The following is a 110,399-nucleotide window of genomic DNA, read 5'->3' as shown; positions in this document are numbered from 1 at the left end:
AGCGACCACAGCTCGTCGGGGACCGACGTCAGCTGGTTGTCGTACAGATCCAATACTTCAAGCGAAGCCGGGAGGGAAAGGTCGCGCAGGGAGGTCAGCCCCTGGCCACTGAGGTCGAGTCGAGTGGTCACAGGGGCCGACCGTAGGCGATGCGCCACTGGGCTCAGGTCATGGCCCGGTGCCCACCGCCGCCCTTCACCTTCGCGTAGATCGCGGCCGCGGCGATGACACCGATGACGGCCGCGCCGACCTGGAAGGCGTGCCGGAGCCAGTCGATGCCCGCGGTGTCACGGACCCCGAACACCCCGGCCAGCCAGTTGCCGATGAAAGCGGCGATGATACCGACCAAGATCGTCAGCCACATCGGGATCTTCTGATCGCCGGACGCCAGCATCCGGCCGATGACACCGAGGATCAGACCGACCACGATCGTGGTGATGATGCCCCAAAGGCCACCCAACATGGTTCCTCCTTCGCTGGAGATCGATGAGCCCACGGTGACACCGATTCGGGCTCATCGCGCCTCAAGACCCCTTACCGGGTGACACCCCGGCGTCCGTAAAGGTTCGCGGCCAGGGCGACACCGAGGGCGGCGACCACGATCTGGGTGATGAGTTCGAGCCAGTCGAAGCCCTTGGTGTCCGCGTAGCCGAGCCCGCGGGCGATCCAGGTACCGATGAAGGCGGCGACGATACCGACGAAGATCGTCAGCCAGATCGGGATGGACTGTTTGCCGGGGGCGAAGAACCTGCCGAGCACCCCGAGGATCAAACCGACCACGATCGCCGTGATGATGCCGGTGACTGTCATTGAGACTCCTTTGCCGAGGTCTCCGCCCGGTGGGCGGACTCAGCACGGAGATGCCCGCCGGAAAACCCCTCGAAACCAGAAAAGCCCTCTCCGCGGCGGAGAGGGCTTTTCGTCACGAAATCGTTTAGAACGCGGCCTCGGAAATCTCCATGAGGCTGTTGTCGGCTGCCTCGACGATCGCGCGGCGCGCGGTCAGTTCCGGCAGCACGCTCTTCGCGAAGAACGACGCCACGGCGATCTTGCCCTCGTAGAACGGGGTGTCCTTCGCCGACGCGCCCGCGTCGAGCTTGCCGATGGCGACCTCGGCGTGCTTGATGAGCTGCCAGCCGATGAGCAGGTCGCCGACCGACATCAGCAGGCGGACCGTGTGCTGGCCGACCTTGTCGATGTTCTGCGGGTCTTCCTGCGACGAGGTCAGGTAGCCGATCAGCGAGCCGAGCATGCCCTGGGTGTCCTCGAGCGCCTGCTTGAGCAGACCGCGCTCGTTCTTGAGCCGCCCGTTGCCGATCTCCGACTCGATGGTCTTCGTGACCTCCCCGGCGACGTAGGCCAGCGAAGCACCCTTGTCGCGGACGATCTTGCGGAAGAAGAAGTCCAGCGACTGGATGGCCGTGGTGCCTTCGTACAACGAGTCGATCTTCGCGTCGCGGATGTACTGCTCGATCGGGTAGTCCTGCAGGAAGCCCGACCCGCCGAGGGTCTGCAGCGACTGCACGAGCTGCTCGGTCGCGCGCTCGGAGCCGACACCCTTGACGATCGGGAGCAGCAGGTCGTTGACGCCACGCGCGACCTTCTGCGACGCCTCGTCGCCCTCGCCGGTCCACACCTGGTCCTGGAAGGACGCCGTGTAGAGGTACACCGCGCGCAGACCCTCGGCGTACGCCTTCTGCAGCATCAGCGAGCGGCGGACGTCCGGGTGGTGGGTGATCGTGACGCGGGGCGCCGCCTTGTTCAGCATGTTCGGCAGGTCGGCGCCCTGGACGCGCTCCTTGGCGTACTCGAGCGCGTTGAGGTAACCGGTCGACAGCGTCGCGATGGCCTTGGTGCCGACCATCATGCGGGCGTACTCGATGACCTGGAACATCTGCGCGATGCCGTCGTGCACCTCGCCGAGCAGCCAGCCCTTGGCGGGGGTGCCGTGCTGGCCGAAGGTCAGCTCGCAGGTGGTGGAGGCCTTGATGCCCATTTTGTGCTCGACCCCGGTGACGAAGGCGCCGTTGCGCTCGCCCAGCTCACCGGTCTCGCCGTCGAAGTGGAACTTCGGCACGAGGAAGAGCGAAAGGCCCTTGGTGCCGGGCCGGGTCTCGATGCCGGGGCCCTCGGGACGGGCCAGCACCAGGTGCATGATGTTCTCGACCATGTCGTTCTCGGCCGAGGTGATGAACCGCTTCACGCCGTCGATGTGCCAGGAGCCGTCCTCCTGCTTGACGGCCTTGGTGCGGCCGGCGCCCACGTCGGAACCGGCGTCGGGCTCGGTGAGCACCATCGTCGCGCCCCAGCCGCGGTCGATCATGACCTGCGCCCACTGCCGCTGCTCTTCGGTGCCGTTCTTGTCCACGATCCCGGCGAAGCTCGGGCCCGCCATGTACATGAACAGCGGCGCGTTGGCGCCGAGGATCAGCTCGGCCGCGGCCCACTGCACGGTCGGGGGCAGCCCGAAGCCGCCCAGCTCGTTCGGCAGGCCCAGCCGCCACCATTCGCCGTCCATCAGCGCCTGGTAGCTCTTCTTGAACGACTCGGGGATCTTCACCGAGAAGGTCTTCGGGTCGTACACCGGCGGGTTGCGGTCCGCGTCGGCGTACGAATCGGCGAGGGGACCGGAAGCCAGCTTGTTCAGCTCGGTCAGCACCCCTCGGGCGGTCTCCTCGTCGGACTCCGCGAGGACGCCCTTGCCGAGGCGGTCCTGCACGCCGAGGACCTCGAAGAGGTTGAACTCCAGGTCTCGGACGTTGCTCTTGTAGTGGCCCATGTCGTCACTCCAATGTGTTCGGCTCCCCGGCCGGGCACATGTTCCCTACTCGCCGGTAACATCAGGATATTACCTGTGGGTAACCGGCGGCAAGTGAATGGCCACTGTTGTGATGTGTAAATCAGCAATACGGGGGGTCTCAGTGGGTCGACGGCGCGATCGAAGTGGTCGGCGTCGCATCGGCCGGGGTGTGCGCGTCGTCGGGGGTCGCGATCAGGATGCCGGAGCGGAACGCGATGGTCACCGCGTGCGTCCGGTCTCGGGCCGAGAGCTTGCGCAGGATGCTCTTGACGTGGGTCCGCACGGTCTCCACGGACAGGAACAGGATCTTCGCGATCCCGGAGTTCTCCAGCCCCTCCGCGACCAGCTGCAGGACCTGGTACTCGCGGCGGGACAGCGGCATCAGACCGCGCGCGGTCGCCGGCTTGGGGGCGTCACCCGGCTTCGGGAGCACGGGCTGGCGCTTCGGCCGGGCGGTCAGCGCCGCCAGCGTCGGGTCGATGTAACGGCGGTCGCTGTGCGCGCGCCGGATCGCCTCGGTCAGATGCCGTCCGTCGGTCGCCCGCGGCACGATCGCGTGCACGCCCGCCGCGATCGCCGCGGCGAGGTACTGCTGCGTGCGGTTGGTGTCCCTGACCAGCGTGATGATGACCAGCGCGGGATCGCCGCCGCTGAGCAGCCGGGACAGGTGGCAGTTCGGGTCGAGTGCCGAATCCAGCACGATGACGTCCGGTTTGAGCTGTTCGCACAGCTGGAGCGCGGCGTGGTGGCTCGACGCGTGCCCGAGCCACTGCAACCCCGGCGTGCGGTGGACCAGCGAACTCAGTCCCTCGCAGAAGATCGGGATCGGATCGACGGCGGCCACGCCGAGGCCTCGGCCGCCTGGTGACAGGCCACCGGGCCTGCCGGCCTGCGTTCGGTTCGGCTCGATGCCTCGCATCACGGACCCCTCCGTTTTCCTGCCCGTCATCCCCGGACGAGAGGACTCGAAAGTCCATTCGGTGACCACCGCCCCCCCGGCGTGGTCGCCCTCGTCAACCGGTCCCCCCTGCGGGACCGGACAGAGATGACACCTCGTAACTATTACGAGTCAGGAGGCCGGTGCGCGTGACGCGATATCCCCCTCATAGATGTATCGCCTCGTCGCGGCAAACTCTGCGTATCTGCTGGTTGTGGATCTCTGGCTCGATTGAGCGCGGCCAGGGGAGATCTTGACGTGTTCGCTACTCAGAGTGGACTTCGGCACGGAGGCGGCCGAACTCGTCCCCCAGTGCCGCGGGCGTCCAATGGGCGTTCAGCCCGCTTGGATTGGGCAGTACCCAGACCCGCGCCCCGCCGATCTCGCCGTCCTGCGGGCCGACCTTCGCCTTCGGACGGCCGAACGCGGCCCGGAACGCCGTGATCCCGACCACGGCGAGCCAGCGTGGCCGGTATTCGGCGACCCTCGCCACGAGAAGCCGTCCGCCTTCACGGAACTCGTCCGGTGTCAGCTCGTCGGCCCGCGCCGTCGTCCGCGCGACGACGTTGGTGATGCCGAGGCCGAGTTCGAGCAGCTCGTCCTGCTCGCTGGGGTCGAGCAGACGCGGGGTGAAGCCACCGCGGTACAGCGCGGGCCAGAACCGGTTCCCCGGCCTGGCGAAGTGCAGGCCGAGGACGCCGGAGTAGAGACCGGGGTTGATCCCGCAGAACAGCACGTCCAGATCCGGCGCGATGACGTCGTGGATGGTCTTGCCGTAGGCGGCGGCCAATTCGTCCTTGGTCGGTTTCGTCCTCACCCCGCCAGTCTCCCCGCCGCCTCCGAGTGATCCACGGCACCCACTTTCGTCGCAAGGGGTGGCCAAGTCACCACGACGTGCGTACTGTTTGTGATCTCGCGCACAAGGTCGTATTCGGGGAGGCGTCTTGCAGTTCTCGCTCATCCTCGGCGTGGTCGCGTTGATCTTCGTGGTGGCCACCGTGCTGGTGATCGCGGAAGACCGGCGGGCCGCGCGGCGGGCGGACCAGCGACGGCAGGCGAGGCTAGCGGATCTGGGCGAGGTCGACCCGCTCGCGGCGCGGAAGCTGAAGCTCGACCGTTGAGGGAACGGGCTTCCGCGCGAGGCTGAGCAGCGGTGCCCCGGCGATCCAGCCGGGCATCGCGCCGCCGGTGTTGTTGAGCAGCTCGTCGACGTCGAAGATCCGGTACACGTAGGGCGCGGTGCCGAAGTCTGCGTGGTGAACCAGTCGGCCGTCGGCAGCCCGTGCTTGAGCAGTTCGGTGTGGATGTCGGCGATCCATTGGAACGGGTTCAGCTGCACGGTCTGGCTCAGCCGTTCGACGCCGGGGCCGGGCAGCGGGAGGAAGGTCACCGCCGGCGTCATGCTGCCGTAGAGCAGCACCGCGGCCAGTGCGTTCGTCATGATATCGACGTTATGGATCTCGCCCGTGCCGCCACTTCGGTCGAAGGGGCGCGGCAGCAGGGACGGGATCGGCCGAGTGGCAGGCCCCGATCTTGGCCGATCGGTGGAATTCGTTCCGCGATCCGCCCGCCGACGTGGGATTCTGCCCGGATGCTGCTCGTTCGACGGCTCACGCCCGCGGACCTCGACGTCTTCCGTGGGATCCGCCTGCGTGCCTTGATGGACACCCCCGAGAACTACGGCTCGGTCGCCGCGGCCGAGCGGGCGCAGTCCGACGAAGAATGGCTCGCGAAGCTGGTGGGCGACGTCTGGTTCGCGGCCTTCGACGAAGACCGTCCGGTGGGCCTCGTCGCCGGGCGTGCGCGTGACGACGGCTGGATCCTCTATTCGATGTGGGTCGCGCCCGAGGCGCGCGGCCGCGGGCTGGGCACGAAGCTGATGGGTGAGGTTCGGGCGGTCGCCGAGGCCGACGGCGCGCGTGAGGTGTGGCTGCACGTCGCGGAGGACAACGACCGGGCGCGGCGGCTCTATTTGCGGCTGGGATTCATCGCGACGGGTGAACTGGAGCCGATGCCGAACGACGTCACCCGGCGGCGTGAGCGTCTTTACTTACCTGTTACCGCCGGCAGCAGCGGTACGCGCTGAGCATGCTGCGCACCCATCGTCTCCTCGCCGAGCGCGTCCCCGAACGCACCGCGCGGCGCCTCGCCGCGACACCGGCGGGCCGGTCGATGCTGACCGGGCTGATCGTCGGCCGTCCGGACCGGCTCACCACGCAGGTCGTGCTGGAGGACATCCGCGCGCTCGCCGGCGGCCCCGGCTTCCGGCCGACGCTGGAGCAGGCCCGCGGCGGCTTCCGGTTCGACGGCGTCGTCCAGGACGTCCCGGTGACCATCGCGTGGGCGGAACGCGATCGCGTCCTCGCCCGCCCGAAGGCCGCCGAGCTGCGCCGCGTCGCGCCGAAGGCCGAGCTACTGGTCCTGCGCGGCTGCGGGCACGTGCCGATGAACGACGAGCCCGAGCTGGTGGCGCGAGTACTTCTGAACGGTTCACGCGCCATGTGACGTTTGCCTATCGTCCGGCTTTTTCCTCTGGTTATCGTCAAACTCGCCAGGCAGACTCCTCCGCCGTGCGCCCGATGGGGACGTTCGGGCGCGAATCGGAGGAAGAATGAAGCTCTCTACCCGGCTGGCCGTCGTCACCGGTGCCGCGCTGACCGCGCTGGCCGCCGTCGCCGCGCCCGCGTCCGCCGCGTCGGCGACCACCGACGTCCGGATCATCACGTTCAACGATCTGCACGGCAACCTCGAACCGCCGTCTGGTTCGAGCGCTCGGGTCACGCTGCCCGGCGGCGCGACCGTCAACGCGGGCGGTGCCGCCTACCTCGCGACGCATCTGAAGAAACTCCGCGGCGAAGCGCCCAACTCGGTCGTCCTTTCGGCCGGTGACAGCATCGGAGCGTCGCCGGTGATCTCGGCGTTGTTCCACGATGAGCCGACCGTCGAACTGCTGAACCAGCTCGGGGTGCGGGCTTCCGTGGTGGGAAACCACGAATTCGACGAAGGGCTCAAGGAACTCCGCCGGATGCAGCACGGCGGCTGCCACGAAACCGACGGCTGCCAGTTCCGGAAGTCCTTCAAGGGCGCGAACTTCCCCTTCCTCGGGGCCAATGTGCACTACGAGAACGGTGTCCCGGCGTTGCTGCCGTTCAGCGTCGAGTTCTCCGGCGGCGTCCCGATCGGCGTCATCGGCGCGACACTGAAGGATCTGCCGCAGGTCGTCACCCCGGAGGCGATCAAGGGCCTGAAGTTCGGCGAAGAGGTCGAGGCGATCGACCGCACCGCGAAGCTGCTCGACCTCTTCGGCGTCAAGGCGCAGGTCGTGCTGCTGCACCAGGGCGACAACTCCGAAACCGCCGGCCCGGACGAATGCAAGGTCAAGCCGGGCGCCGCGACCGCGATCGCGCGGCAAGTGACGTCCAAAGTGGACGCCATCTTCACCGGGCACAGCCACCAGCAGTACAACTGTGTGCTCGCCGACCCCGCGGGCAAGCCGCGTCCGGTGATCCAGGGCGCGTCGTTCGGCCGCCTGCTTTCGGTCGTCGACCTGAAGATCGACCGCCGGACCCGCGACGTCGTGCGTGGCGAGACCAAGGCGCACAACCAGATCGTCACCCGTGACGTCACGCCGGACCGCGCCGTGCAGGACCTGATCGACGAGGCCAAGACCAAGGCCGCGCCGATCGCGAACAAGGCCGTCGGCACCATCACCGCCGACCTGGTCGCCAAGGGCGCGGCCTCCGGTGAGTCCCCGCTGGGCGACGTCATCGCCGACGCCCAGCTCGAGGCCACGCGGTCGAACGGCGCGCAGATCGCCATGACGAACCCCGGCGGCATCCGCACGGACTTCACCTACGCGTCCTCGCCCGCCGGCGAGGGCGACGGTGTCGTGACCTACGGCGAGGCGTTCGCCGTCCAGCCGTTCGCGAACATCATGCAGACGATCACGCTCACCGGGACGGACCTGAAGAACGCGCTCGAACAGCAGTGGCAGGCCAACGGTGTCGTGCGGATCCTGCAGATCTCGAAGTCGCTGAAGTACTCGTACTCGGCGTCGGCCGCCCAAGGCGCGCGTATCTCGAACCTGACGCTCGACGGCACGCCGATCGACCCGGCGGCGTCGTACCGCGTCTCGGTGAACAACTTCCTCGCCGCCGGCGGGGACGGCTTCACCGAGTTCACCAAGGGGACCGATCTGTCGGGTGGTCCGGTGGACCTGGACGCGCTGATCGCGTACTTCGGGGCGCACCCGGGTATCGCACCGCCTGCCGCGGACCGGATCACCGTCCTGCCGTAGTCGCTCCCGCGAGTGCCATGAACGGTCCGTTACTTGCAAATTTCGCAAGGAACGGTCCGTTCATGGCGTCTACGGGGGTGGTTTTGTCAGTGACCCAGGGCACAATGGCCGCCATGACGACCTGGGAAGAAGTCGTGGAGCTGGCGGGCAGGCTGCCGGAGGTCGAGGAGTCCACTTCGTACCGCACGCCGTCGCTCAAGGTGGGTGGCAAGAGCTTCGCGCGCCTGCGCACCGAGGCCGAGGGCGGGCTGATGCTGCTGTGCGAGCACGCAGAGAAGGAAGCCCTGCTGGCCTCCGGCGACCCCGCGTACTTCACCACGCCGCATTACGACGGCTACGGCGCGATCCTCGTCGACCTGGAGAAGGTCGAGACGGCGCAGCTGCGTGAGCTCGTCGAAGAAGCCTGGCGGATGAAGGCACCCGCCAGGCTCACGAAAGGTCTGGACGACTAGCGGAGTTCCCCTTCGAGCAGGCTCATCAGGTACTCGTCGTGCCACTCGCCGTTCTGGCCGCGGAACGACTGCCGATGCCTGCCGTCCACCTGGAACCCGAGCTTCTTGTAGACGTGGATCGCGGCCTCGTTGTCGACCACGACCCACAGCGCGATCAGGTGCAGCCGCATCATGTCGAACCCGTAGCGGCAGAGCGTGCGCATGGCGTCGGTGCCGTAGCCGCCGCCCCAGTGGTCCTTCTCGCCGAGGTAGATGTCGAGTTCGGCGCGGCCCCCTTCCGGCGTGGCGTCGCGCAACGTGCAGGTGCCGATCAACGTGCCGACGGCGAGGCTCTCGATCGCGAACTCCACCTGGCTGAAGCTGTTGGGCTTCCGGCGGGCGAAACGCTCGCGGATCTGGGCGAGGGACTCCGGATGGTCCGCGGGCAGCCAGCGGGTGACCTCCGGGTCGTTGTGCCAGCGCCACAGCGTGTCCGCGTCCTCGGGTTCTAAAGGCCGCAAACGGATCAGTTCACCGGTCAGCATCGTCCATCCCAAGATCGGTATACGGACTTTCCAGACTATTGGGCGATACCGGCGAGCAGCCACCGCTTATCGGGGACTTCCAGCAGCGCCCTGGCGCCGAACGGCTCGATCTCCTCGCCACCCGCCCAGCCGTCGTACTTCGCCGCCAGCGGGGCATCGCCGTCTTCCAGCGCGAGGCTGACGCGCGGATCGGTGCCGGCGTCGCGCACCTTCACGTTCCGCTCCCGCGCCGGACGTTCGATAAGCGATTGATCACGTTTCACCTGGTCAGCTTGCCCGAAAGCTAGGGTGCCGGGCGTATGAAGGTCCACCAGTACTGCTACTTCGTCTTGAAGAGCGAAACCGTGTCCGCCGGGGAGATCACCGCGCGGCTCGGCATGGCGCCCGACGAGGTGCTGGTACTGGGTTCGCGGTCCGCCGAACACCGGTTGCCGCGAATGCACGCCTGGAAGGTGACGCATCGCGGTTCGGAACCGGTCGACGACCAGATAGAGAGCGTGATCGGCAGGCTCGCCCCGGTCCGCCCGGGGATCCGGAAGCTGGTGGACGAAGGAGCGAGCGCGGTGCTGCGAGTGGTGCGCTACTTCCACCACCGCGACGGCGGCGAGGAATTCGGCTGGCACCTCTCGCCTGCCGTGCTCGCGTTCCTCACCGAAGCCGCCGCGGCGCTCGACGTCGACGAGTACGACCTCAGCGAATGACCTTCGGCCGGTCCGGTGCGCGGCGGGATCGCCGGAGATGGTGGGATGGGGCCCCACAGCCGGACAACCCCGTTGGGAGCCCAGCATGTCGAGCGAGAACTGGCCGCTGCGTCAGGATCCCGAATCGCCGGTGATCGTCTCCCGGTCGCTGGTGGACGATCCGTCGAACCTCGCGTTCGTCGTACTGGACGACGACGGGGACTGGTTCATCAGCGACGGCAACGAGTTCTCCGAGGACATGGACCTCAACCGCGACGCGTTCGGCGCGCTGGCCCTGCGGGAAGCGGTCGACCTCATCCCCGAAATCGTCGCGCTCGCCGGCCTCCCCACCGGCATGGCCGCCGACTGGGACCCGGAACGGCGCACGTGGCTGCTGAGCTCCGTCGCCGACTCGGATGACGATGAGGAAGACCTTCTGGTGCGCGCCGCCCGCCTCGCCGCCTGGACGCATCCGGGCTCGCCGCTGGAAGAAGTCCAGGTGAGCACCGAACTCGCCGAGATCTCCGCCGACCCCGCCGCCCCGGCCCGCGCCGTGCGTCAGGTCGTGCGTGAGGCCGACGGCAGCTGGCTGCTCGTCGGCTTCGCGGTGCCGGAGAACGAGGACTTCGAGGTCGAAGCCCTCGAAATGGAGCACGCCGTCACCCTGTACCCGGACGTCGCTCTGGTGCTGAGCGCCGCACCCGGCCAGGTCTACGACCGGCCGAGCGCCGACGCCCCTTGGGAACTCGTCGAAGGCTGAGCCTCAGCCTCGGCCGAAGTCGCAGTACATGACGTGCAGCCCGACGCGCCCCAGTGTCGGGTGCTCGAACGCGCCCGGCACCGTGCCGACGATCTTGAACCCGAGCCGCTCGTAGACCCGGATCCCGGCGACGTTGGATTCGGCGACCGCGTTGAACTGCATGCCCGCGAAACCCTGTTCCTTGGCCCATTCCAGGACATGCGCGCACAATGCGCTGCCGACCCCCTTGCCGCGCAAGTCCTTGTCCACCATGAAACTGGCCGTCGCGACGTGTGACCCCGGCCCGCCGTGATTCGGGCCCGCCTTGGCCGTGCCGAGCACGCGACCGTCCTCGACCGCGACCACAGTCCGGCCCGGCGGTGTCTGCACCCAGGTCCCGCGCGCGGCTTCTTCGGTGAGGTTCGGGTCGTAGGTGTACGTGTCCGCCGCCCGCACGACTTCGCGCACGATCGGCCAGACCTGTACCCAGTCGTCTTCGGTGAACTCCCGGATCTCCATGTCCGGCACCGTAGTCAAAAACCGGCCCGGCGGTTCTGGTGCCATCGCCAGGCGAAGCCGGAACCCAACAGCAATCCGGCACCGGTCAAGGCCACGCCGATCCCAACCTCCGTCGAGCCGGATTCGCGCTCGACCCGCGTTCCCGGCGGCAATCCGGCCGCGATCCCGTCGATCTTGGCCTGGACCGAACGGTGATCGAAGACGCTCAGATCGCCGTCCTCCGCCAAGGTGGTCAGCCAGCGGCGAACTTCGCCGTTCTGCTCGGAGGAGAAACCGGGAAACTCGACCGCGGACGTCCGGAACAGTCCAGGCCCCATGCACCTCAGCGGCTCGCCGGTGGACGCGTCGAGATACTGCCCGGTCGCCCCGCATTCCTCGCCCGCCTTGGCGAAAACGACGGTGTACGGCCCCGGCCCGCTGCCCGTGTTCAAGCCGATGAGGAGGAAGACCACGCCGACCAGCACTAGCGGGAGGATCAGCGACCCAGCCAGAACGGTCAGCAAGACGACCGCCGTACTGTCGTGCGTTTTTCTTACCACCCGCGAGAAGGTAACGGCATGGTCAGGGGAGGAGTCCCGAACCGATCGGCGCGTGCCCTGAGGCAGGATGACGGTATGACGGCCTGAGTGGCTAACCGGTCCCGGTCGGCTAATGGCACGTTAATGGCACGCGAGAGCCGATGAGCAGACAAAGCGAAAGCCCCAGGTCCACAGTGGACATCCACTGACCTGGGGCTTTCGCAGCTGAGCGGATGACGGGAATCGAACCCGCGTATTCAGCTTGGGAACCAGGGTGATCATGCTGGAAAGTGGCCCTGACCTGCGGACGGCGCTTGCTCGGGGTGGCCCTGATTGACCTTGGTTGACCCCTCTGAATGGCCCGTTAATGGCCCATCGTGCCCTGCCTTGACCTGCGTCTTTGTGCCTGTTCGCTCCGCTTCCCTCGCCCCTGCTGCTTCTAGCGCCGGGTCGGTCGTGTCAAGGCACGCTTTCCCGCCTTGATGCGGGCGGGCCGGTGTTAGACGCTGAGCAGCGAGGGATCGCCTGGTGACCACTGCACGTCGGCCAGGTGGGTCGGGATGATTTCGCGGTGTTGCTCCTGGGGTCTCCGTCGTCGTTGGCGGCGCGCTGCGGGTGCTGCCCTGCGGCGGGCTCGCCCGGCGGCGCCTGCCGAGAGCGGAGCGGTAGGCCGGCGTCGCCTCTTGGGCGTAGCCCGCCGAACGGATGGTGACCCGCGCGCCGCCAACGGCGGCGCCTTGATCCCATAGAGCCAAGTTCGGCAGTAGAGGCACGGTCGACTCACTGGTTGCCGACCTTGACCGGGATGAAGAAGTGCCGCGTACGCCTCCCCGGCTAGCCACAGCACTCTCGTGGGCGCACCAGATTTGTCGGTGTGTGTCGCTAGGCTCGCGTCGGCTCATTCCGGCGCCGATCGGCGGCGCTTGGGAAGGTCGATGATCGGAGAGACTGTGGAGCTAGTGCTTCGGAATCGAACCTGCGAACATTGTCAAATCGAGTTCGAGTATCCGGTCTCACGCGGAAGTGATCGCAAATACTGTACTCCGTCCTGCCGTAAGGCCGCGCCTGTCGCTCGAAAGAAGGCGGAGATGGCGAACCGCAAGCGGTGCGACGTTGCGGGATGTCGACGTCCGGCGCGCTCCAGTTCTGCAGAGGAATGCGAAATGCATTACACTCGAATGCGAAGAGGTGGCACGTATGAGAAAAGAAGGATTCCAGCGACAAGGGAATGTCGAGTATGCAAAGGCCCTGTTCCTCGGCAGCGAACGTTCTGCTCTTCTTTGTGTGCAACAAAAGATCGGACTGGCAGGGTTTTCGTTGAGCATACGTGCGTTGTTTGCGATCGCGCAATAGAGGCACTCAATCGCCATGCGAGAAGGTACTGCTCCGAGGCATGTGCGAATCTCGCCTCGCGGGCCCGAAGCTACGGTATTACGGTTGACGATTATCGCGGCTACTTTTTGAACCAGAATGGAAGATGTGCGATTTGCGACTCCGGTGAAAGCCTGGTTATCGATCATTCGCACAATTCTGCTGGAGTGCGAGGCCTACTCTGTGGCTCGTGCAATCTTGGTTTAGGAAATTTCAAAGATTCACCAGAGCGACTAAGATCGGCGATAGACTACTTGAAGAAATCTACCGCAGGTGCCTAAGTGTGGTCGTGACGTCTCGCCTGCTCTATGGTTAGTTGCCAGCGGGCACCGCGCCCGGCGGTTTCTAGCAACGTTGCCACTTAGGGCTCCAAGTGGGAACGTCAATTATCCGCCAACTCACCGCGGTCACCAAAGATCTTTACTGGACGCGAGGCTAAATCAGAGTGAGGAGTAGTCCATTAGATGAGGCGTTTTATGAAGCCTGATTCGGTCAAGCGGGTGTAGGCGTCCGTGACGTTGTGTGGAATTTCTTGGTGGGTGGCGAAGCCGTGTTCAGCGTAGACGGTGATGCGCTGCGTGTCGCCGACGAGCATGTTGATGACGCGGTCCACGTCGCCGATGCTCTCGATGTACTCGTCGAGCGGTAGTGGCCGCGAAGCGCAGATGACGTCGACCTCGGGCCAGAGCTTCTTGCAGGTCGCGTACGCGCGTCGCTGCTGGTACGGCCGAGAGATGAGGACGACCGATCCGACCTCGATGCCGCGAGAATCCAGCAATGCGCGAGTGAGCGTGATGTTGTCACCGGTGTTCCGCGCCTCGGGCTCGACCAGTATGGCGTCATCGGGGACGCCCAGCTCAAGCGCATGTTCGCGGTAGTGCACCGCCTCGCCTCGCGGGAACTGTTCGACGGTCGTCGGCGCGTTCGCTCCAGTGAAGACGATGAGCGGGAACATTCCGGCGTGGAACAGTTCCGCGGTGAAGGTGGCGACGCCGAGATCGTGGCTGCCGAGTCCGATGCCGACGTCGGCGGGCCGGAGTTCGTGGTGCATGTCGTGGTAGTCCCAGAGCGTCTGGACGTCGGCGCGGAGATCGTCCGGCAGGACAGTCGAGCGCTCGGGCATCTGGGTCTCCGGGTCAGTCGGGGATCTTGAAAGTGTAGGTCCAGGAGAACCGGCTTGCGGCGTGCACGCCACGTGCGAACTCGACCACGCGGCCGTCACCGGTGTAGGTGCGCCGTTGTAGCACCATGACGGGTTCGCCTGCGGGGAGTTCGAGCTGCTCGGCCTCGTCGGGCGTCGGCATCCTGGCGTAGAAGGTTTCGGTCATGGTGTCCGGCTCAAGACCTTGCAGGGTGAGGACCAGGAAACCGCCACCTCGTCCGGCGGGGCCGGGGGTCGGGTCGACGATGGGGGTGCCTTCGACGTCGGCGGGCCGGTAGTAACTCGTCAGCATATGGGTGGGCTGCCCGGCGTCCTTGACCAGTCGTGCCCGCTCGTAGACCGGTGATCCGACCATGACACCGAGGGCGTCAGCGACTTCTCGGTCAGCTTCGATCTTGGCGACGGTCTGTGTCTGGTCGGTCGGCTTCCAGTCTCGGCCGGAGGCTTCGCGGTCTGCGACAAAGGCGACGGTGTCGCCGTACTTCCACTTGCTCTTCGCGTACCGGTCCTTGCCTAAGCGCTTCATGGGTGGCCGGGCTCGAACGACGGTTCCGCGTCTCCTGATCGGCGTGACCAGCCCTTCGGCTTCGAGGACTCCAACGGCCTTGCGGACGGTGTTGACGTTGACGTCGTACTCGTCGGCAAGCTCGTCCTGTTTGGGCAGCGTGGTGTCCGGGGCGTAGTCGCCCCGCTGGATCGCGTCTCGCAGGATCGCGGCCAGCTCTCGGTAGCCAGTGCCCACCTGGTCCTCCTTCGTCGGTCGATAACGCTAGCGGTATCACCTCATCATGGTCTACGGAGCCCGATAGAGATAGTCCTATTGACAACCGGCGCGGCGAAGCGCTTAATAGAACTACCTCTAAAAGGTGCAAGCCCGGTAGGGCTCCAGAGACGACAGGAGACAGACGACATGGCGATCGCCAAGGGACACCGTTTCGAGATCGACTTTGATGCCGCGTTCCCACTGGGGCTGGTGATGGTCGGGGAGGTCGCGCCGGACAACGAGTACCAGTCGCGTGAGGACCGGTCTTCGGGGCGACCTGTTCGTCAGCGGATCGACGAGGTGACGGGCAAGCGTCGGTGGAAGGCCACGGTCACCGATCCGAGCGAGACCAACTCCAAGCGTGCGTCTTACGACGTCACGTTCCTGGCAGATGTGCAGCCGGTGCCGACGACGTCCGAGGTCTTGCCGGGTATGCGGCCGATCGAGCTGGAGGGTCTGACGGCTGAGCCGAAGGTGGCTGGTCAGGGCGAGTTCAAGTACCAGTCCTACGTGTTCCGCGCGACAGGCTTCAAGGTCGCTGCATCGGGTGGTGCGTCGAAGTCGGGCCGTGCTTCCAACGCTGCCGAGTCAACGCCCAAGGCGGCGTGATGACGGGCCGGGTGCCTGGCAGTCAGGGCGTGGCCGTGGTTCCACTGCACCTGGTCCAGACCTGGGAGGCGGCGTATCGCCACTACAGCGCGATGACGCAGCGAACCGCACAAGCTGGAGATGCCCTGGCGGCGCATGACATGGCCGTCGCTTCCTTCGCGGTGGCGTCGGCGTGGCGGGATCTGGCGACTCAGGGCCAGTTGCCGTGGTGGGTGCTGGCGGCGGTGACGGCGGCGGCTGAGGGGTTCGAGGAGAACGCACGGTCGTGGGAGATCCGCGCTTACAGCGAGGAAGGGCACGGCCGTGGCGTTCAACGCGATGTGGAAGCCGGGCAGGCAGGCGGTCGCGGGGATGCAGGGCCATGGTTCGGCGAACCCGGCCTTGGTGATCTACCTGGACCCGGACAGCCTGGCGATCCTGCCGCCATCCGATCCGGCCGAGTGGCCGGAGTTCATCCGGCTCCTTCGCCAAATCCGCGACAGCGCGGACGAACTGGCCGTGTTTCTCGGCAAGCACGCGGTGGTGCGCAATGACGACTCCGGGCCGGAATGAGCCACAGACCCTCAAGGACGCGCACCTGGTCGCCTCGGCTCGTCGGCCGAAGCCTGGGTCGAACCGGTCGACGTGGTTGAAGTTCCACAGGGAGAACGCGCGCATGTATCAGGCCGTGTCCGATGTGGACCGCGCGCACCACCATGAACTCAAGTACTGGGTGGGCTATGAGGAGCGGAAGGCCGAGGAGGTGGCCGCGCAGATCCAAAAGGAGAAGTCGCAAGCCAGTTAGAAACTGAATGACAGAGCGAAAAAACGCACGTGGGGACGTGCGGCGTACAAACACGTCCTCAAACGCTTTCTTGTCCTGTAAGGCGCAGAAGCGGAATCCGGCTACCAACCTTGCCGCTCCTGCGCTGTCCACAACCTCTGGAAGTGAACAATGACAACGCTAAACGATGGCAACAAGCGTGCGCTAGACGGGGTCACCCGAACGCGCTGCACGGTCTGTAAGCGGTTCGCGAAGCTGCTGCCCGGCGAGACGGAATGCGCTCCTTGCCGGGGAATGCTGCCGCTGGATCTGACCGGCGGTGGTCACCGATGAATGCGAACGGTATCGGTTTCCTTCTCGTCGGCAGCGGTGTGCTCGGCGTGGTGGTGTGGCTGCTGCACAAGCTCGGCCGCGCCTTGGCCACGATCGCGGAAATCCTCGCCGCTGCTGCGGTGGTCTTCATCGCCTTGTGGTCGGCCGTGAAGTTGTTGGTGTGGCTGGGAAAGCAAGTCTTCACTCACTGGCGGACCAGCCTCGGCGTCCTCGCTCTGGCGGCCTGGTGGCAGTGGCTTGGCTGGCTCTCGCTGGCCGTTACCGTGGGTTCGGTCGCGGTGGTCCTGGTGGCTTGGCGGTTGCTCGACCTGGTGTCGTTCGACCGGTGCTGTGGCCGGTTCCTGCGGGGGTGGTGGCTGCGGTGGTTCACCTACGCCCGGAAACTTCCGGGTTGGCTGCACGCCTGCGGCCTGTCCATCTCAGACGGCACCGTGCCGGTGGAAGTAACGGTCAACCTCGTCGGCCGTCGTCGGAAGGCGGTCTCTCGCACTGCGGGCGGCGGTGCTGCGGTGCAGGTACCAAGGGTGCTGGCTGTGAAGTCGGGGCTGTCGTGGGATGAGGTCCGGGTCCGGCTGGTGGCTGGGCAGAAGCCGGAGGACTTCGACGACGCTGCCCGTGCACTAGCCGTTGCTCGCAAGGTCACGCGTTGTCAGGTTCGGGAGTTGGAACCCAATGTCGTCTCGCTGGACTTCCAGCGTCGTGACCTCCTCAAGGCACCGGTGGAGTGCGCGGAGCTGCCCGACCTGGTGGCCGTCAACACCGTGGATCTGCGGCGGGTGTTCGCCGGGCGCACCGAGTACGGGCAGAATTGGCAGCTGCCGCTGACGGGTCCGGGCGCGCACATGCTCGTCGCTGGTGCCACCGGGGCGGGAAAGAACTCCGTGATGTGGTGCCCGCTGGTGTCGGCCGCCTCGGCGATCCGGGCCGGGACGGTGCGGGTGTCCGGGATCGACCCGAAGGGGATGGAACTCGCCTACGGGCGTGGGATCTTTGCCCGCTACGGGGTCGCGGGGAAGGAAGCGATTGAGGTCCTGGATGACCTGCTCGACGGTCTTGAGTCCCGCAAGCGTGAGTTCGCCGGGCACACCCGCAACGTCCCGATTTCCACCGAGCACCCGTTGGAGGTTCTGGAGTTCGACGAGATCGGCGCACTCACCAAGTACACCGATCGCAAGACCCGCGAAGCCATCGTCGAACGCGTCGCCATCCTGACCACGCAGGGCCGGGCGCTGGGCTACACGGTGCACGGGTATGTGCAGGAGCCGACGAAGGACACGGTTCCGGTTCGGGAGCTGTTCCCGCGTCGGGTCTGTCTGCGCGTCACTTCGAAGACGCACGTCGGGATGGTCCTCGGTGATGGCGCCTACGAACGGGGTGCCTGGGCGAATCGCATCGAGGAGTCGGCCGCTGGCGTCGGCTACATCTGGGGTGAAGGCATCCGAGAACCGTTGCGGGTCCGGGCTGGCTGGGTTCCTGACGAGATGGTCAAAGCACTGGAGAACTACGTCACCAACGGCAGTGCCCACGTGATCGACCTTCCTGTCCATCGAGGTGGAGAGGAGGTGGCGGCGTGAACCGCGTTTTGGTGTTCCTCGATGCAATCCGAGATCACCTCGACTCCTACGCCTTTTCGCCGGTCGCGTCTGTGCGAGTCGCGATCGGCCCGAATCCGGTGTCTGTCCAGCTCGATACCGACCGCCTGACGGACGTGGCGCGGAGCCTAGTCGTCTGGGCGGATTCCCTGGAGAACGAGACCGCCTCGATCTGGCGGGTGCCCCACGGCGGGAGCGTCCACCTGGAAGTCCAGGGCCGGACTCCCTGCGGCATCCCGATCGTGGTCTACGGCGGTGTCCAGTTCGACGAAGCAGCGTTTCCGGACCTGCCTGCGGGGATGCGGCAGGAGATGTCGTTGTTCGTGCTGCGGCAGTGGAGCACGTCTGGGGAGGTGGCCGCCTGATGAGCACGAACGAAGCCGCGGTGACCCCGCCGGCCACCTCGCGGGCTGTTCGGATGCGGGAACCCCTCGCCTCCGACGTGGTCAAAGCGACGGCGGAAAAGCACGGCGTGTGTGTCCGGCCGTTCACGATGGAGGTCGGCGACACCGACACCGGCGAACTTCGCTACGTCCCTGTCCCGTGCGGCTCGACCGTGGAATCGGTCTGCCTGCCCTGTGCGCGGAAAGCGAAGGCCCTTCGACAGGTTCAGTGCCGCGAGGGCTGGCACATCGACACCGAACCGGACTTCACCTCGGAGCCGCCGTCCGAGACGCAGACGGAGCTGTTGGCGTTCCGGGCCGATCTTGTGGCGGCGTACCGGGAAGAGAGCGACCAGGCGGAAGCGGAGGAGCTGCGGGAGGAGATCCAGGGAGTCGACGAAGAACTTCGGCAACTGGGGATGCGCGGTCGTCTTCCGTCGATTGACCTTCCGACGAAGCGGGCGGTGAAGCGCTCGACGAAGCGGCGGCAGGACGCACCGAACCTGCCTCGGCGGAAAGTCGCCAGGACCACCCTCGGCCGCGAGTACGCGGGCAAGTTCCGGCCCTCGATGTTCATCACGCTTACCTGCGACACCTACGGCCCGGTGCGGTCGGATGGTTCGCCGGTGAACCCGTCGACGTATGACTATCGGCGGGCGGCTCGGGACGCGGTGCACTTCTCGGCGCTGGTGGACCGGTGGTGGCAGAACCTCCGGCGGGTCGTGGGCTGGGACGCGCAGTACTTCGCCACCGTCGAACCCCAACGGCGGGCGGCTCCACATCTCCATGCGGCGATTCGGGGATCGGTGCCGCATAACGTCATCCGGCAGGTCACCGAAGCGACCTATCACCAGGTGTGGTGGCCTGCGCATGACCAGGTCGTCTACGTCGATCGGATGCCGCTGTGGGACGGCGACCGCCGGGTGTTCGTCGACCCGTATACCCGCGAACCACTGACCGAGTGGGACGACGCGGTCGAAGCCGTGGAAGACCCGGCCCACGTGGTCACCTTCGGCCGTCAGGTGCACTCCAAGGGCATCCTCGGCGGCTCCGAAGAGGCCGGGCGGCACATCGGCTATCTCACGAAGTACCTCACCAAGTCGACAGGTGAAGTCGTGGAAGCCGACACCGGACGGCAGAAGGACCATCACGACCGGTTGCACGCGGAGCTGTCGGTGACCCCGTGTTCGCCTCGGTGCGCGGTGTGGCTGCTCTACGGGATCAACCCCAAGGGTGCCAACGGAAAGACCACACCAGGGCACTGCAAAGGACGGGCTCATCGGCGGACCACGCTCGGCCTGCCGGGTCGGCGGGTACTGGTGTCGCGCAAGTGGTCGGGGAAGACGCTCGTCGACCACAAGGCTGACCGGAAGGCGTTCGTCCTGGAGGCGCTGGCGGCGGTTGGGATCGAGAAACCGGCACCTGATCCTGCCCGCCTGGTCTGGCGCAAGGTCGATTCAAGCGACGCGAACGTGCCACCTCGGGACCACCTGGTGATGCACGCGATTTCGGAGCGGATCACGTGGAAGGCCGAGTACGACAGGGCACTACTCGCCGCGCAGAGTCCGCCGGATCTTTCGGCAACTCCGTTGGCGGCTTAGGAACTGGGGAGGTGAACGTGGGAAAGAACTACCTGACAGTCGAAGAAGCAGCGGCGTATCTGAACACGCGCGTCCGGTTCGTCCGCCGGTTGATCGCGGAGCGGCGCGTGGCGTTCCACAAGGTTGGCGTACATGTGCGATTCGCCGTCGCCGACCTTGAGGAGTTCATCCAGGCCGGTCGGATCGAGCCGATCACGCGGGCTTCGGTGATTCGGGACCTCGGAAGGGCGGCCTGACATGGCGAACAAACGAGGGCACCGGGGCTTCGGCAATGTTCGGCAGCGCGAATCGGGGAAATGGCAGGCGCGTTATCCGGGGCCGGATGGCCAGATTCGTAACGCTCCCAACATGTTCACGAGTAAGCGCACGGCCGAACAGTGGTTGTCGATGACCGAAACGCAGATCATGAAAGGCGAGTGGGTCGACCCTGAGCGGGCGAAAGTCACGCTCGGGCACTATGCGGACCAGTGGATCACGCAGCGGCCCGGCTTGCGTCCGCGCACGGTCGAGTTGTACCGGTGGCTTCTGCGGAAGCACATCGAAGTGGATCTCGGCGGTGTCGAACTGGGCAAGTTGTCGACGGCGATCATTCGGCAATGGCGTGCGGATCGCCTGGCGGCCGGAGTGTCGGAGTCGGTCACTGCCAAGGCATACAGGCTGCTTCGGGCGATCCTGACTACGGCGGTAGACGAAGACAAGATCTTGCAGCGGAACCCCTGCCGGGTGCGGGGTGCCGACAAGGAGAATCCTGCGGAGCGGCCGATCCTGACCGTTCCGCAGGTGTTCGATCTGGCTGGGCGGATGCCGGAGCGCTTCCGGGCGCTCGTGCTGCTGGCCGCGTTCGCGTCACTCCGGTGGGGTGAGGTGTCGGCGCTGCGGCGGTGTGACGTCGCGGAAGATGGGAGCTGGGTCCGGATCTCGCGGGCGCTTGTCGAGGTCCCTGGGCGTGGGCTGATCGTCGGTCCGCCGAAGTCGAGGGCAGGGGTGCGCACGCTGATCGTTCCGGCGGCGATTCGACGTGACGTCGTGAAGCACTTGGACGCCTTCGTGAAGCCGGAGGGCGACGCGCTGTTGTTCACCGGTGAGCGTGCCGGTAACCCGGTGCGTCGGCCGAACTTCAGTCAGCGGACGAAGTGGACGGAGGTCGCGGCGAAGATGGGTCTCAAGGGCCTGCACTTCCACGACCTGCGGCACGCCGGGAACATCTGGGCGTCGAAGGCGGGCACGTCGACCAAGGACCTCATGGCGCGGATGGGGCACGACGACATGCGGGCGGCGCTGATCTACCAGCGGGCGACCAGCGACGCTGACGAACGGATCGCTGATCGGCTGTCGAAGCTCGTCGACCAGCACCGGACGGGCAGCGCGGATGACGATGACGACGGTCTGAGCGGCCAACCGGTCCCGGTCGGCTAATGGCCCGTTAATGGCCCAGATCGGAGAATGATCTACCAAAGCGAAAGCCCCAGGTCCTAAGTGGACATCCACTGACCTGGGGCTTTCGCAGCTGAGCGGATGACGGGAATCGAACCCGCGTATTCAGCTTGGGAAGCTGATGTTCTACCATTGAACTACATCCGCAGTGCTCGGCCAGCATACATGGCCCGGATCTCCCCTTGCCAAGACCCCGCCCCGCCTTGACGTCGCCGCCTTCAAGTGACAACACTTGTTGTCTACGTCGGAGGTGAGCCGGATGGACGAGAGGCTGCCCGACCCCGAGCTGTTCCGCCAAGGCGGGTTCCGGGTCGCGTCGAGGTTGTTCATCGAGGGCGACATCAGAGGTGACGAGCGCCAGGTGGCCCGGCTGCGGAGGTTCGCGCAACGGGAGGATCCGGCGGCCGACGTGCTGGTGCCGTTGCTGCGAAAAGGCGCCCAAGGGCAGTTCGAACAGGCGCTGCGGCAAGGCATCGAGAGCGTCGAGAGTCCGCCGGAGGAGCTCGAAGCCTTCTTTCGCAACGTCGAGGCGACGCCGTACTGGGTCGACCAGGACCGGTTGGAGCGCGGAGCGCGGGCGGTCACGCGCGCCGGGTTGCTCGGTCTCTTTCCGCTCGGCGACGTTTCGCTGATGGGCGGTTATCTCGCGTCGCGCGCCACGAAGTCGCTCGTCGGCACGGGCGAGATCGAGTACAAGGCGGCGCGGCGTCTCGTCGAGACGGCGACCTGGTGGATCCACGTGACGACGCCGGGTGCGCTGGTGCCCGGAGGGCGCGGGTACGAGGCCGCGCTGCGGGTGCGGATCGTGCACGCGCATGTCCGTGCCGCGATGAACCGCCGCAAGGACTGGGATTACGCCGCTTGGGACAGGCCGGTCAATCAGGTCCAGACCGCGGGCACGCTCCTGCTCTTCTCCCTCGTCTACGTGTTCGGCACGCAACTGCTCGGGCTCCGCTACAGCGCTCGCGAGCGCGCCGACATCCTGCACCTTTGGCGTTACGTCGGTTGGCTGATGGGCGTCGACGAGGAGCTCCTGCCCGCCGGCGAGGACGACGCCTGGCGGCTGCTGTGGCTGCTCGCCACCACCGAGTTCATCCCCGACGACGATTCCAAACGGCTCGCCGCGGCGCTCATGAAGTCCCACGCCGCGATCGGCGAGGGCCGGGGCGCGGTGGGCAAGGTCCTCTCGCATGTGTCGGTCGCGGCGCACGGGTCGATCAGCAGGCTCCTTCTCGGCAAGACCAACGCCGACTTCCTGGAGCTGCCCGACGATCCGATCGCACAGGCGGCCGTGGTCGCGGTGGCGGGCGTCAACTTCGCCGCCGAGACGGTCCGGCGGGTGGTGCCCGGCGCGACGGCGCTCCAGGAGTTGCTCGGGGCCGCCGGCCGTCGCCATTACCTTCGGCAGGTCACCAAGGTGTTCGGGCTCGACCCCACCTACGGCAGGCACATGAAGGCCGCTTGACTACGCTGACCGCGTGCTCCTCAGCGACCGTGACCTCCGTAAAGAGCTCGACGCCGGCCGTCTCGGTGTCGACCCGTTCGACCCGACGATGGTCCAGCCGTCGAGCATCGACGTGCGACTCGACCGCTACTTCCGCGTGTTCGACAACAGCAAGTACACGCACATCGACCCGCAGCTCCAGCAGGACGAGCTGACCTCGCTGGTCGAGAAAGAGGGCGAAGACCCCTTCGTCCTCCATCCCGGCGAGTTCGTGCTGGGTTCGACGTACGAAACCGTCACGCTCGCCGACGACCTCGCCGGCCGCCTGGAGGGCAAGTCCTCCCTCGGCCGCCTGGGCCTGCTGACGCACTCCACCGCGGGCTTCATCGACCCCGGCTTCTCCGGTCACATCACGCTGGAGCTGTCGAACGTCGCGAACCTGCCGATCACGCTGTGGCCGGGCATGAAGATCGGCCAGCTCTGCATCTTCCGCCTCTCCAGCGCGGCGGAGTTCCCGTACGGCTCGAACGAGGCCGGTTCGCGCTACCAGGGGCAGCGGGGGCCTACCCCGAGCCGCGCGTACAAGAACTTCCACCGGGTGGACACCTGGCGCTAGCGCGACAGGGGCTTCCCACTCGATCCGGGGCTGCAACACGGATCCTCTTTTGTGAAGAAGAAGTCCCGGATCACCCGTCCGACGGGGAGGACACGTCGCGCGTGCCGCCCGCTCGAATGATCACTGAGGGCGACCGTTGACCGGTTTTACTACTTTCGGGGGTATTGCCGTAACCGGTTCGTGATAGTTTTCGGCCCCGTGCCCCCCAATAGAACACGAAGCCGGTTACTGCTGGTAACGCTCAGCGTCTTGCTGGGCGGGGTGATCGCCAGTGCGAGCTACCTGATGGTGACCGACCGGTTTCAGGGCACGGCGCTGAGTAATCTGTCTTTGAGCGTTCCCGACACCAAGGGCGGTCCCGGCGACGCTCTGGCGAAGCCTCCCGCCCACTTCGGCCAGACGTCCGCCCAGGCTCCGGGCGGCCCCGCGCCCGGCGCGCCTGCCCCGACGTCGTCTTCGGCCGCCCCCACGTCTTCCTCCGTGCCGTCGAGTTCGTCCTCGGCTCCGGCCGAGCCGCCCGCCCCGACTTCCGAGGTGCCGAAGCCCGCGCCCGGCAAGCCTCCGGAGCCGCCCCGCTCGCAGGACGGCTCGCTCGCCGCCCAGGTCGTCGACCTCGTCAACGCCGAGCGTGCCGACGCGGGCTGCTCGCCGGTGAGCAACGACTCGCGTCTCGCCGCCGCCGCGCAGGGCCACAGCGACGACATGTCCGCGCGGAACTACTTTTCGCACACCACGCCGGAAGGCGTCACGTTCGACCAGCGCATCCGTGCCGCCGGCTACGACAAGCCCGGCGCCGAGAACATCGCCAAGGGCCAGTCGAACGCCGCCAAGGTGATGAACGCCTGGATGAAGTCCGAGGGCCACCGCGCGAACATCCTCAACTGCAAGCTGAAGAAGATCGGCGTCGGCGTCAGCACCAAGGGCATGTACTGGACGCAGAACTTCGGCTACTGACTCTTGCCCCAGTCGCCGTAGCGGGCAAGCACGGCCGCGCGCAGTTCGGCGTCCGTGCGCGGGACCGGTTCGATGAACACCTCGGTGATGTCGCCGAAAGTCCGGGTCAGTTCGGTCGCCATCCGGACACAGGCTCGTTCGACCTCCGCGGCGGCGAGTGCGTCGTCGAAGTCGACGCGGGCGCACACGAGCACCTGATCGGTGCCCATCAACATGGTCTGCAGGTCGACGACGGCCTCGATCTCGGGCGTGCCCACCAAGTGGTCGCGCACCGCGCGCACCAGCCTCGGATCGGCCTGCCTGCCGATCAGCAGACCGCGGTTGGTGCGCCCGAGTACGTACGCGACGAGCGCCAGCAGCACCCCGATCGCGATCGACGCCGCGCCGTCCCAGACATGCGATCCGGTGAGCTGGTGCAATCCGATCCCGGCGAACGCGAGCAGCAGGCCGATCAACGCGGCCGAGTCCTCGAACAAGACGGTCTTCGGGGCCGGGTCGTCGATCATCCGCAGATAGACCGAGACCTTCTGCCCCGACTTCGCGGCGTCGCGCCACACCTGTCGCACGGCCTGGAACCACGAGACGGACTCGAGGACGAACGCGATCGCGAGGACGACGTAGCCGACGATCGGATCGGTCTGCTCGGTCGCTTCGCCGAACACCGTCGAGAAGCCCTCGTAGAGCGCGAACATCGCGCCGGAGGCGAAGATCGACACCGCCGCGAGCAGCGACCAGAAGTAGCGTTCCTTGCCGTAGCCGAAGGGGTGGACGCGGTCGGCTGGGCGGCCTGAACGTTTCAGCGCGGTCAGCAAGAGGACTTCGGTGATCGTGTCGGCCACCGAGTGCACGGCCTCCGACAACATCGCGCCGGAGCCGGTGATGATCCCGGCGATCAGTTTCAGTACGGCGATGGCGAGGTTGACCCCACCCGCCAGCACCACGGTCAGGGTGCTTTCGTCACCGGATTCTTCAGTCACCTCGCGTAGCGTAGTGCGAGTGCGCCGATCTCACAGGCGACGCAAACCCTGCAGGACACGTTCCATCAAGGCGAGTGCCGGATGACCGTCGAATTCAGCCTGTGTTTCATGAACGGTGACCAAACCGAGTTCGGCCATATCACCCAAAAGGACCTTTGCAACGCCGAGTGGAACGCTGAGTGACGCCGCTACTTCGGCGACGGAAGTCGGACGACGGCACAGTGCTCTCACCGAATGGAATTCGACACTGAACCCCGGCGCGTTCCATGGCGCGTCGTTCCGGACGGAAATCATCGCTTCGATGGCGAAGTTCCGCTTGGACTGGGTGCGTCCGCCCGTGCGGACGTACGGGCGGACGCGCGTGCGACGGCGTTCCTGCCGCGGTGGCCGCCTGGCGGCCGGGATGCTGGGGATGGTCGCTTCCTGGGCCATTCTGGCGAGTGCCGCGGTCGAAGGGGGGCGCGCGGGCGGGCGAAGGTTCGGCGAGTCCGGCATCGCGAGGCGGTGTTCTTTGCCCGAGCGGAGTTCGTGCCGGTTGCCCATTGATTTCCTCGCCCCTGTTTTTCGAGCCTGCTGCCCGAACCTGCTGTCGGCATCGCCGAAAGAAACCTCGCGGACGACAACGGCAACGAGGAAACGCCAGCCTATCGTTGCCGTGTACCGCCGAACGGGTAACGGGACCGAATGGCCCGGTGCGGATAAAACAGGGGGGAACATTCTCTCGCATTATGTGCGAGAGAATGTTCCCTCCGGCCTCGGACTTCTACTTGTCTTCCTCGGGAAGTGGCGTGCCTGTTGCCGTTTCGTCGGTGGGCACGTCGGCCTTTCCGTCGAGTTCGGCATCTGAGACGGTGTCCAGGGACGGCGCTCCCGCCGGGACCAGTTGCGGCTCCGGCTTCCGCTTGACGGCGGTCAGCAGCAGCTGGGCGACGTCGACGACCTCGACCTTCTCGCTCGCCTGTCCGTCGCTCTGACGCGCCGTGACGCCGTCGGTGAGCATCACGCGGCAGAACGGGCAGCCGGTCGCGATCTTCGACGGCGCGGTGCCGAGCGCTTCGTCGACGCGTTCGACGTTGATGCGCTTGCCGATCTTCTCTTCCATCCACATCCGCGCGCCACCGGCACCACAGCACATCGAGCGGTCGCCGTGCCGCGGCATCTCGCGCAGCTGAGCACCCGAAGCACCGACGAGCTCACGCGGAGCGTCGTAGACCTTGTTGTGGCGGCCCAGGTAGCACGGGTCGTGGTAGGTGACGTCCTCGGCGACCGGGGTCACCGGGGTCAGGTGCTTCTCCCGCACCAGGCGGTTGAGCAGCTGCGTGTGGTGCACGACGTCGAACTGGCCACCCAGCTCCGGGTATTCGTTCGCGAGGGTGTTGAAGCAGTGCGCACAGGTGACGACCACCTTGCGCGCCTTGCGTTCGCGGCCCTCGAACACCGAGTTCAGGATCTCGACGTTCTGCTGCGCCAGCATCTGGAACAGGAACTCGTTACCCGCGCGGCGGGCCGGGTCACCGGTGCAGGACTCCTCCGACCCGAGCACGGTGTACTTGACGCCCGCGATGTGCAGCAGCTCCGCGACAGCGCGGGTGGTCTTCTTCGCGCGGTCCTCGAACGCGCCGGCGCAGCCGACCCAGAAGAGGTACTCGGTGTCGCCGAGGTCGTCAGATGAAACGCCGTACACCGGCACCTCGAAGTCCAGGTCCTCGGTCCAGGCGAGCCGGTCCTTGGCGTTCTGGCCCCACGGGTTGCCCTTGTTCTCCAGGTTCTTGAACATCCCGTTGAGCTCGCTGGGGAACGCGGATTCGATCATCACCTGGTAGCGGCGCATGTCGACGATGTGGTCGACGTGCTCGATGTCCACCGGGCACTGCTCGACACACGCGCCGCAGGAGGTGCAGGACCACAGCACTTCGGGGTCGATGACGCCGCCGTCATCACCGATGAGGGCTTTCTGGGACTCCGCGATCGCGAGGACGTCGATCCCGGCGTACATGTCGTCGCCGGACAAACCGACTTCGTCACCGGCCATGTCGCGCTTACCGCCCGCGAGCAGGTACGGCGCCTTCGCGTAGGCGTGGTCGCGAAGCTGCGTGATGAGCAGCTTCGGCGAAAGCGGCTTGCCGGTGTTCCACGCCGGGCACTGCGACTGGCAACGGCCGCATTCGGTGCAGGTGGAGAAGTCCAGCCAGCCCTTCCAGCTGAAGTCCTCGACCTTGCCGACGCCGAAGGTGTCCTCGTCCGGGTCCGCCTCTTCGAGGTCGAGCACCTTGCCGTTGCTCATCATGGGCTTGAGCGCGCCCAGCGCGACGCCGCCGTCGTCCTCGCGTTTGAAGTAGATGTTGAAGAAGGCGCTGAACCGGTGCCACGCGATGCCCATGGTCATCGTGCGCGCGATGACGAACAGCCAGATCGTGGCGCTCATCAGCTTGACGAACGCGAACACCGAGACCAGGTTCGGGCTGGCGGGCAGCAGTTCACCGATCGGATGCGAGACGAACGCGGCCCAGACCGGGGTCTCGTGGACGTTCATCGCGGACTTCGCGGCGCGGACGCCGATGATGCCGATGCCCTCGATGAGCACGACGGCCTCGATGAAGTACGCCCACTTGAAGTTGGAGCCCTGGAAGCGGGACTGCCGGTCCGCGCGGCGCGGGTGGTTCTTCTGGCGGATCCCGATCAGCACCAGTGCGCCGACGATGGTGCCGACGCCGAGCACCTCCATGAGCAACTGGAACAGCGACCAGTCGTCGAGGATCGGCCAGCCCCACGTGGGGACGAAGACCTCGCCGTACGCCTCGAAGAGGGCGAGCGACCCGAGCAGGAAGCCCCACATGACCAGCCAGTGCGCCGCTCCGACGCTGCGGATCTTGTTCATGCGGGTGTGCGCGGCGAATTCCTTGATCAAGGTCTTCATGCGCGGCATGAACGGGCCGTTGCGGGTCGAGTCGGGCTGGCCGAGGCGGATCACCCGCACGAAGCGGGCGATGGTCGCGAAGAACATTCCCCAGGCGACGACGCCGAGCAGGACCGAGATCCCGCCGAGCGTCAGCTGTACAGCGCCCATCGTCGGGTGCCTTTCGTCCGAGTGAAGCTGTGGTGGTTCGGGCAGACTAATGCTTCTTACTGATGGGTAACCCACTGACCGCGCCCAAGTCCCACCGATGTGGTGTACGCCTCTCTTGGTTTTAAGACGATCGTCCAGGTACTTTTTGTGACATGGGTGCGTATTTTCTTCTCGCTTTGGCCATCGCCGCGGAGGTATCCGCGACGGTGTCGTTGAAACTCTCCGAGGGCTTCAGCAAGGTGGGTCCGTCGGTCGTCGTGGTCCTCGGATACGCCGTCGCGTTCGTCGCGCTCGCGTACGTGCTGAAGGCGGGCGTGCCGGTGAGCGTCGCCTACGCGATCTGGGCCGCGGCCGGGGTCGCGTCGGTGGCCGCGGTCGGCATCTTGTTCTTCTCCGAACCTGTCAACTTTTCCGTGATCGCCGGGCTGGTGCTGGTGATCGGCGGTGTCGTGCTGATCGAGGCGGGGGGCGCGACCAGATGAAGATCCAGATCGACGGCCGGAAGGCCAGGGGTGAGAAGCGGCGCGACGAGATCATCGCGGCCGCGTTGCGGGTGATCGAACGGGATGGCGTCGCCGGCGTCACCCACCGGACGGTCGCCGCCGAGGCCGGCGTGCCGACGGCTTCGACGACCTATCACTTCTCCAGCCTCGACGACCTGCTGATCGCGACCCTCATCTCGTGTGCGCGGGACATGGCGACCGAGGTCTACTGGATGATCGACCGCGCCCGTTCACGGGGCAGCCGCGGCGCGGAAGAGGTCGCCGGGCTGCTCGCGGAGGCACTGGGCCCGCGGCGCGGGCGGACGATGGCGGAGTACGAGCTGTACCTGCTGGCCGCGCGCAAACCCGAGCTGAGACCCGCCGCCCGGCGCTGGCTGGACGTGCTGACCTCGATGGTCCGGCACGACGACGAGGTCGCGTTCCGGGTGTTCCTCGCCGGTATCGACGGCCTGCTGATCCAGGGCCTCATCGACGACGAGCCGCCGTCCGCGGAGGAGCTGCGGCCGGTGGTGGATTACCTGCTGAAACCCCGTTGACCTGACGGGTAACTTTCGGATCATGAGGACTGTCGGCGCATACGAACTGGACGACGACCCGGCTCGGGTGGACCTCGACATGGTGTGGAAGTACCTGTCCACCAGCGTCTACTGGGGCAAGTGGCGAGACCGCGAGATGATCGAAAAGGTCTTCAAGAACGCGTGGCGAGTCGTCGGCGCGTACGAGAGCTCGACAGGCCGTCAGGTCGGTTTCGCGCGGGCGTTCTCGGACACCATCGGCAGCGCGTACCTCGCGGACGTCTTCGTCGTCGACGAGGCGCGCGGCGCGGGGCTCGGCAAGGAACTGGTCCGGGAGATGATCGACAACGGGCCGGGCGCCGGGTTCCGATGGATGCTGCACACCGACGACGCGCACGGGCTGTACCGGCCGTTCGGCTTCGGCGACCCGCCCGAGGGGCAGTACATGGAGCGGAACCGGGCCAACGGGCAGGTCTAGGGAGGGCGCTCCACCGACGTCTCACCCCGGCGTCGCCGACATCACCTCGGTCCGTCACCGCCCGGCCTGGCAAGCGAGCGTCGCGCCAGTCCGGTGCGAAGAGCGATCAAGTCCGTGGAGGACTCCTTCCCTACCTTGAGCGTCAGGGTCCCGGCAAAGTCGCATAGCCGCTGGCGGGTGGCGCTTCTGGCGATTCGAAGTGGACTTCCGACGGGGGTGGATGACAGGGCGTCTTGAGCGTCAAGCGTCCACAAAGGACACTATCCGGCCGCTGGATGTCCATTTAATGCGGTTATGTACGTTTTTCGACTGGGTTCGTGAGTGAAAAAGAGGGCTAGAACCCTCTTTTTCACTCACGACCCGGTCAAAAAACGCTCAAATCAGGCACTCTCGCCCCGGAGGTGTCCTATGTGGACAGTCGAGAAAGATGTCAGGCGACTGTGACGAGCCCGCCTCTGTCACCCCAACACCACCGACCGGCGGCTATGCGACTTTGCCGGAACCCTGACCTTCGAGCGTAGGGAAGGAGGCCTTCACGGACAGCCGCCTCAGTCCTTGTTCTCGTGCAGGGCCGTAAGCGTCGCCCGGCCGATGGCGTGGCTGAAGAGGTTGAAGCCGAGGAAAGCCGGCGTAGCGTCTTCGCCGACCTCGAGCTTTTCGACGTCGACAGCGTGCACCGCGAAGATGTACCGGTGCGGTCCGTGTCCGGGCGGCGGGGCGGCGCCGAGGAACCGCTTCACGCCCCCGTCCCCCTTCAGGGTGACAGCGCCCGCCGGCAGACCGGAGCCCGTCTCGTCGCCCGCGTTCGCGGCCAGCGCGGTCACCGACGCGGGGATGTCGAACACCGCCCAGTGCCAGAAACCGCTCGCCGTCGGGGCGTCGGGGTCGTAGCAGGTCACGGCGAAGCTCTTGGTCTCAGCGGGGAAACCTTCCCAGGACAGCTGCGGGGAACGGTCTTCGCCGCCCGCGCCGAAGATCCCGGAAAGCTGGGGCGTCGGCAGGAAGCCGCCCTCTTCGATGTCGGTGCTGCTCAAGGTGAAGGCAGGCAGATCGGGCAGCAAGTCGTACGGATCGGGTGCCTGCGGCATGCGTCCTCCTGATCGTGGAATCGATGACAAAGCCAGGCTAGGACCCCGAGGACCCCGGTGCGGGATCAGGGACGATTCCGGGGGTTACCCCTATGTCCATCCCGCCGCCCTGCCCTTAGCGTCGAGCTACACGAAAACCTGCTTCGGAGGGACTCAAGACCATGGCGCGCCCACTCCTCGCGATCGGAGGCATCGCGTTGATCGGCGTCGGTGTCCTCACCGGCCTCGGCTGGTGGTGGCCGTCCGACGCGGAGGCCACCGCGGAGGTGACCCAGCCGATCCGCAGCGTACGGATCGAAAACGACGAGGGTCGCATCAAGATCCGCACCGGCGAGGGGCCGGTGAGGGTCCACCAGGAGTTCGAATACCGCGGGACCAAGCCGGGCGACTCGTTCCGCGTCGAAGGGGACACCTTGGTCCTCGCCGGCTGCGGCAGCAACTGCGAGGTCCGCTACGACGTGGTCGTCCCGGCGGGCATCCCGGTCTCGGGCAGGCTGGACTCCGGTTCGCTCGACGTCGCCGGAGTGTCCACCGTGGATGTCGCCGTCGACTCCGGCGGGGTCGAGATCAGTGACGTGCCGGGCACGGTGAAGGTCAACGCCGGCTCCGGTCAAGTCGAGCTGAAGAACATCGGGCAGGACGTCACCGTCGACGCGAGTTCCGGCGCGATCAAGGGCGAGCGGCTCGGCGGGAACGTGAACGCGCAGGCCGACAGCGGCCGTATCGAACTCGAAGTGGTCAAGGCCGCGAACATCACGGCGCGGAGCGACAGCGGTTCGGTCGAGGTCACCGTCCCGGCGGGCGAGTACAACGTCACCGGCACCACCGACAGCGGCAGCCGCGACATCGGCGTGAACCAGTCCGGTTCGGCCCGGCACAAGCTCGATCTCAACACCGACAGCGGAAGCGTCAAGGTCAACGCGGCCTGACGGAATTCATCGGGGGAACACTTTTTCATGGGAATCAAAGAGAAGCGCGTCCTCGGCGCGCTCGCTCTCGGCGCGCTGACCGCCTTCGGGATCGTCGGCTGCACGACCGAAAGCCACCGGAACCTGAGCGACGGCGCGCCCGTCACCGAGCAGATCACCGCGATCAGGGTGGACGTCCCGGTCGGCGCGGTCACGCTCCGGGTCGAGGACGGCGCGCCGGTCTCGCTGCGCCGCGAAGTGACGTACACCGGCCGCAATCCCGGCAAGACGTACAGCGTCGAGAACGGCACGCTGGTACTCGGCGGCTGTAGTGGCTGCGGCGTGGATTACGACGTCGTGGTCCCGCGCGAACTGGCGATCTCCGGGGCCATCGGCACCGGCAAGATCACGCTCGCCCGCGCCGCTTCGGTCGACTTGAAGGGTGACGTCGGCGACCTGAAGGTGCTGAGCACGTCCGGGCCGGTCAACCTGCGCACCGGCACCGGTGACATCGAGGTCGGTCTCGCGAAGCCGGGCGCGGTCACCGCGAACGCCGAGGTCGGCAAGGTTCTCGTCACCGTGCCCGACGGCGCGTACCAGGTCCGCGCGAAGGCGGAGACCGGCAAGGTCGAGACCGGTGGGGTCCGGCAGGACCAGGCTTCGGCGAACGTCCTCGACCTCGAGTCCGGCACCGGCTCGGTCACGGTGAAGCGCGCATGAAGACCCTTGCCGTGGTCACCGCGCTGACCCTCCTGCCGCTTTCCGCCCTGCCCGCGTCCGCCGCGCCCGGGATCGACTGGAAGCCGTGTGCGACCGAGTACGCGCCGACGCTGGAATGCGCGAGTCTTGCGGTGAGCGGCGGATTTTCCCTCGCACTGGCGAAACTGCCCGCGACCGATCCCGCGCGCCGCGTCGGTTCGCTGTTGACGAATCCGGGCGGGCCGGGCGGTGCCGGCGTCACCGTGCTCAAGTACGGCGGACGCGGGCTCGCGCTGGACCAACCGGAAATGGCCGAAGTGCGGCAGCGGTTCGACGTCATCGGGTTCGACCCGCGTGGCGTCGGGGAAAGCAGGCCCGCGATCGGCTGCGGGCCGAACCTGCACGATCCGGCGCTCAGCCGTTTCCCGCGAAACCACGCGGACTACGAAAAGCTCATCGCGCACAATCGCGCTTCGGGCAAGGAATGTCTCAAGAGGACCGGGCCTGCCTTGTCCTCTGTGGACACTTGGCACGCCGCGGACGACATCGACGCGATCCGGGTCGCCCTCGGCGAGCCGAAGGTGAACTGGCTCGGTGTCTCCTACGGTTCCGAACTCGGCGCCGTGTACGCGGAGAAGTACCCGAAGCGCGTCAGGACGATGGTGCTCGACGGCGCGATCGACCACTCCCGGCCGACACGGCAGGCGATCCTCGATGAGGCCATCGCGACAGAAGGCGCGCTCAAGGACTTCGCGAGGTGGTGCACGACGTCGTCCGAGTGCGTGCTTCGCGGCAAGGACGTCCTCGCCACCTACGACGCGCTGATGCGGACGCCCGGCGGTGTGCCGTCGAAACAACTGGGGCGGAACGTGACCGCCGAGGAGCTCTCGGCCGGTGTCTACGGCGGGTTGATCCTGCCGGCGTTCTGGCCGGACGTGGCGAAGGGGATCGAGACCGCGACAGCGGGGAACGCGGACGGGCTGTTGCCGTACTCCCAGCTGGACCCGTCCTACGGCGCGTACCGCTCGATCGGCTGCCACGACTTCGGCTCCCCGTTCACCTCCTACCCTGACATGAGGGCGACGCAGGGCCTGGTGAAGATTCTCGCGCCGCACAGCTGGCGGTACTCGGAGTTCTGGGACATCGCGAGCGGGTGTGCCGGCTGGCCGGTGCCCTCGGCGTACCTCCCGCGGCCGCAGAAGGTCTCGGGTGCGGCACCGATCCTCGTGGTCGGCGGCGAACACGACCCGGCGACGCCGTTGGTGTGGGCGAAGGGGCTCGCGCGGAACATCGAGAACTCGACGTTGCTGGTCGACGCCGGGTACGGGCACACGGGGCTGCTGAACTCCGCCTGCGTGCGCACCGAAGAAGTGAAATACCTGGTGAGCGGAGTCACACCGGCTCCGGGCACGGTCTGCCGGTAGTCCGGGAACAAGACGGCCGTGTCGCTCGTTGAGCCGGATACAAGGTTGAGTGCGGTCGACTCAAGTCCAGCTTGACGGAAGCCGTACCGGCCGATACAACTTGCGTTGAGCCCGCTCAAGGTGGGCGAGAACGTGCAGGTCACGAAACTAGCAGGAGGATCACACCATGGCGCGAGCGGTCGGCATCGACCTCGGCACGACCAACTCGGTCGTCGCTGTCCTTGAGGGCGGCGAGCCGACGGTCATCGCCAACTCGGAAGGTTCACGCACCACCCCGTCCATCGTCGCCTTCGCCAAGAACGGCGAAGTGCTGACCGGCCAGCCGGCGAAGAACCAGGCCGTGACGAACGTCGACCGCACCATCCGGTCGGTCAAGCGGCACGTCGGTACCGACTGGAAGACCGAGATCGACGGCAAGGCCTACACCTCGCAGGAGATCAGCGCCCGCGTGCTGATGAAGCTCAAGCGCGACGCCGAGGCGTACCTGGGCGAGACCATCACCGACGCGGTCATCACCGTCCCCGCCTACTTCGAGGACGCGCAGCGGCAGGCCACCAAGGAGGCCGGGCAGATCGCCGGCCTGAACGTGCTCCGCATCGTCAACGAGCCCACCGCGGCGGCGCTGGCGTACGGCCTGGACAAGGGCGAGAAGGAACAGACCATCCTGGTCTTCGACCTCGGTGGCGGTACGTTCGACGTCTCGCTGCTGGAGATCGGCGAGGGTGTCGTCGAGGTCCGCGCGACCTCCGGTGACAACCACCTCGGCGGTGACGACTGGGACGAGCGGATCGTCACCTGGCTGGTCGACAAGTTCAAGTCGTCCAACGGCATCGACCTCACCAAGGACAAGATGGCGCTCCAGCGCATCCGTGAGGCCGCCGAGAAGGCGAAGATCGAGCTCTCCAGCTCGAACTCGGCCGGCATCAACCTGCCGTACATCACGGTGGACGCGGACAAGAACCCGCTGTTCCTCGACGAGCAGCTTTCCCGCGCCGAGTTCCAGAAGATCACCTCGGACCTGCTCGAGCGCACCCGCAAGCCGTTCAACAACGTCATCCGGGACGCCGGTGTCGCCGTCGGCGACATCGACCACGTCGTGCTCGTGGGTGGTTCCACCCGCATGCCCGCCGTGTCGGACCTGGTCAAGGAGCTGACCGGCGGCCGCGAGCCGAACAAGGGCGTCAACCCGGACGAGGTCGTCGCCGTCGGCGCGGCGCTGCAGGCCGGTGTGCTCAAGGGTGAGGTCAAGGACGTCCTGCTGCTCGACGTGACCCCGCTTTCGCTGGGCATCGAGACCAAGGGCGGCGTGTTCACCAAGCTCATCGAGCGCAACACCACGATCCCGACCAAGCGTTCGGAGATCTTCTCCACCGCGGACGACAACCAGCCGTCGGTGCAGATCCAGGTGTTCCAGGGTGAGCGCGAGATCGCGGCGCACAACAAGAAGCTCGGCATGTTCGAGCTGACCGGTCTCCCGCCCGCCCCGCGTGGCGTGCCGCAGATCGAGGTCACCTTCGACATCGACGCCAACGGCATCGTGCACGTCCTCGCGAAGGACCTCGGCACGAACAAGGAGCAGTCGATGACGATCACCGGTGGCTCCGCGCTGCCGAAGGACGACATCGAGCGCATGGTCAAGGACGCCGAGGCGCACGCCGAAGAGGACAAGCAGCGCCGCGAGGAGGCGGAGACCCGCAACCAGGCGGAGACGCTGGTCTACCAGACCGAGAAGTTCGTCAAGGACAACGAGGACAAGCTGCCCGACGAGCTCAAGGGCAAGGTGAAGTCCGCGATCGACGAGGCCAACGAGGCGCTCAAGGGCACCGACTCGGCGAAGATCCGCGAGTCCATCGAGAAGCTGAACACCGCTTCGCAGGAGCTGGGCACCGCGCTCTACGCCAACGCGGCGGGTAACGCCGCCGATGACGCCGCCGCCGGTGAAGGCGCGACCGGGACCGCGGGCGCGGGCACCGGTTCGCAGGCCAAGGCCGACGACGTCGTCGACGCCGAGATCGTCGAAGAGGACGAGAAGGACAAGAAGGACAAGAAGTGACGGAACGCTACGACGAAACCGAGGGCCGGGGCCCGGACGAACCGGTGGTCGTGCGGGACCGTAGGCGCGGCGATCCGCTGACCGGTGAAGTCCGCTCGCCCGCCCCGGAGGTCGAATTGCAGGACGGTCCGAAGCACGCCGCTCCCTCTGTGGACCCTGTAGACCCTGTGGAGCCGACCGAGTCGTCCCTTCCGCCGGAGCCCGCGGCCCACGCGGGCCCCGGCCTCGGGGACTCCATTGTGGACGACTCGGTGGCGGTGGCCACCGGACTGGAGAAGGAGCTGGCGGAACGCACCACCGACCTCCAGCGTCTCCAGGCGGAGTACGCCAACTACCGCAAGCGGGTCGACCGTGACCGCGAGCAGGTCGTCGCCGGCGCGAAGGCGTCGGTCGTCAGTGACCTGCTCCCGCTGCTCGACGACCTCGAGCGCGCGGAGCAGCACGGCGATCTGACGGGTGCCTTCAAGGCGGTCGGCGAGAAGCTGGTCGCGAGCTTGCAGCGGTCGGGGCTCGAGCCCTTCGGCACGGAGGGCGAGCCCTTCGATCCGAGCGTGCACGAGGCCGTCCAGCACAGCACGTCGCCGGACGTCACCGGGCCGACGGTCACCACGGTCATGCGCCGCGGTTACCGCTTCGGCGAACGCGTGCTGCGCGCGGCGCTGGTCGGGGTCACCGACCACGAGCCGGGTGCCGCTCCGGCACCCGCGGCGGCGGCGCAGGACGCGCCGGTGGACCCGCCCGTGGGCGGCGAGCTGCCGCTCGAGGGCGAACTTTTCGATGAGAACAACCGCTGATCGGCGATACGGCGTGAAAGGAGGAGACGTTCGGTGAGTGCACGGGAATGGATCGGTAAGGACTTCTACCGTGAGCTGGGCGTCTCCTCCGACGCGACCGCGGACGAGATCAAGAAGGCCTATCGCAAGCTGGCCAAGGAGAACCACCCCGACGCCAACGCGGGCAACGCGGAGGCCGAGAAGAAGTTCAAGGCGGTCTCCGAGGCGTACGGCGTGCTGTCCGACACGGCCAAGCGCAAGGAGTACGACGAGGCTCGCCGTCTCTTCGGCTCCGGTGGTCCTGGCGGCTTCGGCTTCCCGGGCGGGGGTAGTGGCGGCGGCGGTTTCGACGTCGGCGACATCTTCGGCCAGGCGGGCCAGCAGCAGGGCGGTTTCGGCGGTCTCGGTGACATCCTCGGCGGTCTTTTCGGCCGCCGCGGTGGCGCGGCCGGTGCCACGGCGAACCGGCCGCAGCGCGGCTCGGACGTGGAGACCGACGTCCGGATCGACTTCACCGAGGCGGTCAAGGGCGCGACCCTGCCGCTGCGGTTGTCGAGCCCGGCGACCTGTTCCACCTGTGGTGGGAACGGCGCGAAGCCGGGAACCTCCCCGAGGACGTGTTCGACCTGTCAGGGCAGCGGGCTGGTCAGCCGGAGCCAGGGCGCGTTCGCGTTCTCGGAGCCGTGCCGCGACTGCCGCGGCCGCGGCACGATCATCGACGACCCCTGCCCGGAATGCGCGGGCGAGGGCATCAGCACCCGCACCCGCACGCTGACCGTGCGGATCCCGCCGGGCGTCGCCGACGACCAGCGGATCCGCCTGGCGGGCCAGGGCGAGCCGGGCCGAGGCGGCGCGCAGCCGGGCGATCTGTACGTCCGAGTGCACGTCGCCCCGCACGCGTTGTTCGGGCGCCAGGCTCTCGACCTGACGATCACCGTGCCGGTGTCCTTCGCGGAACTGGCCCTCGGCGGCACGATCACCGTGCCGACGCTCGAGGGCAAGGTCTCGCTGAAGGTGCCGCAAGGTACGGCGAGCGGCCGGGTACTTCGCGTGCGCGGCAAGGGAATCGCGAAGCGTGACGGCTCGCAGGGCGATCTGCTGGTCACCCTGCAGGCGGCCATTCCGTCCAAATTGGACGACAAGGCCCGTGAAGCGTTGGAGACCTACGCCGAGGCCATGGCCGACCACGATCCACGACCGGAGATCACCGAACTTCTCGAAGGCAGGTGAGCGCGATGTTCGGCGGGTTGCCGCACGGTGCGGACGAGGACACGCCGGTGTTCGTCATTTCGGTGGCGGCGCAGCTCTCCGGGCTGCACGCGCAGACCCTGCGGTCCTACGATCGCCAGGGTCTCGTGTCGCCGGGCCGGACCTCCGGTGGCGGACGGCGTTACTCGATGCGGGACATCGCGTTGCTGCGTGAAGTGCAGCGACTGTCCCAAGAGGACGGTGTCAACCTCGCGGGCATCAAGCGGATCATCGAGCTGGAAAACCAGGTCGACGCGCTTCGCGCGCGCATCGCCGAACTGACCGAAGAACTCACGGCGGCATACCTCTCCGCCGAACAGAGGGCCGCGGCCGTGCACGCCTCGTACCGCAAGGACCTCGTCCCGCTGCGGCAGCAGACGGCGCTGGTCGTCTGGAAGCCCAAGAAACGTATGTCGTGAGTGTTCGGGTCGTTCTGGCGAGCCCTCTCTGAAGTACCTGAAGGCCCTCACGGCCACCCCAAGCAGGCAGTTCCACGTGTCTGGATGGACGACACGCGTGCCGTCCGTCCAGACACGCGAAATCGCCGGCAAGTACATACCTGAGACGCGATCGGCTCTAACGACCCCGAACACTCACGACAGGTGTCACTGACCGGGGATCAGAGTCCGGATCTGCTGGACCTCACCGGTGCGCGAGTCCATGACCCGCTGGGCCAGCGCCTTCGCCTCCGGGTTCTTGCCGTCCTTCAGTTCGGTCCTCGCCAGCGCGACCCCGTTGTGCTGGTGCGCGACGAAGATGTCGGCGAAGTCGAGGGTGAACTCCGACCCGTCCTTTTTGGACAGTGCTTCGAGCAGTCCCTTGTCCGTGAGCCCGTCGCCACCGTGATGGTGGTGCGCGTGCGGATCCGCCGAACCCGTCTCGGGTTTGCCCCAGCCCTTCAGCCAGTTCCGCATTTCGGTGCTTTCGGTCTGCTGCGTCGCCTCGATGGCGGCCGCGAGATCCTTGAGCTCCTGCTTCTGCGCCTGCTTGGCCTTCACCAGCTTGACGATCTCCACGCCCTGGTTGTTGTGGGCGATCATCATCTGCAGGAACATCACGTCGGCGTCGTTGTACTCGGCGGACGCCGCGGCGGCCGACTGGGGGACCGGGGAGATCGGGCCGCCGGCGGTGGTCGGTGATCCGTCACCGGTCCCGCAGCCCGCGAGGGCCACGAGACCGGCGACGAGAACGAGGGCCAGTTTCACTGGCGCGTCCAGAGTGCGGGGGTGTTCGGCGGTTCCCAGCCCTGGAGCGCCGTATGCGCCAGCTGGCAGCGATAGGTCGCGCCGCCGTAGGTCACCGTGCTTCCGGCCGCGTAGGCCGTCCCGGCCGCCCAGGTGCCGCCGGCGGGCGGGTTGCTGGTGCTGGTCGGCGGTTTCGACGTCGTCGGCGGGTTGCTGGTGCTCGGCGGGTTGCTCGTGGTGGGCGGGTTGCCGCCGCCGATCTGCAGGTCGATGCAGCTGTAGAAGGCCATCGGTGTGTCCGCGATGTTCCAGATGGCGAGCACCTTCTGGCGGCCGCTGAAGCCGTTCAGGCTCACCGTGTGCGACGTCGGGTCCTTCGGCGCGGAGTTGTTCCCGCTGATGTCGGCGATCTTGGTGCCACCGATGTAGTACTCGTAGTTCGAGGTCCGGTGGTAGGCGGTGAACTTCCAGTTGAAGGTCACGCTGTTGCCGACCGAGGCGGCGGGCCACGACTTCGACTCGTTGTTGAGCTCGGCGAATCCGGGAAGGCCGCCGTTGCAGCTACGGAGCCCCTTGGGGCCTTCGACGCTCTGCGGTTCGTAGGCGATGGCACCGCAGCCGGAAACCTTGCCTTGGGCGCAGTTCGCCTGGCGGCTGGGCGGGGACAGCACGTAGCCGTGGGCGCTGGCCACCTGGGGGATGGCGACGATGGCGATCGGGGCGAGGATCGCACCGGCGGCGGCTGCCACGAGCTTGCGTTTGACGGTCATGCCGGCTCCTGGGGATGAAACGACGGTGTTCCCGCGAGGGGGAGCAATGTGGTCTAGACCATAAATCCGCCGGTGACCGGGGTCAATGATTCACTGCCCTGCTACTGCGTAAAGCCCAATTGGAACGGCCGATCGGCCTAATACGATCGGAGCGTGGGCTCAATCCAGGGTGAAGGGGTCGTACTTGATCCGCGCCGGATCCGTGCCCGCGGCGAGCAGTTTCGCGATCGTCGCTCGGATCATCGGCGGCGACCCGGCGACGTACACGTCGCGGTCCTTCCAGCCGCCGCGCTGCGTGACCGCCATGGCCAGCGTGCCGCGGTCGCCGCCGATGACGGTGCCTTCCTCGGTCACCGGGGTCACCGTCAGCCAAGGGCAGGTGACGGTCAGTCCGTGGAGCTCGTCGAGGGCGTAGAGGTCTTCCGGCCGCCGGCCGCCGAAGAACAGCTGTACCGGCGGATTGTTCTTCCAGCGCGACATGTCGTCGAGCAGGGCGAGCAACGGTGCGACACCGGTGCCGCCGCCGATCATCAGCAGTGAGCGGCTTTCCGTGTGGTGCACCGAAAGCGCGCCGAGCGACGGGCCGAGACGCCAGACGTCGCCGGGCCGGGTGTGGTGGACGATCGCGCGCGAGACCCAGCCGCCGCGCACGGCGCGCACGTGGAACTCCATCGTCCCGTCGTCGTGCGGCGCGGTGGCGGGCGAGAAATAGCGCCACATCCGCGGGCGCTGCGGGACTTCGACGCTGACATAGCCGCCGGCCCGGTACGGGAGCGGCTGCCCGGTGCGCACCTTGATGACGGCGACGTCGTGGGAGGCGAGCCGGTGCTCGACGACGGTCGCCTTCCACCACGCGGGCCCGATCTCCTTGCCGGCGGCCTCGCACATGTACTTCGAAATGACGCCGTACGCGGTGACCCAGGCGTCTTCCACCTCGGGTGTCCAGTCGTCCTTCAAGAATCTTTTCAGCGTGGCGATCAACGCGACACCGACGGCGTCGTAATGGCGACCGAGGACGTCGAACTTCCGGTGGTCCCGGCCGAGTTGGCCGAGGAAAGTGGTCAGTTCGTCGGGCCGGTCCACCATCTGCACGACGTAGACGAGCGCGCGCAGCAATCGATTTCGCTGGGTCGCCATGGTGATCGGGAACAACGCCCGCGCGTCCGGTGCGACGGTGAAGAGTGCCCCGTAAAAGTATCGGGACAGCTCCTCGGCCTTGGTTTCGACGGCGGTGAAACTTTTCCGGATGAGCTTGGCCATTCGGACGATCTCGTCCGCCGCGGGTGTTTCGACCAGGGGCGCAGCGGTAATCGGTGACGATCTCGGTGGATGCTCGTATTTCACTGTTTCGGCAGTCATGGGTGAACGATTTTCTCCCGTTGGATCGGGCATATTCTCCGGACCCGATGTCATCTTGCTCGTGTTACCCCGAGGGTTCCCGACTGTATGCCCGAAAGTCGCAAAAGGATCCGCGAATGGTTGTTTCCCGCTCGAACGGAGCAAACGATATACGCGCCGTCAACCCAGGCTGGCACTAGGTAAAGGTGCTCAAGCAGGCTGAGCTTTCCTTGTCCACCAGTGCTTTTCACCAGTTCGGCGGCCGGGTGTGATCCGCCGATCGGGTGGGTTTTCCTCCGGTGACCGATCCACCATTGTGGAATCGAATGCGGCCTAGTCGATGGTGAAGGGGTCGTACGCGATCTGGTCGAGCGCGCTGCCCGCGACCAGCATCCGGGACACCGTCGCCCGGATCATCGCGGGCGAACCGGCGACGAGGATGCGGTGCCCGGGCCAGGACCCGTTCTGTGTAACGGCTTCCGCGAGCGTGCCCTGGACGCAGCCCGGCGCTTCTTCGCCGTGCTCGACCACCGGGGTCACGGTGAGCCAGGGGTTGGTGGCCGCGAGGGCGCGCAACTCGTCGAGGTCGTAAAGGTCCTCGCGCGACGGTCCGCCGTAGAACAACTGGACCGTCGGGTTCTCGCCCCATTGCGCGAGATCGTCCAGAATGGCGCGCAGCGGTGCGATGCCGGTGCCGCCCGCGATCATCAGGACGCCGCGGGAGTCCGTGCGGTCGACCGAAAGCCTGCCGAGTGGCGGTCCGAGCCGCCAGACGTCGCCCGGTTGCGTGTGGCTCACGATCGCGCGGGACACCCAGCCGCCGTCGACCGCGCGCACGTGGAACTCGATGCCGCCGTCCTCGCGCGGCGCGTTCGCCGGCGACAGGTAGCGCCAGAGCCTCGGCCGCTGTGGGACTTCGACGCTCATGTACTGGCCGGGCTGGTACGGCACCGGGAATTCGGGCTGGACACGGACCAGGGCGAGATCCCAGGTGAGCCGCCGGTGTTCGAGCACGGTCGCCGACCACGACGCCGGGTTGGCGTCGGCCGCGGCGGCCTCCTGCATCGCGCGGGCGACGATGGTGAACGCCTCCGCCCAGGCCCGCTCGACCTCCGGTGTCCAGTCCGGACCGAGATGGTTCTTGAGCGAGGCGAGCAGCGCGGTGCCGACGGCCTCGTAGTGCCGCGGGATGACGCCGAACTTGCGGTGGTCGCGGCCGAGCTGGGTCAGGAACGGCACGAGGTCGTCCGGCCGGTCGACCATCTGCACGATGTGGACCAGCGCGCGCACCAGCCTGCCGCGCTGGACCTCCATGTTGATCGGGAAGAAGTCGCGGGTGGCCGGTGCGAGGGTGAACAGCATCCCGTAGAAGAACTGGGAGATCTCCGGGATGAAGGGCTCCGACTTCGCCCAGGTGTCCCGGATGAGCCGCACCATCGCGGTGACCGCGGGCGGGGCTTCCCTCGGCGCGGAGGACCGCGGCACCGGACTGACCGCGTCGGCCGTCACGGGCTGGGCGTCGCTGATCGGGAAGCGCATGCCGGAAGACGGTTTCCCAGGTTCACGAACGAGGGCCCACTGGAGAAGAATTCACGGGTCATTCACCTCTCCGGTCAGTGGCTTTCGGCCGGTCGGCTGGTTCCGGCTCGCTCGCGAGACTAGCCGTCGAGAGCCCTTTTGCCCGCATCGTTGCTCCGGACGGGTGTACTCGAAACCGGCCTGCAGTGGGGGATCTCACGAGGTAAACAGTTGTCTTACGCAAGCGTCGCCGAATAAAGTTGTACTGTACAAGTAGCCGGGAGGCACCGATGAGCTCCGCAGACGACGCCAGGGTCGAATTGATGCGCGAGTTGAAGGCCGCCTCCCAGTTGCAGCACGCCTGGATCATGCAGGCCTGGCAGGACGAACCCGGTCTGCATCCGGCGGCCGCGATGCTGTTGTCGGATCTGGTGAAGCACGGCGAGGCGCGACCTTCGGAATTGGCCAAACGGCGCTTCGTGGACCTTTCGGTCGTAAGCCGTCAAATCTCCCAGCTGTCCGCGGCGGGGATGGTCGACCGCCGTCCCGCCCCCGAGGACGGCCGCGCGTCGATCATCAGCGTCTCCGAGCGCGGGCGCGTGGAACTGGACCGCAGGCGGGCCGGCTATCTGGCGTTCATGGAGCGTGCGCTCGGTGACTGGAACGACGAAAAGGTCCTCGACCTGACCACTCGCCTGGCCGAGATGAACGCCGACCTTCGCGCGGTCTTGTCGGCGCAGACGTGCGACGTTTGACGGGGCTCGTTACTACCCGCCGGTCTTGACTGAACGGACCTTTCGCCAGGCTGTCACGCCGGTAGCGTCGAAGTTGTGCGGAGCAGGGTCGCGTTGCTGGTCGCCTTCGGAATCGACAACTTCGGCTCGGGACTTTTCCTTCCGCTCGGGCTGGTCTTCGTCATCCGTGTGGTGGATCTGCCGCTCGCCCAAGCGGGGGCCGCGGTCACTCTCGGTGCGTTCGCCGGTCTGCTCGTCCCGGCGCTCGCCGGACGCCTCGTCGACCTGATCGGCCCTCGGACGGTGATGATCTGCTCCCACGTCCTGCAGGCCGCCGGAGCGAGCGCTTTCCTGCTGGCCGACGGTTTCACCGGGGTCGTCGGCGCGTCCGTCATGCTCGCGGCCGGACAGCAGCTGTTCTACAGCTCGCAGTTCTCGCTCATCGCCGACGTCGCGGGTGAAGGGCCGAAGGACCGGCCGTTCGCCGAAGCCGCGATGGTCCGCTCCGCGGGCTTCGGGCTGGGCGGGCTCGCGGCGGCCGGACTGCTGGTGTGGACCGGACGAGAGGGCCTGTACATCGCCGTGATGGTCGACGTGGTGACCTTCGTCGTCGCCGCGGCCATCCTTTCGACGCTGGTCACGCCGGTCCCGCGGCATCTGCCGCGGCTCTCGGGGCCCGCGCGGGTCTGGCGGAACCGCCCGTACCTGGCGCTCATCGTGTTCAGCGGGCTCTTCGCGCTCACGATGGACTTCTTCCTCATCGGGATGCCGGTGTACGTCTTCAACGCCTTGCAGGGCCCTCGATGGCTTCCCGGCGCGATCATCGCGCTGCTCACCGTCGTCACCAGTCTGGGTGGAGTCCTCGGGTTGCGGCTCACCCGGAAGCTGACCCGGATCACCGCCATGCGCGCGGGCTCGGCGTTGTTCGCGGTGTGGTGCCTGGCGTGTCTCCTGGTGGTGTTCGTGCCGAAGGTCTTCCAGCCGGTTTACCTGCTCGGCGCCACCCTCGTGCTGGCCGCCGGCGATCTCGCGTTCGGTCCGCGATCCGGGGCGCTGGCCGAAGCCGCGGCGCCGCCGGAGGCGCGAGGCCGGTATCTGGCGGCCTTCCAGTACGCGTTCACGCTCGCGGCGGTGATCGCTCCGGCCGTCGTCGCGCTGTTCTCCGTGGCAGTCTGGATCCCGTGGGTGCTCGTGGCCGCGTGCGCCTGCACGGCCGTCGTCGGCCTCGGCCGGGTGGGCCCGCGCCTGCCCGCGGAGGCCGTCTCACCGACCGGAGGCTGAACTTTCTCAAGTTGAGCGGAACAGACTCAACTTTTCTGACGTTGAACCGATCGACAGACTTTCGCAGGACCTAGTACGAGGTGAGGGATGGACGCTTTCAACCCGACCACGAAGACCCAGCAGGTGATCTCGTCGGCGGCGCAGGCGGCCACGATGGCGGGTAACCCGCACGTGGCGGCCGCGCACCTGCTCGGCGCCCTGCTGGCGCAGGGTGAGGGGCTCACCGCACCGCTGCTGACCGCGGTCGGGGCCGATCCGGCGCAGGTGCACAAGGAGCTGGAGCCGCTGATCGCGGCACTGCCGTCGGCGACCGGCGCCACCGTGTCGAGCCCGCAGTTCGACACGCACGCGGTCAAGGCGCTGACGCACGCGCAGAAGCTCGCGACCGAACTCGGCGACGAGTACGTCTCGACGGAGCACCTCCTCGTCGGCCTCGCCACCGAGGGCGGCCCGGTGGCCGACCTGCTCAAACGGCACGGCGCCACCCCGGACGCGTTGCGCGACGCGTTCGCCAAGGTGCGCGGTTCCGCGCGGATCACCAGCGCGGATCCGGAGAGCACCTTCAAAGCGCTGGAGAAGTACGGCGTCGACCTGACCGAACGCGCCCGCGCCGGCGAGCTGGACCCGGTGATCGGCCGCGACACCGAGATCCGCCGCGTGGTGCAGGTGCTCTCACGCCGCACCAAGAACAACCCGGTGCTCATCGGCGAGCCCGGTGTCGGCAAGACGGCCATCGTCGAAGGGCTCGCCCAGCGCATCGTCGCCGGTGACGTGCCGGAATCGCTGCGCGGCAAGCGGGTCGTGGCGCTGGACCTCGGCTCGATGGTCGCGGGCGCCAAGTTCCGCGGTGAGTTCGAGGAGCGGCTGAAGGCCGTGCTCAAGGAGATCACCGACTCCGCGGGCGAGGTCGTCACCTTCATCGACGAGCTGCACACCATCGTCGGCGCGGGCGCGACCGGCGAAGGAGCGATGGACGCGGGCAACATGATCAAGCCGATGCTCGCCCGCGGTGAGCTGCGGATGGTCGGCGCGACCACGCTCGACGAGTACCGGCAGCACATCGAGAAGGACGCCGCGCTGGAGCGGCGTTTCCAGCAGGTGCTGGTCGGCGAACCGTCCACAGAGGACACCATCGGCATCCTGCGCGGGCTCAAGGAGCGGTACGAGGTGCACCACGGGGTGCGCATCACCGACGCCGCGCTGGTCGCCGCCGCGACCCTGTCCGACCGCTACATCACCGCCCGCTTCCTGCCGGACAAGGCGATCGACCTGGTCGACGAGGCCGCGTCGAAGCTCCGCATGGAGATCGACTCGCGGCCGGTCGAGATCGACGAGGTCGAGCGCGCCGTGCGGCGCATGGAGATCGAGGAGATGGCGCTGTCCAAAGAGGACGATGCCGCCTCCAAGGACCGGCTCGCCGTGCTGCGCTCGGAGCTGGCCGAAAAGCGGGAGACGCTGACCGCCCTGACGGCGCGCTGGCAGAACGAGAAGGGCTCGATCGAACGCGTCCGCGACCTCAAGGGGCAGCTGGAACAGCTGCGCGGCGAGTCCGAACGCGCCGAACGCGACGGCGACCTCGGCAAGGCCGCCGAGCTCCGCTACGGCCGGATTCCCGCGCTGGAGAAGGAGTTCGAGGCCGCGATCGCCGACAGCGAAGTCAGCCAGCAGAACGTCATGCTCAAGGAAGAGGTCGGCGCGGACGACGTCGCGGACGTGGTCAGCGCGTGGACCGGCATCCCGGCCGGACGGCTGCTGGAGGGTGAGACGGGCAAGCTGCTCCGGATGGAGGAGGAGCTCGGCAGGCGCGTCGTCGGGCAGAAGGAGGCCGTGCAGGTCGTCTCGGACGCGGTGCGCCGCACCCGGGCAGGCGTCGCCGACCCCGACCGGCCGACCGGTTCGTTCCTGTTCCTCGGCCCGACCGGCGTCGGCAAGACCGAGCTGGCGAAGGCGCTGGCCGAGTTCCTGTTCGACGACGAGCGCGCGATGCTGCGGATCGACATGAGCGAGTACGCCGAGAAGCATTCGGTGGCGCGCCTGGTCGGGGCGCCTCCGGGTTACGTCGGCTACGACCAGGGCGGGCAGCTGACCGAGTCGGTGCGCAGGCGGCCGTATTCGGTGGTGCTGCTGGACGAGGTCGAGAAGGCGCACCCGGACGTGTTCGACGTGCTCCTGCAGGTGCTCGACGACGGACGGCTCACCGACGGCCAGGGCCGCACGGTGGACTTCCGCAACACGATCCTGGTGCTGACCTCGAACCTCGGTTCGCAGGCCATCGCCGACCCGTCGCTCGACGAGCGCCAGCGCAACGACGCGGTGATGTCGGTCGTGCAGCGGCAGTTCAAACCGGAGTTCCTGAACCGGCTGGACGACATCGTGGTCTTCCACGCGCTCGGCACCGACGAGCTGACGTCCATTGTGGACATCCAGCTCGAGCGGCTCGCAACGCGGCTTTCGCGGCGTCGTCTGACGCTGGACGTCACCGCCGGGGCACGCGAGTGGCTCGCGCTGAACGGCTTCGACCCGATCTACGGCGCGCGGCCGCTGCGGCGGCTGGTGCAGTCGGCGATCGGTGACAAGCTGGCGAAACAGCTGCTGGGCGGTGAGGTCCGGGACGGCGACACGGTCCGGGTCGACATCCCGGCCCAGGAGGCGTCGGACGCGCTCATGGTCACTCGGGTGGACTGACGCGGGTCGGTCACCTGCCGGACGCCACGGAAGGTCCTTATCCTCGCGAAGCTCGCGAGGATAAGGACCTTCCTGGCATTGGCGACACGGCGATTTGTCGACGTTTTCGGCGCGCCTTCAAGGATGCGGCCCGAAAGGGGTGCGCGACACGGTGCCCGGCGATCACCTCCGGTGAGGGCAGGGGGATACCCTGACCGTCGTGGGTATTCCGGCGTGGATCTGGTTCGTCATCGCCGCCGTCGCCTTGGTGGCGGGGCTGGCGCTGCTCGCGGCCGACCGGGCGAAGGAGGGCTCGCGCAATCGCGAGCGAATGCGCTGGGCCGAGCTGCGCGGCTGGCAGTTCGTCGAAGAGGACGAGCGGTTGCCGCGGCAGTGGTCCAACGGCGCGATCGGGTACTTCGGCGCGCAGCTGGCGGTCAACGTCGTGGCCGGGTCCACCTTCACCTCCGACGGGCGGCGCCCGGTCTTCATCTTCGACATCGAGACCGAAGGCCAGATCCCGGCGGTAGTGGTCGCCGTCCGGTGCAACCGTGTGCACGAGGTGCCGCTGGAGATGTGGCTGTCCAGTGTGCCGTTCCAGCGCCAGGGCATGCCCGAGATGCTCGGGCCGATCGGCCAGCGCTACGCCTTCGCGGACGACTCCGAGGGTGCTCGCAAGGTGATCACGCAGGACCTCGTCGACGCGGCGGATTCGCTCGGCGGCGACGTCGGTGTGGCGTGGCTGGAGAACGAGTGGGTGCTCGCGAGCGTCGCCCCGAACGCCGGGCCGTCGCGGCTCGAGCGGCTGCTGCGCGACCTCGGCGAGATCGCCGACATCGTCGACCCGTTCGACGAGGAGTACGACAACGCCTCGACCCCGGGCCGCCACTGGCAGGCCGAGGCCGCCGACGAAATCGAGCCGAAGAACTAGTCAGGAACGTTCGAGTTTCAGCGGGAGCGCCCCGGCGGTCGCGCCGGTGTGCCACGACTGACCGAGCACCGTCAGATCCAGCGTTCCGGACTGCGTCACCTGCCCCGCCCGTGCGGGATCGATGGTCGGCAGGACCCCGCGCAGGGTCGTTGTCGTGGTGCCGCGGGCGGACGCCACCTCGCCGATGCCGAGGTCGCCGTTGATGTGATGCGAACCGGCCCCGGTGAGTCCGGCGCCGTGCCGCGCGAGTTTTAGGTCCTGTCCGGTGGTCACCAGCCCGGACGACGGGCCGATGGTGCCGCCGAGAGCGTGTTCCTGGCCGAAGCCGGTACCCGGGCCGACGTCCAGCGGCAGGAGACCCTTGAACCGGCCGTTGCCGTGCTGCGCCGACGTCGTGCCGACGGCGGCGAGTTGGCCGACGTCGACACCGTGCCCGGAAGACCGACCGGCCTCCAGCGCGCCGCCGAGGTCACCGGAGAAACCGCCGTCGAGTCGCAGGGCCCGGTCGAGGCCGCCGCCGAGGTGCTGCTCCGTCTCGTTGATCACGCCGACCCCGGGCAGCGGACGGACGGCGTGATAGGTCCTCTCGGCCGCGCGGAGACCGCGGCTGTCCTCGGAGACGAAAGTGGGGACGCTGGTGCGCGGGTCGAGCGTGGCCTCGGTCAGCCGGGCGCCGGTCCGCTGGAGTTCGATCTCGTTCCCGGCGACGACACTGCCGTAGCGGTCGAGCCTCACCGCTTCCCGCTGGCCGTGCTTGACGGCCTCGGTGGTCTTCGTCGCGGCGAGCAAGCCGACCTTGTCCGGACGGGCTGTGACACCTTCGCGGGTCTCGACGGTCTCGCTCACCGAACGGCGGACGTCCGCGATGGCCCTGACGTCGCCGATGTCCTTGCTGAAGACGTTCTGTTCGGTGGTGGTCAAGAAACCGCGAAAGACGGATGTGTCGCCTTCGCTGGTGAAGCCGATACCGCGATCGAGAGTGCCTTCGCGCTGGTGGTCGAGAGGAAGCGGGATCGCCGGATCGGTCTGGGCGGCCAGTGCGGTGGCCGGACCGGTGAACAACAACGCCAGCGGCGCCGCGCCGGCCGCGACCTTGGGCAGGTAGCTCGGCTTGCGCCTGCTGTGCTTCCCCATGGGGCCGGACAATACTTCCCGACTTGAGCGGTTGCACGTAAAATCCCCACGGTGGGTGACCCCCACACCCGTCCCTCCAGCCACTCTTCGCCGAACCCGACCGAGGAGTAGGTTCGGCGATATGACACAAACCGCCCTCATCACCGGCGCCACCGCCGGCATCGGCGCGCAGTTCGCGCGCAGGCTCGCCGCCGAGGCGTACGACCTCGTGCTCGTCGCCCGCGACGTCGACCGGCTGGAGAGCTTCGCGGCGGAACTGATCGAGGCGCACGGCGTCGACGTCGTGGTCCTGCCCGCCGATCTGTCCGAAGTGGACGGACGCGGGCTGGTCGAGACGCGGCTGGTCGAAGAGCCGGTGGACCTCTTGGTGAACAACGCGGGCTTCGGGCTCAACGGCGATTTCTGGACCATTCCGCCGGACGCGCTGCAACGTCAGCTCGACGTCAACGTCACCGCCGTCCTGCGACTCACCCGCGCGGCACTGCCGGGGATGCTCGACCGCGGCGAGGGCGCGATCATCAACGTCAGCTCGGTCGCCGGGTTCTTCAGCGGCCGTGGTTCGACGTACACGGCCAGCAAGAACTGGGTCACCTCGTTCACCGAGGGCATCGCCGCCTCGCTGCCGGAGAACATCCGCATGATGGCGCTCTGCCCCGGGTTCACCACCACGGAGTTCCACGAGCGGGCCGGACTGGCCAAGCCCGGTCCGAAGGCGTTCTGGCTCGGCGTCGACCAGGTCGTGGACGAAGCGCTCGCGGATCTGCGCCGCGGCAAGGTGATCTCGGTGCCGAGCCTGCAGTACAAGGCACTCGTCGCGGTCGGCGGGCTGCTGCCGCGCGCGGTGCTGCGGAAGCTCGGCGGCGGTTTCGGCGGCAAGGGCCGCACTTAGGCCGTGTCCCGGTAAGTCTGTTCGATGGCTGAAGCCGGTCTCGTCCGCCGGAGACCATCACTCCACAGTGTCATCCCGCGGTCATCCCGCGGAAGACGGTTGGCGCCCGCGCCGGGCGGGTACGCGCGGATCATGAAGTCATCCCTTCTCGTCATCGCGGGGGCGCTGACGCTGGCCGCCTGTTCCACCGAACCGGCGCCCGCCCCGGCGGCACCGGGGCCGGTCGAAGCCCAGCCGGTGAAGGCGATCCAAGCGGCGGCGGGCGCTTTGCCCGACGGGCGGGTGTTCGACGTGGAGCACGCGAACGACGGATGGGAGCTCAAGGTCGCGTCACACGGGCAGGAACACAAGGTGCGCGTGAGCCGGGATGGCGGCCAGGTCCTCGGCAAGCAACAGGCCGCCAAGCCGAGCGACGACTTGGCGAAGGTCGAACAGGCGGGTGTCGACGCGGTCAAGGCGCTCCAGGCCGCGCAGCAACGCCAGCCGGGCGACCTTGACGAGATGGAGGTCGACTACGCCGCCGACGGCACCCTCGTCTGGGAGGTCGAGCTCCGAGACGGCAAGGGGATCGAGCACGACGTCGATGTCGATGCCAGGACCGGTGCGGTGAGGTAGGGCCCGCCCCACCAAGGAGACGCACGTTCGCCCCAGGGTGCGGCCGGCCCGGTCTTCCTAGGGTTTTCCCCATGAACACTGGGTGGAACGGTGACGCGGTCCGGCTCGACGGCGTCCGCAAGGAATACGGCAAGGGCGTCGTCGCTCTGGACGGGGTGACGCTGACGTTCCCGCGCGGCGGTTTCACCGCGGTGATGGGCCCGTCGGGATCGGGCAAGAGCACCTTCCTGCACTGCGCGGCCGGACTGGACCGGCCGACGTCGGGGTCCGTCGTACTCGACGGGCAGGAGCTGGCCGGGATGAGCGAGACGAAGCTGACGAAGCTGCGCCGCGACCGGGTCGGTTTCATCTTCCAGGCCTTCAACCTGCTCCCGGCGCTGACCGTCGAGCAGAACGTCACGCTCCCGCAGCAGCTCGCCGGCGCCAAGCCGGACCGCCGGGTCGTCGAGGAGATGCTGACCCGGGTCGGGCTTTCCGGCCGTCGCAAGCACTTTCCCGGCGAACTTTCCGGTGGGCAGGCACAGCGCGTCGCGATCGCACGGGCGCTGGTGACCCGGCCCGCGGTGGTCTTCGCCGACGAGCCGACCGGCGCGCTCGACACCCGCACCGCCGCCGAGGTTCTCGCGCTGCTGCGCGATTCGGTCCGGACGACCGGCCAGACGGTGATCATGGTGACCCACGATCCGATGGCCGCCTCCTACGCCGACCGCGTCATCTTCCTCGCCGACGGCCGGATCGCGGACGAACTGCACGCGCCGACGGCGGACGTCGTCGCCGAACGCATGATCCACCTGGGTGCGTGGGGCAGCTCGGTCAAGGCGGGTGCGTGATGCTGCGACTCGCCTTCCGGACCCTGCGCCTGCGCAAGGGCGGGTTCATCGGCACCTTCATCGCCGTCTTCTTCGGCGCGTTGATCGTCGCCTCCTGCGGTGGCCTGATGGAGACCGGGATCCGCGGCAACGCGGAACCCCAGCGTTTGGCCGCCGCGCCGATCGTCGTCACCGGCGGTCAGACCTTCGAGCTGCCCAAGGAAGACCCGGCGGCTCTCGAACCCGATGACAAGCGCAAATTCGAGGACGCGCGGCTCCCCGAGCGTGTCCGGCTCGACGACGGGCTGGTCGCCCGGCTGCGGTCCGTCCCCGGTGTCTCGGACGTCGTCGGTGAAGTGAGCTTCCCGCTCGCGGCGGGTGGCAAGCCCGCCCTCGGCCACGCTTGGGACTCCGCCGCGCTGACCCCGTACGCGCTGGTCGAGGGAGTCGCGCCCGCCGCGGGCGAGGTCGTCGTCGAGTCGAGGTCCGGCTTCGAACCCGGCGACCGGATCGACGTCGCCGCCCACGGCGAAGTCGAAGGCTTCCGGGTGTCGGGTGTGGCCGGTGCGCCGCGTTCGATCACGCAGGCGGCCATGTTCTTCTCCGCCGCCGACGCCGCCCGCCTCTCCGGGTACCCCGGCAAGGCCGACGTCATCGGCGTCTTCACCGACCCGGGCGCCGACATCGAAGCGGTGCGGGCGAAGGTCGCCGAGGTCGCGACCGGGGCGAACGTCCTGAGCGGGATCGACCGCGGTGTCGCGGAGTTCCCCGAGGCCGATTCGAGCGGGGCCGACCTGATCGTCATCGCCGCGGTGTCCGGCGGGCTTTCGGTGATGGTCGCGATGTTCGTCGTCGCCAGCACGCTCAGCCTGTCCACCCAGCAGCGTTCGCGTGAACTCGCGCTGATGCGGGCGATCGGCACGACCCCGCGTCAGCTCCGGCGCATGGTGCTCGGCGAAGCGGTGGCCGTCGGCCTGCTCGCCACCGCGCTCGCCGCCGTCCTCGGCCCGTTCCTGGGCGAGTGGCTGTTCGGACAGCTCGTCGAAAACGGTGTGGTGCCCGGAGTTCTGCAGTTCTACCAAGGCTGGCTGCCCGCCGTGGTCGGTGCGGGCGCCGCGATGCTGGCGGTGTTCATCGCCGCCTTCTTCGCGGGCCGCCGCGCCGGGAAAATCCGGCCGACCGAGGCGCTCGCCGAGGCCGCGGTGACCCGCCGCTGGCTGACCCCGACGCGGATCGTGTTCGCCGTCCTCTGCTTCGGCGGCGGCACCGCGCTGGCCATCGTGACCGTCGCGGTGATGACCGGCCCGATCGCGGCCAGCACCGCCGGGCCCGCGGTGATCCTCTGGGCGCTCGGCGTCGCGATGATCACCCCCGGCGTCGCCAAGGTGATGACAGCGATCCTGCGGTGGCCGATGCGCCTGGTCGGCGGGATCGACGCGCATCTCGCCGTGCTCAACACCCGTGCCGGCATCGTCCGGGCGGCGGGCGCGGTCACCCCGATCATGCTCGCCGTCGGAATCGCGACCGCGAACATCTACCTGCAGACCACCCAGCAGGAGCTGGCGAACCAGGCGTTCACCGAAGACGTCCGCGCCGACGCCGTGATCGCTTCCGCGGCGGGCGGGCTGTCCCCGGACCTCGTCCGGCGGATCCAGGCCGTGCCCGGGGTCGCCGGAGCGTCCGAGTACGTCACCAGCAGCGTGTTCCTCGAGGAGCCGTACGACTCCTCCGACGAGGGTCGTCCGGCGATCGGACTCACCGCCGCCGGCGCGGCCGCGACCACCGACACCAAGGTGACCCAGGGCGACCTGAAGGCGTTGACCGGCATGACCGTCGCGCTCCCCGAGGTCTTCGTGAAGGACTTCGGCCGCGGCCTCGGCGACAAGCTGAGCCTGCGGCTCGGCGACGGCACCCCGGTCGACGTCAAGGTCGTCGCGGTGACCAGCCAGCGTCCCGGTTTCGAGAGCCTGCTGCTCCCGGCCGGTCTGCTGGCCCCGCACACCACCGCCGGACTTGCCCCGCAGCTGCTGGTCCGCGCCGCCCCGGACGTCGACCCGGTGGCGCTCACCGAACGGCTTCGCGAGGCGACGGCCGGGCAGCCGGTGTCCGTCGGCGACCGGGACGCGCTCGTCGCGGCGCACGCGAAGGATCAGGCCGTCGGCGCGTGGGTGAACTACCTGATGGTCGGGATGATCATCGCCTACACGGTGATCTCGGTGGCCAACACGCTGGTGATGGCGACGATGCGGCGGCGCCGCGAGTTCGGCCTCCAGCGGCTCACCGGCTCGACCAGGGCGCAGGTCCTGCGGATGGCCGGTTACGAAGGCGGGCTCGTCGCGCTGCTCGGGATCGTGCTCGGCACCGTCGTCTCGGCGGGCGCGATCGTCCCGTTCTGCCTGGTGGCGACCGATTCCCTGCTGCCGATGGGCTCCCCGCTGATCTACCTGACCATCATCGGGATGGCCGCGGCGCTCGCGCTGGTGGCCACCCTGGTCCCGGCCTGGCTGGCGACCCGCGGGCAGGCCGTGGACGCCGCGACGTCCGGCAGTGACTGAGCGCACTGCGGGAAACACCCCGGTGGCGCGCCGCGAGCCGTGTGTAAGACTCTCGGCCGTGGCGTACCCCGGAGTTGATCAAGCGGCGAAACTCGAACTGGCGAGACTGGTCGGCGAACTCGCCGTCGTGCACGGCAAGGTGACCTTGTCCTCCGGCAAGGAAGCCGACTACTACATCGATCTCCGGCGGGCGACCCTGCATCACGCGGCCGCTCCGCTCATCGGGAAGCTGCTCCGCCAGCTCACGCACGACTGGGACTACGTCGCCGCCGGTGGCCTAACCCTCGGCGCGGACCCGGTGGCGCTGGCCATGCTGCACTCCGCGGCGACCGACGGCGTCGTGCTCGACGCGTTCGTCGTCCGCAAGGGCGTCAAGGCGCACGGCATGCAGCGCCGGATCGAAGGCGTCGAGGTGCTCGGGCAGCGCGTGCTGGCCGTCGAGGACACCTCGACCACCGGCGGCAGCGTGCTCACCGCCGTCGAGGCGCTGCGCGAGGCCGGAGCGAACGTGGTCGGTGTCGCGACGGTCGTCGACAGGGACACGGGAGCGCGTGAGGCCATCGAGAAGGAAGGCCTCGAATACCGTTACGTTCTGAACAAGGACGATCTCGGTCTGTCCTGAGTACTTGCGTCCCGAAGGGGGCATCCTCCGTGCGAACGGAGGATGCCCCTTTTTTCGTGAGCGTTCCTCAATACGGAAGGGGTAACGTCCCAGGTAGGAGTGTGAAAGGGGGTTGAGGTGGCGGGTTTCCTGGCGAACGTGACAGTCGCGGTGCACGTTTTCGCGCTGGTGTTCATCGGATTCGGTGGTTTTCTCGCGTGGCGGTGGCCGAAGGTGATCTTCGTGCATGTGTTCTTCGCCGCATGGGGGGTCCTCGTCAACGTCTTTCCGTGGCCTTGCCCGCTGACGGCGGCGGAGAACCACTTCCGGCACCAGCAGGGTCTCGGTGACCTGCCCGGCGGGTTCAACGCCTACTACCTGTACGACACCGTGTTCCCCCGCTCGTCGCTGCCGATCGTCGTCGTGATCGCGATGGCGGCGGTGATCATCTCCTACATCGGCGCGTACCAGCGCTGGCGGCAACGCCACCACGACGGGGACGCACCGGCGCACCGCGTCAGCATGAGCTGAGTGACAATCACCCGGTGACTGAGAAATCACCCACTCGGCGGGAAAGCGTGCCGAGCGGGGCGAGCCAGGAGGAAGCCGGCCCCACCGAATGGGTGGCGCGGGAAGAGGTCGGCGTCGGCCCGTGGGAGGGCGACTGGCCCGCGGACGAGCGTTACGACCCGGAACTCCTCGCCGGAGGCGACCGCCGCAACGTCGTCGACTCGTACCGCTACTGGCGGCGCGAGGCCATCGTGTCCGATGTGGACAGCCGTCGGCACCCGTTCCACGTGGCGATCGAGAACTTCCAGCACGATCACAACATCGGCACCGTGGTCCGGACGGCGAACGCGTTCGCCGCGGCCGCGGTGCACATCGTCGGGCGGCGACGCTGGAACCGGCGCGGTGCCATGGTGACCGACCGCTACCAGCATCTTCTCCACCATGAGGACGTCGACGGGTTGCTGGCCTTCGCCGCGACGGAGGGGCTCGCCGTGGTCGCCGTCGACAACACCCCCGGTTCGCAGCCCGTCGAGACCGCCGAGCTGCCGCGTGAATGCGTCCTGCTGTTCGGCCAGGAAGGGCCGGGCTTGTCGGCCGAGGCACAGAAGACGGCGGCGCTGGTCGTCTCGATCGCGCAGTTCGGCACGACCCGCTCGATCAACGCCGGCGTCGCCGCCGGGATCGTCATGCACGCCTGGGTCCGGCAGCACGCCGACCTCACCCAAGCCTGGTAACCCCCCCCGCATTTCGTCCTCTGAATGCGGTACTTGCGTGTGCAACTACCGCATTCAGAGGACGAAATGCGGCTAGACGGGGGCGACCTCGACGGGGATCCCGTTGAGCACGGCGGTTCCCGACGGGACGTCGAGCAGGGTCTCGTCGGCGACCAGGTTCGAGTTGACCCCGGCGTGCGCGGCCGCGACCCGGGTGCGCGTGCCGTCGACGTCGTGGCCCCAGCCGTGCGGCATGCTCACCACGCCGGGCCGGACGTCGGCCGTGACCTCCACCGGCGCTTCGAGCTTCCCCGCCCGTGACGTCACCGACGCGACCCTACCGTCGGTCAGCCCGAGCCGGGCGGCGTCGTCCGGATGAACCTGGACGGTGCACCGGTTCCCGCCGCGGACCAGTGGCGTCAGGTTGTGCATCCACGAGTTGTTCGAGCTCAGGTGCCGCCGCCCGATCAGCAGCAGACCGCCGTCCGGCGCCTTGGCCAGCTCCGCGCGCAGCCGCGGGACGTCCTTCGTGATCGCGTCCGGGGCCAGCTCGACCTTCCCGCCGGCGGTGGTGAGCACCTCCGGCAAGCGCGGCTTCAGCGCGCCGAGGTCGATGCCGTGCGGGGCGGCTTCGAGGTCCGCCAGTTTCAGCCCGTACGGTCCGCCGCGCAGCATCAGATCGATCATCCGCGCCGGTCCCGTGCGGCCTTCGGCCAGTGCCAGGTCGACGCCGGTACGCCGCGCCGTTTCGCCCGCGACCATCGTGTCGAAGGCGGCGACGTCGACGTCCGGACCCTGGCCGGCGGCGATCCCGGCCAACCGCAGCAGGGTCACCCACTCCTGCGGCATGTCGGTTTCGAGCGGCTGCGGCGTCCAGTTCGCGACGTTGCGCACGGCGAGCGCGTACAGCGCGACGTCGTAATGCGGCCGCTCCAGCGGTGACGGCCCGGGCAGGATGACGTCGGCGTGCCGGGTGGTCTCGTTGAGGTACACGTCAAGGGAGACCATGAAGTCCAGCTGTCGCAACGCTTCCGTGAGCCGCGCGGAGTTGGGCGTGCTCAGCGCCGGATTGCCGCCGATGGTCACCAGCGCCCGCACCCGGCCCTCGCCGGGAGTCTCGATCTCGTCCGCGAGCGTGGCCACCGGCAGTTCGCCGAGCACCTCGGGATATCCGCGCACCCGGCTCGTCCAGCGCCCGCTGGTGAACGGTGAGGACCGGCGCGGCCGCCAGAGGGCGGGCAGCGGGAACATCACGCCGCCCTCGCGATCGAGGTTGCCGGTGAGCGTGTTGACGACGTCGACCAGCCAGCTCGCGACGGTGCCGAACGACTGCGTCGTGGTCCCCATCCGGCCGTACACCGCGGCGCGCCCGGCGTCCGCGAGTTCGAGCGCGATGCGGCGGATCTCGGCGGCGTCGATCCCGGTCGCGGGCGCGACCGCCTCCGGAGTGAACGGTTCCGCGAGCACGCGAACCTCGTCGACACCGTCGACGTGCTCACCCGGACGGACGCGGTTCTCCGCGAACAGAACGTTGACCAGCGCGAACAGGAACAACGCGTCGGTGCCGGGCCGGATCGCGTGGTGCTCGTCGGCGAGCTGGGCGGTCCGGGTGCGGCGCGGATCGAGGACGACGATCTTGCCGCCGCGCCGCTGGATCCCGCGCAGCCTCCCGCGGATGTCCGCGGCGGTCATCAGGCTTCCGTTGGACACCACCGGGTTCGCGCGGAGGATGAGCAGGTGCTCGGTGCGGTCGAGGTCGGCCACGGGAATGGCCTGCGGGTCGCCGAAGAGGTAGCCGGAGGAGAAGTGCTTCGGCATCTGGTCGACCGTGGTCGCGGTGTAGAAGTTCTTGGTGCCCAAGGCTTTGAAGAACACGCGGCCGTAGAGCACGAGCGCCGCGTTGTGCACCGTCGGGTTGCCGGAGTACACCGCGACGGCGTTCTTGCCGTACTCGCCGATGATCGGCCGGAGCCGACGGTCGATCTCGGCGAACGCCTCGTCCCAGGTGACTTCGACGAACTCACCGTCACGTTTGATCAGTGGCGCGGTGAGCCTGTCCGGGTCGTGGTGCAGCGCGCCGAGCGAAGCGCCCTTCGGGCAGATGTAACCCTGCGAGAAGACGTCCTTGCGATCGCCCCGCACGCGGGTGACCAGGCTCTCCTCGTCGATCGTCACCTCCAGCCCGCAGGTGGCTTCGCAGAGCGGGCAGGTCACGTGCGCCGTGGTCATGAAGCACCTCGCGGGTTCGGGAGTCATCCCAACATACTGAGCGGTATGTCAATGGGCAAGGGATGATGGCGCGATGACTGCTCTCGCCGACCGGGCCGCGGCCGCCGAGCGCGCTGTCCGCGACCGGCATCTGCGCGGTGTTTGGGGACTGCCCGGGACCGTGCTCGGCCGCAGCGGCTGGCCGCCCTCGATGGGCCAGCGGGCCCACTGGCACTGGAACTACTGGTGGCAGGCACATCTGCTGGACACCCTCGTCGACGCGCAGCTGCGGGACCCGTCACCGGATCGGTTGAAGCTGATCGACCGGTTCGTGGTATCCGTGCGGTTGCGCAACTTCGGCAAGTGGAACAACGACTACTACGACGACATCGCCTGGCTCGGCCTCGCGCTGCAACGCGTCGGGCATCTCGGGCTGGACGTCCGCGGCGGGCTGGAGGCGATCAGCTCGCGGCTGCGCGAAGGCTGGACCGACGACGCGGGCGGCGGGATCTGGTGGCGGGTCGGCGACGACTTCAAGAACGCCCCCGCGAACGGCCCGGCCGCGATCTTCCACGCCCGCGAAGGTGCGACACAGCACGCGGAGGGGCTGACCCACTGGATGACCGAGCGGCTGGTCGACCCGGCGACCGGGCTGGTGTGGGACGGCCTGCGGGTCGGCAGTGGTGAGCTGGTCAAGCATATTTTCACGTACTGCCAAGGGGTTTACCTCGGCGCCTGCCTCGAACTGTCCGAAATGGACAGAGTAGAGCGCACCATCCGCGCGGTCGCGGAGCACGTCGCGCCGAACGGGGTGATCCGGGGCCAGGGAGGTGGCGACGGCGGCCTGTTCGCCGGGATCCTGGCGCGTTATCTGGCGCTCGCGGCGCCGCTGCTACCGAGCGGGATCGCGCGTGACCTGGTCATCCGGTCGGCTGACGCCTGCTGGTCCGGTGCCACCGAGACACCGCACGGGCCGCTCTTCAGCGCCGACTGGGCGACTCCGGCGCCTTCGCTGCCCCTCGCGGGTGATGCCCCGGAACGCGACCTGTCCGTTCAGGTGGGCGCGTGGATGCTCCTGGAGGCCGCCGCGACCCTGGACCACCGGATGTCATGACACTCGCGGGACTCGAGCCCACCGCATTCAGAGGACTAAACGCGGGTCACCAGACGTCGCCCGCACGCCAGTCGCAGGTGATCTCCCCGTCTAGATCCAGGGTGACCCCCACCGGCAGCACGTGGATCGATCCGTCGTCCTCCTTCGTCGCCTCGATACCCGAAGGCGTCATGGCCGACGAAGTACCGCGCCACAGCAGCCAGCCGCGCGACGCGTAGAACTCCAGAGCGTCTTCGGACGCCGAAAGCGCTCCGAGGTCGTACGCCTTCCGCAGGACCCGCTCCAGCGCGTCCATCATCGCGGCGCCGTGCCCGCGCCGCCGGTGATCCGACCGGACGGCGACCGCCTCGACGTAACCCGTCCGGAGGGCTCGCCCGCCGTGCACCAGCCGCCGCTGGACCAGTGACGCGTGCCCGATCAGCTCGCCGCTGTCCCACACCAGCGTGTGCATGCCGCCGAGGGCGTTCTCCCAGTCGTGGTCGCTGAAATCGCCGTCGAAAGCGTCGTCCAGCAGAGCGCGTGCCGCGGTCAGCACGCCTGCTTCGAGGTCGGCGGTGTGCACGGTCCACAGGTCGGTCATTCCGCCATCTTCACCCGGCGGCGGCGTTCTGACCAGCTAGATTCGAAGCACGCTTTCCCGCTGAGGATCCATCAGCGCCGGGTGACTCAGCAGCCGCACGACTGACGGTGTATGAAGCGCGGTGCGAGCCGTACGGATTCGGGCCGTCGCTCAGGGTCGGTGATCCGGGCCAGCAGGAGTTCGACGGCCTTGCGCCCGATCTCCTCGATCGGCTGCGCCATCGTGGTGACCGCCGGGGTCACCTGCCCGGCCCACTCCATATCGCCGTAGCCGACGATCGCCAGGTCCCGCCCGATCCGGATGCCGAGCCGGTGCGCCTCGTACTGGACGCCGATCATCATCGCCTCGCTCGCCACCACGAGCGCGGTCGGCGAAGGCCAGCTGTCGAGGAGTTTCGCCGTCGCGGCGGCGGCCCCGCCCGGGGTCGACTGCCCGCACGCGACCAGCTGCGACGTCCACCGGATGCCCGAGCGGCCGAGGCCGAGCCGGTATCCCAGCGCTCGCTCCTCGTAGGTGGTCATGTCCTCTTCGCCCGAGATGAAGCCGATCTTGCGGTGCCGCAGCCCGGCGAGGTGCCGCACGAGCGCGCACACGGCCTGGATGTTCTCGGAGCCGACCTGGTCGACGTCGTTGCGTCCGGCCATCCGATCGACGAGCACGGTCGGCACGCCCATCCGGACCAGTCCGTTGATCACCGCTTCGTCGCCGGCCGCCGGGACGAGCAGGACACCGTCGACGCGGTCCGCCCGCAGCGCGCGGATGACCGCGGCTTCTTCGGCGACGCTGTCACCGGTGTCGGCGAGGGTGATTTCACAGCCGTGACGGCGTGCGGCGCGGCGGATGGCGCGGACGAGTTCACCCGAATACGGGTTCGCGTGCATCGCCATGGCCACCCCGAACCGGTGGGTGACAGGGGTGTCCTCCCACAGGGGTAACGCCGGGGACAATGCGGTCATCGCTCCACGCCTTCATCCGAGCCTGAATGACGGTAACGGCTGACGGAGCGTCGCTCGGCGGCGAGACCGGAAAGTCTCCCAACAATCATCAATGTGAGTGAACGAGAGCGCATCCGCAGGACGCGCGGTGGCGGAGCGTAGGCGGAATCCGCATCGTCTGGGCCTTGCGTGCCGGATCGTTGATCCGGGCCAGCAGGAGGCGCACCGCCTGGGTGCCTATCTCCTCGATCGGCTGCGCCATCGTGGTCAGCGGCGGATCGACCAGATCGGCCCATTCGACGTCGTCGTAGACCACCACCGGCAGGTCGACGCCCGCCCGCAGCCCGCGGCGCCGCAACTCGTGCAGCACCCCGACCATCATGGTGTCGTTGGCGACCACCAGCGCCGTCGGCGGCTCCGGCAGTGCGAGCAGCGTGCTCAGCGCGAGGGCTCCGCCGGCCTGCGAGGACTGCCCGCACGCGACCAGGTCCTCCGACCAGGTCAAACCCGAACGGCCGAGCCCCAGTCGATAGCCGAGGATCCGCTCTTCGCTGGTGCTCAGCCCGGCCGTGCCGCTGATCATGCCGATCCGCTGATGCCCGAGCGACGCCAGATGGGCCGTCAGCGCGGACGTCGATTGGATGTTCTCGGCGCCGACCTGGTCGACGTCGGTGCGGGTGGAGAGCCGGTCGATGAGCACGGTCGGGACATCGAGCGAGACGAGTTCGCCGATCACCGAGCCGTCGCCCGGCGAGGGTGTGATCAGCAGCCCGTCGACCCGGCGCGAACGCAGGGTCCGCACGGTCTCACGTTCGGTGTCGACGGTGTCGTGCGTGTCCGCGAGCAAGACCGTGTATCCCGCCAGGGCGGCCTCGCGTTCGATCGCCTGGATCAAGACGGCGAAGTACGGGTTCGCGATCAGGGAGATCGCGACGCCGATCGACCTCGTCCCGCCGGTCACCAGCGAGCGGGCGATGGCGTCGCCGGTGTAGCCGGTCTGCTCGATCGCGCGGAGGACGGCCAGTTTGGTCTCCTCGGCCACCGCCCTCGTCCCGTTGACCACGTGGGAAACGGTGGTGATCGAGACTCCCGCCAGCTCGGCGATGTCGCGTTGGGTGGGACGGGACGAGCGAGACGGCGGCATGACCAATCCTTGTGAAGTCAGCTGGCAAGCGTTTGCGCAAACGCTTGCGAGTGAGCATAACCCTGTCTACCTTCCGGTCCATCACGGACAGCCTTGAATCGGAGGGCATCCCCTATGAGACAGCGACGTCTCTCCGCGCTGGTCCTGGCCGCCGCACTAGCGGTGACCTCGGCCGGGTGCACCGTCGAACGCCACTGGGGTGGCGGTTCGAACGCGGGCGGCGGTGGCAAGGCCAAGGTCGGCCTGGTCACCAAGACCGACACCAATCCCTACTTCGTGGAACTGAGAGCGGCCGCCAAGGCCGCCGCCGAGGCGAACGGCGCGGAGTTCAGCGCGCTCGCCGGCCAGTTCGACGGCGACAACGACGGCCAGGTCCGGGCCATCGAGAACCTCATGCAGCAGGGTGCGAACACCATCCTGATCACGCCGAGTTCCTCGACCGGCGTCCTCGACGCCATCGACCGCGCCCGTAAGGCCGGTGTGCTGGTCATCGCGCTCGACACGGCGACCGAACCGGACACCGCGGTCGACGCCACCTTCGCCACGGACAACTTCGAAGCCGGACGTCAGCAAGGGTCGTACGTCAAGGCAACTCTGAACGGCAAGCCGCCGAAGCTGTTCATGGTGGACGGCACTGCCGGGTCCACAGTGGACACCCAGCGGCACACCGGGTTCCTCAAGGGCATCGGCCTGACCGACGCGTCGCCGGAGATCAAGGGCAAGACGCCCGCGAACGGCGACCAGAGCCTCGCGCAGCAGGGTGTCGAGAACCTGCTGCAGCGCACCACCGACATCAACGCCGTCTACACGATGAACGAGCCGATGGGCCGCGGCACCTACGCCGCGCTCCAGGCCCGCGGCCTGGTGAACCAGATCGTGATGGGCTCGATCGACGGCGGCTGCGAAGGCGTCAAGAACGTGCGCGACGGCCAGTACGCCGCCACGGTCATGCAGTTCCCCAAGAAGATGGCCGAGCAAGGCGTCCTCGCCGCCGTCGAATACGCCAAGACCGGCAAGAAGCCGAGCGGATTCGTGAACACCGGATCCGCGGTGATCACGGACAAGCCGATCCCCGGCGTGGAAAGCCAGGACACCGAATGGGGCCTCGAGAACTGTTGGGGGACGAAATGACCACGGCGACCCTCAAGACGAACGAACGGCCGTCGATCGGTGAGTTCTTCCTGCGCGCGCCGGCGGTCGGGCCCGCGCTGGCCCTGCTCGTCGCGATCGTGGTGTTCTCCCTCTCGACGGACACCTTCCTCGACCTCGACAACCTTTCCCTTGTGGTGCAACAGTCCCTGGTGGTCGGCACGCTCGCGCTCGGGCAGACGCTGATCATCCTGACCGCGGGCATCGACCTGGCCAACGCGGCCGCGATGGTGCTCGCGACGCTGATCATGGCGAAGCTCGTGGTCGGCGGCGTCTCCGGGATCTGGGCGCTGCTGCTGGGAATCGGGGCGACGGTGGTGATCGGCATGGTCACCGGCTCGCTGGTCACCCGGATCAAACTGCCGCCGTTCATCGTCACGCTCGGTCTGCTGACCGTGCTCACCGCGGCCGCGAAACTGTTCGCGAGCGGCCAGGCCGTTCCGGTCGCCGACGAACTGCTCAAATGGCTCGGCACCCGCCGGTACCTGTTCGGCGGCATCCCGATCACCTACGGCATGGCGCTCGCTTTGCTGATGTACCTGGGACTTTGGTACGCGCTCACGCGGACACCGTGGGGCAAGCACGTCTACGCGGTCGGCAACGCGCCGGAATCCGCGCGGCTGTCCGGGATCAAGGTCAACCGCACGATCCTTTCGGTGTACATCGTCGCCGGGGTGATCGTCGGGATCGCCGCCTGGCAGGCGCTCGGTCGGGTGCCGAACGCCGACCCGAACGCCTTCCAGCTCGGCAACCTCGACTCCATCACCGCGGTGGTGCTCGGCGGCGCGAGCCTGTTCGGCGGCCGGGGTTCCGTACTCGGCACGATGATGGGCGCGCTGGTCGTCGCGGTCCTGCGGTCCGGCTTGACCCAGCTCGGGGTGGACGCGCTCTACCAGGACGTCGCCACCGGTGCCCTGCTCATCGGCGCTGTCTGCGTCGACCGTTTCGCGAGGAGGCGGCAGTCATGACGAGACCCACGACGCTTGAACCGACTCTAGCCGCGCGGGGCCTGGTCAAACGCTACGGCCGGGTCACCGCCATCGACGGCGCCGACTTCGAACTGTTCCCCGGCGAGGTGCTCGCCGTCGTCGGCGACAACGGCGCCGGGAAGTCGAGTCTCATCAAAGCCCTTTCGGGGGCGGTGATCCCGGACTCCGGCGAGATCGAAGTGGACGGTCGGACCGTCCACTTCAAGTCCCCTTTGGACGCTCGCCACTACGGGATCGAGACGGTGTACCAGGATCTCGCCGTCGCACCCGCGCTGGACATCGCGTCGAACATGTTCCTCGGCCGGGAAAAGCGGCGTAAGGACCTCTTCGGGCAGCTGTTCCGGAAACTGGACACCGCGACCATGCGGGCCGACGCGCAGCGGATCCTCGACGAACTCGGCATCAACATCAAGTCCATCACACAGCCGGTGGAGACGTTGTCCGGCGGGCAGCGCCAGGGTGTCGCGGTCGCGCGGGCGGCCGCGTTCGGCACCAAGGCGGTGATCATGGACGAGCCCACCGCGGCGCTCGGCGTCGCCGAATCCGGCAAGGTGCTCGACCTGATCAACCGGATCCGCGAACGCGGTCTGCCGGTGGTGCTGATCAGCCACAACATGCCGCATGTGTTCGACATCGCCGACCGCATCCACGTGCACCGCCTCGGCAAGCGGGTCGCGGTGGTCTCGCCGAAGACGCACACCATGAACCAGGTCGTCGGCCTGCTCACGGGTGCGCTCAAGATCGGTGAAAACGGCGAGGTCGAAGAGGTCGCTTCGGCCGTCCACACTGGACTGTGATGCGAGTGCTGCTGGCGGGCCTGTGCACCGTCGACCAGGTTCAGCGCGTCGCCGAGATCCCGGCGCCGGGCGAGAAGGTGCGTTCGCTGTCGATGGACGTCGCCGCCGGGGGGCCGGCGACGAACGCGGCGGTGACCGTGGCCGCGCTCGGCGCCGGGGCGACGCTCCTGACGGTCGCCGGTGCGCATCCGCTGGCGGCACTCGCCCGCGCCGACCTCGAGGCGCACGGCGTCGACCTGGTCGACCTCGATCCCGGACGGCCCGATCCGCCCGCGATCAGCGCCATCGCCGTCCGTGACTCCGACGGCGAGCGCACCGTCGTCTCGCGCAACGCTCACGCTTCCACGCGTTTCGTCCTCTCGATGCGGTCCTTGCACGCGCAACTACCGCATTCAGAGGACGAAATGCCAGGGTGCGTGCTCCTCGACGGCCATCATCCGGAGGTGGCGCTGGAGGTCGCGCGCTGGGCGAAGGAGCGCGCGATCCCGGTGGTGCTCGACGCCGGGAGCTGGAAGCCGGTCTTCCCCGAACTCCTGCCGCTGGTCGACATCGCCGCTTGCTCCTCGCTGTACCGCGGGGACGACCCCCGCGAGCACGGCGTGCCGGTGGTCATCACGACCGCGGGCCCCGATCCGGTCCGCTGGTCGACGACGGACGGATCCGGTGCCATCCCCGTCCCCGTCACCCGGGCGCGTGACACGCTGGGCGCCGGCGACGTGTGGCACGGGGCTTTCGCGTACGCGGTCGCCCGGGACCGAGGGGACGTCCCGGGCTGGATCGAGTTCGCCAACGAGGTGGCCGCCGAACGGGTGCGGCATGAAGGACCGAGGTCGTGGACGGCCGCGGTCGCGAAGAAAGGACTGCCATGACAGCCATGCCTCCGGTGTTCGAGGACCTGTTGAGCAGGGCTCGGACACTGGCGAAGCCGGGACAGCGCAGTGTGCTCGGCATCGTCGGCGCCCCCGCGTCCGGCAAGACGACGCTGGCCTGGGGCCTGGCGAAGGCGCTGGGCACGAGGGCCGCGGTGGTCGGGATGGACGGCTTCCACCTGGCGCAGGTGGAACTGCAGCGGCTCGGGCGGGCGGAGCGCAAGGGCGCGCCGGACACCTTCGACGCCGCCGGGTACGTGCACCTGCTGCGCAGGCTCGCCGAAGGCCGCGAAACGGTCTACGCGCCCGAGTTCCGCCGCGAGATCGAGGAGCCGATCGCCGGTGCCGTCGCGGTCACGCCGGACGTCCCGCTGGTCATCACCGAGGGGAACTACCTGCTCATGCAGGACGACCCGTGGAGCGGCGTGAAGCCGATCCTCGCCGAGTCGTGGTTCCTCGCGCCGGACGAACCCGAGCGCATCGAGCGGCTCGTCTCACGGCACCGCCGCTACGGCCGTTCGCTGGTCGAAGCGCGTCGCCGCGCACTCGGCTCGGACCAGCGCAACGCCGATCTGATCGCCTCCACCAGCAGCCGGGCCGACCTGGTCCTCGAGAACCTCCCGCTGGTTAACTTCGCCATATGACAGGTGTTCTCATCGTCACCGGTGGCAGCAAGGGTATCGGCGCGGCGGTCTGCGAGCTGGCCGCCGCGCGCGGTTACGACGTCGTCGTCAACTACGCGGGTGATGCCGAAGCGGCCGAAGAGGTCGCTTCGCGCGTCCGAAAGCACGGCGTCCGGGCGATCACCCGGCGCGGCGATGTGGCGTCCGAAGACGACGTGATGGCCCTGTTCGACGCCGCCGTCGAGCTCGGCCCCCTCGCCGGGGTCGTCGCGAACGCGGCCATCACCGGCAACACCCCCGGCCGCTTCGACGAATACGACGTCGACGTCGTCCGTCGCGTCGTCGATGTCAACATCACGGGTGTCTTCCTGTGCGTCCGCGAGGGCATCCGCCGCATGTCCACCCGGTACGGCGGTGCGGGCGGCGCGATCGTGACGCTGTCGTCCACCGCCGCGCGGACCGGTTCACCCGGGGAATGGGTCCACTACGCGGGCACCAAGGCCGCGGTCGAAACGATGACTTACGGCGTCGCGCAAGAAGTGGCGAAAGAATCCGTCCGGGTCAACGCCGTCGCACCAGGCATGATCCACACCGGACTGCACGCCGCGGCGGGTTTGCCCGATCGCATGGAGCGGATCGCGCCGACCATCCCGATGGGACGGGCGGGCGAACCCGCCGAAGTCGCGGAAGCCGTGCTGTGGCTGCTTTCCCCGGCGGCGTCGTACACCACCGGGACGGTGCTGACCGTCGGCGGAGGACGCTGACATCCGGGGCCACGGAGCGGTCACGAGGTGATATCGGGTCGGCGTGCGGTTCAGCCACTTTTCAACACTGTTTCCCGGCGGATATCACGATTCATGTGGGAAGTCGGCGGATCACCTCGTCGCCGGAGGCGCCTGTGTCACGCTGGTGACGCCCCCAAGCTCTTGATCAGGACGGTCATTCCCGATGTCCAAGCTCATGTCTGTGCACCACCTGGCACTCACCGTGACCGATGTGGACCGGAGCGTGCCCTGGTATGCCCGGGTGCTCGAACTCGAGGAGTTCACCCGTCGCGAGGACCCGGAAACGGGTCTCCGGAAGGTCGTGCTCAGGTCGCCGAGCGAGGGTTTCGCGGTCGTGCTGGTCGAGCACCAGGACACCGAGCGGCCGCGATTCGACGAACGCCGGACAGGTCTGGACCACGTGGCGTTCAAGGTGTCTTCGCGATCGGAACTGGCCGAATGGGAAGCGCGGCTCTCCGAATACGGCGTCTTCTATACGCCGTCGAAGGGATCGCGGACTCTCGAAGGCTCGACGGTCATCGTGTTCCGTGACCCGGACGGGATCCAGCTGGAGATCTGGGCGGACGCCTAGGCCTTGCTCTCTTCGGTCTCTTCGGCGGGCCGCCGCATCTCCTGGCGGTAGCGGATCACGCCGTAGGCCGTGCCCACCACGAAGAAGGCGACGCTGATCCACAGCGCCGCCGTCTTGACCCACGGCAGCTGGTCGAGCAGGCCGGCGCCGTAGTAGCCGAGCAGCACCAGCGTCGGCACCCAGAGCAGCCCGCCCAGCGCCGTCGCGAGCGCGAACCGGCGCGGATCCATCCGCGCGGTCCCCGCGATGAGCGGCGCCAGCGTGCGGATCCACGGGATCCAGCGCGCGGCCACGATGGCGAAGAAACCCCTGCGGTCCAGGAACGTCCTGGCGCGGTCGAGGTTGTGCCGGTTCAGCACCTTGCCGCCGCGCCTGGCGATCAGTTTCGTGCCTGTCGTCCGGCCGATGTAATAACCCACCTGGTTGCCGAGGATCGCCACGAGCAGCGCGGCGGCCGAGAGCAGCCACGCGTTCAGGTCCGACCCGTGCTGCGCGAGGACGACCCCGGCCGCGAACAGCAGGGAGTCTCCGGGCAGGAACAGGCCGATGATCAGCGCGCACTCCACGAAGATGAAGCTCAGCACGATCACCCAGACGAGCACCGGCCCGGCGGTGTCGAGCCAGCTCACGCCGATGCCCGCGGCCTCGGTGTACACCTCACTCACGACGCGAGCCTACGTGTACTTCGCGAACCGCACTGCACCGATCGGTGGAATCGAGGTGTCCGAAAGGTCCGGTCACGTCTCCCGCCCGTGCTAGGAACGGTCCGTTCCTTGCGAAATTCGCAAGGAACGGACCGTTCATAGCGCCGGCGACTAGTGCTCGACAAGCTCGTCGAGCGCCTGGTCGTAGCTCAGCCGGACGTCGTGCTGTGCCTCATAACCGAGTGCCCCGTCACCGCCGAGCAGGTCCAACCGGCTGGTCGCGGGCGGGTAGCCGCTCGCGATCACCGTGTAGGTCCCGGCGGGCAGGTCGCTGACCGTGTAGCCGCCCTCCGCGTCGGTCCTCGCCACGGCGGCGACGCCGCCCGAGGAATCGAGCACGGTGATCCGCGCGTCGGGCACCACCCGGTCGCCGTCGGTGCGGGCGACCCCGCTCAGCAGGATCGTGCTGACCAGTTCGAAGTCGTGGCGCAGCACCCCGGCGCCGGTGGCGGTCAGCGTCGCCGCGATCGGCCGGAACCAGCGGCCGCTGGCGACGAGTGTGTACCGCCCGCCCACGATGCCGGCGAACGAGTAGACGCCGTTGTCGTTCGTGTGCGTCCTGGCCACCTGATTGCCGTTGTGGTCGATCAGGGTCAGCGCCGCCCCCGCGACGTTCGTGGCGTCGTCCCGGCGGACATGTCCGCTGATCTGCGCGGATCCGGCCCGGTAGGCCCCGTTCCCGTTGGTCATCGCGTGCTTGCCCGGCTCGACCGGCGCGGTCACGACCGTCTTCTCGGAGGCCGTTTCGACAGGCGCTTCGTCCTCTTCGAGGAGTGCTTCGCCGCCCTCGAGAGCCGAAGCCGCCGAAGGAGCCGAGCCATCGAGCAGCGGGATCTCCTTCATGAACATCAGGACCAGCGTCGCCAGCAGCGCGACCGCGCCCGCCACATAGAACACCGTGGTGATCGACTCGGTGAAGCCGATCAGCACCGGGGTCTTGATGGCCTCGGGCAGGTTCGCGATACCGCTCGTGTTCGTGGTGAGATCGCCCAGCGCCGCGGCGCCTTCACCGGTCGGCGCGTTGCCGCCGAACGCCTTGGTGATGTTGCCCGGCAGGACGTTGAACAGGATCGTCAGGAACACCGCGACACCCGCGGTACCACCGATCTGCCGGAAGAACGTCGCCGAAGCGGTCGAGACGCCCATGTCGCTGCGCGGGCCCGCGTTCTGCACCGCGATGATCAGCGTCTGCATGCAGGCACCGAGGCCGAGGCCGATGATCGCGGCCGCGACCAGCGGGTGCCACAGCTCGCTGTTGTACTCGACCTGCGCGAAGAAGAACGAGCCCGCCGCGATCAGCAGCGTGCCGACCACCGGGAACACCTTGTAGCGACCGGTCTTGCTGGTGATCTGGCCCGAAATGATCGAACCGCTCATGATGCCTGCCATCAGCGGGATCATCAGCAGACCCGACTCCGTGGGCGAGAACTCCAGCACCACCTGCATGTACTGCGGGATCATCATGATCGCGCCGAACATCGCCACACCGACGATGACACCGCCGATGATCGCGACCGTGAAGGTCGAGTTCTTGAACAGCCGCAGCGGGATCAGCGCCGCGTCCTTCATCAGCTTCTCGATGAAGATGAAGGCGACCACGCCGATGGCGCCGATGACGTAGCAGATGATCGCGTTCTGGGAGCCCCAGCCCCACTTGTTGCCCTGCTCGGCGACGATCAGGAACGGCACCACGGCGACGACGAGCGCGAGCCCGCCCCACCAGTCGATCTTGTGGTCGTGGCGCTGATGCGGCACGTTGAGCACCCGGGCGACGACGAACAGCGCGACGATCGCGATCGGCACGTTGATCAGGAACACCCAGCGCCAGCCGTCGATCGGGCTGCCGAAGAAGCTGCCGAGGCTGTCGAAGTCGGCGAAGAACCCGCCGAGCACCGGCCCGAGCACGGTGGAGATCCCGAACACGGCGAGGAAGTAACCCTGGTAGCGGGCACGTTCCCGCGGCGGCACGATGTCACCCATGATCGTCATCGCCAGCGACATCAGCCCGCCGGCGCCGAGCCCCTGTACCGCGCGGAACGCGGCGAGTTCGTACATCGACGTCGCGAACGCCGAGGCGACCGAACCGATCAGGAAGATCGAGATCGCCGCGATGTAGAACGGCTTGCGCCCGTAGATGTCGGACAGCTTGCCGTAGATCGGCGTGACGATCGTCGAGGTGATCAGGTAGGCCGTGGTGATCCAGGCCTGCAGGTCGAACCCGTTGAGGTCATTCGCGATGCGGACGATCGAGGTGCCCACGATCGTCTGGTCGAGCGCCGCCAGGAACATGCCCGACATCAGGCCGATCAGGATCGTGACGATCTGACGGTGACTGAGCCGGGGACCATCTTCGTGGATGGCTGGCGGACTTTCTACGGTGGAACTCATTGCTTCAGGCCCCCTTGGCCTTCGACGCCGACGCGGGGTCGGCGAACTGTGGAGATGTTTTTTCGAGATCGTCGTTCAGCCGGTGGAACAGCGAGTTGAGGGTTTTCCGGTCTTCGTCGGACCAGTCGCCGAGCACCTCGGCGAGCCATTGGTTCCGCTGCTTGCGGTTCTCCTCGAAGACCCGATGTCCTTCGGCGGTCGGTGCGAGCAGGCAGGCGCGGCCGTCTTCGGGGTCGGCCAGGCGCTCGACCAGCCCGTGCTGGACGAGAGAGCTCGACTGCCTGCTGATGGTCGAGATTTCGGAATGCAGGAACTCGGCGAGTTTGCTGGTCCGCTGGGGTCCGACGTGGATGAGGCAGAAGAGGATCGCGTACGCGGCCCGCTCGATGCCGTCCGGCCCCTGCTTGGACACCTGGGACTTGGCCCGGTTGACCAGGCGAACGAGCCGCACGAGCTCGTGCCCGAGGGTGTCGGCCAGGTCGAGGTCGGCCTTCGACCTGGTGCCGGGTGTCGTGGGTGTCATGGTGATCTCTCTCGCCGGTTGCTTGGTCACTGCAACTAGTTGCCTAGAGCAAGGATGTTCCTCTCAGGAGAGCTTCGCAAGAAGAAAGTGACGTTGTGTGTCGGACAACACTTTAGTTGCCGCATGCAAGCACATTTATTCGTGCATGTTTGTCCGGTTCGCCCGTCTTGGATCGTTGAGCTGCGCTTTAGCGGCCTGGGGCGACTCGCGCTTTGATGGAGGCATGACCGACTCCGCGCTCTGCGCGATCCTCGCTGACCGAAACTTCGGCACCCTCGCCACCATCAAGCGCGACGGGAGGCCTCAGCTGTCGACCGTCAACTACCTCTACGACGCGGACGCCGGCGCGATCCTGATCTCGATCACCGCGCCGCGTGCCAAGACGAAGAACCTTCAGCGCGACCCGCGGGCCACGTTCCACGTCTCGACCGAGAGCGGCAACGGCTACGTCGTCGTCGAGGGGCCCGCGGTGCTGACGCCGACCGCCGCTTCGCGCGATGACGCGACCGTGGACGCGCTGGTGGACCACTATCGGCGAGCCCGGGGCGAGCATCCGGACTGGGACGAGTTCCGCGACGCCATGGTCGCCGACCAGCGCGTTCTGCTCACCATCCCGATCGAACGCGTCTACGGCCTGCGGATGTAGCCCCCCGCGTTTCGTCCTCTGAATGCGGTCCTTGTGCGTGCAACTACCGCATTCAGAGGACGAAATGCGGGAGGGGGGTCAGCGCTGGATGCGGGCCTGGATCTCGTCGACGCGGTCGAGCAAGGGACTCGCGTCGTCTCGGCCGAGTGCCGCCCGCAGGTAGAGGCCGTCGCCCACCAGGATGATCAGTTCGGCGGACAGCGGGTCTCCGACGTGCTCGCTGATCAGGTCGTGGATCTTCTGGTTGTAGACCTGGACGACCTCGGCGACCCGCGGCTCGGTGAGCATGATCCGGATCGTCGCCATGGTCGTGCGGTGCAGCGGCTTGCGCTGGGTCACGTCGGTGATGGCGGTACGCAGGTACCAGGAAACGACGCCCTCCGGCGCCTTGCGTGCCTGTTCGAGGTCTTCGTCCGACAAGGTGGCGAGGCGTTCGATCAGGCCGTCGACCAGGGCGTCCTTCGAGCCGAAGTGGTAGAGCAGGCCGCCCTTCGACACTCCCGCGCGGGCGGCGACGGCTTCCAGGGTGACCCCGCCGGGGCCCTGTTCGATGAGTATCTCCTCGTACGAGTCGAGGATGTGTTCCTTCGCCGAGGTCTTCGCCATATCAGTTGACTATACCGTCCGGACGGTTTACCTTCGACCAGGACGGTGACTGTACCGTCCGGACGGTTTACCTAAGTGAGGAGAGTGCGCCATGGCGGGGCGCAAGCAGTGGTGGGCGTTGGCGGTACTGGTGCTTCCGGTGCTGCTGATCAGCGTGGACATGACGGTGCTCGGGTTCGCGCTGCCGTTCCTGTCCGAGGATCTGGCACCCACCGGTGCGGAGCAGTTGTGGATCGTCGACATCTACTCGTTCATGCTGGCGGGCCTGCTGGTCCTGATGGGCACGCTCGGTGACCGCATCGGCCGTCGCAAGCTGCTGCTCATGGGTGCCGCGGCGTTCGGTGCCGCGTCGGTGCTCGCGGCCTTCTCGACCAGCGCGTTCATGCTGATCATCGCGCGGGCGCTGCTCGGTGTGGGTGGCGCGACGCTGATGCCGTCGACGCTGTCGCTGATCCGCAGCATCTTCGTCGACGCCAAACAGCGCCGGACCGCGATCGCCGTGTGGAGTGCCGGGTTCTCCGGCGGAATGGCGCTCGGGCCGGTGCTCGGCGGCTGGCTGCTGGAGCACTTTTGGTGGGGTTCGGTGTTCCTCATCAACGTCCCGGTGATGCTGGTGCTGCTGGTCGTCGGCCCGTTCCTGCTGCCGGAGGCGCGTGACCCGAAGCCGGGCCGGTTCGACCCGTTGTCGGCGCTGCTGTCGCTGGCCGCGATGCTGCCGGTGGTCTACGGCATCAAGCTGGTCGCCGAACACGGTTTCACGTGGAAGGCCGCGGTCAGTGTCCTGGTCGGGCTCGCGCTCGGTGTCGTGTTCGTCCGCAGGCAGAACAGCCTCGACGAGCCGATGCTCGACCTGAAGCTGTTCTCGAACCGGGCTTTCAGCGGTTCCGTCGTGACGAACATGCTCGGTGTGTTCGCCATGGTCGGCCTGCTGTTCCTGGTGCCGCAGTACCTGCAGCTGGTGCTGGGGCTGACCCCGGTCGTCGCCGCTCTGTGGATGCTCCCGGCGACGGCCGCCGGTGTCACCGGCGCGCTTCTCGCGGCCTGGCTCGCGAAGCGGATCCGCGTATCCGTGCTGGTCAGTGTCGGTCTCCTGATCGCCGCGGTCGGGTTCCTCGCGTTGACGCAGGTGTCGTCCGGCGGTGGGCTCGCGTACGTCGTGGTGTCGTTCACGCTGCTCGGGGGCGGTGTCGCCCTGTCCGAGACGCTGACGAACGACCTGGTCATTTCGGCAGCTCCGGCCGAACGGGCCGGGGCGGCGTCGGCGATTTCCGAGACCGGGTTCGAGCTCGGCGGCGCGCTGGGCACGGCCATCCTCGGCAGCGTCGCGACCGCGGTCTACCGGTCCGGTCTGCCGGAGGGAACGGCCGAATCCGCCCGGGACACGCTCGGCGGTGCCGTCGCCACCGCGCGGCAGCTCGACCCCGCCGCGGGACAGGCACTCCTGGCATCGGCTCGCGAGGCCTTCACCCAGGGGGTGCACGTGACCGCATGGGCAGGAGTGGCCGTGCTCGTCTATACAGGTGTTCAGGCCTACATCCTGCTTGATCGGAAGAAAATTTCCGCAGTGCGGACGTAGTGGCGCCTACGATGAGGACATGAACAACCATGCCCTGCTCACCCGGCTCCGCGAGCATCTCGGCGAAGCCGCGGTGCTCACCGACACCGACGTCACGGACGCCTACTCGCGCGACATGATGCCGCTGGCCGCCAGCGGCAAACCCCTCGCGGTGGTGCTGCCGTCCGACGTCGAAGGTGTGCAGGCCGTGGTGAAGGCGTGCGCGGAGTTCGAGGTGCCGATCGTGCCGCGCGGCGCCGGCAGTGGTCTGTCCGGCGCCGCGAACGCGATCGACGGCTGTGTCGTGCTGGTGCTGACCAAACTCGACCAGATCGTCGAGATCGACGAAGGCAACCGGCTCGCCGTCGTGCAGCCCGGCGTGGTGAACCTCGATTTCCGTAACGCGGTGGAGAAGCACGGCCTGTTCTATCCGCCGGATCCGTCCAGCTACGACTGGTGCACCATCGGCGGAAACCTGTCCACCAACGCCGGTGGGCTGTGCTGTGTGAAGTACGGCGTCACCACGGATTCCGTGCTGGGACTGGAAGTCGTGCTCGCCGACGGCTCACTGCTGAAGACCGGGCGCCGCACGGTGAAGGGCGTCGCGGGCTATGACCTCGCGCGGCTCTTCGTCGGCAGTGAAGGCACGCTCGGCGTGATCACGCAGGCGACCGTCGCGTTGAAACCGTTGCCGCAGCCGCCAGCCACCCTCGTCGCCGCCTTCAGCAGCACGGAAGCCGCGGGCGAGGCCGTCGCGCGGGTGGTGCGCGAGGGGCTGGTGCCGTCGCTGCTGGAGATCATGGACGCGACGTCGATCAAGGCCGCCGAGGCCTACCTCAAGACCGACCTCGGCACGAGTTCGGACTGCAAAGCCTTGCTGCTCGCGCAATCCGACTCCGGCGGCGAGGTCGCGCGCCGGGAACTCGCGGCGCTGGAACAGATCTGCGTCGACTGCGGCGCGGATCTGGCCTATGCCACGGAGGACATCGAAGAGGGCAAGATGCTGCTGCAGGCGCGGCGGGTCGTGCTCACCGCGCTGGAGATGTACGGCGTCTGGCTGACCGACGACGTCTGCGTGCCGCGCACGCGCATCGCCGACCTGATCGCCGGCTGCGAGCGGATCAGCGAGGAAGTGGGCCTGCGGATCGCCGTCGTCGGCCACGCCGGTGACGGCAACATGCACCCGACGATCGTCTACGCGCCGGACTCCGAGGACGAGTTCGCCCGCGCGCGGACGGCCTTCGACGCGATCCTCGACGTCAGCCTGTCCCTGGGCGGGACGGTCACCGGAGAGCACGGCATCGGCCGGATCAAACGCGAGTGGCTCGTCAAGGAGATCGGCGAAGTCGGCCTTCACGTGCATCGCCAGATCAAGCGGGCCCTCGACCCGGGGAACCTCTTCAACCCGGGTTCGATGTTCTCCCTCTGAACGCCATGAACGGTCCGTTACTTGCAAAATTTGCCAGTAACGGACCGTTCATGGCACGTCGGAGAGGTCAGTCGCGGATGCGCGGGATCTGCTGCGTGATGTCCTCGGCGGTCTCGGCGACGAGGCCGGTCGCGGTGTCCGCGTGCTTCTTCTCGCGGCGGGCCTTGATGTATTCGATCACGATCGGCACCACCGACACCAGCACGATCAGGATGAAGATAGCGTCGACGTTGTCGCGGATGAACGCGACGCCGCCGAGCAGGTGACCGAGCGCGGTGATCCCGGCGGCCCACAGGATGCCGCCGATGACGGTGTAGGTGAAGTACTTCTTCGGGTCCATCTTGCCGATGCCGGCGATCCAGGTGATGAACGTCCGCACGAACGGCACGAACCGCGCCAGCACGACCGCCTTCGGCCCGTGCTTTTCGAGGAAGGCGTGGGTCTGGTCCACGTACTTCTGGTTGAAGAACTTCGAATCCGGCTTCCGGAACAGCCAGGGGCCGACCTTCCGCCCCAGGCCGTAGCCGACCGCGTTGCCGACCAGCGCGGCGACGGTGACCAGGACGCACACCAGCCACAACGGCGCCTCGATCGAGCCGTTCGCGATGAACAGGCCCGCGGTGAACAGCAGTGAGTCACCGGGCAGCACCGGGAAGATGCTGCTTTCGACGAAGATGATCAGGCAGAGCACGGTGATGACCGGCACGGTCAACCCGCTCAGCAGGTGCTGCGGGTCCAGCCACTCCGGCAGGAGGCCCATCGTCGTCACGTTGTTCTGCGCCAGGATCACACCGAAACGGTACAGGGTGACGCTGAGTGCTCTGACTCGACGGGAGAGGCGGCTCAGATCAGCGTGAGCAGCCCGATCACCGAACCGGCGGCCAGCCCCAGCAGTACGGCGAGCAGCAGCACCCAGTACGCGGGCAAAGGCGCGCTACTGGGCGAAGGCGCTGGAGGCGGCGTCGGACGCTCCGCCAGCCTGGCCGTTTCGGCGTCTTCGAGCGCGACGCGTTCCCGTTCGAGCGAGTCGGCGCCGGCACCGGAGAGCAGCCCGTACTGCGGGGGCAGTTCGTTCTTCCCGGCAGGAACCTCCGGAACGCTACTCCCCGTGTCCGTTTCGGTCGGTTTGTCCGCAGTGGCTTCCGAGACGCGTTCCGCCGAAGGAGCGAAGACGGCCTGTGCGCGCAAGGCGTCGGACAGGAGCTTTTCCGGGTCCTTGGGCTCGCTCATCCGGACTCCCTTCGCCACTACCCGTCGCTGACCGACACACCGCCTTCGACCGCGCCGCTCAGCGGGGCCGTGGCGCTCAATGTAGCCGCAGCGTCCTCCTTGACCCATTCCCCCTGGCGCAGCACCTTGACCGGCCGGAGGTCGCGATCGAGCACGACGACGTCGGCCGCGAGCCCGGCGCGCAGCGAGCCGGTCCGGTCGGCGAGGCCGAGCAGTTCGGCCGGCCGTCCGGAGGTCGCGCGGACGGCGTCGAGCAGGTCGATGCCCGCGCCGCGGACCAGATTTCGGAAGGCCGCGTCCATGGTCAGCGTGCTGCCGGCCAGCGAGCCGTTCCCGGCCAGGGTGGCGACACCGTCGCGGACGTCGACCTCGAGGCGGCCGAGGATGTAGCTGCCGTCCGCGGCGTCGGTGGCCGACATGGCGTCGGTGATCAGCACCGTCCGGCCCTTGCCGGCGTGATGCGCGGCCAGCCGCAGCACGGTGGGGTGCACGTGGACGAGGTCGCAGATCAGTTCGACGGTGATTCGTTCGTCGTCGAGAAGGGCGCCGATCGGGCCCGGCTCGCGGTGGTGGAGGGGCCGCATGGCGTTGAAGAGATGCGTCGCGACGGAAGCGCCCGCGTCGATCGCGGGGAGGATCTGGTCCTCGACGCCGTCGGTGTGCCCGATGGCGGCGATGACACCCGATTCGGCCAGTTGCCGGACCGCCTTGATCCCGCCGTGCAGTTCGGGGGCGAGGGTGACCATCCGGATGTCGCCGCGGCCGGAGGTGAGCAGCGCGTTGACCGTGGCCGTGTCCGGCTCGATCAGCGTTCCCGGATCGTGCGCTCCGCAACGGGCCTTCGAGATGAAGGGTCCTTCAAGGTGAATTCCGGCAAGTTCACCCTCTTGGACCAGCTCACGCAGGGCCGCGATCTGGTCCCTGAGTACCGGAAGGGGGTCCGAGACCAGACTGCCGAGCATGGTCGTGGTCCCGTGCCGCCGATGCGCGCGGATCGCGCGGTACAGCTCCTCGGGACTCGCGCTGGAGAACGACCCGCCCCCACCGCCATGGCAGTGGGTGTCGACGAAGCCTGGCACGACCAGGCACCCGCCGACGTCGACGTAGTCGGCACCGCCGATGTCCGGGGGTGTCCCGGAACCGACTTGGACGATCTTGCCGCCGGCGATAGCCAGCCAGCCGTCGTCGAGTACACGGTCCGGGGCGACGACCCGGCCACCCACGATCACGAAATCTCCGGCGCCTCTCACGCCCCCCAGCATATATTGGTCTGGACCAAGCATGGCGGCACAACCCAGCGCTCGAGATTGGGGCCGGGTCTCAGTTCGGCGACTGCATCGCTTTCTGCAGTGCTTCCAGCGCCCGGCTGGCGGTTGACTTAACGGTACCTTTCGAAATCCCGGCGGCCTCCGAGATTTCGGCCTCACTCAGCCCACCGTAGTAACGAAGGACCAAAACCTCGCGTTGGCGAGGGGGCAGTTTGGACAAAGCGCTCACCACGGCCTGATGTTCACTCGACAGCATGGCGAGGCTTTCGGCCGAACGCGCGTTGACGGCATGCGGCGCGACGTACTCGCGCGCGGTCTTGCGGCGGCGCAGCACACTGCGTGATCCGTTGACCACGGCGGTGCGCAGGTACCCGACGGCCGCGGCGGCGTCGCGCAGGCGTCCCCAGTTGCGGTGCAGCCCGGTGAACGCCTCCTGGACGACGTCTTCGGCGGTCGCCGGTTCGTCCACGAGCAGGATGGCCAGCCGGACGAGCCGCATCCGGTGCTGGCGATAGAGATCCTCAAGGGTCAGCGGTGCCGCAGGCGGCGGTGGCGCGACCGGTCCGTCCATGGTGCGCAGGTGGCCGAGGGTCACCTCGACACTGCGTTCCGCATTGCCCTCGAGCATGTACCCCTACCTGTTCATTTACCCCTTTGAAGCACAACCTGTGCGTGGCGCCAGGTCAGCGTATCGGGTGAGGTGGGACTCCTGCCTGATCGGATCCTTCAGACGCTGGGTAGCGTCTGTCGCAACCCTGTCGGAGTGACTTGGAGATGTCGATGGCCTGGTTCCTGGTGGAGATCACGTACGTGCAGGAGAAGCTGGCGGACGTGCGCCCCCGGCACCGGGAATTCCTGTCCGCCCTCGCCGACCAGGGCGTCGTCGCGCTCGGTGGCCCGCTGGGCGACGGTTCCGGTGGCATCTCGATGTACCAGGCGGCCGACGAAGCGGCGCTGCTCGAGATCATCGACAAGGATCCGTACCACCTCGAAGGTGTTGTCGCGAAGCGGTCCGTGCGCGAGTTCAAGCCGGTGATCGGCTCGTGGATCCCGAAGGAAGCCTGACAGCTCAGAGATCAAGGGTGACCGGCTCGCGTTCGACGCAGATTCGGACGCGGTCGCCGGTCACCGTCGGCAGTTCGCACGTCCCGCAGAACCCCTGACGGCACGAATAAGCGATGCCGGGCACGGTTTCGCGCAGGACGTCGAGCGTCGTCCGGTCGGCGGGCACGGCCAAAACCCTGCCACTGCGAGCCAATTCGACGCGGAACGGCTTGCCGCCGACGATCGGCGGCGTCGAAAACCGTTCGAAGAACACCGGCCCCGAAGCACGCAGCGCCGCGTCCGTGCGGACACCGACGATCATCGGAACCGGGCCGCAGCAGTAGATCGGCGCGCCTTCCGGTGCCCCTTCGAGAAGCTCGGCGCCGGAAGCGGGAACGCCGTAGTCCTTGTCCGGACGAATCCGGACGCGGTCGCCGAAGCGGGACAATTCGTCCAGAAACGGCATCGAAGCCCGGTCACGACCGGTGTAGACCAGTCGCCAGTCCGCGCCGGAAGCCGCCGCCCGCCGCACCATCGGCAGGATCGGCGTGATCCCGATGCCGCCCGCGATGAACAGGTACGCCGGGCTCGTGACGAAGGGGAAAGCGTTACGCGGGCCGCGGGCGGTGATCCGCGCGCCCTTCCTCAAGGCGTGCACCGCGGTCGATCCCTCGCCGAGCAACCGGACGCCGACGCGGTAGCCCGAGCGGTCTTCCGGGTCGCCGCACAAGGAGTACTGCCGGACCAGCCCCGGCCGCGGCGAGAGATCGATGTGCGCGCCGGGCCGCCATCGCGGCAGTGGTTCGCCGCGTTCGTGCACCAGCCGCAGCCCGGCCACGCCGTCGGCCTCGGCACGGACATCGTCGACGACCAACGGAAGATCACGGTCGACGGCGGCCACCGGTGGACGACGGCGTCCGCTCACCCCGCTGAGCCTGCGGTACAGCGCGACGACACCCGTCAGCGACGCCATCGCGCGGTCGGTACGCCCGCTGCCGTCGAGGCGCAGCGGCCGCGGCGGTGTCTTCATCGTGGTGCGTCGGCGGCCAGCGCGGCCGGAGAACTCGCGAGGTACGCGACGGCCTGATCGGTGTCGCCGGTTTCGGTCGGGTGATAGGACTTCCGGAAGTACGGCCGGATCTCGCGCCGCAACTGCTTGCCCGAGGGCAGCAGGCCGAGCTTCGCGATGCGCAGATATGTCCGGAAACTCGTCTTGCCCGGCCGCGTCGGATCGTTCTTCATGAGGAACCTGGTGCCCCGCAAGAAGACCCACGCGAGCACCGGCGTCACCACGAGCATGCTGCGCACGCGGCGGGTGTAGCGGCCGTCGAGGTGCATGAACAGGTCGAAGGCGACAGAGCGGTGCTCGACCTCCTCGGCGCCGTGCCAGCGCAGGAGGTCCAGCATCGTCGGGTCGGCGCCCGCCTTGTCGAGCGCTTCGGCGTCGAGGATCCACTGGCCGAGGAAAGCGGTGTAGTGCTCGATCGCGGCGACGATGGCGAGCCGTTCGATCAGCCATTCCTCACGCCGTCGGGCGGACAGGTCGCGGTCGCCGAGCAGGCGGCGGAACATCCACTCCATCTGCGCGATGTACGGCCGCACGGGGACACCCGCCGCTTCGAGGTGTTCCGCGGCGCCGTCGTGCGCCTCGGCGTGCATGGCCTCCTGGCCGATGAAGCCGAGAACGTCCTCCTTGAGCCGCTCGTCGCGGATCAGCGGCACGGCCTGCTTGAACACCTCGACGAACCAGCGTTCGCCCTCCGGCAGCGCCAGATGCAGCACGTTGATCGTGTGCGTCGCCTGCGGTTCGCCCGGGATCCAGTGCATCGGCAGCGACGCCCAGTCGAACTCGACGTCGCGCGCGTGCAGGACGATCTGTTCGAGGTCCGTCACGACGACCGGCCGCTGAGTTCGTAGTCGCTCGGGTCGACCTTGCGGGTTTCGAGCCAGTAGCGCCAGGTGAACCCGGGCCAGATCGTCCGGTTGACTCCCTTCGCGTCGAGGTACCAGCTCTTGCAGCCGCCCTGGGTCCACACACCCTTGACGAGTTTGTCCTGGATCTCGCGCTGGAACTTCTCTTGAACGCCGGCGCGGACGTCGATCGTGGCGGCGCCACGGGAATCGGCGAGTTCGATCGCGTCGACGACGTACCGCGCCTGCGACTCGATCATGAAGACCACGGAGTTGTGGCCCAGCGCGGTGTTCGGGCCGAGGAGGAAGAACAGGTTGGGGAAGCCGGAAACGGTGATGCCCTTGTGGGTGCGCATCCCCTCGGTGGCCCATTCCTTGGCGAGGTCACGGCCGTCGATCCCGGTGATGTCGAGGTATTCCAAGGCATCCGTGACCTTGAAACCGGTGCCGTAGATGATCGCGTCGACCTCGTGCTCGACGCCGTCGCCGTCGACGACGCTGTGTGCCTTGACCTCACGCACGCCTTCAGTGTTGACGTCCACATTGGACCGGTTGATCGCCGGGTAGTAGTCGTTGGAGATCAGCACCCGCTTGCAGCCCATGGTGTAGTCCGGGGTGACCTTCTCGCGCAGCTTCGGATCCTTGATGGCCTTGCCGATGTGGCGTTTCGCGATCATCTCGCCGGCCTTCATGATCGCGGGATGGCCGTTGAAGCCGACGGCGCGCACTTCGAGGAACCAGTAGAGCGCGTTGCGGTAGAGCCGCTGCACGCCGGGGATGCGGCGGAACGCGGTCTTGGCCCAGCCGGGCATGGCGTGGTCGGGCTTCGGCATGATCCACGGCGGCGTGCGCTGGAACAGCGTCAGCTCGTCGACCTCGGGGGCGATCTTCGGGACGAACTGGATCGCGCTGGCGCCGGTGCCGACCACGGCGACCTTCTTGCCGCGCAGGTCGTACTCGTGGTTCCACTGCGCCGAATGCCAGGTCTGGCCCTTGAACTCCTCGATCCCGGGCAGCTTGGGCACCTGCGGGATGTGCAGGCCGCCGACGCCGGAGACGACGAACTGAGCCTCGATGTCCTGGCCGGATTTGGTGTGGACGTGCCAGCGGCGCGCGGTGTCGTCCCAGGTGGCGCCGGTGAGTTCGACGCCGAACCGGATCTTGCGCCGCAGCCGGTACTTGTCGGTGACGTCCTTGAGGTACTGCAAGATCTCCGGGGCCGGCGAGAACGACCGCGACCAGTCCGGATTCTGCTCGTACGAGAACGAGTACATGTGGGACTGCACGTCGCAGGCGCAGCCGGGGTACGAGTTGTCGCGCCACGTACCGCCGACTTCGTCCGCCTTCTCCAGGATCACGTAGTCGGAGATTCCGGCTTTTTCGAGCTGGATGGCCTGGCCGAGCCCGGAAAAACCGGTGCCCACGATCACGACCTTGAATCGCTCGGTCATCTGGCAATCCTCCACTTCGAGGCGTTCGGGCCCAGATGACGTTACCTCAAGTAACAGTTACTTACTAGTACTACCTACCCGTCAGTATGTCCCGCCGAGCTTCGAGTGATCCCAGCTCGCGATCTTCGTCGGCCGGAAGATCAGCCCGATCCGCTTCGGGGCCTGCTTGCCGATGAACCCCGCGAGCTCGTCCGGAACGGGATCGCCCGGCTTCGCGCCCGCGTACCGCTGCATGAGTTTGATGCCCATCTGGGTGACCACGGCGATATCGGTGATGACCTCGACGTCGGCTTCGAGGGAGATCCCGCGGAGCTTGTCGTAGCTTTCGCCGTCCTCGATGAGCACCGTGGCGCGCGGGTCGCGCCCCAGGTTCTTCGCCTTCTGGGACGAGCCATAAGTCCAGGTCGCGACGCCCGACTCGTGCGGGTAATACCAGAGTGGCGCGAGATGCGGGCGGCCGTGGGGACCGATCGTCGCGACGTTGATGACCTTCTGCTCGTCGAGGAACGCGGCGAGTTCGTCGGGTGACATGCGGATCTGGTCGCGACGGGACATGCGGTTACCCCTTTTTCGTGGCGGCCCGGCCTGCCTGACCGGTTATCGAAGATTCGTACGCGCCGCGCTCCTTGATGTCCATGAGCGCGGCCGCGTCCGCCTTCTTGATCCGGCTCTTCGCGCCGATCTCGATGATCGGCGGCAGGAACGCGCGGATCAGTTTGAGCCCGCCGACCCAGCGGGGCACGTGCACGGTGCGGGCGCGTTTGTTGACCCCGGCCTGGAGGTGATCGAGCGCGACGGACAGCGGGTAGGTCTTTCCGAGCAGGCCGGGCATGCCGGTGCGGAGCTTGCCGAAGACGGGGTGCTGGTCCGCGCTTTCGACGAGGTCGGTGCGGATCCAGGTCGGATGCGCGACGCCGACCTTCACGCCGAGGTGCGCGACTTCGGCGCGCAAGCTGTTGCAGAACGCCTCGGCGCCGGCCTTCGCGGCGGCGTAGTTGGCCATGCCGGGCGCGTGGGTGATCGCGGCCAGCGAGGAGATCGCGAGCAGATAGCCCTTGCGGTCGATGACATGCGGAAGGGTGACGCGGAAGGTGCGCCAGACACCCAAGAGGTCGACCTCGATGACCTTCTCGAAGGCGGCCGGATCCACCGACCGGACGAAACCGGAGGTCGCGATGCCGGCGTTCGCGATGACGATGTCGATGCCACCGAAGTGCTCGACGACGCCGGCGGTGGCCCGCTCGAGGTCGTCCCAGCTGGTGACGTCGGCTTCCCAGGCGTGCGCGCTGGGGCCGATCTTGTCGGCGACCGCCTGCTGTTCCTTGGCTTCGATGCCCACCAATGCGACCTTCGCGCCCTGCGCGGCCAGGCGTTCGGCGAGCCCCGCGCCGATGCCCCTGGCGGCGCCGGTGATCAGGACGACCTTGCCGTTCACGCTGTTCTTGGCCACGTTGCCTCCTCGTCCGAGCCCTAAGGCTTTCGGACGGTACCCCAACCTACCCGGAGTAAGCTACCCACAAGTAAGTATGCGTTTCGTCCTCTGAATGCGGTAGTTGGCGGTGCGAACTACCGCATCCAGAGGACGAAACGCGGGGGTGGCTAGCGCGAGGCGGAGGTGAGGGCGTCGACCTCGGCAGGGGTGAGCGCCAGGTCGACGGCGGGCAGGAGATCGTTCAGCTGCTCGACCGAGCGGGCGCTCGCGATGGGCGCGGTGACGGTCGGCTGGGCGAACAGCCACGCGAGCGAGACGGCCGCGACCGAGACGCCGCGGGCGGCCGCGACCTCGTCGAGCGCCGAGAGCACCCGCTCACCGCGTTCGTCCAAATAGGACGAAGCGCGGGCGGCGCGGGGACTGTCGCCGAGGTCGTCCTCCGACCGGTACTTCCCGGCGAGAAAACCCTTTGCCAGCGAGAAATACGGGAGGGAAGTCAGGTTCTCGCGTTCGACCGTCGGCGCCAGGTCCCGCTCGTAGTCCCGCTCGACCAAGTTGTAATGCGGTTGCAGCGCGACGTACTTCGCCAGCCCCTCTCGGTCCGAAATGGACAGTGCCTCGCTCAGCCGTTCGGCCGAGTAGTTCGACGCCGCGACGTAGCGGACCTTGCCCGCGCGCACGAGCGCGTCGAAGGCCCGCAGCGTCTCCTCGATCGGGGTCTCCGGATCGTCGATGTGCGCGTAGTAGAGGTCGATGTGGTCGGTACGGAGCCGGCGCAGCGAGTCTTCGGCCGCCGCCGCGATGTTCGCCGCCGACAACCCCTTCCGCTCGTCCCACATGCCGGTCTTGGTCGCGATGACGACGTCGTCACGGCGGCCGCGCCGGACCAGCCAGTCGCCGATGATCGTCTCGGAGCCGCCCTTGGAGTACAGGTCGGCGGTGTCGACGAAGTTGCCGCCCGCCGCCGTGTAGGCGTCGAGGACGGCGAAGGACTGCTCCTGGTCCGCGGTCCAGCCGAAGACGTTCCCGCCGAGGTTGATCCCCTGGACATCGAGATCGGTGCTGCCGAGTTTCGCCATACCCCGAACTTAAGGGAAGACATCGGCGGAGGCAGGCGTTGGCTCGGAGCATGGGAATCGAACTCGGCAGGATCGGCATCTGGCAGCTCGAAGGCGTGCTCACCCCCGAACTCGCCCGTGAAGTGGAGAAACTCGGCTACGGCGCCATCTGGATCGGCGGTTCACCGTCGGGTGACCTCGCGAAGGCGGAGGAGCTCCTCGACGCGACGAAGACGATCAAGGTGGCCACCGGCATCGTCAACATCTGGAAGGACGACGCGACCACGGTCGCCGAGTCGTACAAACGCATCGCCGCGAAACACCCGGACCGGTTCTTGCTCGGTATCGGCGCCGGGCACCGGGAGCACACCGCGGAGTTCAAGAAGCCGTACGCCGCGCTGGTCGAGTACCTCGACGCGCTCGACACCGCCGGAGTGCCCGTCGAGGGCCGCGCGCTGGCCGCCCTCGGCCCGAAGGTGATCAAACTCGCAGGAGACCGCACAGCGGGAGCCCACCCGTACCTGATGACCCCCGAGCACACCCGCCAGGCGCGCGAGATCCTCGGCGAAGGACCGCTGCTCGCGCCCGAGCAGAAGGTCGTCCTCGAGGCCGATCCGGCGAAGGCCCGGGAGATCGGGCGGGGCACCGTCAAGTTCTACCTCGGCCTCGTCAACTACACGAACTCCCTGCGGAAACTCGGCTTCACCGACGAGGACCTGGCGGGTGAGGGCAGCGACAAGCTGGTCGACGCGCTGGCCATCCACGGCGACGCCGAGGCGGTCGCGCGCGGCGTCACCGCGCATATCGAAGCCGGGGCGGACCACGTGAACATCCAGGTACTGAACCAAGACCCCCTGCCGGTCTACCGGGCGCTCGCCGGCGTCCTCCTCTGACGCGACGGCTGTAGGCACCTCCCGGCCGACCTCGTACGATGCGGCCGAGAGGTGCACCAGCCTGCTTCGAGGAGGAGTAAACGATGCCCATCGCCACCCCCGAGGTCTACGCGGAGATGCTCGACCGGGCGAAGGCGAACGAATTCGCCTACCCGGCCATCAACGTGACCTCGTCGGAGACCCTGAACGCCGCGATCCGCGGGTTCGCCGAGGCGGAGAGCGACGGGATCATCCAGTTCTCCACCGGCGGCGCGGAGTTCGCGTCCGGCCAGAAGGTCAAGGACATGGTGACCGGTTCGGTCGCGCTCGCCGAGTTCGCCCAGGTCGTCGCCGCCAAGTACGACGTGAACGTCGCGCTGCACACCGACCACTGCCCGAAGGACAAGCTCGACGGCTTCGTCCGTCCGCTGATCGAGATCTCGGCGGAGCGGGTCAAGAACGGTCAGCACCCGCTGTTCCAGAGCCACATGTGGGACGGCTCCGCGATCGACCTCGACGAGAACCTCGAAATCGCGCAGGAACTGCTCGGCAAGGCCGCGGCCGCGAACATCATCCTCGAAGTCGAGATCGGCGTCGTCGGCGGCGAGGAAGACGGCGTCGAGGCCGAGATCAACGAGAAGCTGTACACCGCCGAGGGCGACTTCCTGAAGACGATCGACGCGCTCGGCTCCGGCGAGAACGGCCGCTACCTGCTGGCCGCGACCTTCGGCAACGTGCACGGCGTCTACAAGCCAGGCAACGTGAAGCTGCGCCCGGACGTGCTCAAGGGCGGCCAGGAGGCGGCGTCGAAGAAGCTCGGCCTCCCGGCGGGTTCGAAGCCGTTCGAGCTGGTCTTCCACGGCGGTTCCGGCTCGCTGCCCGAGGAGATCCGCGAGGCGGTGTCCTACGGCGTCGTGAAGATGAACGTCGACACGGACACGCAGTACGCCTTCACGCGTCCGATCGCGGAGCACTTCTTCAAGAACTACGACGGCGTCCTGAAGATCGATGGCGAGGTCGGCAACAAGAAGGTCTACGACCCGCGTAGCTACCTGAAGGCCGCCGAGGCCGGCATGGCCGCGCGCATCGTCGAGGCCGCTCAGTCGCTGGGTTCCGCAGGCAACAAGCTCTGACCAGTACGCATTTAGTCCTCTAAATGCGAAAGTACGTGAAGGCCCCCTTCATTGCGTCTAGCGCGATGAAGGGGGCCTTCACGTACTCAGAGCCTCAGGCGGCCGGCAGCGTCGTCTTCTCGCGGCGTTTCTCCAGCAGCGAGTTCACCGCCCGCGTCCCCGGTCCGGCGGCGGCCCACAGCGCACCGACGCCGACCAGGCAGACCGCGGCCGTCCAGTAGGCCACCGGCGGCGCCGACTCCGTATGCGCGTCGCCGAGGATCCACGGCCGGAACTGCGACTGCACCCACAGCATCCCGTAGCCGAACGCCGTCACCAGCAGCGCGCCGGCGCCCGCCGTCAGCAGCGGATGGCCTCGGCCGATGCGGAACGCCAGGTCGACGGCGAGGCCGACGGCCAGCAGGTAGAACGGCACGACCGAGATCGGGAAGCCCATCCCGAGCAGCAGTGGCCACATCACCAGGCGGTAGCCGAGGTAGGCGGCGGCGACCGTCGTCCCCGCCCAGCGGAAGCCGGTCGTGTGCCGCGCCAGCGCGAGTATCAGGGCCATCACGCCGATGCCCCAGAGCGGGTACACCCAGTCGTCGATCGGCATCGTGAAGTACTCGACGGCCACCCGGTCGACCGGATGCCCGATCTGGCCGGCGGCGAAGTTCAGCAGTTCCGGCTCGGCCTCGGGCGCGCCGCGTTCCCAGGCGCGCAGGCCGAGGATGCCGTACTCCTGCTGGCCGTTCGGGAAGAACGTGTTCTCCAGGAAGAACACCCACAGCCCGATCAGGACACCGGTGCGCGTCCGGCCGGGCTTGGCGTACTTCAGCCAGCCCATGATCACGCCGGCCTGCATGATGCCCGTGCCGATGTAGAGCATCATGTGCGACGGGCTCCACGCGGTCAGGTCGAGACCGTTGACGCGGTGGTTGATGACATCCAGCGGCGCCGCGATGAGGAACACCACGAGCCCGATCTGCATCAATCGCAGCGAACGCCGGTCGGCGCCCATCCCGGTGTAGCTGTGGATCGCCACCAGCACCATGATGATCACCGTGCCGACGGTGTTGATCAGATGCGGCGGGGCGAGGTCGTCCCGCAGCCACATGAAATGCCACGACATGTCCCACGACGAGCCCACCAGCTTGAAGGCGAACGCCGCCAGCCACATCGAGTAGCAGAAGTTCAGCACCCAGTCCGGTGTCGCCTGTCCCGGCGCGCCGCGGTGCCAGTGGAGCTGGAAGAACAGCCTCGTCTTGGCGATGGGGCCGCGGGGGATGACACCCGGCGAAAGGTCCCCGGTCACTTCTGTCGCCTTTGTCATGCAGGTCATCTTCCCTGCTCCAGGTCACGAGACGGGCATTCGGGGTCGAAAATCGGGGTTCACCCGTAGGGGTGGCGGATTTGCGGTCGGCGTGCGAAGCAGGGCAAGGTGTGCCGCCATGATGCCGAAACGACTCGTCGCGGCCGTCCTCGTCGCCGCTCTGCTGCTGGCCGGTGGGGGCATTCTCGGGAGCCTGTTCTTCTAGTCACACGCGGTCGGCACAATGGCCTGTATGACGAACCTCCTCGGCCCACAGCCGACGCATCTCCCCGAGCACACCGCCGCGCAGGCTGCGCTGGACGCCGGGACCGACCCGACCGCCGTCGCCGCCGAGCACCCCGACTACAGCGAAGCGTGGGCCGCCCTCGCCGAGAAGGCCTTCGAAGCCGGCGAGACCGTCGCCGCGTACGCGTACGCCCGAACCGGCTATCACCGCGGCCTCGACCAGCTCCGCCGCGCGGGCTGGAAGGGCCACGGGCCGGTGCCGTGGTCGCACCGTCCGAACCAGGGCTTCCTGCGTGCCCTCGCCGTCCTCGGCAAGGCCGCCGGCAAGATCGGCGAGACCGAGGAGTACGACCGCTGCCGGACGTTCCTGAGCGACTCGGACCCCGCCGCCGCGGAAGCCACCGGTCTCAAGTAGCGCGCTATGAACGGTCCGTTCCTTGCAAAATTTGCAAGGAACGGACCGTTCATTGCACTTGATGCCCTCTAGAACAGCCCGCAGTTACCCACGGCCGGCAGCCCCGCGAAGCGCCCCTCAAGCCAAGCGAAGGCCTCCGGGAAAGCCCGGATGGCCCCGCCCACGTGCGTAGGAACCAGCGAAGTCGAGAACTGCACCTTCGCGCCCTTCGCACACCACGAGCGCGCCATGGTCCGCCCCTGCACGTAGGGCACGATGTCGTCGAGAGCGCTGTGGACGACCAGCGTCGGCGCACCCGGCTTCCGCGCCCCGATGAGCTGTTCGCCGACTCGCGTCTTGTATGGCTCTTCGCCGAGGTATGCGGTCAGCGGCCTGCCGTCCTTGGTCAGGTCCTTCGATTGGGTGAAGGCGTGCGCGAAGATCGCGTCCACCGTGCACTCCTGCTTGACCTTCTCGAACGCTTCGACGCCCTTGGCGTTCAGCAGGGCCGGGATGTTCAGCTCTGGATACGCCGCGTCCATGCTGACCAGCGTGAACCCGAGGAATCCGAAGGCGTAGTGCCCGTCGATGTTCTTGCCGACTTCGGCCAGGTCGGCCGGGACGGCGCCCGCGTACGAGCCCTTCAGCTTGAGTTCGGGTGCGTACGATGGCTGCAATTCGGCGGCCGACGCCGACGCGCCGCCGCCTTGCGAGTAGCCCGCGGTCGCGACGGGGCCGCTGTCCGGCAGGTTCGCTTCGGGCAGGCGCTGCGCCGCGCGGATCGAGTCGAGCACGGCGTTGCCTTCGGCGACGCGGTTGACGTACGTGTGGACGCCAGGGGTTCCGAGGCCTTCGTAGTCGGTGACGACGACGCCGTAGCCGCGAAGCAGCAGTCCGGCGATGAAGGGGCCTTCGTACTCCGTGCCCGCCGCAAGGGCTTTCGACGGCGCGCACTGGTCGCCGACACCCTGCGTCCCGGCCGCGTAGCCGATGAGCGGCCGCTCGCCCGCGCCGGTCCACGCCTTCTTCGGGGTGAGGACGGTGCCGGTCACGGCGTTGGCTTTGCCGTGGGTGTCGGTGCTGCGGTACATGATCCGCTGGACGTCCGCGTCGGCCTTGATGAGTTTCACGGGATCGACGTAGAAGAAGGACGGTTCGTGCCGGATGATGTCGCCGGGAGCACCCGCGGGCAGTGGCGACGGGGGGTCGTAGAAGGACGGGGCGGCGTTGGCCTGCTGTGCCCCGAAGGTCAGCAGGGCCGCGATGGTGGCCGCTGAGACGGCGGCGGACACACCGCGCCGGGATCCTGAACGCATGCTTGCTCCTCGTTGAGCACAAACATTTTCGACAGAGGTGTCGAAAAAGAGAGTCAGTGAGGTGGCGCACAATGTCAAGTCCCGCGCCGAGAGGGCGACCCCGCAAACTCCCGATCGGTGAGCAACGTGCGCGGGTGCTGAGTTCGGCGGCCGGGGTCTTCGCGGTGCACGGCGCGCAGGCCGCGACGATCGAGCAGATCGCCCGGCGCGCGGGGGTCTCCCGGCAGGCCGTCTACGAACAGTTCGGCGACCGCACGACACTGTTCGCCCAGGTCGTGGCGGATATCGAGGAACGGGCCTTCGAGGCGATCGGCGCGCCCGCCCTCGATCACTCGCAGCCCGAGCTCCGCTCCTGGGCGCGCGGCAACTACGCCAACATGTTCGCCTTCGTCGCGGCGAATCCCGAGGCGTTCCCCGTGTTGCGTGAGGCCGAGCGCATGGGCGATCCGGCCCTAACCCGGCTCCGTGAACGGCTCGCGCGTGTCTACACCGAGGCGAGCAGGCAGCGCTGGGCCAGCCACGGCGTCGATTCCGGCCGCGCGGACAAGGCCCTGGTCACGCTGTTCTTCGCGATGACCGAGGCACTCGTCCAGGCGAGCTGGGACGGTGAGCCGCCCGACGCGGACGCGCTCATCGACCTGCTCACCGAATTCACCGTCGGGGGCGTGGTCCGCCTTCGGACCGCGGCCGCCGACGTGATGGAGCGGTTGCGCTAAGCCGCGACGGCCTCCAGAGACCTTCCAGCCTCTTCGGCGACCGTCGCCAGGTCCGGCGAGGAGACGACCCGGTTGCGGCCGTTGCGTTTGGCCGCGTAGACGGAAGCGTCGGCCGAGGCCATGACCTCGTCCATCGTCCGGCCGTCGAGCGGGAAGGTCGCGACGCCGACCGACGCCGTCCGCTGCTCGATGACCACGGGGTTGCCCTCGTTGTCCTGGGTCTTGATGACCATTTCGCTGATCCGCCGCCGGATCCGCTCGGCGACCGCGACGGACTCCTGCTTCGACGACGATGTCAGGAGCACGACGAACTCCTCACCGCCGAAGCGGCCGGCGAGGTCCTGCGCCCTCGTTTCGGCCTTGACCAGCGCCGCGACGCCCTTGAGCACGTCGTCGCCCGCCAGGTGGCCGTAGGTGTCGTTGATGTTCTTGAAGTGGTCGAGGTCGATCATCAGCGTGCCGAACTGGCCGTTTTCGCGCTCGGCGCGGGCCACCTCGCGGACGGCGCCCTGCTGCCAGGTCGTGGCGTTGAGCAGCTGGGTCTTCTGGTCGGTGGTGGCGAGTTCTTCCAGCTGCTTGATCAGCACCGACCGCTGCAGCAGGTACAGCGGCAGGAAGACGAGCAGCACCAGCACCGGCTGCTGCGGCATGACGGCGAGCACCAGCGCGCCGATGCAGACCGTCGAGGCTTCGAGGATGTTGTCGTCCCACGAACCGAGGAGCGCCTGGATCGTCGCCTTCTTGGGCGCCGCGAAGTACAGGCCGGTACCGGTGAAGACGGCGTTCATCAGGAAGAAGGCGAGGCTCGCGGCACAGATCGACGTCACCGACTCCGTGTCGGCGCCGACGACCTGCACGGTCGCCCATGCGGCGAACGCGGTCAGCGTCATCGATGTGGCGTTCGCCACAGTTCGATGGGGGTTGACCGTCCGAAGGCCCGCCCAACTGCGATATCCGAGGTGGAGATAGATGACGGTCACGAGAAGCGCCGTCAACTGCGGCGGAAGCAGAATCGCCCCGGGCAGCACCCAGACCGAGGTCATGTTGATGTGCGGGGTGACGCTCATACTGCGTCGCTGCCGCTCGATCCGGCGGGTCGCCTCCGTATGCGCGATGGCGAGCCCGGCGAGCAGGAAACACAGCAGGACCTGCGAAGACGTGATAGCGATGGATGCGGCGAAGACCCCCGTCAGCGCCAGCATCGTCGCGACGGACAGCCCGGTGTAGGCGATCCAGTGTCGAGGCCTCTTCCACAGCTCCCACGTCGCTACCGTGAGAGCCGAACGATGTCCAGCGCGTTCCTCCGATGTGATCATCTTTCCCCCTGACTCTTGCGTCATTCTCCGAAACCCCCTACTTACGGACAGCTTCTACCGACTTGCGGGCTGTCGACAAGCTCCCTAGGTGTGTACTTTTCTCTGAGAGGGTCGAGGGAAAGGTGCCAGCGATGGCCGGTAGGGATCAGTGAACTGGGGCGCGCGCCAGAAGTCCGCGCGATCGGGCCGGCGCGTGGAACACCTCAATGTTCTGCGCGCGCGGCGTCTCTTTCCTGCCACCGTTCCGGGTCGCGGCTGAGGTTCCGCCCCCAGCTCAGCGCCAGCGGGACGGTCAGTAGCAATCCCGCAAGTCCGAAGACGCCGACGGTCGACTGAGGGCCCACCTGATCGGCCAGGATGCCGCCGATCAGGGGACTCACGCCCATCGTCGTGGTCAGTCCTGTGTTCGACAGCCCCATGACCTGTGCCCGGCTCTCGTCCGGCACGGCCAGCGTCAGGGAAGCGGTCGCCTGCATCAGCGCCACCGTGCCGAAGGCGCCGCAAAGCACGAACAACATGATCGACGACAGCGGGCCCGGCTGCAGGAAGCACAGCAGCAGCGGGACCGCCGTCAGTGCCGAAAGCGGCCCGATCAGCTTCGGCCGGACGTGTGCCGGCACCCAGCGCGAGTAGATGAACGCGCCGATCACGCTGCCGATCGGGTCGGCGGCCAGCAACAGGCCGATGATCTCGGGGCCGCCGCCCGACGACGCGACATACGGTGCCGCGATGCCCTCGTACACCGGCAGCAGGCCCATCAGCCAGGTGAACAGCAGCAGCGAGCGCAACCCTGAGCTGGCGAAGACGATCTTGCCGCCCGAGCCGATCGACGCGAAGAACGACTTGCGCTTCTCGCCGGTGGCCGCGGCCGGACGCGACTTCAGCCCGAACCGGACGAACACCGCCGAGATCAGGAAGGTGACCGCGTCCAGCGCGAGGGCGAGGTGGGGTTCGAGCGCGGTCAGCAGGAGACCGCCGCCGGCGAATCCGGCCAGCTGCGCCGATTGGACGGTCATGCTGCGGATCGCCATGCCGACGACGAAGCGGTCACCTTCGAGGATCTGCGGCAGCAAGGCCAGCTGTGCCGCTTTGAACGGCGGATTCAGCAGCGAGACGGCGCCGACGAGGACGCACAGGACCCAGAACGGCAGCACCGGAACCGCGACCAACGCGATCAGCGCGGCCCGTAACAGGTCCACGACCACCATCACGGTTCGCCGGGGGAATCGATCCGCGAACCCGGTGAGAAAGATTCCGCCGAACAACGAAGGGGCGTAGGTCAGCGCGTAGGTGAGACCGGTCAAGGTCGCGGAGCGGGTTTCGGTGAAGACGAGGACCGATAGGGCGACCCGGGCGAGTTGATCACCGAAGATCGAGAACAGCTCGGCGAACCAGAGCGAACGGAACTCGGCTACACCGAAAACCTCTCGGTAAGTGACCCGTCCGGCCGAAGCCATGTTGCCCCCAATAGGGTCCTTATTACGCGACAAACTCGTGACCGAGAGTAACGCGGTCACGAGCTCGTCACGAAGCGTCATTCGTTCACGTAAGTGTCTCCTGACTGTTGGTGATTGGCTAGGTTCTTTCGCCGGGTTTCTGGAGTCGGAGATCTTTTTCGTGGGAGAACGGTCGTTCGCGGAGATGTCCCGTTGGTCGGTATCGAGGTCCAGACCTGCGGCTTTCGCCTTTTTCATGCCTTTCGCCGGTAAAATCCGGGTGTGGCCGCCTCGCTCGGGATCGGAATCCCCACACCGTGAATACGGGCCGGATGAACTCGCGCCGCGAGCGTTCGATCGCTACGGAGCGCCGCCGAAGCGTTGGGCCGAATGGCTGAGGGGCACGCGTCCGGAGGAGTGAACGGCTCAGCTATCGCGTTCGAGCCGTCCGAGCGGGCGCGCGCGGCGGTTTCGGGGGTGCCGGTTCCGCGGTGTGGCAACGAGTTCGGAGGCCGGACGCACCGCGGAATCCGGGTGCGGCTTCGGCCACGTGAGTGGTGAGGACGGTTCTCTCGCCCTGGACGCGACCAGCTCCAGAACCTCGACGGCGCGCTTTGCTCGTGCCGACCCGATTCACGCTGATTACGACCTTGGGGCCGGCCCGCCTACCGAGCCGGCTCGCAGCCCCGAAAGTCCGTGAAGGCCTCCTTCCCTGTCCTTGAGGTCAGGGTCCCGGCAAAGTCGCATAGCCGCTGGTCGGTGGCACTCTTGTGGAGTCGAACTGGACATCCGAAGGTGTCGGATGGCAGGGCGTCTTGAGCGTCGGGTGTCCACAAAGGACATGGTTCGACCGCTGGATGTCCCTTTGATGCGTTTGTGTACGTTTCTCGACTGGGGTCGTGAGTGAAAATGAGGGCTAGAACCGTCTTTTTCACTCACGACCCGGTCAGAAACGCCCGAATCGGGCAGTGCCGCACGGGAGGCGTCCCCTGTGGACAGTCGAGAAGGGGCCAGGCCACTGTGCCGAGCCTGCCTCTGTCACCACAACACCCACCTGACCAGCGGAGATACCACTGGCAGGGCTCTACCTTCAAGGTAGTGAAGGAGGCCTTCACGGATCGACCAGGTTCAGCAGCGGTTGAGCATGTCCGTCAACGCGGTCTTCTCCGCCGACTTGACGGAGAGCTTGTACTTGTACTTCACCGTGGTCCACATCTTCGCGTAGGTGCACCAGTAGCCGACGGTCGGCGGCTTCCAGGCGTCCGGCGACTTGTCGCCCTTCTCCTGGTTGACGTTGTCGGTGACGGCGATCAGCTGCGGCGCGCTGAGGTCGTTCGCGAACGACTGCCGCTGCGAGGTGGTCCACGACGACGCCCCGGTGCGCCACGCGGCGGCCAGCGGGACGACGTGGTCGATGTCCACATCGGACGCCGCGGTCCAGGTGGCGCCGTCGTACGGGCTGAACCAGCTGCCGGAGACGGCGGCGCAGCCGCTGTCCTGCTGGACGTTCGTGCCGTCCCGCTTCAGTACGACCTCACGGGTGTTGCAGCTGTTGCCCTGATCGGACCAGTGCGGGAACTTGTCGCGGCTGTACCCGGTCGAGGAACCGTCCGGCTTGACGGTCAGCGCGGCGAGCTGGGTCTTGGCGGTGTCGGCCGAGGGGATGCCCGGGGGCGTCGCTTCGGCGACGCCGACGACGCCCGCCGAGACGATCGCCGAGATGGCGAGAACGGTGAAGGAGCGACGAACAGCAAGCGCGGTTGGCATATTGCCGCCTTCATGTCAGGTTTTGGGACCTGGTCACCATGCGGTACGGATATGACCCACGCAACACCATCGGATGACACTCTGCTGGCTATTTGTGAACGGAGGGTGTCACGAGCAGGTGGGACCGGTGTACGTCGCCGAAAAATCTTCGGAAAGTCCAACTGATGGCTCCGGGCCGAACGGACTAGTCCAGGCCGCGGACCAGCCGGAGGTCCTCGGTGTGCCGGTACCAGGTCCACCGGCTCATCGCGCGCGGATGGACGACGCCGTCGCTGCTCGGCCGGGTCGGGATGCAGCCGAGCTGGAAGGCCCGCGCGTACCGCGTCGAAGGCCGTTTGAACAGCGTCCCCTTGGTCACCCGGACCATCAGTCCCGGCCCGCTCGCGTCCGGCTCGACCTCGATCGAACGCGCGGGTCCGCGCAGGACGGTGTGCTCGTCGCAGTAGGCCACCCCGCGCACCATGCCGAGCACACCGCGGCCGACCAGCACGCCGCCGGTGTCGTCGCGGATCAGCGGCACCGGATCGACTTCGCCACGCAGGGCGAGCGAGAGGGCACGCAGCGGCTGCGTCGGCAGGCTCCAGACGCGGGCGACGTCGGAGTCCGGCGAAGACGGCACGAAGCCGAGCGACACGCCCGAGAGCTGTTCTTTTCGTAACAACCGCAGCGCGACGGCCGCGAGGTCCGCGTCGGTGCCCGCGACCACCAGGTGATCGTGTTCCCCCAGCAAGGGGTCGATATCCGTCTTGCCGGGGCGGCTCGGGACGCGCACCATTTCGACGTCGTCGATCTCCGGGAGTGTGGGCTCGCCCTCGGGACAGACCACCACTATTCCGCGCACCCGAAGGCCCTCCGTTACGCTCATGCACCGGCATTTACCAGCGCCAAACCACAAGTCGCCGAACACCTGGAGTGTCACATGCCGGCCATCGTGCTGATCGGGGCCCAATGGGGGGACGAGGGCAAGGGCAAGGCCACCGACCTGCTCGGCGACCGCGTCCAGTGGATCGTGCGTTACCAAGGCGGTAACAACGCGGGCCACACCGTAGTCCTTCCCGACGGGCAGAACTTCGCCCTCCACCTCATCCCGTCCGGGATCCTCACGCCGGGCGTCACCAACGTCATCGGCAACGGCGTCGTCATCGACCCTGCCGTGCTGCTCGACGAACTCGCCGGGCTCGAGGAACGCGACGTCGACACCGGCAAACTGCTGATCTCCGCCGACGCGCACTTGATCATGCCGTACCACGTGGAGATCGATAAGGTCACCGAGCGTTACCTCGGCAGCCGCAAGATCGGCACCACCGGCCGTGGCATCGGCCCCTGCTACCAGGACAAGATCGCCCGCGTCGGCGTCCGCGTGCAGGACCTGCTCGACGAGAAGATCTTCCGGCAGAAGGTCGAGTCGGCACTGGAGTTCAAGAACCAGGTGCTGGTCAAGGTCTACAACCGCAAGGCGCTCGACGCGAACCAGGTCGCCGACGAGGTACTGGCCGCGGGCGAGAAGTTCGCGCACCGCATCGCCGACACGCGCCTTCAGCTCAACCAGGCCCTCGAACGCGGCGAGACCGTGCTGCTCGAAGGCTCGCAGGGCACCCTGCTCGACGTCGACCACGGCACCTACCCGTTCGTGACGTCGTCGAACCCGACCTCCGGCGGCGCGAGCGCCGGTTCGGGCATCGGCCCCGGCAAGATCGGCACCGTGCTGGGCATCCTCAAGGCCTACACCACGCGCGTCGGTTCCGGCCCGTTCCCGACCGAGCTGGACGACGAGTCCGGCGAGTACCTGCGCAAACAGGGCGGCGAGTTCGGCGTCACCACCGGCCGCTCGCGGCGCACCGGCTGGTTCGACGCCGTCATCGCGCGCTACGCGGTGCGGGTCAACGGCATCACCGACTACTTCCTCACCAAATTGGACGTGCTGTCGGGGCTGGAGAAGGTGCCGGTGTGCGTCGGCTACGAGGTCGACGGCTTCCGTACCTACGACATGCCGATGACGCAGACCGACGTGCACCACGCGCTGCCGATCTACGAAGAGCTGCCGGGCTGGTTCGAGGACATCTCGGGCTGCCGCACCTTCGAAGAGCTGCCGGCGAACGCGCGGGCCTACGTCGAGCGGCTCGAAGAGCTTTCGGGCGCGCGGATCTCGGCGATCGGCGTCGGTCCGGGCCGGGAGCAGACGATCGTGCGGCACGAGTTCGTCTGACACTCCTCGCGCGGCTCAGGTGAGCCGGAGCGTCCCCAATGTGGCATTGGGGACGCTCAGCTCAGCGTCTCCCATGCCACATCGGGCGCGCCGAACGAGCCACCGTGCGCGTGATCTCGTCTGGTGAACGGCGAGTGACACTCCCGTCCGGGGATACCGCGGACGCCGTCAACATCGTCGACGAACTCATCACGCGGACCCGGCAGGCCGCCGACGCGGGCCTTGCGTCCGTCTGGTTCTCCCAGCAGATGGAGCACGACGCGATCACCGTCGCCGCCCTCGCGGGCCGCGCCGTCCCGGGAATCACCGTCGGGACCGGCGTGGTCCCGATCTATCCGCGGCATCCCTTGCTGATCACCGGTCTCGCGCAGACAGCGCAGGCCGCCACCGGGGGCAGGTTCGTCCTCGGCCTCGGAACCGGCGCGAAAAACTGGCTCGAACCGGCGTACGGCATCGAGTACCCATCGCCGATCAAGCACCTGCGCGAGTACCTCACGATCCTCCGCCAGGTGCTCGACGGCGGCGAAGCCGATTTCCACGGCGAGACTGTCCGAGCGCATGCCAAGGGCTTCGCGGCTTCGCTCGCTGTCGCGGGATCTTCGGACATCCCGGTGATCATCGCCGCGATGGGACGGCAGGCCCTGCGCGTCACCGGCGAACTCGCCGACGGCACGATCCCGTTCCTCGCCGGGCCCAAGGCTCCTTCCGAGTTGATCGTCCCGGAGATCACCAAGGCCGCCGCCGGCCGTCCGGCACCGCGGATCATCGCGATGGTCCCGGTCGTCGTGACCGATGATCCCGACGCCGTCCGCGCCCAGGTCGACCGGCAGTACGCGTTCTTCCGCGACATCCCCTCCTATCGCGCGGTCTTCGACGTCCAAGGCGTGGATTCCGCCGGGGAGCTGGTGATCACCGGGGACGAAGAGACCGTCGCGGCCGAGATCCGGCGGTACTTCGACGCCGGGGCGACCGAGGTGGTCGCGACGCAGAGCGGCCTCCGGAACAGCGAAGAGCGGCTTCGCACCTGGAGCGTCCTCGGAGACCTCGTCAAGCGCTGACCCAAGTGTCAGGAAAGGGGCGTTCAGGACATTTTTTGTCCTGAACGCCCCTTTCCTGACATCCAGGAACCCGGTGGCCTTGCTCACAGCGTTCGGATTGTGCATACTCGTGCGCATTGCGAACACAGCTGGAGGTTCCCATGTCCCCTGCCGCGGCCCGTTCGTGGGTGGTTCCACTCGCCTGGACGGCGGTACTGCTCGACGGATTCGACCTGGTCGTCCTGGGCACGGTGCTGCCCGCGCTGCTCCGTGACCACGTCTGGGGGCTGACGCCAGGCACGGCGTCGGTGATCTCGACGGCCGGACTGATCGGCATGATGATCGGCGCGATGGCGATCGGCACGATCACCGACCTCATCGGCCGCCGGAAGGCGTTGATCATCGCGGTCGTCGCCTTCTCGGCGTGCACCGCGCTCTGCGCGATCGCGCCTTCCGCGTTCTTCTTCGGGCTGTTCCGGTTCCTCGCCGGGCTCGGTCTCGGCGGTTGCCTCCCCACGGCGATCGCGCTGGTCACCGAGTACGCCCGCAAGGGGAAGGGCAGCAGCGCGACCACCACGGTGATGACCGGCTACCACGTCGGCGCGGTGCTCACCGCCCTGCTCGGTATCTGGCTGATCCAGCCGCTCGGCTGGCGTGCGATGTTCGTCGCGGGCGCGCTGCCCGCGCTCGCGCTGGTGCCGCTGATGATCAAGTACCTGCCCGAATCCGAATCCTTCGAGCGGGCGCGGCACACACAGGAGAAGTCGGCGACGGAGGTCGTCGGCGGGCTGTTCCGCGGCGGGCTCCTGCGCGCCACCATCGCCTTCTGGGTGACGTCGTTCATGGGGCTGCTGCTGGTCTACGGGCTCAACACCTGGTTGCCGGAGATCATGCGCCAGGCCGGATATCCGCTGGGCGCCGCGCTCGGCCTGCTGCTCACGCTGAACCTCGGCGGTGTCGTCGGCCTGCTCGTCGCGGGCCGGGTGGCGGACAAGGCAGGCGTGCGGCCGGCGGTGATCTTCTGGTTCCTCGGAGCGGCGGTGTTCCTGGCGTTGCTGAGCGTGAAACTGCCCGCGGCCGGTCTGTACGTGGCCGTGTTCCTCACCGGTGGTTTCGTGTTCAGCGCGCAGGTGCTCGTGTACGCCTACATCGGCAAGACGTACCCGGACGCGATGCGTGCCACCGGAATCGGCTGGGCGGCGGGGGTCGGCCGCGTCGGCGCGATCTGCGGCCCCATCCTCGGCGGCGCACTGTTGAGCGCCGGGATCGCGTACCCGTGGGGTTTCTATGCCTTCGCCGCGGTCGGGGCGTTGGGAGCGGCCGCGGTGACCGGAGTCCGCGCCGGCCGCTCCCGGGAGGCCGCCGCTACCCCAGCTCCTTGAGTTCCTTTTCCACGGCGGCGAGTTCCTCCTCGGAACCCTGCACCTTCGGCCCCGTGAACCACTTGCGGGCCGAGACGAACCACCACACCGCCGCACCACCGAGTACGACGAGGAAGGCGATAGGCGTGTAGTTGAAACTGTCGATGGTGACCGGTGATCCCTGCGGGAGCATGAACAGCACGAAGATGAAGCACACCCAGACGGTCGCGATGGTCCCGACGAGCTTGCCCCAACGGCCGAGGCTCCACGGTCCGGGTTCGAAGTCGTCGCCCTTGCGAACCCGCAGGAACACCGGGATCACGTAGGCCACGTAGAGGCCGACGACGGCGATCGAGGTCACCGCCGCATAGGCGGTGGCGCTCCACAGATACGGCAGGGCGAGCAGGAGCGCGCCGCCCGCGGCCAGCCACACCGCGTTGGTCGGCGTCTGGGTGCGCTTGTTGATGCGGTGCCAGAACTTCGAACCCGGGATCGCGCCGTCGCGGGCGAACGCGTAGATCATCCGCGAGTTCGCGGTCACCGACGCCATCCCGCAGAACAGCTGCGCGCCGATACAGATCAGCAGGAGGAACTTGCCGGTCGTCGCGCCGGTCGCGTCGATGAAGATCTGCGCGGGCGGTACCCCGGTTTCGGAGCCCACGGCGCCGTCGTAGTCCTGGATGGCGAACGTGAGGCCGATCAGCAGGACCCAGCCGGCGGCCAGGGAGACCAGGATCGAGTTGATGATGCCGCGCGGCCCGGCCTTCGCCGCGTTCTTGGTCTCCTCGGTCATATGCGCCGAGGCGTCGTAGCCGGTCAGCGTGTACTGCGCGACGAGGAGCCCCAGTAAGAAGACATAGACCGGTGAAGCCCAGCCGGTCTTGTTCACGAACTCGCCGAAGACGAAGGACGCGTCCTGATGCTTCTCGGGAACGACGATCAGCACCCCGACGATCACCAGCACGCCCACCAGATGCCACCACACGCTGATGCTGTTCAGTAGTGCCACGATCTTGACGCCGAAGGTGTTCAGCAGTCCGTGGAGCACGAGGATGATCCCCAGCAGCAAAATCGTGTGGCCCGGCGTCGCCTCGAAGCCGAACTGGAGGTCGAGGAAGGCGTTGAGGAACAGCGCGGCGCCGAAGTCGATCCCCGCGGTGACGGCGATCTGCCCGATGAGGTTGAACCAGCCGGTGAACCATGACCACGCCGCGCCGTTGCTCGGCGCGAGCTTCGCGGCCCAGTAGTAGAGGCCGCCCGCGGTCGGATAGCTGGAGCAGACCTCCGCCATGCCCAGACCGACCAGGATGACGAACAGGCCGACCAGCGGCCAGCCCCAGATCATCGCGGCGGGCCCGCCGGTCTTCATGCCGAACCCGTAGAGGGTCAGGCAGCCGGAGAGGATCGAAATGATCGTGAAGGAGACGGCGAAGTTGGAGAAGGTCGACATCGTGCGCCGGAGTTCCTGCGCGTAGCCGAGCTGGTGGAGCCGGGCGCTGTCTTCGTCGGCGGGTTCGGCCTGCTTGTCTGAGACATCCATCGGGCACCCACTTGAAAGGTATGCGGACAGACCATTGAGATCCGCCGAAATTAGGCCCGCCGACCTGGGGATGTCAAGGTCCCGTCACGACCTCACCCCCTCCGGATGCAAGGAACGGTCCGTTCCTTGCGAAATTTGCAAGGAACGGACCGTTCATGGCACTTCAGACGAGTCGCCCCGTACCTCACCGAGTGCAGGGGCGCGAGGGAACCCGCGCTTGAGCAGCGTCAGCGCCCCCGGAAAGCCTTCACGGCCTCCAGCGCGGTGTCCGGGTGGTCGGCGAAGTAGCCGTCGACGCCCGCCTTGAGGAACGCCTCCTGTTCGGCGAACGCGTTGCCGTACTCGGCGGGGTTCGCCGACGAGCGCAGGTTCTGCGGGAGGAAGTTGTTCTCGTTGCGGAACGTGTACGGCCCGACCTTCAGTCCGGCGTGGTGCGCGTCGGCGACCAGCTTGGTCGGCTGCCCCAGCGCGCCGTTCACCACCGGGATGACCTGTGCCTTCTCCGGGCCCAGGTAGTCCGCGTACTTCGAGATCTCCTTCAGGCCCGCAGGCGTGACGAGGTCGGCGTACGTCCGCGGGTCGCCCTTCGCGACGAAGTCGGCCGGTGCGCCGGTCGCCGAGGTCAGCTGCAGCAGCGGCACCCGCACCTGACGCGAAAGCGCGATCAGGTTCGACACCTCAAACGACTGGATGATCACCGGCGCCTTCGGGTGGTTGAGCCCGTTGCGCTTGATCAGCTCGGCCAGCTTCGGCTCGGTCGGGTTCTTGATCGAGGAGAAGTAGGTCGAGTGCTTGATCTCCGGGTACGTCCCCAGCTCGCGGCGCAGTTCGCGGCCCAGCCGGCGCGTCAGGTCGAGCACCTCCTGGTAGGTGGCGATCCGGTAGCGGCCGTCGTAGATCCTGTTGTTCGGCCGCAGTTGCGGGATCCGCTCGGTGGCGCGCAGGGTCTTCAGCTCGGCGAGGGTGAAGTCCTCGGTGAACCAGCCGGTGAACGACGTGCCGTCGATGACCTTCGTCGTCTTCCGGTTCGCGAACTCGGGGTGCTTCGCGACGTCGGTGGTCCCGCCGATCTCGTTCTCGTGCCGCGCGACCAGCTGACCGTCCTTGGTGGGCACGAGGTCCACGTCGACCCAGTCGACTCCCTGGCGGTAGGCGAGCTCATAAGAGGCGAGCGTGTGCTCCGGGCGGTAGCCGGGGGCACCGCGGTGTCCGACGATCACCGGCCCATCGTGACCCTTCGCCAGCGCCGACACATCTTGGGCGCGCGGCTCGGCGGCGCCTGCCAGCCCTGTGACGCTGAGTACGGCGAGTCCGGACAGGGCGAGTACGCCCAGGCGCTTTCGCATGGTGGGTAACCTCTTTCGCTTGAACTCGGGGTACCGCGCAACCCTTGACGCAGGAGGCGTCCGGTCGGCGAAGACGGACCGGCGGAGCGCTGACCGCCGGGTGAACGCCGGATGGAACCACCCGCTCGAGGACGGCGACGTGTTCGGGGCTGTGTCGATCGGTGAACCCGCGACCGCGATCGCGTCGCCGGGGCAGGTTCGTGTTTTCGCAGGTCAGACGTTATGGTGCCCCGCCGCCACGATGACGGGGCCTCCGGCCGGGGCGGGTTTCACGTGGCTCCGCCGACAGGTCGTTTCCGGCACGGTTACCCTGTGCGTCGTGCGCGTACTGGTAATCGGGTCCGGCGCCCGTGAGCATGCACTCGTCCTCGCGGTCGCGGAAGACCCTTCCGTCACCGCACTGGCTTGTGCCCCGGGCAACGCCGGCACCTCTTCGGTGGCCGAGCAGCTCGGCGTGGACGCGGCCGATCCCGAATCGGTCGCCGCCCTCGCCAAGCAGTGGCAGGCGGACCTGGTGGTGGTCGGCCCCGAGGTCCCGCTGGTGGCGGGCGTCGCCGACGCGGTCCGGAAGGCGGGCATCGCCTGCTTCGGCCCGTCCGCGTCCGCGGCCAGGATCGAAGGCTCGAAGGCGTTCGCGAAGGACGTCATGGCGGCCGCGAAGGTGCCGACGGCGCATTGTGAGGTCGTCGACAACCCGGCCCGTCTCGACGCCGCGCTCGGCCGTTTCGGCCCCACCTGGGTGGTCAAGGACGACGGCCTGGCCGCGGGCAAGGGCGTCGTGGTCACCACGGACGTCGATGTCGCGCGCAAGCACGCCCTGATGCTGCTCGACGGCGGCCACCCCGTGCTCCTCGAGTCCTTCCTCGACGGCCCGGAGGCCTCTCTCTTCTGCTTCGTCGACGGCCGCACGGTCGTCCCGATGCTGCCCGCGCAGGACTTCAAGCGCGTCGGCGACGGTGACGCGGGTCCGAACACCGGCGGCATGGGGGCGTACGCGCCGTTGCCGTGGGCGCCGAAGGACCTGGTCGACGACGTCGTCGCCCGTATCGTCCAGCCCGTGGTCGACGAACTCGACAACCGCGGCGCCACCTTCTCCGGCCTGCTGTACGCCGGTCTCGCGCTGACTTCCGAGGGCCCGCAGGTCATCGAGTTCAACTGCCGGTTCGGCGACCCGGAGACCCAGGTCGTCCTGGCGCTGCTGCGCAGCCCGCTGGGCAAGGTCCTGCACGCGACGGCGACCGGCAAGCTCGCCGAACTGCCGCCGCTGGACTGGGATTCCGGTGCGGCGGTCACCGTCGTACTCGCCGCGGACGGTTACCCCGGCAAGCCGAGGACCGGCGACGTCATCACCGGCGGTGAGCTCGAAGGCGTGCTGCACGCCGGCACCCGTCGTCGTGACGACGGTGCCGTGGTCTCCTCCGGCGGCCGTGTGCTGTCGGTCGTCGGCACCGGCAAGAACCTGAAGGCCGCCCGCAAGGCCGCCTACGCGACGGTCGAGAAGGTCCACCTGGCCGGATCGCATCACCGCACCGACATCGCCCTGCTCGCCGCCAAGGGAGAGATCGCCACCCCGGTCTCGTGAATTCCCGGCGGAACCGTCGCGGTCCCGGGTGCGTCCAACCCGGTATTTCCGGCAAAGCTTAGGCAGCCGATACCTCCGCGTTGGTAGCCTCAGGCAGGACGAACGGTCACCGTGCGCAGTGTCCAAGGGGTGGGGAATGGCAGCATCGGGCAAGATCCAGGACCTCGCGTCGGCGGTCCCGACGCCACCATCGGTGGCCGACATCAGAGTCGACCCGTCGAAGCTGCTCGAAGTGGCGAAGATCGTCGAAGAGCAGATCGACGCGTTGCAGGACAAGCTCATGACCCGGCTCGACCAGCTGCGCATCGACACTCCGGCCAACGACACCGTGAGCACACAGGCGACCAGCGTCTGGAACGAACTCGTGGCCGACGGCGACCAGTCGTACGCCGCGCAGGTCCGGGCCTACGTGGCCGGTCTGCGGGGGCTGGTCAACCAGCTCCGCACGGCGGCCAAGGAGTACAAGGCCAGTGATGCGGACAAGGCCGCCGCGTTCGGGGACCGTGGTGTTCACCGGGCGTAGGTCCCGTGTGCTGGTGTCCGGCGGAGTGCTCACCCTCGCGCTGGCCGGATGCGCCACGGACACGGGCGGGCAGGCTTTTCCCAACGAGCCCGCGCTGGCTTCGGCCACGCAGGGCGCCAAGGCGTCCGCGCTGCCGGCCAGGCCCGCCGAGCTGAGCCTCCAGGGCGTCGATCCGTGTGCCCTGCTCACCGATCCCCAGCTCGATCAGCTCAAGATCAACAGCAACCCGCGCGCGGCCGCGGAACCGATCGACGGTCCGACCTGTGTTCTCGACTCGGACGCCGCGCAGCCCTTCCACAGTTATTACGTCCGCACGGTCACCGCGGACGTCGAAGAGTGGTTCACCGGCAAGCGCCGCAAGAACAGCATGACGACGGAACCGACGGCGGTCGGCGGATTCCCCGCCATCAAGAATCACCGTGACGGCGGGACTCCTGGTGACTGCGAAACGCTCGTCGGTGTCGCTCGAGGACAAACGCTGGCGGTGCGGGCGGTCGCCGTCACCGCCGGCGCGTTCACCATGCCGCAGCTGTGCGAAATGTCCGCACGGGCGGCCGATTCGGCCTTGCAGACCTTGAAAGCACGCAATTAGGGAGGGCGGCGTGAACGTTTCCGACCTCGCGGGCAGGCTCCGCGATCTTCGGTTCGACGGCTACACCGACACCGGGATCGCGACCGAGATCGAACGCTTCCGCAGCGGTGACGGCACCGGCGGCATCGGCATCGCCGTCGACGCGCTGAAGGCCGTCGCGGGCGCGCTCGCCGACACCGACAAGACACTGCGCGACGAGCTGGGCAAGCTCGGCGTGGAATGGCAGAGCGAGGCGGGTGGCGCCGCCGGTCAGGTGTTCACCGAACAGGCGGGCTTTTCCCAGGACGCGAACTCGAAGGTCTCGCACTCGGCGGAGATGATCTTCGCCCAAGGCGAGGCCTTCAACCGGACGCTGCACAAGCTCCCGGATCCGGAAGTGGTCCGGAAGGGCGCCGGTGGACTGACCATCGGCGACGTCGTGCTGAGCCTCATCGGGTTCGAGACCGACCACGCCAAGAGCGTCAGCGCCGCGAACAACGCGCGGGCGCAGGCGCAGGAGGCGTTGAACGATTACGCCAAGACGAGTGGTGAGAACCTGCTGTCGACCGACACCTTGGCCGACCCGCAGGCGATGAACCTGACGCAGACCACGACCGCCGCCGGGGTGGGCGGCGGTTCCGGCGCGCTCGACCTCGCGGGCACGGCCACCGAGCTCACTCCGGACGGCAGTGTGCGGCCCGCGTCGGCCGCCGTCGAGTCGAAGTACGTGCCGCCGGTCGTGCAGCCCGTCAGCAATCCGAAGGCGCCGTCCTACGACGCCCCGACCCCGGCCTACGGCGTCGCCATGGGCGGCGGGGCCCGCAAGACCGGTTCGTCGGCGCCCCACGCCGGTGCCACGGCTCCGGCGGCCGCGGCTCCGACCACGCCGTCCGGCACTTCGAGGCCGGCACCCGCGCCGGGAAGCGGCTGGGTGACGCCGAACCGGCCCGCCCCGCAGCCGGAACAGGGCAGGCCGTCGTACCCGATCACCGGCTCGCCCACCACGCCGCCGTTCGTCCCGCCGGGTGCGCCGAACACCCCGAACACCCCGAACACCCCGAACGTCCCGCCGGGCCCGTCCACCGGCAGCGCGCCGCCGAACAGCACCACGTCGGCGCAGCCTGCCGGCAAGTCGTTCGGCACCGGCCCCGGTATCGACAGCGCTCTCGGCAAGGGCCCCGGCTCCAGCTCCGGCCCCGGTGTCTTCGGCAACGTCGGTGGTGGTGCCGGTGGTGACCAGGCACTCGGCAAGGGCCGCTCGGTCAGTGCCGGGCCACAGGCGCCGTTGGCCCCCGGCAACGAATCCGGCCGCGGCTTCCCCGCCGTCCCGAAGATCACCGGCCCGGCCGCCGGCGACCTCGGTGCGGGTGCCGCCGCGCTCGGCGCCGGTGTCGCGGGTGGCGCGCTGAGCGGCGACAAGGAACGCGACCGCCGTCCCCGTCAGGAAGGCGGCGGGAAGCCGACCCGTCAGCTGCCGATCGGCGAGCTTCCCGAAGAAGAGGCCATGCGGCGTTCGGAGAAGATCGGCGCGAAACAGCCGAAGCCCGAGTCGAAGTTCATGGAGCGCGCGGCCACTCAGGACGTCGAAGAGGACGCGGAGCACATCAGGCGGTACGGCGTCGACGACAAGGACCTGTTCACGGACGAGCGCATGGTGTCGCCCGACGTGATCGGTGACCACGGCAACCCCGAAGCGCGCTGAACCTGTGCCGAACGACAACGGCAGCCTGGTGCTGTCCGCACTCGAGTTCGAAATGCTCTGGGAGGCCGAACGGCTGCCCCGACGCCATGTCGCACTCGACGTGCCGAGCCCCGGAACGACCCACACGGAGCGGGCGGCACTGATCGAAGAAGCCTGGGAATCCCTGCGCGCGCGAGGACTCGCGCGGGGACACCAGGCGTCGGGCGAACTGGTCGACATGCTGAACCTGTTCGCGCATCCCCGGGTCGCGATCGACGTCTGGGTGTGGACCGACCGCGAGATCAAGGGCCAGGCGGTCAGCGTCGGCAACCAGGCGTTGCTCGGCGTGATCGACTCCGGTCAGGTGTGGCTGATCCCGGCCAGGGAGAGCTCCCTCGCCGAGGCCGCCGTCTCGGTCGCGGGCGATCTCGGCCCTGGCGTCGGTCAGTCGGTCAGCATCCCGCACGACGTCCTTCGTGACGCCGACGCCGCCGCCCGCGGTGACGCGAAAGGGCTGGTCACCGCACTGGAAGATCTGGACGTCCCACTGTGGCAGGCCCAGGAAGTGGCGGGCATGCTGCTCGGTCAGGAGGCGCGCGGCCAGTTCGGCGTCGAACGCGCGGGCCGCGACGGCCGTCCCCGCCGCGCGGAAAGCGTTGTCGCCTTCTACGACACGGACGCGGGGCGGTACCTGTTCCAGGTCGCGCGGAACCGGGACGGACGGGACTGGGCGACCATCACCCCGGCGGACAACCAGTTGCTGGCGACCCGGATCCGGGAAGTCGCCGATTTCTGACTTGCCCGATTCGGCTGTTTCGCGAAGTTTTATCGGCGAGGGTGGAACTTGGCGTGGAGGCGCGCACGGGCCTCTTGCCGAGGTCTTAAAGTATGCGCGGGAACCGTCCTGATCGGCGGCGCGTCTGATCGGAGGCGATACGAGTTTTCCGCGAAGGGGATGACGAACCGTGCCTGTGTACGACCCGGATTCCATGGGGATCGCCGCCGGTCAGGTGGAGAAGCTCAAGGACGAGTTCGAGAAGACCAAAAAAGGCGTCACCGGGATGGATGACGAGAAGGAAAGCCCCTTCGGCGGAGTGGACGAGCACGGCGACGCGCAAGGCGCGGTCGGCAAGTTCAAACAAGGGGTCCACAACGAATTCGATTCGGCCGGTCAGTTGATGGAGGCCACGGCCTTCGTGCTGCGTAAGGCGGCGGGGTTGATCAAGGAGACCGAAGCGGTCCACGTGGACAACCTGAAGGTGCACGGAGACCTGTGACGATTCGCCAGGCCTGGGGGCCGGCTACCAAGGGGGCTTGAGCAGTGGGTTTGAACAACGTCGGCGCCGGCACGCCGGACGGCTGGGATGGGCTCGTCAAAAAGGCCGATCAGATCGACAAGGTGAACCTCGCCGCCATTCAGAACGCCTCGAAGCAGTTCAAGACGGCCGCTGACAACGCGGGTGACCACGGCGCGGCGCTCTCGCGTTCGACCGAAGCGTTGAACAGTGGCGTCTGGGTCGGGCCCGCCGCGGACGCCTTCTTCGAATACGTCAAGTCGATCACCAAGGCCGGCCAGAACGTCGAGGCCCAACTGGGCAAGGTCGTCGACGACCTCGATCGTGTCCACACCGATCTCGGCAACATCAAGACCCAGGTCGCCGACGCCTACAAGGGCGCCGAGGAAGCGATCAACAAGCGGAATACCCAGGCGGAGACGGACAAGAACGCGGCTGTCCAGGCCGCCTCGCAGGCCGAGAAGGATCATAAGCCGGCGCCGAGCCCTTCGGCCGCCGAGATCATCCAGAAGGCCAAAACCGACATCAACAAGATCGCCGCTGACGCCGACACCCGGGTCAAGGGTCTGCTCGACCAGGCCAACCAGATGATCCAGAAGTCCCAAGCGCTGATGAAGAAGGACATCCAGGGCGGTTACTCGACGGTCCCGATGCCCGGCAAGGACGGCAGCGTCCCCAAGCGCACCGGCGGTCTCCAAGCCGGAAGTGGCGGTGGAGGCGGCGGCGGTGGTGGCGGTGGCGGTGGCGGTGGGGGCGGCGGCCTCGGCCCCAGCGGCGGTCCGCCGTCGACGACGCCGCCGGGCAACGTCCAGCAGTGGATCCAGGAAGCCATCAAGATCCTGCAGGCCGCCGGGATCCCGGTGACCGAGGCGGACATCCAGAAGATCTGGACGATCATCGAGAAGGAGTCCGGCGGTGACCCCAACGCCATCAACAACTGGGACTCCAACGCGGCGAAGGGCACGCCGTCCAAAGGTTTGATGCAGTGCATCGACCCGACCTTCAACGCGCACAAGCTTCCCGGGCACGACGACATCTACAACCCGGTGGACAACATCATCGCGGGCGTTCGGTACACGTTCTCGCGGTACGGCGGCTTCGAGGGGCACCCGGGGCTGAAGTCCATGGCGGGTGGCGGCGGCTACCAGGGTTACTAGCGGCCTGGCGGGCGATGTCGTGGGGGGGGGGGGGGGGGGGGGGGGGAGAAAACACCCCCCCCCCCCCCCCCCCCACCAACAAAACAACAGGGTTTCCTGGTTGGCGGGGCAGAACAGTTGGGCGGACGACGGAG

113 protein-coding genes, 1 tRNA gene and 1 pseudogene (1 of these 115 cut by a window edge) are annotated in these 110,399 nt (G+C 67.7%); 66 read left to right on the top strand and 49 right to left on the bottom strand.

Annotation, left to right across the window (positions count from 1 at the left end):
- The 6 genes from ACZ6DT_RS02170 to mug all read right to left on the bottom strand — a co-directional run.
- A protein-coding gene (locus ACZ6DT_RS02170; protein WP_465587323.1) for a leucine-rich repeat domain-containing protein crosses the window boundary here: on the bottom strand, positions 1–131 show its beginning. It extends 586 nt beyond the left edge of the window; the window shows 131 of its 717 coding nt (coding positions 1–131); the start codon lies at positions 129–131; its stop codon lies beyond the left edge, outside the window.
- A 32-nt stretch (positions 132–163) separates the two neighbouring features.
- A complete protein-coding gene (locus ACZ6DT_RS02165) occupies positions 164–463 on the bottom strand; it encodes a GlsB/YeaQ/YmgE family stress response membrane protein (RefSeq protein WP_465587320.1) in 300 nt (99 codons plus the stop codon).
- A 71-nt stretch (positions 464–534) separates the two neighbouring features.
- Entirely contained in the window at positions 535–810 is a 276-nt protein-coding gene (locus ACZ6DT_RS02160; protein ID WP_465587317.1) for a GlsB/YeaQ/YmgE family stress response membrane protein, read from the bottom strand.
- 124 nt (positions 811–934) lie between these two features.
- Positions 935–2,779 carry an acyl-CoA dehydrogenase gene (locus tag ACZ6DT_RS02155; RefSeq protein WP_465587314.1) on the bottom strand — a complete coding sequence of 615 codons (1,845 nt, stop codon included), beginning with the start codon at positions 2,777–2,779 and terminating at the stop codon, positions 935–937.
- A gap of 139 nt (positions 2,780–2,918) precedes the next feature.
- Positions 2,919–3,719, bottom strand: a complete 801-nt coding sequence (locus tag ACZ6DT_RS02150) for a response regulator transcription factor (protein ID WP_465587311.1) — start codon at positions 3,717–3,719, stop codon at positions 2,919–2,921.
- Positions 3,720–4,002: 283 nt separating this feature from the next.
- Positions 4,003–4,554, bottom strand: coding sequence for a G/U mismatch-specific DNA glycosylase (mug, locus tag ACZ6DT_RS02145; protein WP_465587308.1), 552 nt, complete (start codon positions 4,552–4,554; stop codon positions 4,003–4,005).
- Between the two features lie 127 nt (positions 4,555–4,681).
- Between mug and ACZ6DT_RS02140 the strand changes: the two genes are divergently transcribed.
- Positions 4,682–4,858: a hypothetical protein gene (locus tag ACZ6DT_RS02140; RefSeq protein ID WP_465587306.1), complete on the top strand. Its 177-nt coding sequence runs from the start codon at positions 4,682–4,684 to the stop codon at positions 4,856–4,858.
- Here the strand turns inward: ACZ6DT_RS02140 and ACZ6DT_RS02135 are convergent.
- Positions 4,799–5,196: pseudogene (locus ACZ6DT_RS02135) on the bottom strand (hypothetical protein). The gene ACZ6DT_RS02140 and the pseudogene ACZ6DT_RS02135 sit on opposite strands and share 60 nt — an antisense overlap.
- Positions 5,197–5,328: 132 nt before the next feature.
- Between ACZ6DT_RS02135 and ACZ6DT_RS02130 the strand changes: the two are divergent.
- From ACZ6DT_RS02130 to ACZ6DT_RS02115, 4 genes are all read left to right on the top strand, one after another.
- Entirely contained in the window at positions 5,329–5,823 is a 495-nt protein-coding gene (locus ACZ6DT_RS02130; protein ID WP_465587303.1) for a GNAT family N-acetyltransferase, read from the top strand.
- 2 nt (positions 5,824–5,825) lie between these two features.
- Positions 5,826–6,242 (top strand): alpha/beta fold hydrolase, encoded by a 417-nt coding sequence (locus ACZ6DT_RS02125; RefSeq protein ID WP_465587301.1) that lies wholly within the window; start codon positions 5,826–5,828, stop codon positions 6,240–6,242.
- Positions 6,243–6,348: 106 nt separating this feature from the next.
- Complete coding sequence (locus tag ACZ6DT_RS02120) at positions 6,349–8,034, top strand: bifunctional metallophosphatase/5'-nucleotidase (RefSeq protein ID WP_465587299.1); 1,686 nt, start codon at positions 6,349–6,351, stop codon at positions 8,032–8,034.
- A 113-nt stretch (positions 8,035–8,147) separates the two neighbouring features.
- Complete coding sequence (locus tag ACZ6DT_RS02115; protein ID WP_465587296.1) at positions 8,148–8,486, top strand: MmcQ/YjbR family DNA-binding protein; 339 nt, start codon at positions 8,148–8,150, stop codon at positions 8,484–8,486.
- Here ACZ6DT_RS02115 and ACZ6DT_RS02110 read toward each other — a convergent pair.
- Both ACZ6DT_RS02110 and ACZ6DT_RS02105 read right to left on the bottom strand, forming a co-directional pair.
- On the bottom strand, positions 8,483–9,010 hold the full coding sequence (locus tag ACZ6DT_RS02110; protein ID WP_465587293.1) for a GNAT family N-acetyltransferase: 528 nt from the start codon (positions 9,008–9,010) through the stop codon (positions 8,483–8,485). The genes ACZ6DT_RS02115 and ACZ6DT_RS02110 overlap by 4 nt on opposite strands.
- A 35-nt stretch (positions 9,011–9,045) precedes the next feature.
- Complete coding sequence (locus ACZ6DT_RS02105; protein ID WP_465587290.1) at positions 9,046–9,273, bottom strand: hypothetical protein; 228 nt, start codon at positions 9,271–9,273, stop codon at positions 9,046–9,048.
- Positions 9,274–9,309: 36 nt separating this feature from the next.
- Between ACZ6DT_RS02105 and ACZ6DT_RS02100 the strand changes: the two genes are divergently transcribed.
- Together ACZ6DT_RS02100 and ACZ6DT_RS02095 are read left to right on the top strand one after the other, a co-directional pair.
- Complete coding sequence (locus ACZ6DT_RS02100; protein WP_465587287.1) at positions 9,310–9,711, top strand: DUF4279 domain-containing protein; 402 nt, start codon at positions 9,310–9,312, stop codon at positions 9,709–9,711.
- Positions 9,712–9,796: 85 nt separating this feature from the next.
- A complete protein-coding gene (locus ACZ6DT_RS02095) occupies positions 9,797–10,450 on the top strand; it encodes a hypothetical protein (protein ID WP_465587284.1) in 654 nt (217 codons plus the stop codon).
- A gap of 3 nt (positions 10,451–10,453) precedes the next feature.
- Here the strand turns inward: ACZ6DT_RS02095 and ACZ6DT_RS02090 are convergent, their stop codons facing one another.
- Complete coding sequence (locus tag ACZ6DT_RS02090; RefSeq protein WP_465587281.1) at positions 10,454–10,948, bottom strand: GNAT family N-acetyltransferase; 495 nt, start codon at positions 10,946–10,948, stop codon at positions 10,454–10,456.
- Positions 10,949–10,962: 14 nt separating this feature from the next.
- Positions 10,963–11,487, bottom strand: a complete 525-nt coding sequence (locus ACZ6DT_RS02085) for a hypothetical protein (RefSeq protein ID WP_465587279.1) — start codon at positions 11,485–11,487, stop codon at positions 10,963–10,965.
- A gap of 914 nt (positions 11,488–12,401) precedes the next feature.
- Here ACZ6DT_RS02085 and ACZ6DT_RS02080 point away from each other — a divergent pair.
- Positions 12,402–13,118 carry an endonuclease VII domain-containing protein gene (locus ACZ6DT_RS02080; RefSeq protein ID WP_465587276.1) on the top strand — a complete coding sequence of 239 codons (717 nt, stop codon included), beginning with the start codon at positions 12,402–12,404 and terminating at the stop codon, positions 13,116–13,118.
- A 179-nt stretch (positions 13,119–13,297) separates the two neighbouring features.
- Here ACZ6DT_RS02080 and ACZ6DT_RS02075 read toward each other — a convergent pair whose 3' ends face one another.
- A complete protein-coding gene (locus ACZ6DT_RS02075; RefSeq protein WP_465587273.1) occupies positions 13,298–13,960 on the bottom strand; it encodes a YdcF family protein in 663 nt (220 codons plus the stop codon).
- A 13-nt stretch (positions 13,961–13,973) separates the two neighbouring features.
- The gene (locus ACZ6DT_RS02070) at positions 13,974–14,741 is read right to left on the bottom strand and encodes a GntR family transcriptional regulator (protein ID WP_465587270.1); all 768 of its coding nucleotides are present in this window, start codon (positions 14,739–14,741) and stop codon (positions 13,974–13,976) included.
- 168 nt (positions 14,742–14,909) lie between these two features.
- Here ACZ6DT_RS02070 and ACZ6DT_RS02065 point away from each other — a divergent pair, with 168 nt between their 5' ends.
- From ACZ6DT_RS02065 to ACZ6DT_RS02030, 8 genes are all read left to right on the top strand, one after another.
- On the top strand, positions 14,910–15,371 hold the full coding sequence (locus tag ACZ6DT_RS02065) for a hypothetical protein (RefSeq protein WP_465587267.1): 462 nt from the start codon (positions 14,910–14,912) through the stop codon (positions 15,369–15,371).
- Positions 15,372–15,674: 303 nt separating this feature from the next.
- On the top strand, positions 15,675–15,923 hold the full coding sequence (locus ACZ6DT_RS02060; RefSeq protein WP_465587264.1) for a hypothetical protein: 249 nt from the start codon (positions 15,675–15,677) through the stop codon (positions 15,921–15,923).
- Positions 15,901–16,155, top strand: a complete 255-nt coding sequence (locus ACZ6DT_RS02055; protein WP_465587261.1) for an AMED_5909 family protein — start codon at positions 15,901–15,903, stop codon at positions 16,153–16,155. Before ACZ6DT_RS02060 ends, ACZ6DT_RS02055 begins: the two co-directional genes overlap by 23 nt.
- Positions 16,156–16,463: 308 nt before the next feature.
- Positions 16,464–18,041, top strand: a complete 1,578-nt coding sequence (locus tag ACZ6DT_RS02050) for an FtsK/SpoIIIE domain-containing protein (RefSeq protein ID WP_465587258.1) — start codon at positions 16,464–16,466, stop codon at positions 18,039–18,041.
- Positions 18,038–18,424: a hypothetical protein gene (locus ACZ6DT_RS02045; protein WP_465587255.1), complete on the top strand. Its 387-nt coding sequence runs from the start codon at positions 18,038–18,040 to the stop codon at positions 18,422–18,424. Before ACZ6DT_RS02050 ends, ACZ6DT_RS02045 begins: the two co-directional genes overlap by 4 nt.
- Positions 18,424–20,043 (top strand): replication initiator, encoded by a 1,620-nt coding sequence (locus ACZ6DT_RS02040; RefSeq protein WP_465587252.1) that lies wholly within the window; start codon positions 18,424–18,426, stop codon positions 20,041–20,043. Before ACZ6DT_RS02045 ends, ACZ6DT_RS02040 begins: the two co-directional genes overlap by 1 nt.
- 17 nt (positions 20,044–20,060) lie before the next feature.
- A complete protein-coding gene (locus ACZ6DT_RS02035; protein WP_465587250.1) occupies positions 20,061–20,279 on the top strand; it encodes a helix-turn-helix domain-containing protein in 219 nt (72 codons plus the stop codon).
- A 1-nt stretch (position 20,280) separates the two neighbouring features.
- Positions 20,281–21,459: a tyrosine-type recombinase/integrase gene (locus ACZ6DT_RS02030; protein ID WP_465587247.1), complete on the top strand. Its 1,179-nt coding sequence runs from the start codon at positions 20,281–20,283 to the stop codon at positions 21,457–21,459.
- A 94-nt stretch (positions 21,460–21,553) separates the two neighbouring features.
- On the opposite strand, the gene ACZ6DT_RS02025 is transcribed toward ACZ6DT_RS02030, so the two are convergent.
- Positions 21,554–21,624: transfer RNA gene (locus tag ACZ6DT_RS02025), tRNA-Gly, on the bottom strand.
- Positions 21,625–21,736: 112 nt separating this feature from the next.
- Between ACZ6DT_RS02025 and ACZ6DT_RS02020 the strand changes: the two genes are divergently transcribed.
- From ACZ6DT_RS02020 to ACZ6DT_RS02010, 3 genes are all read left to right on the top strand, one after another.
- Positions 21,737–22,942, top strand: coding sequence for an oxygenase MpaB family protein (locus ACZ6DT_RS02020; protein WP_465587244.1), 1,206 nt, complete (start codon positions 21,737–21,739; stop codon positions 22,940–22,942).
- 13 nt (positions 22,943–22,955) lie between these two features.
- On the top strand, positions 22,956–23,537 hold the full coding sequence (dcd, locus tag ACZ6DT_RS02015) for a dCTP deaminase (RefSeq protein ID WP_125679521.1): 582 nt from the start codon (positions 22,956–22,958) through the stop codon (positions 23,535–23,537).
- Between the two features lie 261 nt (positions 23,538–23,798).
- Complete coding sequence (locus ACZ6DT_RS02010) at positions 23,799–24,491, top strand: CAP domain-containing protein (RefSeq protein ID WP_465588777.1); 693 nt, start codon at positions 23,799–23,801, stop codon at positions 24,489–24,491.
- Here the strand turns inward: ACZ6DT_RS02010 and ACZ6DT_RS02005 are convergent.
- The 3 genes from ACZ6DT_RS02005 to ACZ6DT_RS01995 are packed head-to-tail and all read right to left on the bottom strand — an operon-like array spanning position 24,485 to position 28,535.
- Entirely contained in the window at positions 24,485–25,468 is a 984-nt protein-coding gene (locus tag ACZ6DT_RS02005) for a cation diffusion facilitator family transporter (RefSeq protein ID WP_465587241.1), read from the bottom strand. The genes ACZ6DT_RS02010 and ACZ6DT_RS02005 overlap by 7 nt on opposite strands.
- Positions 25,469–25,498: 30 nt before the next feature.
- Complete coding sequence (locus ACZ6DT_RS02000) at positions 25,499–26,185, bottom strand: DUF742 domain-containing protein (RefSeq protein WP_465587238.1); 687 nt, start codon at positions 26,183–26,185, stop codon at positions 25,499–25,501.
- 46 nt (positions 26,186–26,231) lie between these two features.
- Positions 26,232–28,535, bottom strand: coding sequence for a (Fe-S)-binding protein (locus ACZ6DT_RS01995; protein WP_465587236.1), 2,304 nt, complete (start codon positions 28,533–28,535; stop codon positions 26,232–26,234).
- A gap of 152 nt (positions 28,536–28,687) precedes the next feature.
- Here ACZ6DT_RS01995 and ACZ6DT_RS01990 point away from each other — a divergent pair, with 152 nt between their 5' ends.
- From ACZ6DT_RS01990 to ACZ6DT_RS01980, 3 genes are read left to right on the top strand one after another with little or no spacing between them, the layout of a single operon-like run.
- The gene (locus ACZ6DT_RS01990) at positions 28,688–29,017 is read left to right on the top strand and encodes a DMT family transporter (RefSeq protein WP_465587233.1); all 330 of its coding nucleotides are present in this window, start codon (positions 28,688–28,690) and stop codon (positions 29,015–29,017) included.
- On the top strand, positions 29,014–29,574 hold the full coding sequence (locus ACZ6DT_RS01985; protein WP_125790849.1) for a TetR/AcrR family transcriptional regulator: 561 nt from the start codon (positions 29,014–29,016) through the stop codon (positions 29,572–29,574). Before ACZ6DT_RS01990 ends, ACZ6DT_RS01985 begins: the two co-directional genes overlap by 4 nt.
- Before the next feature lie 22 nt (positions 29,575–29,596).
- Positions 29,597–30,031: a GNAT family N-acetyltransferase gene (locus ACZ6DT_RS01980; protein ID WP_465587231.1), complete on the top strand. Its 435-nt coding sequence runs from the start codon at positions 29,597–29,599 to the stop codon at positions 30,029–30,031.
- Between the two features lie 548 nt (positions 30,032–30,579).
- Here the strand turns inward: ACZ6DT_RS01980 and ACZ6DT_RS01975 are convergent.
- Entirely contained in the window at positions 30,580–31,119 is a 540-nt protein-coding gene (locus ACZ6DT_RS01975) for a YbhB/YbcL family Raf kinase inhibitor-like protein (protein WP_465587228.1), read from the bottom strand.
- Positions 31,120–31,280: 161 nt separating this feature from the next.
- On the opposite strand from ACZ6DT_RS01975, the gene ACZ6DT_RS01970 reads away from it, so the two are divergent.
- From ACZ6DT_RS01970 to ACZ6DT_RS01940, 7 genes are all read left to right on the top strand, one after another.
- Entirely contained in the window at positions 31,281–32,048 is a 768-nt protein-coding gene (locus ACZ6DT_RS01970; RefSeq protein ID WP_465587226.1) for a DUF4097 family beta strand repeat-containing protein, read from the top strand.
- Between the two features lie 27 nt (positions 32,049–32,075).
- Positions 32,076–32,747, top strand: a complete 672-nt coding sequence (locus ACZ6DT_RS01965) for a DUF4097 family beta strand repeat-containing protein (protein ID WP_465587223.1) — start codon at positions 32,076–32,078, stop codon at positions 32,745–32,747.
- Positions 32,744–34,150 carry an alpha/beta hydrolase gene (locus ACZ6DT_RS01960; RefSeq protein WP_465587220.1) on the top strand — a complete coding sequence of 469 codons (1,407 nt, stop codon included), beginning with the start codon at positions 32,744–32,746 and terminating at the stop codon, positions 34,148–34,150. Before ACZ6DT_RS01965 ends, ACZ6DT_RS01960 begins: the two co-directional genes overlap by 4 nt.
- A gap of 166 nt (positions 34,151–34,316) precedes the next feature.
- Complete coding sequence (gene dnaK / locus ACZ6DT_RS01955; protein WP_465587218.1) at positions 34,317–36,203, top strand: molecular chaperone DnaK; 1,887 nt, start codon at positions 34,317–34,319, stop codon at positions 36,201–36,203.
- On the top strand, positions 36,200–36,997 hold the full coding sequence (grpE, locus tag ACZ6DT_RS01950) for a nucleotide exchange factor GrpE (RefSeq protein ID WP_465587215.1): 798 nt from the start codon (positions 36,200–36,202) through the stop codon (positions 36,995–36,997). The genes dnaK and grpE overlap by 4 nt, the downstream gene beginning before the upstream one ends.
- 33 nt (positions 36,998–37,030) lie before the next feature.
- On the top strand, positions 37,031–38,206 hold the full coding sequence (dnaJ, locus tag ACZ6DT_RS01945; protein ID WP_465587213.1) for a molecular chaperone DnaJ: 1,176 nt from the start codon (positions 37,031–37,033) through the stop codon (positions 38,204–38,206).
- A 5-nt stretch (positions 38,207–38,211) separates the two neighbouring features.
- Positions 38,212–38,643, top strand: coding sequence for a heat shock protein transcriptional repressor HspR (locus ACZ6DT_RS01940; RefSeq protein WP_465587210.1), 432 nt, complete (start codon positions 38,212–38,214; stop codon positions 38,641–38,643).
- Between the two features lie 186 nt (positions 38,644–38,829).
- Here the strand turns inward: ACZ6DT_RS01940 and ACZ6DT_RS01935 are convergent, their stop codons facing one another.
- From ACZ6DT_RS01935 to ACZ6DT_RS01920, 4 genes are all read right to left on the bottom strand, one after another.
- A complete protein-coding gene (locus tag ACZ6DT_RS01935; protein ID WP_465587207.1) occupies positions 38,830–39,429 on the bottom strand; it encodes a DUF305 domain-containing protein in 600 nt (199 codons plus the stop codon).
- Positions 39,426–40,178, bottom strand: coding sequence for a lytic polysaccharide monooxygenase (locus tag ACZ6DT_RS01930; protein ID WP_465587204.1), 753 nt, complete (start codon positions 40,176–40,178; stop codon positions 39,426–39,428). Before ACZ6DT_RS01930 ends, ACZ6DT_RS01935 begins: the two co-directional genes overlap by 4 nt.
- 159 nt (positions 40,179–40,337) lie before the next feature.
- The gene (locus ACZ6DT_RS01925) at positions 40,338–41,438 is read right to left on the bottom strand and encodes a globin domain-containing protein (protein WP_465587202.1); all 1,101 of its coding nucleotides are present in this window, start codon (positions 41,436–41,438) and stop codon (positions 40,338–40,340) included.
- Positions 41,439–41,849: 411 nt separating this feature from the next.
- Positions 41,850–43,055 carry a globin domain-containing protein gene (locus ACZ6DT_RS01920; RefSeq protein ID WP_465587199.1) on the bottom strand — a complete coding sequence of 402 codons (1,206 nt, stop codon included), beginning with the start codon at positions 43,053–43,055 and terminating at the stop codon, positions 41,850–41,852.
- Positions 43,056–43,324: 269 nt separating this feature from the next.
- Between ACZ6DT_RS01920 and ACZ6DT_RS01915 the strand changes: the two genes are divergently transcribed.
- The 4 genes from ACZ6DT_RS01915 (at position 43,325) to ACZ6DT_RS01900 (ending at position 48,644) form a co-directional block, all read left to right on the top strand.
- Positions 43,325–43,789 (top strand): MarR family winged helix-turn-helix transcriptional regulator, encoded by a 465-nt coding sequence (locus ACZ6DT_RS01915; protein ID WP_465587198.1) that lies wholly within the window; start codon positions 43,325–43,327, stop codon positions 43,787–43,789.
- Positions 43,790–43,864: 75 nt separating this feature from the next.
- On the top strand, positions 43,865–45,049 hold the full coding sequence (locus tag ACZ6DT_RS01910; RefSeq protein WP_465587195.1) for an MFS transporter: 1,185 nt from the start codon (positions 43,865–43,867) through the stop codon (positions 45,047–45,049).
- 87 nt (positions 45,050–45,136) lie between these two features.
- Positions 45,137–47,734, top strand: coding sequence for an ATP-dependent chaperone ClpB (clpB, locus tag ACZ6DT_RS01905; RefSeq protein ID WP_465587193.1), 2,598 nt, complete (start codon positions 45,137–45,139; stop codon positions 47,732–47,734).
- 199 nt (positions 47,735–47,933) lie between these two features.
- A complete protein-coding gene (locus ACZ6DT_RS01900; protein ID WP_465587191.1) occupies positions 47,934–48,644 on the top strand; it encodes a hypothetical protein in 711 nt (236 codons plus the stop codon).
- On the opposite strand, the gene ACZ6DT_RS01895 is transcribed toward ACZ6DT_RS01900, so the two are convergent.
- Positions 48,645–49,778: a hypothetical protein gene (locus ACZ6DT_RS01895; protein ID WP_465587189.1), complete on the bottom strand. Its 1,134-nt coding sequence runs from the start codon at positions 49,776–49,778 to the stop codon at positions 48,645–48,647.
- A gap of 121 nt (positions 49,779–49,899) precedes the next feature.
- Between ACZ6DT_RS01895 and ACZ6DT_RS01890 the strand changes: the two genes are divergently transcribed.
- From ACZ6DT_RS01890 to ACZ6DT_RS01860, 7 genes are all read left to right on the top strand, one after another.
- Positions 49,900–50,667 carry an SDR family NAD(P)-dependent oxidoreductase gene (locus ACZ6DT_RS01890; protein WP_465587187.1) on the top strand — a complete coding sequence of 256 codons (768 nt, stop codon included), beginning with the start codon at positions 49,900–49,902 and terminating at the stop codon, positions 50,665–50,667.
- A gap of 132 nt (positions 50,668–50,799) precedes the next feature.
- Positions 50,800–51,282 (top strand): PepSY domain-containing protein, encoded by a 483-nt coding sequence (locus tag ACZ6DT_RS01885; protein ID WP_465587185.1) that lies wholly within the window; start codon positions 50,800–50,802, stop codon positions 51,280–51,282.
- Positions 51,283–51,353: 71 nt separating this feature from the next.
- On the top strand, positions 51,354–52,112 hold the full coding sequence (locus ACZ6DT_RS01880) for an ABC transporter ATP-binding protein (protein ID WP_465587182.1): 759 nt from the start codon (positions 51,354–51,356) through the stop codon (positions 52,110–52,112).
- On the top strand, positions 52,112–54,646 hold the full coding sequence (locus tag ACZ6DT_RS01875) for an ABC transporter permease (protein ID WP_465588775.1): 2,535 nt from the start codon (positions 52,112–52,114) through the stop codon (positions 54,644–54,646). The genes ACZ6DT_RS01880 and ACZ6DT_RS01875 overlap by 1 nt, the downstream gene beginning before the upstream one ends.
- A gap of 58 nt (positions 54,647–54,704) precedes the next feature.
- On the top strand, positions 54,705–55,268 hold the full coding sequence (pyrE, locus tag ACZ6DT_RS01870) for an orotate phosphoribosyltransferase (protein WP_465587179.1): 564 nt from the start codon (positions 54,705–54,707) through the stop codon (positions 55,266–55,268).
- 117 nt (positions 55,269–55,385) lie between these two features.
- Complete coding sequence (locus ACZ6DT_RS01865) at positions 55,386–55,778, top strand: DUF2784 domain-containing protein (protein ID WP_465587176.1); 393 nt, start codon at positions 55,386–55,388, stop codon at positions 55,776–55,778.
- Positions 55,779–55,825: 47 nt separating this feature from the next.
- Positions 55,826–56,491, top strand: coding sequence for a TrmH family RNA methyltransferase (locus tag ACZ6DT_RS01860; protein WP_465588772.1), 666 nt, complete (start codon positions 55,826–55,828; stop codon positions 56,489–56,491).
- 72 nt (positions 56,492–56,563) lie between these two features.
- Here the strand turns inward: ACZ6DT_RS01860 and ACZ6DT_RS01855 are convergent, their stop codons facing one another.
- Entirely contained in the window at positions 56,564–58,699 is a 2,136-nt protein-coding gene (locus ACZ6DT_RS01855) for a molybdopterin-dependent oxidoreductase (RefSeq protein WP_465587173.1), read from the bottom strand.
- A gap of 73 nt (positions 58,700–58,772) precedes the next feature.
- On the opposite strand from ACZ6DT_RS01855, the gene ACZ6DT_RS01850 reads away from it, so the two are divergent.
- Positions 58,773–59,792: a glycoside hydrolase family 76 protein gene (locus ACZ6DT_RS01850; RefSeq protein ID WP_465587170.1), complete on the top strand. Its 1,020-nt coding sequence runs from the start codon at positions 58,773–58,775 to the stop codon at positions 59,790–59,792.
- A gap of 46 nt (positions 59,793–59,838) precedes the next feature.
- Here ACZ6DT_RS01850 and ACZ6DT_RS01845 read toward each other — a convergent pair whose 3' ends face one another.
- The 3 genes from ACZ6DT_RS01845 to ACZ6DT_RS01835 all read right to left on the bottom strand — a co-directional run bounded on the left by ACZ6DT_RS01845 (position 59,839) and on the right by ACZ6DT_RS01835 (position 62,451).
- Positions 59,839–60,372: a GNAT family N-acetyltransferase gene (locus ACZ6DT_RS01845; RefSeq protein WP_465587168.1), complete on the bottom strand. Its 534-nt coding sequence runs from the start codon at positions 60,370–60,372 to the stop codon at positions 59,839–59,841.
- Positions 60,373–60,458: 86 nt separating this feature from the next.
- On the bottom strand, positions 60,459–61,328 hold the full coding sequence (locus tag ACZ6DT_RS01840) for a LacI family DNA-binding transcriptional regulator (RefSeq protein ID WP_465587166.1): 870 nt from the start codon (positions 61,326–61,328) through the stop codon (positions 60,459–60,461).
- Positions 61,329–61,416: 88 nt separating this feature from the next.
- Entirely contained in the window at positions 61,417–62,451 is a 1,035-nt protein-coding gene (locus ACZ6DT_RS01835) for a LacI family DNA-binding transcriptional regulator (RefSeq protein WP_219147149.1), read from the bottom strand.
- 114 nt (positions 62,452–62,565) lie between these two features.
- Between ACZ6DT_RS01835 and ACZ6DT_RS01830 the strand changes: the two genes are divergently transcribed.
- The 7 genes from ACZ6DT_RS01830 to ACZ6DT_RS01800 all read left to right on the top strand — a co-directional run bounded on the left by ACZ6DT_RS01830 (position 62,566) and on the right by ACZ6DT_RS01800 (position 68,234).
- Positions 62,566–63,582, top strand: a complete 1,017-nt coding sequence (locus ACZ6DT_RS01830; RefSeq protein ID WP_465587163.1) for a substrate-binding domain-containing protein — start codon at positions 62,566–62,568, stop codon at positions 63,580–63,582.
- Complete coding sequence (locus ACZ6DT_RS01825; protein WP_465587160.1) at positions 63,579–64,568, top strand: ABC transporter permease; 990 nt, start codon at positions 63,579–63,581, stop codon at positions 64,566–64,568. The genes ACZ6DT_RS01830 and ACZ6DT_RS01825 overlap by 4 nt, the downstream gene beginning before the upstream one ends.
- Positions 64,565–65,386, top strand: coding sequence for an ATP-binding cassette domain-containing protein (locus ACZ6DT_RS01820; RefSeq protein WP_465587158.1), 822 nt, complete (start codon positions 64,565–64,567; stop codon positions 65,384–65,386). The genes ACZ6DT_RS01825 and ACZ6DT_RS01820 overlap by 4 nt, the downstream gene beginning before the upstream one ends.
- On the top strand, positions 65,386–66,255 hold the full coding sequence (locus ACZ6DT_RS01815; protein WP_465587155.1) for a PfkB family carbohydrate kinase: 870 nt from the start codon (positions 65,386–65,388) through the stop codon (positions 66,253–66,255). The genes ACZ6DT_RS01820 and ACZ6DT_RS01815 overlap by 1 nt, the downstream gene beginning before the upstream one ends.
- Entirely contained in the window at positions 66,252–66,899 is a 648-nt protein-coding gene (locus tag ACZ6DT_RS01810; protein ID WP_465587152.1) for a nucleoside/nucleotide kinase family protein, read from the top strand. The genes ACZ6DT_RS01815 and ACZ6DT_RS01810 overlap by 4 nt, the downstream gene beginning before the upstream one ends.
- Positions 66,896–67,642, top strand: coding sequence for an SDR family oxidoreductase (locus ACZ6DT_RS01805; protein WP_465587149.1), 747 nt, complete (start codon positions 66,896–66,898; stop codon positions 67,640–67,642). The genes ACZ6DT_RS01810 and ACZ6DT_RS01805 overlap by 4 nt, the downstream gene beginning before the upstream one ends.
- 184 nt (positions 67,643–67,826) lie before the next feature.
- Entirely contained in the window at positions 67,827–68,234 is a 408-nt protein-coding gene (locus tag ACZ6DT_RS01800) for a VOC family protein (protein ID WP_465587146.1), read from the top strand.
- Here ACZ6DT_RS01800 and ACZ6DT_RS01795 read toward each other — a convergent pair.
- The 3 genes from ACZ6DT_RS01795 to ACZ6DT_RS01785 all read right to left on the bottom strand — a co-directional run bounded on the left by ACZ6DT_RS01795 (position 68,231) and on the right by ACZ6DT_RS01785 (position 71,849).
- A complete protein-coding gene (locus ACZ6DT_RS01795) occupies positions 68,231–68,899 on the bottom strand; it encodes a DedA family protein (RefSeq protein WP_465587144.1) in 669 nt (222 codons plus the stop codon). The two genes, ACZ6DT_RS01800 and ACZ6DT_RS01795, sit on opposite strands and share 4 nt — an antisense overlap.
- A 150-nt stretch (positions 68,900–69,049) precedes the next feature.
- Positions 69,050–71,326, bottom strand: a complete 2,277-nt coding sequence (locus ACZ6DT_RS01790; protein ID WP_465587141.1) for an MFS transporter — start codon at positions 71,324–71,326, stop codon at positions 69,050–69,052.
- Positions 71,327–71,330: 4 nt separating this feature from the next.
- Positions 71,331–71,849, bottom strand: a complete 519-nt coding sequence (locus ACZ6DT_RS01785; RefSeq protein WP_125679560.1) for a MarR family winged helix-turn-helix transcriptional regulator — start codon at positions 71,847–71,849, stop codon at positions 71,331–71,333.
- Positions 71,850–72,072: 223 nt separating this feature from the next.
- Here ACZ6DT_RS01785 and ACZ6DT_RS01780 point away from each other — a divergent pair, with 223 nt between their 5' ends.
- The gene (locus ACZ6DT_RS01780) at positions 72,073–72,495 is read left to right on the top strand and encodes a PPOX class F420-dependent oxidoreductase (protein ID WP_465587138.1); all 423 of its coding nucleotides are present in this window, start codon (positions 72,073–72,075) and stop codon (positions 72,493–72,495) included.
- Positions 72,496–72,573: 78 nt separating this feature from the next.
- On the opposite strand, the gene ACZ6DT_RS01775 is transcribed toward ACZ6DT_RS01780, so the two are convergent.
- Positions 72,574–73,101, bottom strand: coding sequence for a TetR/AcrR family transcriptional regulator (locus tag ACZ6DT_RS01775; protein WP_465587135.1), 528 nt, complete (start codon positions 73,099–73,101; stop codon positions 72,574–72,576).
- Between the two features lie 91 nt (positions 73,102–73,192).
- Here ACZ6DT_RS01775 and ACZ6DT_RS01770 point away from each other — a divergent pair, with 91 nt between their 5' ends.
- Both ACZ6DT_RS01770 and ACZ6DT_RS01765 read left to right on the top strand, forming a co-directional pair.
- The gene (locus ACZ6DT_RS01770) at positions 73,193–74,677 is read left to right on the top strand and encodes an MFS transporter (RefSeq protein ID WP_465587133.1); all 1,485 of its coding nucleotides are present in this window, start codon (positions 73,193–73,195) and stop codon (positions 74,675–74,677) included.
- Positions 74,678–74,696: 19 nt separating this feature from the next.
- Positions 74,697–76,085, top strand: a complete 1,389-nt coding sequence (locus ACZ6DT_RS01765) for an FAD-binding oxidoreductase (RefSeq protein ID WP_465587131.1) — start codon at positions 74,697–74,699, stop codon at positions 76,083–76,085.
- 67 nt (positions 76,086–76,152) lie between these two features.
- On the opposite strand, the gene ACZ6DT_RS01760 is transcribed toward ACZ6DT_RS01765, so the two are convergent.
- From ACZ6DT_RS01760 to ACZ6DT_RS01745, 4 genes are all read right to left on the bottom strand, one after another.
- A complete protein-coding gene (locus tag ACZ6DT_RS01760) occupies positions 76,153–76,875 on the bottom strand; it encodes a DedA family protein (RefSeq protein WP_465587128.1) in 723 nt (240 codons plus the stop codon).
- Between the two features lie 53 nt (positions 76,876–76,928).
- Positions 76,929–77,315, bottom strand: coding sequence for a hypothetical protein (locus ACZ6DT_RS01755; RefSeq protein WP_465587125.1), 387 nt, complete (start codon positions 77,313–77,315; stop codon positions 76,929–76,931).
- A gap of 17 nt (positions 77,316–77,332) precedes the next feature.
- On the bottom strand, positions 77,333–78,544 hold the full coding sequence (gene nagA, locus ACZ6DT_RS01750) for an N-acetylglucosamine-6-phosphate deacetylase (RefSeq protein WP_465588769.1): 1,212 nt from the start codon (positions 78,542–78,544) through the stop codon (positions 77,333–77,335).
- A 91-nt stretch (positions 78,545–78,635) separates the two neighbouring features.
- Positions 78,636–79,211 (bottom strand): SigE family RNA polymerase sigma factor, encoded by a 576-nt coding sequence (locus tag ACZ6DT_RS01745; protein WP_465587122.1) that lies wholly within the window; start codon positions 79,209–79,211, stop codon positions 78,636–78,638.
- A 152-nt stretch (positions 79,212–79,363) separates the two neighbouring features.
- Between ACZ6DT_RS01745 and ACZ6DT_RS01740 the strand changes: the two genes are divergently transcribed.
- Positions 79,364–79,648, top strand: a complete 285-nt coding sequence (locus tag ACZ6DT_RS01740) for a YciI family protein (RefSeq protein WP_465587120.1) — start codon at positions 79,364–79,366, stop codon at positions 79,646–79,648.
- Between the two features lie 4 nt (positions 79,649–79,652).
- On the opposite strand, the gene ACZ6DT_RS01735 is transcribed toward ACZ6DT_RS01740, so the two are convergent.
- From ACZ6DT_RS01735 to ACZ6DT_RS01710, 6 genes are all read right to left on the bottom strand, one after another.
- Entirely contained in the window at positions 79,653–80,657 is a 1,005-nt protein-coding gene (locus ACZ6DT_RS01735; RefSeq protein WP_465587117.1) for a PDR/VanB family oxidoreductase, read from the bottom strand.
- Positions 80,654–81,520 carry a metal-dependent hydrolase gene (locus tag ACZ6DT_RS01730; protein WP_465587115.1) on the bottom strand — a complete coding sequence of 289 codons (867 nt, stop codon included), beginning with the start codon at positions 81,518–81,520 and terminating at the stop codon, positions 80,654–80,656. The genes ACZ6DT_RS01735 and ACZ6DT_RS01730 overlap by 4 nt, the downstream gene beginning before the upstream one ends.
- Positions 81,517–82,989, bottom strand: a complete 1,473-nt coding sequence (locus tag ACZ6DT_RS01725) for a flavin-containing monooxygenase (RefSeq protein WP_465587112.1) — start codon at positions 82,987–82,989, stop codon at positions 81,517–81,519. Before ACZ6DT_RS01725 ends, ACZ6DT_RS01730 begins: the two co-directional genes overlap by 4 nt.
- A gap of 81 nt (positions 82,990–83,070) precedes the next feature.
- Positions 83,071–83,544 carry a pyridoxamine 5'-phosphate oxidase family protein gene (locus tag ACZ6DT_RS01720; RefSeq protein WP_465587109.1) on the bottom strand — a complete coding sequence of 158 codons (474 nt, stop codon included), beginning with the start codon at positions 83,542–83,544 and terminating at the stop codon, positions 83,071–83,073.
- 4 nt (positions 83,545–83,548) lie between these two features.
- Positions 83,549–84,439, bottom strand: a complete 891-nt coding sequence (locus ACZ6DT_RS01715) for a short-chain dehydrogenase/reductase (protein ID WP_465587107.1) — start codon at positions 84,437–84,439, stop codon at positions 83,549–83,551.
- A gap of 149 nt (positions 84,440–84,588) precedes the next feature.
- Positions 84,589–85,500: an aldo/keto reductase gene (locus ACZ6DT_RS01710; protein WP_465587105.1), complete on the bottom strand. Its 912-nt coding sequence runs from the start codon at positions 85,498–85,500 to the stop codon at positions 84,589–84,591.
- 50 nt (positions 85,501–85,550) lie between these two features.
- On the opposite strand from ACZ6DT_RS01710, the gene ACZ6DT_RS01705 reads away from it, so the two are divergent.
- A complete protein-coding gene (locus ACZ6DT_RS01705) occupies positions 85,551–86,372 on the top strand; it encodes an LLM class F420-dependent oxidoreductase (protein WP_465587103.1) in 822 nt (273 codons plus the stop codon).
- 83 nt (positions 86,373–86,455) lie between these two features.
- Complete coding sequence (gene fbaA, locus ACZ6DT_RS01700) at positions 86,456–87,484, top strand: class II fructose-bisphosphate aldolase (protein WP_465587101.1); 1,029 nt, start codon at positions 86,456–86,458, stop codon at positions 87,482–87,484.
- Between the two features lie 94 nt (positions 87,485–87,578).
- Here the strand turns inward: fbaA and ACZ6DT_RS01695 are convergent, their stop codons facing one another.
- Positions 87,579–88,796, bottom strand: coding sequence for a hypothetical protein (locus ACZ6DT_RS01695; protein WP_465587098.1), 1,218 nt, complete (start codon positions 88,794–88,796; stop codon positions 87,579–87,581).
- A gap of 232 nt (positions 88,797–89,028) precedes the next feature.
- On the opposite strand from ACZ6DT_RS01695, the gene ACZ6DT_RS01690 reads away from it, so the two are divergent.
- Entirely contained in the window at positions 89,029–89,436 is a 408-nt protein-coding gene (locus tag ACZ6DT_RS01690) for a DUF3151 domain-containing protein (RefSeq protein WP_465587095.1), read from the top strand.
- 68 nt (positions 89,437–89,504) lie between these two features.
- On the opposite strand, the gene ACZ6DT_RS01685 is transcribed toward ACZ6DT_RS01690, so the two are convergent.
- Positions 89,505–90,731, bottom strand: a complete 1,227-nt coding sequence (locus ACZ6DT_RS01685; protein ID WP_465587092.1) for a lipase family protein — start codon at positions 90,729–90,731, stop codon at positions 89,505–89,507.
- 134 nt (positions 90,732–90,865) lie between these two features.
- On the opposite strand from ACZ6DT_RS01685, the gene ACZ6DT_RS01680 reads away from it, so the two are divergent.
- Positions 90,866–91,447, top strand: coding sequence for a TetR/AcrR family transcriptional regulator (locus ACZ6DT_RS01680; protein ID WP_465587089.1), 582 nt, complete (start codon positions 90,866–90,868; stop codon positions 91,445–91,447).
- Here the strand turns inward: ACZ6DT_RS01680 and ACZ6DT_RS01675 are convergent.
- From ACZ6DT_RS01675 to ACZ6DT_RS01660, 4 genes are all read right to left on the bottom strand, one after another.
- Complete coding sequence (locus ACZ6DT_RS01675; RefSeq protein ID WP_465587087.1) at positions 91,444–92,763, bottom strand: GGDEF domain-containing protein; 1,320 nt, start codon at positions 92,761–92,763, stop codon at positions 91,444–91,446. The genes ACZ6DT_RS01680 and ACZ6DT_RS01675 overlap by 4 nt on opposite strands.
- A 203-nt stretch (positions 92,764–92,966) precedes the next feature.
- Positions 92,967–94,220: an MFS transporter gene (locus tag ACZ6DT_RS01670; protein ID WP_465587084.1), complete on the bottom strand. Its 1,254-nt coding sequence runs from the start codon at positions 94,218–94,220 to the stop codon at positions 92,967–92,969.
- Between the two features lie 1,107 nt (positions 94,221–95,327).
- Entirely contained in the window at positions 95,328–95,966 is a 639-nt protein-coding gene (locus ACZ6DT_RS01665) for a GmrSD restriction endonuclease domain-containing protein (protein ID WP_465587081.1), read from the bottom strand.
- Between the two features lie 184 nt (positions 95,967–96,150).
- Positions 96,151–96,831, bottom strand: a complete 681-nt coding sequence (locus tag ACZ6DT_RS01660) for a hypothetical protein (protein ID WP_465587079.1) — start codon at positions 96,829–96,831, stop codon at positions 96,151–96,153.
- Between the two features lie 54 nt (positions 96,832–96,885).
- Between ACZ6DT_RS01660 and ACZ6DT_RS01655 the strand changes: the two genes are divergently transcribed.
- From ACZ6DT_RS01655 to ACZ6DT_RS01645, 3 genes are all read left to right on the top strand, one after another.
- Positions 96,886–98,172 carry an adenylosuccinate synthase gene (locus tag ACZ6DT_RS01655; protein ID WP_465587076.1) on the top strand — a complete coding sequence of 429 codons (1,287 nt, stop codon included), beginning with the start codon at positions 96,886–96,888 and terminating at the stop codon, positions 98,170–98,172.
- A 134-nt stretch (positions 98,173–98,306) separates the two neighbouring features.
- Positions 98,307–99,230, top strand: a complete 924-nt coding sequence (locus ACZ6DT_RS01650) for an LLM class F420-dependent oxidoreductase (RefSeq protein ID WP_465587073.1) — start codon at positions 98,307–98,309, stop codon at positions 99,228–99,230.
- 140 nt (positions 99,231–99,370) lie between these two features.
- Positions 99,371–100,591 carry an MFS transporter gene (locus tag ACZ6DT_RS01645; protein WP_465587071.1) on the top strand — a complete coding sequence of 407 codons (1,221 nt, stop codon included), beginning with the start codon at positions 99,371–99,373 and terminating at the stop codon, positions 100,589–100,591.
- Here the strand turns inward: ACZ6DT_RS01645 and ACZ6DT_RS01640 are convergent.
- Both ACZ6DT_RS01640 and ACZ6DT_RS01635 read right to left on the bottom strand, forming a co-directional pair.
- Complete coding sequence (locus ACZ6DT_RS01640) at positions 100,575–102,110, bottom strand: amino acid permease (RefSeq protein WP_465587068.1); 1,536 nt, start codon at positions 102,108–102,110, stop codon at positions 100,575–100,577. The two genes, ACZ6DT_RS01645 and ACZ6DT_RS01640, sit on opposite strands and share 17 nt — an antisense overlap.
- A gap of 227 nt (positions 102,111–102,337) precedes the next feature.
- Positions 102,338–103,456: a glycerophosphodiester phosphodiesterase gene (locus ACZ6DT_RS01635; RefSeq protein WP_465587065.1), complete on the bottom strand. Its 1,119-nt coding sequence runs from the start codon at positions 103,454–103,456 to the stop codon at positions 102,338–102,340.
- A gap of 319 nt (positions 103,457–103,775) precedes the next feature.
- On the opposite strand from ACZ6DT_RS01635, the gene purD reads away from it, so the two are divergent.
- The 7 genes from purD to ACZ6DT_RS01600 all read left to right on the top strand — a co-directional run bounded on the left by purD (position 103,776) and on the right by ACZ6DT_RS01600 (position 110,265).
- Positions 103,776–105,038, top strand: a complete 1,263-nt coding sequence (gene purD, locus ACZ6DT_RS01630; RefSeq protein ID WP_465587063.1) for a phosphoribosylamine--glycine ligase — start codon at positions 103,776–103,778, stop codon at positions 105,036–105,038.
- A gap of 136 nt (positions 105,039–105,174) precedes the next feature.
- Entirely contained in the window at positions 105,175–105,561 is a 387-nt protein-coding gene (locus ACZ6DT_RS01625; protein WP_465587060.1) for a PE domain-containing protein, read from the top strand.
- Positions 105,512–106,153: a DUF3558 domain-containing protein gene (locus tag ACZ6DT_RS01620; protein WP_465587058.1), complete on the top strand. Its 642-nt coding sequence runs from the start codon at positions 105,512–105,514 to the stop codon at positions 106,151–106,153. The genes ACZ6DT_RS01625 and ACZ6DT_RS01620 overlap by 50 nt, the downstream gene beginning before the upstream one ends.
- Positions 106,154–106,163: 10 nt before the next feature.
- The gene (locus ACZ6DT_RS01615) at positions 106,164–107,834 is read left to right on the top strand and encodes a hypothetical protein (protein WP_465587055.1); all 1,671 of its coding nucleotides are present in this window, start codon (positions 106,164–106,166) and stop codon (positions 107,832–107,834) included.
- 4 nt (positions 107,835–107,838) lie between these two features.
- Positions 107,839–108,609, top strand: coding sequence for an ESX secretion-associated protein EspG (locus tag ACZ6DT_RS01610; protein ID WP_465587053.1), 771 nt, complete (start codon positions 107,839–107,841; stop codon positions 108,607–108,609).
- Positions 108,610–108,778: 169 nt separating this feature from the next.
- The gene (locus ACZ6DT_RS01605; protein ID WP_038521469.1) at positions 108,779–109,090 is read left to right on the top strand and encodes a hypothetical protein; all 312 of its coding nucleotides are present in this window, start codon (positions 108,779–108,781) and stop codon (positions 109,088–109,090) included.
- Between the two features lie 44 nt (positions 109,091–109,134).
- On the top strand, positions 109,135–110,265 hold the full coding sequence (locus ACZ6DT_RS01600; RefSeq protein ID WP_465587051.1) for a transglycosylase SLT domain-containing protein: 1,131 nt from the start codon (positions 109,135–109,137) through the stop codon (positions 110,263–110,265).
- Positions 110,266–110,399 lie beyond the last annotated feature (134 nt).

The organism is Amycolatopsis sp. NPDC041971, assembly GCF_055588925.1.
The sequence above is the reverse complement of the archived record's forward strand: the minus strand, read 5'-3'. Positions and strand labels throughout refer to the sequence as shown.

Bases quoted from the DNA above. Each gene is read 5' to 3' on its own strand.
- ACZ6DT_RS02165 (WP_465587320.1), bottom strand. From the start codon at position 463: ATGTTGGGTGGCCTTTGGGGCATCATCACCACGATCGTGGTCGGTCTG.
- ACZ6DT_RS02160 (WP_465587317.1), bottom strand. From the start codon at position 810: ATGACAGTCACCGGCATCATCACGGCGATCGTGGTCGGTTTGATCCTC.
- ACZ6DT_RS02155 (WP_465587314.1), bottom strand. From the start codon at position 2,779: ATGGGCCACTACAAGAGCAACGTCCGAGACCTGGAGTTCAACCTCTTC.
- ACZ6DT_RS02150 (WP_465587311.1), bottom strand. From the start codon at position 3,719: ATGCGAGGCATCGAGCCGAACCGAACGCAGGCCGGCAGGCCCGGTGGC.
- ACZ6DT_RS02130 (WP_465587303.1), top strand. From the start codon at position 5,329: ATGCTGCTCGTTCGACGGCTCACGCCCGCGGACCTCGACGTCTTCCGT.
- ACZ6DT_RS02125 (WP_465587301.1), top strand. From the start codon at position 5,826: ATGCTGCGCACCCATCGTCTCCTCGCCGAGCGCGTCCCCGAACGCACC.
- ACZ6DT_RS02120 (WP_465587299.1), top strand. From the start codon at position 6,349: ATGAAGCTCTCTACCCGGCTGGCCGTCGTCACCGGTGCCGCGCTGACC.
- ACZ6DT_RS02115 (WP_465587296.1), top strand. From the start codon at position 8,148: ATGACGACCTGGGAAGAAGTCGTGGAGCTGGCGGGCAGGCTGCCGGAG.
- ACZ6DT_RS02110 (WP_465587293.1), bottom strand. From the start codon at position 9,010: ATGCTGACCGGTGAACTGATCCGTTTGCGGCCTTTAGAACCCGAGGAC.
- ACZ6DT_RS02100 (WP_465587287.1), top strand. From the start codon at position 9,310: ATGAAGGTCCACCAGTACTGCTACTTCGTCTTGAAGAGCGAAACCGTG.
- ACZ6DT_RS02095 (WP_465587284.1), top strand. From the start codon at position 9,797: ATGTCGAGCGAGAACTGGCCGCTGCGTCAGGATCCCGAATCGCCGGTG.
- ACZ6DT_RS02090 (WP_465587281.1), bottom strand. From the start codon at position 10,948: ATGGAGATCCGGGAGTTCACCGAAGACGACTGGGTACAGGTCTGGCCG.
- ACZ6DT_RS02080 (WP_465587276.1), top strand. From the start codon at position 12,402: ATGATCGGAGAGACTGTGGAGCTAGTGCTTCGGAATCGAACCTGCGAA.
- ACZ6DT_RS02075 (WP_465587273.1), bottom strand. From the start codon at position 13,960: ATGCCCGAGCGCTCGACTGTCCTGCCGGACGATCTCCGCGCCGACGTC.
- ACZ6DT_RS02065 (WP_465587267.1), top strand. From the start codon at position 14,910: ATGGCGATCGCCAAGGGACACCGTTTCGAGATCGACTTTGATGCCGCG.
- ACZ6DT_RS02055 (WP_465587261.1), top strand. From the start codon at position 15,901: ATGACGACTCCGGGCCGGAATGAGCCACAGACCCTCAAGGACGCGCAC.
- ACZ6DT_RS02050 (WP_465587258.1), top strand. From the start codon at position 16,464: ATGAATGCGAACGGTATCGGTTTCCTTCTCGTCGGCAGCGGTGTGCTC.
- ACZ6DT_RS02040 (WP_465587252.1), top strand. From the start codon at position 18,424: ATGAGCACGAACGAAGCCGCGGTGACCCCGCCGGCCACCTCGCGGGCT.
- ACZ6DT_RS02030 (WP_465587247.1), top strand. From the start codon at position 20,281: ATGGCGAACAAACGAGGGCACCGGGGCTTCGGCAATGTTCGGCAGCGC.
- ACZ6DT_RS02020 (WP_465587244.1), top strand. From the start codon at position 21,737: ATGGACGAGAGGCTGCCCGACCCCGAGCTGTTCCGCCAAGGCGGGTTC.
- ACZ6DT_RS02000 (WP_465587238.1), bottom strand. From the start codon at position 26,185: ATGTTCCCCCCTGTTTTATCCGCACCGGGCCATTCGGTCCCGTTACCC.
- ACZ6DT_RS01995 (WP_465587236.1), bottom strand. From the start codon at position 28,535: ATGGGCGCTGTACAGCTGACGCTCGGCGGGATCTCGGTCCTGCTCGGC.
- ACZ6DT_RS01990 (WP_465587233.1), top strand. From the start codon at position 28,688: ATGGGTGCGTATTTTCTTCTCGCTTTGGCCATCGCCGCGGAGGTATCC.
- ACZ6DT_RS01985 (WP_125790849.1), top strand. From the start codon at position 29,014: ATGAAGATCCAGATCGACGGCCGGAAGGCCAGGGGTGAGAAGCGGCGC.
- ACZ6DT_RS01980 (WP_465587231.1), top strand. From the start codon at position 29,597: ATGAGGACTGTCGGCGCATACGAACTGGACGACGACCCGGCTCGGGTG.
- ACZ6DT_RS01975 (WP_465587228.1), bottom strand. From the start codon at position 31,119: ATGCCGCAGGCACCCGATCCGTACGACTTGCTGCCCGATCTGCCTGCC.
- ACZ6DT_RS01970 (WP_465587226.1), top strand. From the start codon at position 31,281: ATGGCGCGCCCACTCCTCGCGATCGGAGGCATCGCGTTGATCGGCGTC.
- ACZ6DT_RS01965 (WP_465587223.1), top strand. From the start codon at position 32,076: ATGGGAATCAAAGAGAAGCGCGTCCTCGGCGCGCTCGCTCTCGGCGCG.
- ACZ6DT_RS01960 (WP_465587220.1), top strand. From the start codon at position 32,744: ATGAAGACCCTTGCCGTGGTCACCGCGCTGACCCTCCTGCCGCTTTCC.
- dnaK (WP_465587218.1), top strand. From the start codon at position 34,317: ATGGCGCGAGCGGTCGGCATCGACCTCGGCACGACCAACTCGGTCGTC.
- ACZ6DT_RS01940 (WP_465587210.1), top strand. From the start codon at position 38,212: ATGTTCGGCGGGTTGCCGCACGGTGCGGACGAGGACACGCCGGTGTTC.
- ACZ6DT_RS01930 (WP_465587204.1), bottom strand. From the start codon at position 40,178: ATGACCGTCAAACGCAAGCTCGTGGCAGCCGCCGCCGGTGCGATCCTC.
- ACZ6DT_RS01925 (WP_465587202.1), bottom strand. From the start codon at position 41,438: ATGGCCAAGCTCATCCGGAAAAGTTTCACCGCCGTCGAAACCAAGGCC.
- ACZ6DT_RS01920 (WP_465587199.1), bottom strand. From the start codon at position 43,055: ATGCGCTTCCCGATCAGCGACGCCCAGCCCGTGACGGCCGACGCGGTC.
- ACZ6DT_RS01915 (WP_465587198.1), top strand. From the start codon at position 43,325: ATGAGCTCCGCAGACGACGCCAGGGTCGAATTGATGCGCGAGTTGAAG.
- clpB (WP_465587193.1), top strand. From the start codon at position 45,137: ATGGACGCTTTCAACCCGACCACGAAGACCCAGCAGGTGATCTCGTCG.
- ACZ6DT_RS01895 (WP_465587189.1), bottom strand. From the start codon at position 49,778: ATGGGGAAGCACAGCAGGCGCAAGCCGAGCTACCTGCCCAAGGTCGCG.
- ACZ6DT_RS01890 (WP_465587187.1), top strand. From the start codon at position 49,900: ATGACACAAACCGCCCTCATCACCGGCGCCACCGCCGGCATCGGCGCG.
- ACZ6DT_RS01885 (WP_465587185.1), top strand. From the start codon at position 50,800: ATGAAGTCATCCCTTCTCGTCATCGCGGGGGCGCTGACGCTGGCCGCC.
- ACZ6DT_RS01880 (WP_465587182.1), top strand. From the start codon at position 51,354: ATGAACACTGGGTGGAACGGTGACGCGGTCCGGCTCGACGGCGTCCGC.
- ACZ6DT_RS01875 (WP_465588775.1), top strand. From the start codon at position 52,112: ATGCTGCGACTCGCCTTCCGGACCCTGCGCCTGCGCAAGGGCGGGTTC.
- ACZ6DT_RS01855 (WP_465587173.1), bottom strand. From the start codon at position 58,699: ATGACCACGGCGCACGTGACCTGCCCGCTCTGCGAAGCCACCTGCGGG.
- ACZ6DT_RS01850 (WP_465587170.1), top strand. From the start codon at position 58,773: ATGACTGCTCTCGCCGACCGGGCCGCGGCCGCCGAGCGCGCTGTCCGC.
- ACZ6DT_RS01845 (WP_465587168.1), bottom strand. From the start codon at position 60,372: ATGACCGACCTGTGGACCGTGCACACCGCCGACCTCGAAGCAGGCGTG.
- ACZ6DT_RS01840 (WP_465587166.1), bottom strand. From the start codon at position 61,328: ATGACCGCATTGTCCCCGGCGTTACCCCTGTGGGAGGACACCCCTGTC.
- ACZ6DT_RS01835 (WP_219147149.1), bottom strand. From the start codon at position 62,451: ATGCCGCCGTCTCGCTCGTCCCGTCCCACCCAACGCGACATCGCCGAG.
- ACZ6DT_RS01830 (WP_465587163.1), top strand. From the start codon at position 62,566: ATGAGACAGCGACGTCTCTCCGCGCTGGTCCTGGCCGCCGCACTAGCG.
- ACZ6DT_RS01825 (WP_465587160.1), top strand. From the start codon at position 63,579: ATGACCACGGCGACCCTCAAGACGAACGAACGGCCGTCGATCGGTGAG.
- ACZ6DT_RS01820 (WP_465587158.1), top strand. From the start codon at position 64,565: ATGACGAGACCCACGACGCTTGAACCGACTCTAGCCGCGCGGGGCCTG.
- ACZ6DT_RS01815 (WP_465587155.1), top strand. From the start codon at position 65,386: ATGCGAGTGCTGCTGGCGGGCCTGTGCACCGTCGACCAGGTTCAGCGC.
- ACZ6DT_RS01810 (WP_465587152.1), top strand. From the start codon at position 66,252: ATGACAGCCATGCCTCCGGTGTTCGAGGACCTGTTGAGCAGGGCTCGG.
- ACZ6DT_RS01805 (WP_465587149.1), top strand. From the start codon at position 66,896: ATGACAGGTGTTCTCATCGTCACCGGTGGCAGCAAGGGTATCGGCGCG.
- ACZ6DT_RS01800 (WP_465587146.1), top strand. From the start codon at position 67,827: ATGTCCAAGCTCATGTCTGTGCACCACCTGGCACTCACCGTGACCGAT.
- ACZ6DT_RS01790 (WP_465587141.1), bottom strand. From the start codon at position 71,326: ATGAGTTCCACCGTAGAAAGTCCGCCAGCCATCCACGAAGATGGTCCC.
- ACZ6DT_RS01785 (WP_125679560.1), bottom strand. From the start codon at position 71,849: ATGACACCCACGACACCCGGCACCAGGTCGAAGGCCGACCTCGACCTG.
- ACZ6DT_RS01780 (WP_465587138.1), top strand. From the start codon at position 72,073: ATGACCGACTCCGCGCTCTGCGCGATCCTCGCTGACCGAAACTTCGGC.
- ACZ6DT_RS01775 (WP_465587135.1), bottom strand. From the start codon at position 73,101: ATGGCGAAGACCTCGGCGAAGGAACACATCCTCGACTCGTACGAGGAG.
- ACZ6DT_RS01770 (WP_465587133.1), top strand. From the start codon at position 73,193: ATGGCGGGGCGCAAGCAGTGGTGGGCGTTGGCGGTACTGGTGCTTCCG.
- ACZ6DT_RS01765 (WP_465587131.1), top strand. From the start codon at position 74,697: ATGAACAACCATGCCCTGCTCACCCGGCTCCGCGAGCATCTCGGCGAA.
- ACZ6DT_RS01755 (WP_465587125.1), bottom strand. From the start codon at position 77,315: ATGAGCGAGCCCAAGGACCCGGAAAAGCTCCTGTCCGACGCCTTGCGC.
- ACZ6DT_RS01745 (WP_465587122.1), bottom strand. From the start codon at position 79,211: ATGCTCGAGGGCAATGCGGAACGCAGTGTCGAGGTGACCCTCGGCCAC.
- ACZ6DT_RS01740 (WP_465587120.1), top strand. From the start codon at position 79,364: ATGGCCTGGTTCCTGGTGGAGATCACGTACGTGCAGGAGAAGCTGGCG.
- ACZ6DT_RS01735 (WP_465587117.1), bottom strand. From the start codon at position 80,657: ATGAAGACACCGCCGCGGCCGCTGCGCCTCGACGGCAGCGGGCGTACC.
- ACZ6DT_RS01725 (WP_465587112.1), bottom strand. From the start codon at position 82,989: ATGACCGAGCGATTCAAGGTCGTGATCGTGGGCACCGGTTTTTCCGGG.
- ACZ6DT_RS01720 (WP_465587109.1), bottom strand. From the start codon at position 83,544: ATGTCCCGTCGCGACCAGATCCGCATGTCACCCGACGAACTCGCCGCG.
- ACZ6DT_RS01710 (WP_465587105.1), bottom strand. From the start codon at position 85,500: ATGGCGAAACTCGGCAGCACCGATCTCGATGTCCAGGGGATCAACCTC.
- ACZ6DT_RS01705 (WP_465587103.1), top strand. From the start codon at position 85,551: ATGGGAATCGAACTCGGCAGGATCGGCATCTGGCAGCTCGAAGGCGTG.
- fbaA (WP_465587101.1), top strand. From the start codon at position 86,456: ATGCCCATCGCCACCCCCGAGGTCTACGCGGAGATGCTCGACCGGGCG.
- ACZ6DT_RS01695 (WP_465587098.1), bottom strand. From the start codon at position 88,796: ATGACAAAGGCGACAGAAGTGACCGGGGACCTTTCGCCGGGTGTCATC.
- ACZ6DT_RS01690 (WP_465587095.1), top strand. From the start codon at position 89,029: ATGACGAACCTCCTCGGCCCACAGCCGACGCATCTCCCCGAGCACACC.
- ACZ6DT_RS01685 (WP_465587092.1), bottom strand. From the start codon at position 90,731: ATGCGTTCAGGATCCCGGCGCGGTGTGTCCGCCGCCGTCTCAGCGGCC.
- ACZ6DT_RS01675 (WP_465587087.1), bottom strand. From the start codon at position 92,763: ATGATCACATCGGAGGAACGCGCTGGACATCGTTCGGCTCTCACGGTA.
- ACZ6DT_RS01670 (WP_465587084.1), bottom strand. From the start codon at position 94,220: ATGGCTTCGGCCGGACGGGTCACTTACCGAGAGGTTTTCGGTGTAGCC.
- ACZ6DT_RS01665 (WP_465587081.1), bottom strand. From the start codon at position 95,966: ATGCCAACCGCGCTTGCTGTTCGTCGCTCCTTCACCGTTCTCGCCATC.
- ACZ6DT_RS01660 (WP_465587079.1), bottom strand. From the start codon at position 96,831: ATGAGCGTAACGGAGGGCCTTCGGGTGCGCGGAATAGTGGTGGTCTGT.
- ACZ6DT_RS01655 (WP_465587076.1), top strand. From the start codon at position 96,886: ATGCCGGCCATCGTGCTGATCGGGGCCCAATGGGGGGACGAGGGCAAG.
- ACZ6DT_RS01645 (WP_465587071.1), top strand. From the start codon at position 99,371: ATGTCCCCTGCCGCGGCCCGTTCGTGGGTGGTTCCACTCGCCTGGACG.
- ACZ6DT_RS01640 (WP_465587068.1), bottom strand. From the start codon at position 102,110: ATGGATGTCTCAGACAAGCAGGCCGAACCCGCCGACGAAGACAGCGCC.
- ACZ6DT_RS01635 (WP_465587065.1), bottom strand. From the start codon at position 103,456: ATGCGAAAGCGCCTGGGCGTACTCGCCCTGTCCGGACTCGCCGTACTC.
- ACZ6DT_RS01625 (WP_465587060.1), top strand. From the start codon at position 105,175: ATGGCAGCATCGGGCAAGATCCAGGACCTCGCGTCGGCGGTCCCGACG.
- ACZ6DT_RS01620 (WP_465587058.1), top strand. From the start codon at position 105,512: ATGCGGACAAGGCCGCCGCGTTCGGGGACCGTGGTGTTCACCGGGCGT.